127 protein-coding genes and 1 tRNA gene (2 of these 128 running past the window's edge) are annotated in these 109,416 nt (G+C 62.6%); 67 read left to right on the plus strand and 61 right to left on the minus strand.

The window, feature by feature from the left end:
- A protein-coding gene (locus tag FJ977_RS00295) for a hypothetical protein (RefSeq protein ID WP_140767733.1) crosses the window boundary here: on the minus strand, positions 1-443 show its 5' portion. The gene continues 253 nt to the left of window position 1, outside the view; the window shows 443 of its 696 coding nt (coding positions 1-443); its start codon is at positions 441-443; the stop codon falls past the left edge of the window.
- The gene (gene gatB, locus FJ977_RS00300; RefSeq protein ID WP_140767734.1) at positions 440-1,945 is read right to left on the minus strand and encodes an Asp-tRNA(Asn)/Glu-tRNA(Gln) amidotransferase subunit GatB; all 1,506 of its coding nucleotides are present in this window, start codon (positions 1,943-1,945) and stop codon (positions 440-442) included. The genes FJ977_RS00295 and gatB overlap by 4 nt, the downstream gene beginning before the upstream one ends.
- A gap of 282 nt (positions 1,946-2,227) precedes the next feature.
- Here gatB and FJ977_RS00305 point away from each other — a divergent pair, with 282 nt between their 5' ends.
- On the plus strand, positions 2,228-2,485 hold the full coding sequence (locus FJ977_RS00305; protein ID WP_013895772.1) for a YjhX family toxin: 258 nt from the start codon (positions 2,228-2,230) through the stop codon (positions 2,483-2,485).
- Between the two features lie 48 nt (positions 2,486-2,533).
- Here FJ977_RS00305 and FJ977_RS00310 read toward each other — a convergent pair whose 3' ends face one another.
- On the minus strand, positions 2,534-2,965 hold the full coding sequence (locus FJ977_RS00310) for a CBS domain-containing protein (RefSeq protein WP_027051720.1): 432 nt from the start codon (positions 2,963-2,965) through the stop codon (positions 2,534-2,536).
- Between the two features lie 88 nt (positions 2,966-3,053).
- Positions 3,054-3,812 carry a rhomboid family intramembrane serine protease gene (locus tag FJ977_RS00315; RefSeq protein WP_140767735.1) on the minus strand — a complete coding sequence of 253 codons (759 nt, stop codon included), beginning with the start codon at positions 3,810-3,812 and terminating at the stop codon, positions 3,054-3,056.
- 406 nt (positions 3,813-4,218) lie between these two features.
- Between FJ977_RS00315 and FJ977_RS00320 the strand changes: the two genes are divergently transcribed.
- The 4 genes from FJ977_RS00320 to FJ977_RS00335 all read left to right on the plus strand — a co-directional run bounded on the left by FJ977_RS00320 (position 4,219) and on the right by FJ977_RS00335 (position 7,502).
- Positions 4,219-4,851, plus strand: coding sequence for a PAS domain-containing protein (locus tag FJ977_RS00320; RefSeq protein WP_140767736.1), 633 nt, complete (start codon positions 4,219-4,221; stop codon positions 4,849-4,851).
- A 120-nt stretch (positions 4,852-4,971) separates the two neighbouring features.
- Positions 4,972-5,589 carry a PilZ domain-containing protein gene (locus tag FJ977_RS00325; protein WP_056566564.1) on the plus strand — a complete coding sequence of 206 codons (618 nt, stop codon included), beginning with the start codon at positions 4,972-4,974 and terminating at the stop codon, positions 5,587-5,589.
- A gap of 292 nt (positions 5,590-5,881) precedes the next feature.
- The gene (locus FJ977_RS00330; protein ID WP_140767737.1) at positions 5,882-6,490 is read left to right on the plus strand and encodes a transglutaminase-like cysteine peptidase; all 609 of its coding nucleotides are present in this window, start codon (positions 5,882-5,884) and stop codon (positions 6,488-6,490) included.
- Between the two features lie 259 nt (positions 6,491-6,749).
- Positions 6,750-7,502, plus strand: coding sequence for an NYN domain-containing protein (locus FJ977_RS00335; protein WP_140767738.1), 753 nt, complete (start codon positions 6,750-6,752; stop codon positions 7,500-7,502).
- Between the two features lie 46 nt (positions 7,503-7,548).
- Here the strand turns inward: FJ977_RS00335 and FJ977_RS00340 are convergent, their stop codons facing one another.
- Together FJ977_RS00340 and FJ977_RS00345 are read right to left on the minus strand one after the other, a co-directional pair.
- Positions 7,549-8,076, minus strand: a complete 528-nt coding sequence (locus FJ977_RS00340) for a gamma carbonic anhydrase family protein (RefSeq protein ID WP_140767739.1) — start codon at positions 8,074-8,076, stop codon at positions 7,549-7,551.
- A 19-nt stretch (positions 8,077-8,095) separates the two neighbouring features.
- A complete protein-coding gene (locus tag FJ977_RS00345; protein WP_140767740.1) occupies positions 8,096-8,431 on the minus strand; it encodes a hypothetical protein in 336 nt (111 codons plus the stop codon).
- Between the two features lie 125 nt (positions 8,432-8,556).
- Between FJ977_RS00345 and FJ977_RS00350 the strand changes: the two genes are divergently transcribed.
- Positions 8,557-9,288 carry a hypothetical protein gene (locus FJ977_RS00350; RefSeq protein WP_140767741.1) on the plus strand — a complete coding sequence of 244 codons (732 nt, stop codon included), beginning with the start codon at positions 8,557-8,559 and terminating at the stop codon, positions 9,286-9,288.
- Positions 9,289-9,337: 49 nt separating this feature from the next.
- On the opposite strand, the gene FJ977_RS00355 is transcribed toward FJ977_RS00350, so the two are convergent.
- The 3 genes from FJ977_RS00355 to FJ977_RS00365 form a co-directional block, all read right to left on the minus strand.
- The gene (locus tag FJ977_RS00355; protein ID WP_019857879.1) at positions 9,338-9,541 is read right to left on the minus strand and encodes a DUF3126 family protein; all 204 of its coding nucleotides are present in this window, start codon (positions 9,539-9,541) and stop codon (positions 9,338-9,340) included.
- Between the two features lie 151 nt (positions 9,542-9,692).
- On the minus strand, positions 9,693-10,541 hold the full coding sequence (cysE, locus tag FJ977_RS00360) for a serine O-acetyltransferase (RefSeq protein WP_056566866.1): 849 nt from the start codon (positions 10,539-10,541) through the stop codon (positions 9,693-9,695).
- A 267-nt stretch (positions 10,542-10,808) separates the two neighbouring features.
- Positions 10,809-11,453, minus strand: coding sequence for a VOC family protein (locus FJ977_RS00365; RefSeq protein ID WP_181179438.1), 645 nt, complete (start codon positions 11,451-11,453; stop codon positions 10,809-10,811).
- Between the two features lie 119 nt (positions 11,454-11,572).
- On the opposite strand from FJ977_RS00365, the gene FJ977_RS00370 reads away from it, so the two are divergent.
- Positions 11,573-12,178 (plus strand): hypothetical protein, encoded by a 606-nt coding sequence (locus FJ977_RS00370; RefSeq protein WP_140767742.1) that lies wholly within the window; start codon positions 11,573-11,575, stop codon positions 12,176-12,178.
- 100 nt (positions 12,179-12,278) lie between these two features.
- Entirely contained in the window at positions 12,279-13,244 is a 966-nt protein-coding gene (gene speB, locus FJ977_RS00375; RefSeq protein WP_140767743.1) for an agmatinase, read from the plus strand.
- 22 nt (positions 13,245-13,266) lie between these two features.
- On the opposite strand, the gene FJ977_RS00380 is transcribed toward speB, so the two are convergent.
- From FJ977_RS00380 to FJ977_RS00390, 3 genes are read right to left on the minus strand one after another with little or no spacing between them, the layout of a single operon-like run.
- Positions 13,267-14,034 carry an alpha/beta hydrolase gene (locus FJ977_RS00380; RefSeq protein ID WP_140767744.1) on the minus strand — a complete coding sequence of 256 codons (768 nt, stop codon included), beginning with the start codon at positions 14,032-14,034 and terminating at the stop codon, positions 13,267-13,269.
- Between the two features lie 20 nt (positions 14,035-14,054).
- Entirely contained in the window at positions 14,055-14,618 is a 564-nt protein-coding gene (locus tag FJ977_RS00385; RefSeq protein WP_140767745.1) for a DUF192 domain-containing protein, read from the minus strand.
- Between the two features lie 24 nt (positions 14,619-14,642).
- Positions 14,643-15,239 carry a cold-shock protein gene (locus FJ977_RS00390; RefSeq protein WP_140767746.1) on the minus strand — a complete coding sequence of 199 codons (597 nt, stop codon included), beginning with the start codon at positions 15,237-15,239 and terminating at the stop codon, positions 14,643-14,645.
- A 218-nt stretch (positions 15,240-15,457) separates the two neighbouring features.
- Between FJ977_RS00390 and gloA the strand changes: the two genes are divergently transcribed.
- Positions 15,458-15,898: a lactoylglutathione lyase gene (gene gloA / locus FJ977_RS00395; protein WP_140767747.1), complete on the plus strand. Its 441-nt coding sequence runs from the start codon at positions 15,458-15,460 to the stop codon at positions 15,896-15,898.
- A gap of 140 nt (positions 15,899-16,038) precedes the next feature.
- Complete coding sequence (locus tag FJ977_RS00400) at positions 16,039-16,326, plus strand: DUF2218 domain-containing protein (protein ID WP_140767748.1); 288 nt, start codon at positions 16,039-16,041, stop codon at positions 16,324-16,326.
- A gap of 1 nt (position 16,327) precedes the next feature.
- Here the strand turns inward: FJ977_RS00400 and FJ977_RS00405 are convergent, their stop codons facing one another.
- Positions 16,328-16,882, minus strand: a complete 555-nt coding sequence (locus FJ977_RS00405) for a DUF1697 domain-containing protein (protein WP_140767749.1) — start codon at positions 16,880-16,882, stop codon at positions 16,328-16,330.
- Complete coding sequence (gene ilvA, locus FJ977_RS00410; RefSeq protein ID WP_140767750.1) at positions 16,879-18,135, minus strand: threonine ammonia-lyase IlvA; 1,257 nt, start codon at positions 18,133-18,135, stop codon at positions 16,879-16,881. Before ilvA ends, FJ977_RS00405 begins: the two co-directional genes overlap by 4 nt.
- 200 nt (positions 18,136-18,335) lie before the next feature.
- Here ilvA and FJ977_RS00415 point away from each other — a divergent pair, with 200 nt between their 5' ends.
- The 3 genes from FJ977_RS00415 to FJ977_RS00425 all read left to right on the plus strand — a co-directional run bounded on the left by FJ977_RS00415 (position 18,336) and on the right by FJ977_RS00425 (position 22,219).
- Positions 18,336-19,739 carry an aminopeptidase P family N-terminal domain-containing protein gene (locus tag FJ977_RS00415; RefSeq protein ID WP_140767751.1) on the plus strand — a complete coding sequence of 468 codons (1,404 nt, stop codon included), beginning with the start codon at positions 18,336-18,338 and terminating at the stop codon, positions 19,737-19,739.
- Between the two features lie 99 nt (positions 19,740-19,838).
- On the plus strand, positions 19,839-20,912 hold the full coding sequence (locus tag FJ977_RS00420) for an alpha/beta hydrolase (protein ID WP_140767752.1): 1,074 nt from the start codon (positions 19,839-19,841) through the stop codon (positions 20,910-20,912).
- A 143-nt stretch (positions 20,913-21,055) separates the two neighbouring features.
- Positions 21,056-22,219 (plus strand): alpha/beta hydrolase, encoded by a 1,164-nt coding sequence (locus FJ977_RS00425; protein ID WP_140767753.1) that lies wholly within the window; start codon positions 21,056-21,058, stop codon positions 22,217-22,219.
- Positions 22,220-22,240: 21 nt separating this feature from the next.
- Here FJ977_RS00425 and ade read toward each other — a convergent pair whose 3' ends face one another.
- The gene (ade, locus tag FJ977_RS00430) at positions 22,241-24,058 is read right to left on the minus strand and encodes an adenine deaminase (protein WP_140767754.1); all 1,818 of its coding nucleotides are present in this window, start codon (positions 24,056-24,058) and stop codon (positions 22,241-22,243) included.
- 170 nt (positions 24,059-24,228) lie between these two features.
- Here ade and FJ977_RS00435 point away from each other — a divergent pair, with 170 nt between their 5' ends.
- Positions 24,229-24,894, plus strand: a complete 666-nt coding sequence (locus FJ977_RS00435) for an outer membrane protein (protein ID WP_140767755.1) — start codon at positions 24,229-24,231, stop codon at positions 24,892-24,894.
- Between the two features lie 281 nt (positions 24,895-25,175).
- A tRNA-Leu gene (locus tag FJ977_RS00440) sits at positions 25,176-25,261 on the plus strand.
- 45 nt (positions 25,262-25,306) lie between these two features.
- Here the strand turns inward: FJ977_RS00440 and FJ977_RS00445 are convergent.
- Entirely contained in the window at positions 25,307-25,618 is a 312-nt protein-coding gene (locus FJ977_RS00445) for a hypothetical protein (RefSeq protein ID WP_140767756.1), read from the minus strand.
- A gap of 163 nt (positions 25,619-25,781) precedes the next feature.
- Entirely contained in the window at positions 25,782-26,360 is a 579-nt protein-coding gene (locus tag FJ977_RS00450) for an NUDIX domain-containing protein (protein ID WP_140767757.1), read from the minus strand.
- Positions 26,361-26,513: 153 nt separating this feature from the next.
- On the opposite strand from FJ977_RS00450, the gene FJ977_RS00455 reads away from it, so the two are divergent.
- On the plus strand, positions 26,514-27,617 hold the full coding sequence (locus FJ977_RS00455; RefSeq protein ID WP_140767758.1) for an NADH:flavin oxidoreductase/NADH oxidase: 1,104 nt from the start codon (positions 26,514-26,516) through the stop codon (positions 27,615-27,617).
- A gap of 27 nt (positions 27,618-27,644) precedes the next feature.
- On the opposite strand, the gene FJ977_RS00460 is transcribed toward FJ977_RS00455, so the two are convergent.
- The 6 genes from FJ977_RS00460 to FJ977_RS00485 all read right to left on the minus strand — a co-directional run bounded on the left by FJ977_RS00460 (position 27,645) and on the right by FJ977_RS00485 (position 34,282).
- Positions 27,645-28,814, minus strand: a complete 1,170-nt coding sequence (locus FJ977_RS00460) for an iron-containing alcohol dehydrogenase (protein WP_140767759.1) — start codon at positions 28,812-28,814, stop codon at positions 27,645-27,647.
- A 40-nt stretch (positions 28,815-28,854) separates the two neighbouring features.
- Positions 28,855-29,685 (minus strand): ABC transporter permease, encoded by an 831-nt coding sequence (locus FJ977_RS00465; protein WP_140767760.1) that lies wholly within the window; start codon positions 29,683-29,685, stop codon positions 28,855-28,857.
- Complete coding sequence (locus tag FJ977_RS00470) at positions 29,682-30,560, minus strand: ABC transporter permease (protein WP_140767761.1); 879 nt, start codon at positions 30,558-30,560, stop codon at positions 29,682-29,684. The genes FJ977_RS00465 and FJ977_RS00470 overlap by 4 nt, the downstream gene beginning before the upstream one ends.
- Before the next feature lie 3 nt (positions 30,561-30,563).
- Entirely contained in the window at positions 30,564-31,673 is a 1,110-nt protein-coding gene (locus FJ977_RS00475) for an ABC transporter ATP-binding protein (protein WP_140767762.1), read from the minus strand.
- Between the two features lie 82 nt (positions 31,674-31,755).
- Complete coding sequence (locus FJ977_RS00480) at positions 31,756-32,895, minus strand: PotD/PotF family extracellular solute-binding protein (protein WP_140767763.1); 1,140 nt, start codon at positions 32,893-32,895, stop codon at positions 31,756-31,758.
- Between the two features lie 43 nt (positions 32,896-32,938).
- Positions 32,939-34,282 (minus strand): glutamine synthetase, encoded by a 1,344-nt coding sequence (locus FJ977_RS00485; protein WP_140767764.1) that lies wholly within the window; start codon positions 34,280-34,282, stop codon positions 32,939-32,941.
- Here FJ977_RS00485 and FJ977_RS00490 point away from each other — a divergent pair.
- The 4 genes from FJ977_RS00490 (at position 34,211) to FJ977_RS00505 (ending at position 36,452) form a co-directional block, all read left to right on the plus strand.
- Entirely contained in the window at positions 34,211-35,212 is a 1,002-nt protein-coding gene (locus FJ977_RS00490) for a helix-turn-helix transcriptional regulator (RefSeq protein ID WP_181179441.1), read from the plus strand. The genes FJ977_RS00485 and FJ977_RS00490 overlap by 72 nt on opposite strands.
- Before the next feature lie 218 nt (positions 35,213-35,430).
- Complete coding sequence (locus FJ977_RS00495; protein WP_140767766.1) at positions 35,431-35,748, plus strand: SH3 domain-containing protein; 318 nt, start codon at positions 35,431-35,433, stop codon at positions 35,746-35,748.
- Positions 35,749-35,901: 153 nt separating this feature from the next.
- A complete protein-coding gene (locus FJ977_RS00500) occupies positions 35,902-36,183 on the plus strand; it encodes a DUF982 domain-containing protein (RefSeq protein WP_140767767.1) in 282 nt (93 codons plus the stop codon).
- 29 nt (positions 36,184-36,212) lie between these two features.
- Positions 36,213-36,452 (plus strand): DUF2188 domain-containing protein, encoded by a 240-nt coding sequence (locus tag FJ977_RS00505; protein WP_019857848.1) that lies wholly within the window; start codon positions 36,213-36,215, stop codon positions 36,450-36,452.
- 100 nt (positions 36,453-36,552) lie between these two features.
- Here the strand turns inward: FJ977_RS00505 and FJ977_RS00510 are convergent, their stop codons facing one another.
- The gene (locus tag FJ977_RS00510) at positions 36,553-36,837 is read right to left on the minus strand and encodes a hypothetical protein (RefSeq protein WP_140767768.1); all 285 of its coding nucleotides are present in this window, start codon (positions 36,835-36,837) and stop codon (positions 36,553-36,555) included.
- Between the two features lie 54 nt (positions 36,838-36,891).
- Positions 36,892-37,896: an alpha/beta fold hydrolase gene (locus FJ977_RS00515; RefSeq protein WP_140767769.1), complete on the minus strand. Its 1,005-nt coding sequence runs from the start codon at positions 37,894-37,896 to the stop codon at positions 36,892-36,894.
- A 163-nt stretch (positions 37,897-38,059) separates the two neighbouring features.
- Here FJ977_RS00515 and FJ977_RS00520 point away from each other — a divergent pair, with 163 nt between their 5' ends.
- The 7 genes from FJ977_RS00520 to FJ977_RS00550 all read left to right on the plus strand — a co-directional run bounded on the left by FJ977_RS00520 (position 38,060) and on the right by FJ977_RS00550 (position 46,624).
- Positions 38,060-38,803: a competence/damage-inducible protein A gene (locus FJ977_RS00520; protein WP_140767770.1), complete on the plus strand. Its 744-nt coding sequence runs from the start codon at positions 38,060-38,062 to the stop codon at positions 38,801-38,803.
- A gap of 142 nt (positions 38,804-38,945) precedes the next feature.
- Positions 38,946-39,779, plus strand: a complete 834-nt coding sequence (locus FJ977_RS00525) for a universal stress protein (RefSeq protein ID WP_140767771.1) — start codon at positions 38,946-38,948, stop codon at positions 39,777-39,779.
- Positions 39,780-39,896: 117 nt separating this feature from the next.
- Positions 39,897-40,397: a xanthine phosphoribosyltransferase gene (gpt, locus tag FJ977_RS00530; RefSeq protein WP_056566656.1), complete on the plus strand. Its 501-nt coding sequence runs from the start codon at positions 39,897-39,899 to the stop codon at positions 40,395-40,397.
- A gap of 210 nt (positions 40,398-40,607) precedes the next feature.
- Positions 40,608-41,096 carry an NUDIX hydrolase gene (locus FJ977_RS00535; RefSeq protein ID WP_140767772.1) on the plus strand — a complete coding sequence of 163 codons (489 nt, stop codon included), beginning with the start codon at positions 40,608-40,610 and terminating at the stop codon, positions 41,094-41,096.
- Between the two features lie 116 nt (positions 41,097-41,212).
- Complete coding sequence (locus FJ977_RS00540; RefSeq protein WP_140767773.1) at positions 41,213-41,524, plus strand: PilZ domain-containing protein; 312 nt, start codon at positions 41,213-41,215, stop codon at positions 41,522-41,524.
- 657 nt (positions 41,525-42,181) lie between these two features.
- Positions 42,182-45,970, plus strand: coding sequence for a vitamin B12-dependent ribonucleotide reductase (locus FJ977_RS00545; RefSeq protein ID WP_140767774.1), 3,789 nt, complete (start codon positions 42,182-42,184; stop codon positions 45,968-45,970).
- 201 nt (positions 45,971-46,171) lie between these two features.
- A complete protein-coding gene (locus tag FJ977_RS00550; RefSeq protein ID WP_140767775.1) occupies positions 46,172-46,624 on the plus strand; it encodes a pyridoxamine 5'-phosphate oxidase family protein in 453 nt (150 codons plus the stop codon).
- Between the two features lie 72 nt (positions 46,625-46,696).
- On the opposite strand, the gene FJ977_RS00555 is transcribed toward FJ977_RS00550, so the two are convergent.
- Together FJ977_RS00555 and FJ977_RS00560 are read right to left on the minus strand one after the other, a co-directional pair.
- Complete coding sequence (locus FJ977_RS00555; RefSeq protein ID WP_140767776.1) at positions 46,697-47,323, minus strand: hypothetical protein; 627 nt, start codon at positions 47,321-47,323, stop codon at positions 46,697-46,699.
- Positions 47,316-47,837, minus strand: coding sequence for a hypothetical protein (locus tag FJ977_RS00560; protein ID WP_140767777.1), 522 nt, complete (start codon positions 47,835-47,837; stop codon positions 47,316-47,318). The genes FJ977_RS00555 and FJ977_RS00560 overlap by 8 nt, the downstream gene beginning before the upstream one ends.
- A gap of 182 nt (positions 47,838-48,019) precedes the next feature.
- On the opposite strand from FJ977_RS00560, the gene FJ977_RS00565 reads away from it, so the two are divergent.
- Positions 48,020-48,379 (plus strand): hypothetical protein, encoded by a 360-nt coding sequence (locus tag FJ977_RS00565; protein ID WP_140769637.1) that lies wholly within the window; start codon positions 48,020-48,022, stop codon positions 48,377-48,379.
- 12 nt (positions 48,380-48,391) lie between these two features.
- On the opposite strand, the gene FJ977_RS00570 is transcribed toward FJ977_RS00565, so the two are convergent.
- Positions 48,392-49,363, minus strand: coding sequence for a DUF3592 domain-containing protein (locus FJ977_RS00570; protein WP_181179444.1), 972 nt, complete (start codon positions 49,361-49,363; stop codon positions 48,392-48,394).
- 124 nt (positions 49,364-49,487) lie between these two features.
- Here FJ977_RS00570 and FJ977_RS00575 point away from each other — a divergent pair, with 124 nt between their 5' ends.
- On the plus strand, positions 49,488-49,859 hold the full coding sequence (locus tag FJ977_RS00575; protein ID WP_140767778.1) for a VOC family protein: 372 nt from the start codon (positions 49,488-49,490) through the stop codon (positions 49,857-49,859).
- 13 nt (positions 49,860-49,872) lie between these two features.
- On the opposite strand, the gene FJ977_RS00580 is transcribed toward FJ977_RS00575, so the two are convergent.
- Entirely contained in the window at positions 49,873-50,481 is a 609-nt protein-coding gene (locus tag FJ977_RS00580) for a class I SAM-dependent methyltransferase (protein WP_140767779.1), read from the minus strand.
- A gap of 297 nt (positions 50,482-50,778) precedes the next feature.
- Here FJ977_RS00580 and FJ977_RS00585 point away from each other — a divergent pair, with 297 nt between their 5' ends.
- Positions 50,779-50,967, plus strand: a complete 189-nt coding sequence (locus tag FJ977_RS00585) for a hypothetical protein (protein WP_140767780.1) — start codon at positions 50,779-50,781, stop codon at positions 50,965-50,967.
- Positions 50,968-50,999: 32 nt separating this feature from the next.
- Here the strand turns inward: FJ977_RS00585 and FJ977_RS00590 are convergent, their stop codons facing one another.
- The gene (locus FJ977_RS00590) at positions 51,000-52,073 is read right to left on the minus strand and encodes a GH25 family lysozyme (RefSeq protein WP_140767781.1); all 1,074 of its coding nucleotides are present in this window, start codon (positions 52,071-52,073) and stop codon (positions 51,000-51,002) included.
- Between the two features lie 236 nt (positions 52,074-52,309).
- On the opposite strand from FJ977_RS00590, the gene FJ977_RS00595 reads away from it, so the two are divergent.
- Together FJ977_RS00595 and FJ977_RS00600 are read left to right on the plus strand one after the other, a co-directional pair.
- Positions 52,310-53,293: a DUF1402 family protein gene (locus FJ977_RS00595; protein ID WP_140767782.1), complete on the plus strand. Its 984-nt coding sequence runs from the start codon at positions 52,310-52,312 to the stop codon at positions 53,291-53,293.
- Positions 53,294-53,318: 25 nt separating this feature from the next.
- Entirely contained in the window at positions 53,319-53,948 is a 630-nt protein-coding gene (locus FJ977_RS00600) for a DedA family protein (RefSeq protein ID WP_140767783.1), read from the plus strand.
- Here FJ977_RS00600 and FJ977_RS00605 read toward each other — a convergent pair.
- The 3 genes from FJ977_RS00605 to FJ977_RS00615 form a co-directional block, all read right to left on the minus strand.
- Positions 53,945-54,736, minus strand: coding sequence for a phosphodiester glycosidase family protein (locus FJ977_RS00605; protein WP_140767784.1), 792 nt, complete (start codon positions 54,734-54,736; stop codon positions 53,945-53,947). The genes FJ977_RS00600 and FJ977_RS00605 overlap by 4 nt on opposite strands.
- 121 nt (positions 54,737-54,857) lie before the next feature.
- Positions 54,858-55,484: a transglutaminase-like cysteine peptidase gene (locus FJ977_RS00610; protein WP_140767785.1), complete on the minus strand. Its 627-nt coding sequence runs from the start codon at positions 55,482-55,484 to the stop codon at positions 54,858-54,860.
- Between the two features lie 135 nt (positions 55,485-55,619).
- A complete protein-coding gene (locus FJ977_RS00615; RefSeq protein ID WP_140767786.1) occupies positions 55,620-56,492 on the minus strand; it encodes an undecaprenyl-diphosphate phosphatase in 873 nt (290 codons plus the stop codon).
- Between the two features lie 169 nt (positions 56,493-56,661).
- Between FJ977_RS00615 and FJ977_RS00620 the strand changes: the two genes are divergently transcribed.
- Entirely contained in the window at positions 56,662-57,567 is a 906-nt protein-coding gene (locus FJ977_RS00620; protein ID WP_140767787.1) for a hypothetical protein, read from the plus strand.
- A gap of 5 nt (positions 57,568-57,572) precedes the next feature.
- On the opposite strand, the gene FJ977_RS00625 is transcribed toward FJ977_RS00620, so the two are convergent.
- Positions 57,573-57,785 carry a hypothetical protein gene (locus FJ977_RS00625; RefSeq protein WP_140767788.1) on the minus strand — a complete coding sequence of 71 codons (213 nt, stop codon included), beginning with the start codon at positions 57,783-57,785 and terminating at the stop codon, positions 57,573-57,575.
- A 151-nt stretch (positions 57,786-57,936) separates the two neighbouring features.
- Entirely contained in the window at positions 57,937-58,332 is a 396-nt protein-coding gene (locus FJ977_RS00630) for a GFA family protein (RefSeq protein WP_140767789.1), read from the minus strand.
- A gap of 111 nt (positions 58,333-58,443) precedes the next feature.
- Between FJ977_RS00630 and FJ977_RS00635 the strand changes: the two genes are divergently transcribed.
- On the plus strand, positions 58,444-59,472 hold the full coding sequence (locus FJ977_RS00635) for a 2OG-Fe(II) oxygenase family protein (protein ID WP_140767790.1): 1,029 nt from the start codon (positions 58,444-58,446) through the stop codon (positions 59,470-59,472).
- Positions 59,473-59,505: 33 nt separating this feature from the next.
- Here the strand turns inward: FJ977_RS00635 and FJ977_RS00640 are convergent, their stop codons facing one another.
- Entirely contained in the window at positions 59,506-59,991 is a 486-nt protein-coding gene (locus FJ977_RS00640; RefSeq protein ID WP_140767791.1) for an SRPBCC family protein, read from the minus strand.
- Between the two features lie 123 nt (positions 59,992-60,114).
- Complete coding sequence (locus FJ977_RS00645) at positions 60,115-60,363, minus strand: ParB N-terminal domain-containing protein (protein WP_008875526.1); 249 nt, start codon at positions 60,361-60,363, stop codon at positions 60,115-60,117.
- Between the two features lie 199 nt (positions 60,364-60,562).
- Here FJ977_RS00645 and FJ977_RS00650 point away from each other — a divergent pair, with 199 nt between their 5' ends.
- Positions 60,563-61,003, plus strand: coding sequence for an acyl-CoA thioesterase (locus FJ977_RS00650; protein ID WP_140767792.1), 441 nt, complete (start codon positions 60,563-60,565; stop codon positions 61,001-61,003).
- Here FJ977_RS00650 and FJ977_RS00655 read toward each other — a convergent pair.
- Entirely contained in the window at positions 60,991-61,950 is a 960-nt protein-coding gene (locus FJ977_RS00655; RefSeq protein WP_140767793.1) for a LysR family transcriptional regulator, read from the minus strand. The two genes, FJ977_RS00650 and FJ977_RS00655, sit on opposite strands and share 13 nt — an antisense overlap.
- 136 nt (positions 61,951-62,086) lie before the next feature.
- Between FJ977_RS00655 and FJ977_RS00660 the strand changes: the two genes are divergently transcribed.
- From FJ977_RS00660 to FJ977_RS00700, 9 genes are all read left to right on the plus strand, one after another.
- Positions 62,087-62,869 carry an ABC transporter substrate-binding protein gene (locus tag FJ977_RS00660; RefSeq protein ID WP_140767794.1) on the plus strand — a complete coding sequence of 261 codons (783 nt, stop codon included), beginning with the start codon at positions 62,087-62,089 and terminating at the stop codon, positions 62,867-62,869.
- Between the two features lie 64 nt (positions 62,870-62,933).
- On the plus strand, positions 62,934-63,581 hold the full coding sequence (locus FJ977_RS00665; protein ID WP_140767795.1) for an amino acid ABC transporter permease: 648 nt from the start codon (positions 62,934-62,936) through the stop codon (positions 63,579-63,581).
- Positions 63,582-63,590: 9 nt separating this feature from the next.
- Complete coding sequence (locus FJ977_RS00670; protein WP_140767796.1) at positions 63,591-64,250, plus strand: amino acid ABC transporter permease; 660 nt, start codon at positions 63,591-63,593, stop codon at positions 64,248-64,250.
- A complete protein-coding gene (locus FJ977_RS00675) occupies positions 64,247-65,011 on the plus strand; it encodes an amino acid ABC transporter ATP-binding protein (protein ID WP_140767797.1) in 765 nt (254 codons plus the stop codon). Before FJ977_RS00670 ends, FJ977_RS00675 begins: the two co-directional genes overlap by 4 nt.
- A gap of 8 nt (positions 65,012-65,019) precedes the next feature.
- Positions 65,020-66,660: a N,N-dimethylformamidase beta subunit family domain-containing protein gene (locus tag FJ977_RS00680; RefSeq protein ID WP_140767798.1), complete on the plus strand. Its 1,641-nt coding sequence runs from the start codon at positions 65,020-65,022 to the stop codon at positions 66,658-66,660.
- 1 nt (position 66,661) lies between these two features.
- A complete protein-coding gene (locus FJ977_RS00685) occupies positions 66,662-68,047 on the plus strand; it encodes an aspartate aminotransferase family protein (protein WP_140767799.1) in 1,386 nt (461 codons plus the stop codon).
- 4 nt (positions 68,048-68,051) lie between these two features.
- On the plus strand, positions 68,052-68,981 hold the full coding sequence (locus FJ977_RS00690; RefSeq protein WP_140767800.1) for a 3-keto-5-aminohexanoate cleavage protein: 930 nt from the start codon (positions 68,052-68,054) through the stop codon (positions 68,979-68,981).
- Between the two features lie 9 nt (positions 68,982-68,990).
- The gene (locus tag FJ977_RS00695; RefSeq protein ID WP_181179446.1) at positions 68,991-69,509 is read left to right on the plus strand and encodes a GNAT family N-acetyltransferase; all 519 of its coding nucleotides are present in this window, start codon (positions 68,991-68,993) and stop codon (positions 69,507-69,509) included.
- Positions 69,506-70,534 (plus strand): histone deacetylase family protein, encoded by a 1,029-nt coding sequence (locus tag FJ977_RS00700; RefSeq protein WP_140767801.1) that lies wholly within the window; start codon positions 69,506-69,508, stop codon positions 70,532-70,534. Before FJ977_RS00695 ends, FJ977_RS00700 begins: the two co-directional genes overlap by 4 nt.
- Positions 70,535-70,549: 15 nt before the next feature.
- On the opposite strand, the gene FJ977_RS00705 is transcribed toward FJ977_RS00700, so the two are convergent.
- The 3 genes from FJ977_RS00705 to FJ977_RS00715 form a co-directional block, all read right to left on the minus strand.
- Complete coding sequence (locus FJ977_RS00705) at positions 70,550-71,818, minus strand: cysteine desulfurase-like protein (protein ID WP_181179460.1); 1,269 nt, start codon at positions 71,816-71,818, stop codon at positions 70,550-70,552.
- Between the two features lie 45 nt (positions 71,819-71,863).
- Positions 71,864-72,931, minus strand: coding sequence for an aldo/keto reductase (locus FJ977_RS00710; RefSeq protein ID WP_140767803.1), 1,068 nt, complete (start codon positions 72,929-72,931; stop codon positions 71,864-71,866).
- A gap of 111 nt (positions 72,932-73,042) precedes the next feature.
- On the minus strand, positions 73,043-73,504 hold the full coding sequence (locus FJ977_RS00715; protein ID WP_140767804.1) for a hypothetical protein: 462 nt from the start codon (positions 73,502-73,504) through the stop codon (positions 73,043-73,045).
- 387 nt (positions 73,505-73,891) lie between these two features.
- On the opposite strand from FJ977_RS00715, the gene FJ977_RS00720 reads away from it, so the two are divergent.
- Positions 73,892-74,056: a hypothetical protein gene (locus FJ977_RS00720; protein WP_081294723.1), complete on the plus strand. Its 165-nt coding sequence runs from the start codon at positions 73,892-73,894 to the stop codon at positions 74,054-74,056.
- 53 nt (positions 74,057-74,109) lie between these two features.
- Here the strand turns inward: FJ977_RS00720 and FJ977_RS00725 are convergent, their stop codons facing one another.
- Positions 74,110-74,616 (minus strand): DUF1993 family protein, encoded by a 507-nt coding sequence (locus FJ977_RS00725; protein ID WP_140767805.1) that lies wholly within the window; start codon positions 74,614-74,616, stop codon positions 74,110-74,112.
- A 140-nt stretch (positions 74,617-74,756) separates the two neighbouring features.
- On the opposite strand from FJ977_RS00725, the gene FJ977_RS00730 reads away from it, so the two are divergent.
- The gene (locus FJ977_RS00730; RefSeq protein WP_140767806.1) at positions 74,757-75,812 is read left to right on the plus strand and encodes a DUF1176 domain-containing protein; all 1,056 of its coding nucleotides are present in this window, start codon (positions 74,757-74,759) and stop codon (positions 75,810-75,812) included.
- A 30-nt stretch (positions 75,813-75,842) separates the two neighbouring features.
- Here FJ977_RS00730 and FJ977_RS00735 read toward each other — a convergent pair whose 3' ends face one another.
- The 7 genes from FJ977_RS00735 to FJ977_RS00765 form a co-directional block, all read right to left on the minus strand.
- A complete protein-coding gene (locus FJ977_RS00735) occupies positions 75,843-76,736 on the minus strand; it encodes an alpha/beta fold hydrolase (RefSeq protein WP_246682795.1) in 894 nt (297 codons plus the stop codon).
- A 32-nt stretch (positions 76,737-76,768) separates the two neighbouring features.
- Complete coding sequence (locus FJ977_RS00740) at positions 76,769-78,379, minus strand: molybdopterin-binding/glycosyltransferase family 2 protein (protein WP_140767807.1); 1,611 nt, start codon at positions 78,377-78,379, stop codon at positions 76,769-76,771.
- A gap of 66 nt (positions 78,380-78,445) precedes the next feature.
- The gene (locus tag FJ977_RS00745) at positions 78,446-79,183 is read right to left on the minus strand and encodes an XdhC family protein (RefSeq protein ID WP_140767808.1); all 738 of its coding nucleotides are present in this window, start codon (positions 79,181-79,183) and stop codon (positions 78,446-78,448) included.
- A 4-nt stretch (positions 79,184-79,187) separates the two neighbouring features.
- The gene (locus FJ977_RS00750) at positions 79,188-79,526 is read right to left on the minus strand and encodes an XdhC family protein (RefSeq protein ID WP_137930017.1); all 339 of its coding nucleotides are present in this window, start codon (positions 79,524-79,526) and stop codon (positions 79,188-79,190) included.
- A gap of 49 nt (positions 79,527-79,575) precedes the next feature.
- A complete protein-coding gene (locus FJ977_RS00755; RefSeq protein WP_140767809.1) occupies positions 79,576-80,841 on the minus strand; it encodes a VWA domain-containing protein in 1,266 nt (421 codons plus the stop codon).
- A 4-nt stretch (positions 80,842-80,845) separates the two neighbouring features.
- Complete coding sequence (locus tag FJ977_RS00760) at positions 80,846-81,775, minus strand: MoxR family ATPase (protein WP_140767810.1); 930 nt, start codon at positions 81,773-81,775, stop codon at positions 80,846-80,848.
- Positions 81,772-82,299 carry a flavin reductase gene (locus FJ977_RS00765; protein WP_140767811.1) on the minus strand — a complete coding sequence of 176 codons (528 nt, stop codon included), beginning with the start codon at positions 82,297-82,299 and terminating at the stop codon, positions 81,772-81,774. Before FJ977_RS00765 ends, FJ977_RS00760 begins: the two co-directional genes overlap by 4 nt.
- 182 nt (positions 82,300-82,481) lie before the next feature.
- Between FJ977_RS00765 and FJ977_RS00770 the strand changes: the two genes are divergently transcribed.
- Together FJ977_RS00770 and FJ977_RS00775 are read left to right on the plus strand one after the other, a co-directional pair.
- Positions 82,482-83,555, plus strand: coding sequence for an ABC transporter substrate-binding protein (locus tag FJ977_RS00770; RefSeq protein ID WP_140767812.1), 1,074 nt, complete (start codon positions 82,482-82,484; stop codon positions 83,553-83,555).
- On the plus strand, positions 83,555-84,577 hold the full coding sequence (locus FJ977_RS00775) for a P1 family peptidase (RefSeq protein WP_140767813.1): 1,023 nt from the start codon (positions 83,555-83,557) through the stop codon (positions 84,575-84,577). Before FJ977_RS00770 ends, FJ977_RS00775 begins: the two co-directional genes overlap by 1 nt.
- A 9-nt stretch (positions 84,578-84,586) precedes the next feature.
- On the opposite strand, the gene FJ977_RS00780 is transcribed toward FJ977_RS00775, so the two are convergent.
- On the minus strand, positions 84,587-84,841 hold the full coding sequence (locus FJ977_RS00780; RefSeq protein WP_027051645.1) for a DUF2171 domain-containing protein: 255 nt from the start codon (positions 84,839-84,841) through the stop codon (positions 84,587-84,589).
- Between the two features lie 130 nt (positions 84,842-84,971).
- On the opposite strand from FJ977_RS00780, the gene FJ977_RS00785 reads away from it, so the two are divergent.
- The 3 genes from FJ977_RS00785 to purB all read left to right on the plus strand — a co-directional run bounded on the left by FJ977_RS00785 (position 84,972) and on the right by purB (position 87,686).
- The gene (locus FJ977_RS00785) at positions 84,972-85,697 is read left to right on the plus strand and encodes a DUF2259 domain-containing protein (RefSeq protein ID WP_140767814.1); all 726 of its coding nucleotides are present in this window, start codon (positions 84,972-84,974) and stop codon (positions 85,695-85,697) included.
- Positions 85,698-85,804: 107 nt separating this feature from the next.
- Positions 85,805-86,221, plus strand: a complete 417-nt coding sequence (locus tag FJ977_RS00790; RefSeq protein ID WP_140769645.1) for a hypothetical protein — start codon at positions 85,805-85,807, stop codon at positions 86,219-86,221.
- A 157-nt stretch (positions 86,222-86,378) separates the two neighbouring features.
- On the plus strand, positions 86,379-87,686 hold the full coding sequence (gene purB, locus FJ977_RS00795; RefSeq protein WP_140767815.1) for an adenylosuccinate lyase: 1,308 nt from the start codon (positions 86,379-86,381) through the stop codon (positions 87,684-87,686).
- A 74-nt stretch (positions 87,687-87,760) separates the two neighbouring features.
- Here purB and FJ977_RS00800 read toward each other — a convergent pair whose 3' ends face one another.
- The gene (locus FJ977_RS00800) at positions 87,761-88,573 is read right to left on the minus strand and encodes a VOC family protein (RefSeq protein ID WP_140767816.1); all 813 of its coding nucleotides are present in this window, start codon (positions 88,571-88,573) and stop codon (positions 87,761-87,763) included.
- A gap of 246 nt (positions 88,574-88,819) precedes the next feature.
- On the opposite strand from FJ977_RS00800, the gene FJ977_RS00805 reads away from it, so the two are divergent.
- Positions 88,820-89,368, plus strand: a complete 549-nt coding sequence (locus FJ977_RS00805) for an alpha/beta hydrolase (protein WP_140767817.1) — start codon at positions 88,820-88,822, stop codon at positions 89,366-89,368.
- Positions 89,369-89,537: 169 nt separating this feature from the next.
- Positions 89,538-90,656, plus strand: a complete 1,119-nt coding sequence (locus FJ977_RS00810) for an acyltransferase (protein WP_140767818.1) — start codon at positions 89,538-89,540, stop codon at positions 90,654-90,656.
- Positions 90,657-90,694: 38 nt separating this feature from the next.
- On the opposite strand, the gene FJ977_RS00815 is transcribed toward FJ977_RS00810, so the two are convergent.
- Together FJ977_RS00815 and FJ977_RS00820 are read right to left on the minus strand one after the other, a co-directional pair.
- Entirely contained in the window at positions 90,695-91,468 is a 774-nt protein-coding gene (locus FJ977_RS00815; RefSeq protein WP_140767819.1) for an HpcH/HpaI aldolase/citrate lyase family protein, read from the minus strand.
- 269 nt (positions 91,469-91,737) lie between these two features.
- Entirely contained in the window at positions 91,738-92,058 is a 321-nt protein-coding gene (locus FJ977_RS00820; protein WP_064991667.1) for a DUF1476 domain-containing protein, read from the minus strand.
- A gap of 275 nt (positions 92,059-92,333) precedes the next feature.
- Between FJ977_RS00820 and purC the strand changes: the two genes are divergently transcribed.
- From purC to FJ977_RS00850, 6 genes are all read left to right on the plus strand, one after another.
- A complete protein-coding gene (purC, locus tag FJ977_RS00825; RefSeq protein WP_013532127.1) occupies positions 92,334-93,128 on the plus strand; it encodes a phosphoribosylaminoimidazolesuccinocarboxamide synthase in 795 nt (264 codons plus the stop codon).
- A 43-nt stretch (positions 93,129-93,171) separates the two neighbouring features.
- Positions 93,172-93,414 (plus strand): phosphoribosylformylglycinamidine synthase subunit PurS, encoded by a 243-nt coding sequence (gene purS / locus FJ977_RS00830; protein ID WP_027051636.1) that lies wholly within the window; start codon positions 93,172-93,174, stop codon positions 93,412-93,414.
- A gap of 1 nt (position 93,415) precedes the next feature.
- A complete protein-coding gene (gene purQ / locus FJ977_RS00835; RefSeq protein WP_140767820.1) occupies positions 93,416-94,084 on the plus strand; it encodes a phosphoribosylformylglycinamidine synthase subunit PurQ in 669 nt (222 codons plus the stop codon).
- A gap of 70 nt (positions 94,085-94,154) precedes the next feature.
- Positions 94,155-94,820 carry a glutathione S-transferase family protein gene (locus tag FJ977_RS00840; RefSeq protein ID WP_140767821.1) on the plus strand — a complete coding sequence of 222 codons (666 nt, stop codon included), beginning with the start codon at positions 94,155-94,157 and terminating at the stop codon, positions 94,818-94,820.
- Entirely contained in the window at positions 94,817-95,224 is a 408-nt protein-coding gene (locus FJ977_RS00845; protein ID WP_140767822.1) for a hypothetical protein, read from the plus strand. The genes FJ977_RS00840 and FJ977_RS00845 overlap by 4 nt, the downstream gene beginning before the upstream one ends.
- 2 nt (positions 95,225-95,226) lie before the next feature.
- Positions 95,227-95,868, plus strand: a complete 642-nt coding sequence (locus FJ977_RS00850; protein WP_140767823.1) for a Pr6Pr family membrane protein — start codon at positions 95,227-95,229, stop codon at positions 95,866-95,868.
- An 8-nt stretch (positions 95,869-95,876) separates the two neighbouring features.
- Here the strand turns inward: FJ977_RS00850 and FJ977_RS00855 are convergent, their stop codons facing one another.
- Positions 95,877-96,128 (minus strand): DUF1127 domain-containing protein, encoded by a 252-nt coding sequence (locus tag FJ977_RS00855; RefSeq protein WP_140767824.1) that lies wholly within the window; start codon positions 96,126-96,128, stop codon positions 95,877-95,879.
- 93 nt (positions 96,129-96,221) lie between these two features.
- Between FJ977_RS00855 and FJ977_RS00860 the strand changes: the two genes are divergently transcribed.
- Entirely contained in the window at positions 96,222-97,634 is a 1,413-nt protein-coding gene (locus FJ977_RS00860) for a PLP-dependent aminotransferase family protein (protein WP_140767825.1), read from the plus strand.
- A gap of 16 nt (positions 97,635-97,650) precedes the next feature.
- Here the strand turns inward: FJ977_RS00860 and FJ977_RS35645 are convergent, their stop codons facing one another.
- On the minus strand, positions 97,651-97,815 hold the full coding sequence (locus FJ977_RS35645) for a hypothetical protein (RefSeq protein WP_181179463.1): 165 nt from the start codon (positions 97,813-97,815) through the stop codon (positions 97,651-97,653).
- A gap of 236 nt (positions 97,816-98,051) precedes the next feature.
- Between FJ977_RS35645 and purL the strand changes: the two genes are divergently transcribed.
- The 5 genes from purL (at position 98,052) to FJ977_RS00885 (ending at position 103,218) form a co-directional block, all read left to right on the plus strand.
- On the plus strand, positions 98,052-100,283 hold the full coding sequence (gene purL / locus FJ977_RS00865; protein ID WP_140767826.1) for a phosphoribosylformylglycinamidine synthase subunit PurL: 2,232 nt from the start codon (positions 98,052-98,054) through the stop codon (positions 100,281-100,283).
- 47 nt (positions 100,284-100,330) lie between these two features.
- The gene (locus tag FJ977_RS00870) at positions 100,331-100,864 is read left to right on the plus strand and encodes a hypothetical protein (RefSeq protein WP_140767827.1); all 534 of its coding nucleotides are present in this window, start codon (positions 100,331-100,333) and stop codon (positions 100,862-100,864) included.
- 118 nt (positions 100,865-100,982) lie between these two features.
- Positions 100,983-101,216, plus strand: a complete 234-nt coding sequence (locus tag FJ977_RS00875; RefSeq protein ID WP_056562227.1) for a BolA family transcriptional regulator — start codon at positions 100,983-100,985, stop codon at positions 101,214-101,216.
- Between the two features lie 153 nt (positions 101,217-101,369).
- Positions 101,370-101,705, plus strand: a complete 336-nt coding sequence (gene grxD / locus FJ977_RS00880; protein WP_140767828.1) for a Grx4 family monothiol glutaredoxin — start codon at positions 101,370-101,372, stop codon at positions 101,703-101,705.
- A 244-nt stretch (positions 101,706-101,949) separates the two neighbouring features.
- Positions 101,950-103,218, plus strand: a complete 1,269-nt coding sequence (locus FJ977_RS00885) for a multidrug effflux MFS transporter (protein ID WP_140767829.1) — start codon at positions 101,950-101,952, stop codon at positions 103,216-103,218.
- A 27-nt stretch (positions 103,219-103,245) separates the two neighbouring features.
- Here the strand turns inward: FJ977_RS00885 and FJ977_RS00890 are convergent, their stop codons facing one another.
- The 3 genes from FJ977_RS00890 to rpsD form a co-directional block, all read right to left on the minus strand.
- The gene (locus tag FJ977_RS00890) at positions 103,246-104,073 is read right to left on the minus strand and encodes an inositol monophosphatase family protein (protein WP_140767830.1); all 828 of its coding nucleotides are present in this window, start codon (positions 104,071-104,073) and stop codon (positions 103,246-103,248) included.
- Positions 104,063-104,950 carry a tRNA 2-thiocytidine(32) synthetase TtcA gene (gene ttcA, locus FJ977_RS00895; RefSeq protein WP_140767831.1) on the minus strand — a complete coding sequence of 296 codons (888 nt, stop codon included), beginning with the start codon at positions 104,948-104,950 and terminating at the stop codon, positions 104,063-104,065. Before ttcA ends, FJ977_RS00890 begins: the two co-directional genes overlap by 11 nt.
- A 136-nt stretch (positions 104,951-105,086) precedes the next feature.
- Positions 105,087-105,704 (minus strand): 30S ribosomal protein S4, encoded by a 618-nt coding sequence (rpsD, locus tag FJ977_RS00900; protein ID WP_056562236.1) that lies wholly within the window; start codon positions 105,702-105,704, stop codon positions 105,087-105,089.
- A 376-nt stretch (positions 105,705-106,080) separates the two neighbouring features.
- On the opposite strand from rpsD, the gene FJ977_RS00905 reads away from it, so the two are divergent.
- Positions 106,081-106,278, plus strand: a complete 198-nt coding sequence (locus FJ977_RS00905; protein WP_140767832.1) for a hypothetical protein — start codon at positions 106,081-106,083, stop codon at positions 106,276-106,278.
- A gap of 102 nt (positions 106,279-106,380) precedes the next feature.
- Here the strand turns inward: FJ977_RS00905 and FJ977_RS00910 are convergent, their stop codons facing one another.
- On the minus strand, positions 106,381-106,569 hold the full coding sequence (locus FJ977_RS00910; protein ID WP_140767833.1) for a DUF3008 family protein: 189 nt from the start codon (positions 106,567-106,569) through the stop codon (positions 106,381-106,383).
- Positions 106,570-106,720: 151 nt separating this feature from the next.
- Here FJ977_RS00910 and FJ977_RS00915 point away from each other — a divergent pair, with 151 nt between their 5' ends.
- The gene (locus FJ977_RS00915) at positions 106,721-108,103 is read left to right on the plus strand and encodes an RNB domain-containing ribonuclease (RefSeq protein ID WP_140767834.1); all 1,383 of its coding nucleotides are present in this window, start codon (positions 106,721-106,723) and stop codon (positions 108,101-108,103) included.
- Here FJ977_RS00915 and murI read toward each other — a convergent pair.
- Both murI and FJ977_RS00925 read right to left on the minus strand, forming a co-directional pair.
- Entirely contained in the window at positions 108,100-108,900 is an 801-nt protein-coding gene (murI, locus tag FJ977_RS00920; RefSeq protein ID WP_140767835.1) for a glutamate racemase, read from the minus strand. The two genes, FJ977_RS00915 and murI, sit on opposite strands and share 4 nt — an antisense overlap.
- A protein-coding gene (locus tag FJ977_RS00925; RefSeq protein WP_140767836.1) for an RNA methyltransferase crosses the window boundary here: on the minus strand, positions 108,893-109,416 show its 3' portion. Its footprint extends 394 nt past the window's final position; 524 of the gene's 918 nt are visible here — the last part of the coding sequence; its start codon lies beyond the right edge, outside the window — the gene reads right to left on this strand; the stop codon is at positions 108,893-108,895. The genes murI and FJ977_RS00925 overlap by 8 nt, the downstream gene beginning before the upstream one ends.

Consider the following 109,416-nt stretch of genomic DNA (forward strand, 5'->3'; position numbering starts at 1 on the left):
ATCGCGGCAAAGCCGATTTCGACCTGGCGCACGGCGAAGGCGGCACTGAACAGCGACGGCTTTGTCGCCGCATCGGCAGCGGCCCAGGCGTTGACCACCGCCTTCAACGCAATGCCGTCGACGGCTTGCAAGGCAGCGACCGCCGCCAGCGACGCCGCGCCGAACACGATCGTCAGAAGGGTCCAGCCACGGCGCGGACCGTCGGACGGACGACCAAGGATCAGCAGCAGCCCGGCAACCATCGCGAAGACGCCGGCAAGCTGTGCCATGTGGCTGTAGAGCCAGATATGGTCGGCAGCATATTCACCGAAGGCGGCAAGCGCTTCATTCGGATCTTCATGCATCGGGTGCAGGGACGTGCCGACGAAAAGCAGCACGGCGCCAGCAATCAACAGTACCGACGAGACGCTTGCCGGGTTGCCCGGCTTTGCGTCTCCGCTCATTGATCCGGTATGCCGAGCTTGGCCTTGACGAGGTCGTTGACCGCCTGCGGGTTGGCCTTGCCGCCTGTCGCCTTCATCACCTGGCCGACGAACCAGCCGGCCATGGTCGGCTTGGCGCGCGCCTGTTCGACCTTGTCCGGATTAGCCGCGATCACCTCGTCGACAGCCTTCTCGATGGCGCCGGTATCGGTGACCTGCTTCAAGCCACGGCTTTCGACCAGTTGGCGTGGATCGCCACCTTCGTTCCAGACGATCTCGAACAGGTCCTTGGCGATCTTGCCGGAGATGGTGCCATCCTTGATCAGGTCGATGACGGCGCCAAGCTGGTCGGGCGAAACCGGCGCATTTTCAATGTCCTTGCCCGCCTTGTTCAATTGACCGAGCAGGTCGTTGATGACCCAGTTGGCGGCGAGCTTGCCGTCACGTCCGGCGGCCACCTTCTCGAAATAGTCGGCGATCGACTTTTCCGAGACCAGGATCGAAGCATCGTAGGTCGAGAGACCCAGCGAGGTGATCAGCCGCGCCTTCTTGTCGTCGGGCAGTTCCGGCAGTCCTTTGGCCAAAGCATCGACATAGGCCTGGTCGAATTCCAGCGGCAGAAGATCGGGATCGGGGAAGTAGCGGTAGTCGTGCGCTTCTTCCTTCGAGCGCATGGAGCGCGTCTCGCCCTTGACGGCATCGTACAGCCGCGTTTCCTGGTCGATCTTGCCGCCGTCCTCCAGGATGGCGATCTGGCGGCGCGCCTCATAGTCGATGGCCTGGCCGATGAAGCGGATCGAGTTCATGTTCTTGATCTCGCAGCGCGTGCCGAACTCGCCACCGGGCCGGCGTACCGAGACGTTGACGTCGGCGCGCAGCGAGCCTTCATCCATGTTGCCGTCGCAGGTACCGAGATAGCGCATGATGGTGCGCAGCTTGGTAACATAGGCCTTGGCCTCATCGCCGGAACGCAGGTCAGGCTTGGAGACGATCTCCATCAGCGCCACGCCGGAGCGGTTGAGATCGACATAGGACATGGTCGGATGCTGGTCGTGCATCGACTTGCCGGCATCCTGCTCCAGATGCAGCCGCTCGATGCCCACCTCGATGTCCTCGAACTCGCCCTGGCGGTCGGGGCCGACCGAGACGATCACCGTGCCCTCGCCGACGATCGGCTGCTTGAACTGCGAGATCTGGTAGCCCTGCGGCAGATCGGGATAGAAATAGTTCTTCCGGTCGAAAACGGACTTGTGGTTGATCTGCGCCTTCAGGCCGAGGCCAGTGCGGATCGCCTGCTTGACGCATTCCTCGTTGATGACCGGCAGCATGCCGGGCATTGCCGCATCGACCAGGCTGACATTGGCATTGGGGGCCGCACCGAAAGCGGTCGAGGCGCCGGAGAACAATTTTGCTTCCGAGATGACCTGCGCGTGCACTTCGAGACCGATGATGATTTCCCAGTCGCCGGTGGCGCCGGGGATCAGGCGTTTTGCGTCGGGCGTGCGGGTATCGATGAGGGTCATGGTGGCCTGCGCTTCTAGCTCGCGAAGATTGCGATTTTCGCAAATTTGAGTGTTGGCCTTCGCTAGTGCAAACCGCCAAAAGAGACAAGCGCAAAGCCGCAGGCTGGCCTTTTCAGCCGCCTTCGCCTATAGGACGCCCATCCCAATGGAGAGTGGATGTCCACTTACGCTCAGTCCCGGTAGGGCCCTGACCTCGTAGCGAGGCAGGGCAGAAAACCTGAAACCCCGTGCCGCGAAGCTTCGCGGCGGCGGCATTTTTTGTTTTCCCGGAAAACTCTCCACATGGATATTTCGCGCACTGAACAGCGCATCCTGCACCTGCTTGCGCAGGGCGGACGCATTGAAATTGAAAAGAACCAGAAGAAACGGATCGCCTCCGTCAAATGCCTGACCCGCGACGGCTGGCACTATCCGGGCGTTGATCTCGACCTGTTTCGAAAGCTGAAACGCAAGAAGGCGGTTTCGTCGTCTGGCGGCGGTCCCTACCGCATCACAAGGCGCGGGCTCGAGCTCGTGCGCTCCGAACTCGACAACAGATAGCATATGGTTCCGCCGGTCCGGTTTCCGGCCGGCGGCTCCGTTCACCGTTCAGGCGGTGGCGATATAGGCCCTGATCTCGTCGGCCTCGCGCTCGACATCCTCGATGCGGCGCTTGACCACGTCGCCGATGGAGACGATGCCATCGAGCAGGCCGTCCTTTTCCACCGGCAGATGGCGGAAGCGGCCCCTGGTCATGATCTCCATCACTTCGTTGACGGTGTGGTTCTCATTGCAGATCTTCACCTTCGGCGTCATCGCCGAGCGCACCGCAATATCGAGCGCCGCACCACCTTCCTTGGCGACAACCCGCACGATGTCGCGCTCGGACAAGATGCCGACGATCTTGCGATCGCCATTGGTGATGACCAGCGCGCCGATCTTGTGTTCGGCCAGGATGCGGATGGCTTCGCTGAGCTTTTCATTCGGCCCGAGCGTCAATACGTCATGGCCTTTTCTTTCCAGAATTGCCTTAACCGTCATGGCGTCCTCCTCTGCTTCGCCTGCCGGCCCCCTGCCCAGACCGGCTTTCACGTAAGAGTGAACATCGTGCGCCGTGATCGGCTGCATTTCAAGTGCCGCGGTCGGTGGCCTCCCATTCGGAGGGCTGCCATCGCCGGTCGAACCAGCGCAGGCCGAAGAAGCCGGCGACGAAGCCGCCAATATGGGCCTCCCAGGCGATCTGTCCGTCTACTCCAGGGGCAAAGCCGAGCAGGCCGGTGGCGAGATTGATGATCATCCACACGGCGAGAAAGATCACGACGCCGCGCAAGCGCAGGACAGTTGCGATCGGCAGCACGGGGCCAGCGAAGGCAGCCTTGCCGGCCGACCGGTCGGTGCGAAAACCAAAACGCGCCGCGGCCCCCATCATGCCTGATATGGCGCCGGATGCGCCGACCAGTGGTGCCTCGCCATAGGGGTGCATGGCCCAGAAAAGCGCCACGGAAGCCAGTCCGGTGGCCGCGAAGAACAGGGCGAACCAGAGCCCGCCGAGACGATTGGCCAATGGCGAGCCAAAGGCGGCGAGCCAGACCATATTGATGGCGATATGGGCAAAACCGCCATGCATGAAGGCATAGGTGAAAGGCCGCGTGAGCAGGAACCAGTCGAAGCCGTATTGGCCGGTGTAGAGAACCGGGATGAAGGCCCCGTCGTACAACAACGTCATCTGTTGCGCGTCGTTCAGCACATATTGCTGCAGCAGGAAAACGACCGCGCAAATGCCGATCACCGCCAGCACGACGGGCGGCAGATTGAACACCGGCTCGCGCCGGGGCTCCGGCATCGGTTCGGCGTGTTCGGCCTCGGAAGGATCTTGCGGTTCGCTCATCTGCAATCGCACTCTGCTGGGTTCGATCTGGGGGCTGGTTCGATCTGGCCAGCATCTAGATCATGGTCAATGGAACCGCAAACAGCGAATCGCCCTGGCGCGAATCAAAAAAGAAGCCGTCCAAGGTTTCCCTTGAACGGCCGGTCGAGCCCCCTGCTCCCCTAAAACTCTTGACTGAAGTGCTGCCGATCGTCGCGAAACGACCGCTTCTGGAGTGGTTTTGGTGTGCCACAGGGCCTGCCCGGGCGCAACGTAAACCAGTTGTTAACCTTAACGGTCCCGACCCGTGAACAAGTGTTAACGACGCTGGCACGCTTCCTGCTCCGCAACGCATGTAGGTCATCGGAGGGCGCCCTTCTGTTCACCGATGGGACATCAGACGACAGAATGCGCGGAGCAGCATAACATGAACCAAAACGGATCGATCACGCTGTTCCAATATTGGAACCGCCTGCGTGTCGGACGCCCTGCCCCGAAGCGATCGGAAGTCGAACCGGCCGATATCAAGTCGCTGCTGGCCGATACGTTCATCCTGGAAAGGGACACCCGCGGGCAACCCGTGTTCCGCCTGGCCGGCACCAGGCTCTGCGCCTGCTATGGCCGCGAACTGAAGGGTTTCTCCTTCCCGTCACTGTGGCGCGAGAAGGATCAGCGCCTGGTTTCAAGGCTGATTCATGGGGTTTTCGATCAGAAATCGGTCGTGTTGATCATATTCGAGGGCTTCAGCCGCAACGGTCGCTCGAACAAATTCGAACTGCTTGCCTTGCCGCTTGACGGTGGCATCGAAAACCAGCGCTGCCTTGGCGTGGTCAGCGCCGTGGAGAAACCATTCTGGCTGGGTGCCGACCCGATCACGGACGCACTGATCGATTCGATCCGTGTCATCGATCCGGAGAAAGAGCTGCTCAACAACCGTCCGGCGATCGACGTCCCCTCGCTTGTTCCGGCCGAACTCGATGCGCCCGAAACGATCTCGGCGCTTGGCCGGGCGCGCCGCATCCGCCATCTCGTCGTCTTCGACGGCGGGCGCGAGGAATAGTTGATCATCCCTCGGGTCCCGCAGGCTCGTTTTTCCCCTTTGTTAACCTGCTTTGTTGTAATTCTCCCATGAAGTCCTTCGCATCGACGCGCGGGAATGCCAAACGGGGTGTAGGCAGTCATGAGGTCAGCGGCGGTCGACTATGCGCCGTCCCAAGCTGAAAGGCGTAACTTTCAGCGCGTCCGGGTCAAGATATACGGACGATTCATGCTGGAAGACCGCACCGAGCATCCTTGCCAGGTCGTCGACATGTCGCCCGGCAACGTCGCGCTCCGCACCGATCGCATCGGCATGCCCGGCGAAAAAGTGATCGCCTATATCGACCATATCGGCCGCATCGAAGGCGTCGTCACACGCACTCTGCAGGACGGCTTCGCGATGACGGTCATTGCTTCCGACCGCAAGAAGGACAAGCTGGCGGCGCAGCTGACCTGGCTGGCCAACAAGCATGAACTCGACCTGCCGGAAGACCGCCGGCACGAGCGCGTCGCGCCGCGCAACCCGACCAGCGTGTTGCAACTCACCGACGGCCGTCAGTACCAGTGCAGGATCATCGATCTGTCGCTGTCGGGCGCGGCGATCGAGATCGACGTCAAGCCGGCGATCGGCGTCCAGGTCATGCTGGGCACCATGCGTGGGCAAGTCGTTCGTCATTTCGAGGATGGCGTCGCCATCGAATTCGCCGTCATCCAACGTCCCGAAACGCTCGATTCCGAATTCAACACGCCGCGCGCCTGACCGGCACGGACAGGCAATCAAACCGGCCCTTCGCGGCCGGTTTTTTGTTGCAGCAATCACCCAAGAAATTCCCGGAAGCGGCTGAACCGCGCGGCAGCCCAAAGGTGGCCATCCGCCCCATGGGCAGCGAAGCCCTCACGCCTTTGACAAGCCGATAATCCAAACAATTAAATACTAAAATGATTCAAATTTTATATTTATTCTACTGGCGTTTTACTTAAAGTCTGCTTCGCGCCTTTGCGTCAAATAAATCCACATGTGGCAATGTCTCCTTCGAACGGGGAGACTAGAAATGAAAGAAACGAGGGGCAAGCTGTTGCTGATGGCAATGGCGATGCAGCTTTCCGCCTGGGGATCAGCATATGCCGCGGGACCGGCCTATATGCACACCGGCGGCCGTACCACGCAGCCTGTTGGCCATTACGAATTCTGCCAGCGCATCCCTGGCGAATGCAACGAGAAGACGCCCAAGGGCGCGCCAGTCGACCTGAGCCGCAAACTCTGGGCGACGATCGTCAGCATCAACAATTCGGTCAATACCCGCATCAAGCCGCGCACCGACATGGAAAATTACGGTGTCGAGGAGTACTGGGCCTACCCCGACAACGGCTATGGCGATTGCGAGGACTACGCGCTGGAGAAGCGCCGCGAACTGATGGACGCAGGCGTGCCGGCGGGTGATCTGCTGATGACGGTTGCACGCCAGCCGAATGGCGACGGTCACGCCGTGCTGACCGTGCGCACCAGCCTCGGCGAGTTCATCCTCGACAATCTAGAAACCAAGGTGCTGTCCTGGACGGACACCGACTACACCTATCTCAAGCGTCAATCGACGGAAAATTCCGGCGTTTGGGTGACGATCAACGACGGCCGTTCCGACGCGGTCGCCAGCGTCCGCTAGAGCGCCAGTGCATGCCGCCCAAAGGGGCAGCGGTTTGCGGCATGCATGGAACAGAGGTTAAGCGCATCGCGACGCGCTTGAGGAGAAACCCGGTCGAGTCCCCACCCTCCCCGTCCCCAACGACCGGGTCAAAGGAGCCGGCCCCGTCCCCGGGCCGGCTCCGCCATTTCCGGGATAGCTGCTAAAATTGATCCCAATTTCCATGGCATGTGCATTCGCGCCGCCATATCTCCAGAGGATATCAGCAGCAGGAGGCCTTATGCCGACCGAAGCTCGATCACCGCGTCTTGCGGTTCTTATCGACGCGGACAACACCTCCGCCAAGATCGCCGACGGTTTGTTCGAGGAGATCGCGAAGATCGGCGAGGCCAGCGTACGCCGTATATATGGCGACTTCTCCAGCACACGGTCCAAGAGTTGGGCAGACATATTGGCGAAGCACGCGATCATTCCGCAGCAGCAGTTCGCTTATACCACTGGCAAGAATGCTTCCGATATTACACTGGTGATCGACGCGATGGACCTGCTCCATAGCGGCCGTTTCGACGGTTTCTGCCTGGTTTCTTCCGACAGCGATTTCACGCGGCTTGCTGCGCGCATACGCGAACAGGGTGTCGATGTCTTTGGGTTCGGAGAGCAGAAAACCCCGGAGAGCTTTCGGCAGGCTTGCCGCCGGTTCATCTACACCGAAAACCTTCTACGTGGCCCGGCGAACATCCCGGACGCCGCGCCCGCATCGAAGCCGCTTCAATCATCCAGTGCCGCGCTGCCGATACTCAAGAAAGTCATCGGCCAGATGGACAGCGAAGACGGCTGGGTGCTGCTCGGCACGTTCGGAAAGCAGCTTTCGAACCTCTTCTCCGACTTTGACCCTCGCACCTATGGTTTCGGCAAACTGAGTGACCTGGTGAGGAATACAGCCGAATTCGAGATCGAAGCGCCCAAAGGGGGAGCCATGCGCATTCGAATCAAGCCTGCGACCGCGAGGAAAGGAAAAAACAAATCCGCCTGATCGATGCGGGACAGCCGTCCTCGCAACTGCCGGCTGGATCGTGACCTCAGAGCTTCTTCAACCCCGCCTTGAAACGTTTGCCGTTGGCGACGTAGTGCGCGGCCGAGCCCCGAAGCCTGGCGACGGCCGCGTCATCCAGTACCCTGATCGCCTTGGCCGGCGAGCCGACGATCAGCGAATTGTCGGGAAATTCCTTGCCTTCGGTCACCAGCGCACCGGCGCCAACGAGCGAATTCCTGCCGATCCTGGCGCCGTTCAGCACAATGGCGCCCATGCCGATCAGACTGTTGTCGCCGATGGTGCAGCCATGCAGCATGGCCCGGTGGCCGATAGTGCAACCTTCGCCGATGGTCAGCGGAAAGCCGGGATCGGTGTGCATGACCGTGTGTTCCTGCACATTGGTGTCGGCGCCGATCACAACAGGTTCGTTGTCGCCGCGAATGACGACGCCAAACCAGAAGCCGGCATTGCGGCCGACGCGCACATTGCCGATCAGCGTCGCATCGGGCGCGATCCAGTTTGAATCCGCATCCTCGAAGTTGGGCTCTGCTCCGTCGATCGCATAAAGCGGCATTGTCGGTCTCCGAATCGTCTCAGATGCCGGACCCTAGGAGACTGATCGTCCATGAGGCAATGGCGAGCGTGACAATGCCCAGCGCCAGGGACCAGGCAATCGCCGTGCAACCGCATGACAAGAGCGCGACGGTCGAAATGCGACCCTCCCGCCGGGCATCGAGGGCATCGTTGACCAGCATGAACGGCCCGGCGCCAGCCGTGGCTGCCAGCGAGCGCAGCACATGCGAGGATGATACGTAGGGCTCGGTAAAGGCGACCTTGCGGCCTGACATCAGTTCCATCGTCGAGCCCGTCAGCCCGCAAACCGTCAGCCCGACGGCAAAAGCAAACAGGAAGAGTTCCATCTGGGCCATCTTAACCTTCCATTTACCATGAAATCGCACAGTCGTTTCAGGAAGGCTGCAAGAGCCGTGCCGTGCGATGTGTGCCGCCGAGGCACAGCTGGAATGGCGGACGGGCGGTTGCGATGAGGACCGAGATGAAGCAGGCAGCGATCGCCGACGGCCCGGAACTCACCGTGGTCGATTCCATGTTGATGAAACGGGTGTTCTACGCCTTCGCCGCACTTGCCTTGCTGTCCGTGGCGATCAGCCTTGGCGGCAAATGGTTCGGCCATTCGATCGCCATGGCCGGATACACGGATGATCCCACCATCCGCCAGGTCGTCATCGGCAACAATGTCATCGCGGTGCCGGCCAATTTCATCCGTTTCGCCCAGGCCCGGCGCGACGGCATCGCCTCGCGTCTCGACCTTTATCTGCGCTATCCCCAGATGGACGGCTACAGCGAGGCGGCTCGCGACGATTTCAACCACTCAGAAGCCAACAGGAACATCGTCTTCCTGTCCTTCGAACCACAGATGATGTCGCGCGACATGAGTGGCCGGTTCGCGCCGATCTACAGCGCGCTCATCGTCCAGCCCGGCATTCCGGGACCTGGCGGCACGATGGTCTACGGTTTCAACGAGAAATCAGGGTATCTGAACGAGGTGCTGGTGGTCGGCAAGCGCCCGGGCAAGGATCCCTTCGTCGCCCGCTGCCTGAGCGGGCCGAGTGCCGGTCAATCCCTGGCGCCTTGCGAGCGGGACGTCCATGTCGGCAACGATCTCAGCCTCACCTACCGTTTTCCCAAGGAATTCCTCGGTGACTGGCAGACGCTCGACGCGGCGATCACGGCCGAGACCGGGCGATTCCTGAAAACCGGACATTGACAGACAAAGACAGGCCACGCCCGGCGCGGCCTGTCTTTGGATTGCGGGCTCAGCCCAGATCGATGTCGAGGATCGCCATCGAGAAATTGTAGTCGCCGTCATCCTCGTCCTTGAAGACGATGCCGAGGAACTCGTCACCGACATAGACTTCGGCCGAATCTTCCTTGCGCGGCCGTGCCTTGACCTCAAGCTTGGGGTTCTGGAAGACGCGCTTGAAATAGGCGTCCAGCTTTCTGATTTCGTCCGGCTTCAACAGTCTTCTCCGATCATCGGGCTTGCTGGTTTGAAGGGCGCTTCTGGCACGTCGACAATGGCGATGTAAAGGCAAGCCGGCCGTATTGCACCGGAAGCGGCGGCTACCGGGCAAAATCGCAATCACGCCGGACAGCGCGCCGGCGCGGAAATCAGATGTCGAAACTGATCACCTGGTCCATCTTCTGCGACGGCAGGAGCTGGTCCATCTGGCGCGAAGGCTGGTCGCAGCCGGTCTCGCCAACCACGCGGGCCGGCACGCCGGCAACCGTCTTGTTGTGCGGCACGGGCGACAGCACCACCGATCCGGCGGCGACCTTGGAGCAATGGCCGATCTCGATGTTGCCGAGAATCTTGGCGCCTGCGCCAATCAGCACACCACGGCGGATCTTGGGGTGGCGGTCGCCACCGGCCTTGCCGGTGCCGCCCAGCGTCACGCCGTGCAGGATCGATACATCGTCCTCGATCACCGCGGTCTCGCCGACGACCAAGCCGGTGGCGTGATCGATGAAGATGCCCTTGCCGATGCGTGCGGCCGGATTGATGTCGGTCTGGAAGACCGAGGACGAACGGCTCTGCAGGTAGAGCGCGAAGTCCTTGCGGCCCTGGTTCCACAGCCAGTGCGCCAGCCGATGGGTCTGGATGGCGTGAAAACCCTTGAAATACAGCACCGGCATGATGAACCGGTCGCAAGCCGGGTCGCGGTCATAGTAGGCCTGGATGTCGACGCGCACGGTGGTCGGCCAGTCCTTGTCGTCGGTCAGCATGGTCTTGAAGGTCTGGCGGATGAGGTCGGAGCCGATATCCTGATGGGCAAGCCGTTCGGCGATCCGGTGAATGACGGCCTCTTCCAGGCTCTCCTGGTTGAGGATCGTCGAATAGAGGAAGGCGGCGAGCAACGGATCGCGGTTGACCGCGTCCATCGCCTCGTCGCGGATCGAACGCCAGATCGGATCGACCGGCTGCAACGCGCTGTGGCGGGAAATGCTGATGCTGTTCATCGACGTCTCGTCCTGCGTCCTGCTGGCTTGCCTGCTGTCTGGCCGCACATATAGGACAGATCATAGCACGATTGAACTCAATTTTCCTTAGTGCTTCGTCAAATGGATTTGGTTCGCAGGAATTCAAGCAGCCATGGAAAACGAACCCTTGATCGCCGAGCCCCCGGAAAGCGGCCGTCCGCGCCAGTTGCCGGCAAGGCGTAGGACGATCTGGTGGCGGGCACGGTCAGCGCGGCGCCGATGACGCCGCGCCGAGATCGACGCAGTTCAAGTCGGCAGCGACGTGCCGGCCTGTTCGGCCACCATGTATTCGGCATACCAGTCGGGCCAGTTCACATCATGCTGTCCGCCGGTCCGTTTCTCGTGTTCGCCGTGTGCTGCCGCCGCACGTCGCAGCGCCGCGGCGAGCTCGCCCGACGACGTGAACACCGTATCGCTGGGATCGACGCGTCCAGGCAATCGCTGGGTGATTTCCTGCAGGATGAAGCCGTTGCCGTCGGGATCACTGAACGTGACATAGGAGGAATAGCTGCGCCCTTCCGGATGCCGGCCACTGACCGGCGGCTGGCCAGGCCCCGTGCGGTGGAACACCTCGCTCGCCTCGACGCCGCGCGCCACGAGTTCGGCGTGCGCCGCCTCGATATCGGATACCACGAGATAAAGCCCCTTGGCCGAGCCTGGCGCGGCTGATGTCAGACCCTTGCCGAAATGGATCGAGCAGGGCGAACCCGGTGGCGTGAACTGCACAACTCGAAACGCATCGCCGACGACGAAGTCCGCGTCGAGCCGCCAACCCAGGCCACTGTAAAAACGCTTGGACCGATCCGCATCCGCAACGGCAATGATGACGGCCTCAAGCTTCATGTCGATGGTCCCCGGTCTGGGGTTCTCGCTGCCAGGCGTATTGGTCATGTCAGCCTCCTGGTTGGATATTCCTGGGATGGCAACATTCTCCAGAGCCCCGGCCCGTGCAAGGTTCGAAATGATTGGCTCGAAGAGGCTGAGATCGATTAACTGGACGGATGACGAAAATGAAAGACCAGTTCTTGATCGCCGAACCGCTGAAACAGGAACTCTCGGCGCTCTACCGAGCCGAGGATCGCCACTACCACAACCTCGCCCATATCGAGGCGATGCTGGCGTTGGCCGGCGACTATCGAGCGTCGCTGCATGACCCCGAAGCTGTTGAAGCGGCAATCTGGTTCCACGACGCGATCTATGACAGCAGGGCCAAGGACAATGAGGCCAGAAGTGCCGCTCTTGCCGAGAAAAAGCTCGCGGGCAGCACCGATGCCGGACGCCTGAACCGCATCAGCGCGATGATCCTCGCCACCGCCACGCACCAACTGCCTTTGTTCGACAACGCGGCGGCAACACGCGACGCCAGCCTCTTCCTCGACATGGACCTGTCGGTCCTGGGTAGCGCGCCTAATGCTTTCGACGCTTATGAACGCGCGGTCCGCCACGAATATGGCTGGGTGGAGGAGCCGATGTGGCGTGCCGGACGGGCAGCCGTGCTGAAGGATTTCCTTGCCCGCCCGCACATCTTCCACACGCCGGAATTTCGCCAGCGCTTCGAGCCTCAGGCCAGGCTGAACATGGCGCGCTCGCTGGAGACCCTGCAAAAGCCGTCGTGATTTTCGCTCTGGTTCTCCCGGCTTTCGCATCCGGCCAAAGAAGGCAGAACTGCGAGACGCCGAAATCGTCAAACGTGAATTCTTCTGAGGTGCCGACATTATGAGCAGCAATTTCTTCCAGCCGGTCGATGCCTCGGCCGTTCCCCGCTTTGCCGGGCTGTCGACCTTCATGCGGCTGCCGGCGGTGGCGAGCGCCGAAGGACTCGATATCGCTCTCGTCGGCATACCGTGGGATGGCGGCACGACCAACCGCGCCGGCGCCCGCCACGGCCCGCGAGAGATCCGCAACCAGTCGAGCCTCATGCGGCGCGTCCACCACGTTTCGGGGACCGAACCGTTCAGCATCGCCAATGTCGCCGATGTCGGCGACCTCTCGGTCAATCCGATCAATCTCCTAGACGGGTTGAAGCGCATCGAGGAAGGCATCGCTGCGATCGTGACGGCAGGCGCCATTCCGCTTGCCGCCGGCGGCGACCACCTGACGACGCTGCCGGTGCTGCGCGCCGTCGCCAGGGAGCGTGCGGTCGGCATGATCCATTTCGATGCGCATTCCGACACCAACGACCGCTATTTCGGCGACAACCCTTATACGCACGGCACGCCATTCCGCCGTGCCATCGAGGAAGGCCTGCTCGACCCGAAACGGGTCGTTCAGATCGGCATTCGCGGCTCGATCTACGAGCCCGGCGAGCACGACTGGGCGGTCGCCCAGGGCATTCGCATCATCTACATGGAGGAATTCGTCAGGCGGGGTGCCGCCAGCGTCATGGAGGAAGCGCGCGCCATCGCCGGAACCGGCCCGACCTATGTGACTTTCGACATCGACTGCATCGACCCGTCGATGGCGCCGGGAACAGGCACGCCCGAGCTCGGTGGCTTCACCACCCGCGAGGCGCAGGAAATGGTGCGCCTGCTCGACGGGCTGAACATTGTCGGCGCCGACGTCGTGGAAGTGGCGCCGCCATTCGATCTCGCCGGCATGACGGCGCTGGCGGGTGCCACGATGATGTTCGAATTGCTGTGCGTACTGGCGAAGTCTGTCCAGGCAGCAAGGGCACCGGACTAGGCGAAAGTACCAGTGCGGCGGCTCAAAGCGGATTTTCGGCGTAGAACTCCAGCACGCGTTGCTTGAAGGTCTTGTCCCCGACCGCCAGCATGTGGTCGCGGCCTTCGATGTGAAAAGCCCTGGCGTTCGGCATCAAGGCGGCAAGCTCGTCGGGCGAGCCGCCGATATCGTCTGTCGTGCCGACGGCAACCAGCGTCGGCTGGGCGATGCGGGCAATGTCCGCCTCATCAAGCAATTCCCGGGATTTGGCGATGCAGGCGGCAAGCGCCCGGCGGTCGCTGCGGGTCTGGTCGGCGAAGGCGCGAAAGGAGCGGCCGCGCGGATGGGTGGTCGCGGCTGGATCCTCGGCAAGCAGGGCCGCGGCAATCGGATCCCAGTCGCCGACGCCGTCGATCATGCCGATGCCAAGGCCGCCAAAAACCAGCGTCGCCACCTTGTCCGGATCGGAAAGGGCCAGGAACGCCGCGATGCGCGCGCCCATCGAATAGCCCATGACATGGGCCCGTTCGATGCCGAGATGGTCGAGCAAGGCGGCGGCATCGGACGCCATTTTCGCGGGTGTATAATCGGCCTCGTCATAGCTCTTGGATGACGAGCCGTGGCCGCGATTGTCGAAGGCGATGGCGCGATAGCCGGCGTCGTTGAGCGTCTTGAACCAGCCGGGCGACACCCAGTTGACATAATGGCTCGAAGCGAAGCCGTGGATCATGAGTACGGGATCGCCCTCGCCTGACGCCGGCTGGCGGTCTAGGAAGGCAAGATCGAACCCGTCATGGGAAAAAAACTGCATCGGAAGGCGATCCCCTGCTCTCAGTCGGAATCGACGTTCGGAGAATCGCCCTTGTCCGCCGGCGGCATGCCGGGACCCGGCGCGGTGCCGATCACGGGATGGCGCAACAGATCGCCGTCCACGATACCGTCCTTGGCGGCCGTGCCGGCCTTGAGCTCAAGTACGAAGCGGACCGGCTCACCGGGCGACACAATCGCCTCGGATTGCGGCTCCCCTTGCTTAATCGCGCGGATCCTGCCGTCCTGGCCGACAAAGATCAGGTCGAGCGGCATCGGCGTGTTCTTCATCCAGAAACTGACATCACGTGTCTCGTCGAAGACGAACAGCATGCCATGATTGGCAGCCATGTCCTCACGAAACATCAGGCCGGCCTCACGCTCGGCCTCGGTGTCGGCGACTTCGATCGAGAAGGAGCGTTCACCTTGTTTCGTCACCGCGACCAGCGGCGTCGGGTCGACAGGAAGGATCATCGCCCGGCCGTCGGCCGCGCTGGGGACCTGGAAATAGAAGAAGGCGCCTGCGGCGATGATGACGGCAGCAGCGGCGCACAACACGCCCGCCGTCAGCCAGTTCTTGTGAGCCATATGAAATCCTCGGCCGGGATCGCCCTAGTGCGAGACCGGCAAGGTGCCCATATCGGGGTGAATTTCGGCGGCCATAAGGCCTTTGTCACCACGACCGAAACGGACAAGCACAACCTGCCCCGGCCGAAGCTCGGTGATGCCGTAGCGGCGCAAGGTCTCCATATGGACAAAGATGTCCTCGGTGCCCTCGCCACGCGTCAGGAATCCGAAACCCTTGGTGCGGTTGAACCACTTGACCAAAGCGCGTTCGAGCCCGCTCTCCGGCGTCACCGCGACATGGGTGCGCTGTTCCTGCATTTCCGCGGGATGGACAGCGGTGGTGACATCCATAGACAGCACGCGGAAGGCCTGCAGACCGCGATCGCCCTGTTTGACCAGGCAGACGACGCGCGCCCCTTCCAAGGCTGTCTGAAAGCCGTCTTTTCGAAGGCATGTCACATGGAGGAGGATATCGCCCGAGACACCGTCATCGGGAAGGATGAACCCGTAGCCCTTGGCCACATCGAACCACTTGATGGCGCCGGCAATTTCGGTCAGGTCGGCGGCATCGCCGCCTTCATCGCGCTTCAAGGCGTCGCCAAGGGTTCCGGCCCGCCCCGTCAAAGAGGCCTTTTCCCCCATAAGAATGCCCCCTTTTTTGCAAGAACACCGCAACTGATTCTTGACACCAGATTAACACTGCGGCTTCCGGTGTGTGCAAGACCTGCCGTGCCTTTTTTCACGGTTCATTGCGCGAATACCGGATTTGTTCTTTGCCGGCATTGCCCGCGGCCGGCAGATTGCCCTTTGAGCGGGTCGACCCTATGTTGCGCCGCATCCCAACAGAACGAGGAAAACACATGCGCTATCTGCACACCATGGTCCGCGTCGCCGATGTCGATGCCTCGCTCGATTTCTACTGCAACAAGCTCGGGCTTAAGGAAGTCCGCCGCTATGAAAACGAACAGGGCCGCTTCACGCTGATCTTCCTTGCCGCCTCCGAAGACGAGCAGAGCGGCATCGACGAGAAGGCGCCGCTGATCGAACTCACCTACAACTGGGACCCCGAAGACTACAAGGGCGGGCGCAATTTCGGCCACCTCGCCTATGAGGTCGACGACATCTACGCCACCTGCCAGCACCTGATGGACAATGGCGTCATCATCAACCGGCCGCCGCGCGACGGCAACATGGCCTTCATCAGGTCGCCGGACGGCATCTCGATCGAGCTTTTGCAGAAAGGCCCGGCCAAGGCCAAGGCCGAACCCTGGGCTTCGATGGCGAACACCGGAAGCTGGTAGGCGTTGAGCCGGCACCGGGCGGACATCGCCCGGCAACCCTTTGGCGCTCGGCGAGACAATGCCTATCTGTGAGATGTCGTGCCGGCACCAGCGCCGGCCCATTGTCATGCGAACGGGCACCCGCCCGCGGAGAATTCCCCATGCCGTCCAGCCATGCCGACGTCGCCACCGAACATGCCAGCCGTTACCTGCAGCAATTGTGCAAGCATTGGGCACACAAATTCCCGGTCGAGTTCGATCCGCACCATGGCGCGATCGATCTCTCGCTCGGCCGCACCGTCATGGATGCCGATGCGGCCGTGCTGCACATCACGGTGTCGACCGATGAGGCAGGATCGCTCGAGCGCCTGGAAAGCGTGGTCGCCGATCACATCAAGCGCTTCGCCTTCCGCGAGGAACTGACCTTCGACTGGAAGCCGGCGGCGTGATCTAGTTCTTGCCGGCCTGACCGGCCATCTCCAGCAGCGCCAGCACCGAGCGCCAGTTGCGCGCGGTGCCCGGCACCTTCAGAACGCGCGGAATGAGGTTGGCAAACACGGATTTGCCGAGCCCATCGGGCGCGCTGAGGTAGAGCACGTCGCCCTTTACCTCGAAGCGTTCGGGACCGGTGCACTTTTCGGCCAGCCGCGCCACCTCGTAGACGGTCGGCTCACGCTCCAACGCATAGGCATGGAGCTTGGTGTGGTCGGCGGCCGCTTCCGGGTAGGGATTTTCACGCACCAGACGTTCGAACCATGGGAGATCGCGCACCATGATGCGCGAATGAAAACCCCATTTCTTCTCGAAGGCCGTTTCGATCTGCTTGGTCAGCGCTGCCGCGTCGCCCTTGCCGGCCCGGAACACGGCATTGCCGCTCTGCACATAGGTGGCGACATCGGAAAAGCCGAGGTCCTCGAAGAACGACCTGAGCTCCGCCATCTTGACGATGCGGTTGCCGCCGACATTGATGCCGGAAAACAGCGCGATGAAAACCTTACCGCTCATATGATGAATCCCGCCAATGTCTCGTTGTCGGTGATATCCTGATACTGGACGCCTTCGGCCTCGAAATTTGCCTTCAGCAGGTCGAAATTGCGGCGGTCCTTGGTTTCGATGCCGATCAGAACCGAGCCGAAATTCCGCGCCGACTTCTTCAGATATTCAAAGCGCGCGATGTCGTCGTCCGGACCCAGCATTTCGAGGAAGTCGCGCAGCGCGCCAGGGCGTTGCGGGAAGCGGATGATGAAGTACTTCTTCAGGCCCTCGAAGCGTAGCGCCCTTTCCTTGACGTCCGGCAGCCGCTCGAAATCGAAATTGCCGCCCGAGACCACGGCGACGATGGTCTTGCCGCGGATTTCCTTCCTGGAAAAATCCTTCAGCGCATCGATCGCCAGCGCACCGGCCGGCTCGAGCACGACGCCTTCGATATTGAGCATCTCGATCATGGTCGCGCAGAGCCGATTTTCCGGGATCAACCGCACCGTGTCAGCGGCGAATTCCTTGAGATGCCGCAAGGGTTCGCGACCGATTTCGGCCACCGCCGCGCCGTCGACGAAGTTGTCGACCTTGGCGAGCTTCAGCCGCTTTCCGGCCGCGAGGCTGTCGTGCAGGCTCGGCGCCCCGGCCGGCTCGCAGAAGACGAAACGCGCCTCCCTGCCCTGATCGGCGAAATAGTGGGTGACGCCGGCGGCAAGCCCGCCGCCACCGACCGGCAGCATGATGATGTCAGGCATGCGCGCACCGGCCATCTGGTCCGCGATCTCATAGGCCACCGTCGCCTGCCCCTCGATGATGTCCTTGTGGTCGAAGGGCGGCACCATGTGGGCACCGGAGCTTTCGGTGAATTCGAAGGCGGCGCGATAGCAGTCGTCGAAAAAGTCGCCGACCAGCCTGATCTCGACGAAATCGCCGCCGAACAGCCTGGTCTTGTCGATCTTCTGTTGCGGCGTCGTCACCGGCATGAACACCACGCCTTTTTTTCCGAAATGACGGCAGACGAACGCGAAACCCTGTGCATGGTTGCCGGCCGACGCGCAGACGAACAAGTCAGCCTGGTTGCCAGCGGCAAGCGCCTTGCGGAAGAAGTTGAAGGCGCCGCGGATCTTGTAGGAGCGCACCGGGCTCAAATCCTCGCGCTTCAGCAGCACCCGAGCGCCGGTCTTTTTCGACAGGTAGTCGTTTTCCTGTAGCGGCGTTTCAGGAAAGATCTGGCGGATCGCGGCGGCAGCAACGGCGACGCGGGAGGAAAAACTGCTCATCGAAAAGCCACCTTGTGCCGCATGTTTCGTACAGACCTGTTATCGATCTAGCCGCACAGCGCCTATCTGTTGCACGCTGATCTGGCGCAGCCGATCCTGCCTATTGCATATCCGGCTCCGCAACGCCATTGTCCGGCCCTTCATGCCCTTGCGCAAAGGGCATTCGCAGAATCCTTGCAAGCACTTGGGGGCGTTTGTTCATGCCTGTTGCATCGGTCGGTCTGAAATCCATGTCGCTGCCGGAATTCGGCGAACCGACGGTGATGCCGCTGGTTGCCCGAAATACCCATGAAGCGCGCATCGATGCGCTGATGGCGCGCGGGGCCAAGGCCGGTTTCGATGCATTCGCCGTCTATGGCGACCGCGAGCATGCCGCCAACGTCGCCTATCTCTCAGGCTACGATCCGCGCTTCGAGGAGACATTGCTGGTCATCGTTCCCGGCAAGCGACCACGACTTCTCGTCGGCAATGAAGGCTGGGGCTACGCCGAAATCTGCGATGGGCCCTACGAGCGCGTTCTCTACCAGACCTTCTCACTGCCGGCGCAACCACGCGACCGCTCGGATGCTCTACCTGACATCCTCGCCGGCTGCGGCCTGAAGCCCGGCCACAGGATCGGCGCCATCGGCTGGAAGCCTTTCGGCGCCGGCGATGCCGGGTTCGACGAGAAGACTCTCGACCTGCCCTCCTTCGTTGCCGACACGCTGCGCGCTTTCGTCGGCGACAAGGGCGCGGTTCTGAATGCCGCCAATCTGCTGATGAACCCCAGCGACGGGCTGCGCGCCATCAACGAAGCCGATCAGCTGGCCAGCTTCGAATTTGCCGCGACCTTCACCTCGCAGGGGTTGCGCAACGTCCTGCAAGGCATCGAACCCGGCATGACCGAACTGCAGGCGGCGCGGCTGATGGGCATGAACGGCCTGCCGCACGGCTGTCATCCCATGCTGTCGGCGGGAAAACGCGCCGCCTATGGCCTGCCAAGCCCTCGCCTCGACGTCATCCGGCGCGGTGACCCGATCACCATGGCCTATGGCATCCAGGGTGCGCTCAACGCCCGTGCCGGCTTTTTGGCCGAGGATGCCTCAGAGCTGCCTGCCGCTATCAGAGATTATGTCGAAAAGCTGGTCGCGCCCTATTTCGCGGCCGTCGTCGACTGGTACGAAGCGATCGGCATCGGCACGACGGGCGGCGCTCTGTGGAAGGCGGTGCATGATCGTATCGGCGACCCGTTCTTCGGCGTCTCCCTCAATCCCGGCCATCTGGTCCATATCGATGAGTGGATGCATTCGCCGGTTTTTTCCGGCTCCGACATCAAGCTGCGATCCAGCATGGCGCTACAGGTCGACATCATCCCGGCGACCGGCAGCGACTATTTCACCACCAACATCGAGGATGGCATCGCGCTCGCCGACGACGCGCTGCGCGAGGAGATCGCGGCGCGCTATCCCGAAGCCTGGAGCCGCATCGAAGCGCGGCGCGCCTTCATGTCGGATGTGCTCGGCATCCGCCTCAAGCCGGAGGTGCTGCCCTTCTCCAACATTCCGGCTTTCCTTCCGCCATTTTGGCTTTCGCGCAACAGTGCGATGGCCGTAGCCAGCCGCTGACCACATTTCGACTGGACACGACTTAGTTCTGCCGCACTCTCCCTGTCCGGGAGGTGTCGCGGGGGTAGATGGGCCTTTTGGCCGGAGTGGAATTCAGACGTGCCTTTGAAGAAGATACTTACCGTTGTTATCGCCTTGCTCGTCGCCGGCTGCGCCGGCCCGCAAACGCAGGAATTGCTTGGCAGCGCCATCGTCGCCGCGCCGGTGACAGAAATCGCCGGCAACCACTCCATCTTCATCGCCACGACACGCAAGAAATCCGATGATCCCAACAAGGTTTTCGACGGTGAGCGCTCGGCGACGCTGAACTATGCGCGCGTGAATGTCACCGTCCCAGGGCTCCACAAGACTGGCCAGATCGAACGGCGCTCACGCGGCAAGTCGGATGATCCGGCCAAATATTTCATGGCTTCCGAGGTCGTCGGCTACGACGCGCAGCCGAAATTCTCCAGCGCGCTCAACGCCGATATCGCGGCGCGCGGCGGCCGCGTCATGGTCTTCGTCCACGGCTACAACACCGGCTTCGACGACGCGGTCTATCGCTTGACCCAGATCGTCCACGATTCCGGCTATCCGGGCACGCCGGTACTGTTTTCCTGGGCCTCGGGCGCAAGGACCACCGACTATGTCTATGACAAGGAAAGTGCCAGCGCCGCACGCGACCAGCTCGAAGTGACATTGCGCATGCTGGAGCAATCCGGCGCGCGGCGCATCGACATTGTCGCGCATTCGATGGGAACCTGGGTGACCATGGAAACGCTGCGTCAGATGGCCATCAGCGGCGACCGTGATCTCGGCGGCAAGCTCGGCGACGTGGTGCTTGCCTCGCCCGACATCGATGTCGATGTGTTCAAGAGCCAGATGCGCCGCTATGGCAAGCCCGACAAGCCGTTCATCCTGCTGTTGTCCGACGACGACCGCGCGCTGAGACTCTCCGGCCTGATCGCCGGTTCGCGGCCGCGCGTCGGCGATTACAAGGATGCCGCCGATCTTGCCTCCTATGGCGTGACGGTCGTCGATCTCTCCAAGGTCAAGGGCAGCGACAGCTTCAACCACACGAAATTCGCCGACAATCCGGCCCTGGTGAAGATGATCGGCCAGCGGCTGCGCGAGGATGACGGCTTTGCCAGCGACCGGGACGTGACCGACCGTATCAGCCTGCTCGGGCAATAGATGCGGCACCACGGATTTCGCCGTGTCCGTTCACCCTCGCGGCAATATCAGGCCACTTTGAACTGGACCACGCCGGCCTCTGGCTATATCGGAATGGTGTGCGACGTCATGCGTTTGACGTCCCCCGTCGCGGGAGCCGGCGCTTGACCTTGCGCTTGAACAGTTTCGTCGTCGCCTTTGCGCTCGCCGTTGCCGGCTGTGCTGGCCAGAACACGCATGATCTGCTCAACAAGACGACGGTCGCGGTACCCGCCTCCGACATAGCGGCCACCCACGAGATCTTTGTCGCCACCACCCGCCAGCAGGCGACCAAGGATCCGCGGCAGGTATTCGACGGCGATCGCTCGTTGACCACAAGCTACGCCCGCGTCGATGTCACCGTGCCGAAGGTCCATCAGGTCGGAGCTATCGAGCGGGCCAAGGGCTCGGCCAATTCGAACCCGGCCAACCAATTCACCGCCACCAATGTCGTCCACTATGGCGATGCCCCACAATTCGCCAAGGCGGTCGGCGCCGACATCGCCATGCGCGGCGATCGCGCCCTGGTGTTCGTGCACGGCTTCAACAACGGCTTCGACGACGGCATCTATCGGCTGACGCAGATCGCCCACGATACGAAATATCCCGGCACGCCGGTTCTGTTCTCCTGGGCGTCGAGCGCCAAGACGACGGGCTATATCTACGACAAGGACAGCGCCAACGCCGCTCGCGACGATCTCGAGGCCACGCTGAGGATGCTCGCCAAGACGCGGGTCAAGAGCATCGACATCATCGCCCATTCAATGGGTACCTGGCTGACCATGGAGGCGCTGCGCCAGCTCGCCATCACCGGCGACCGCGATCTCAACGGCAAGCTCGGCTATGTCGTCCTGGCTTCGCCCGACATCGATGTCGACGTGTTCAAGAAGCAGATGATACGCTACGGCAAGCCGGACAAGCCGTTTGCCGTGCTGCTTTCGGGCGATGACCGGGCGCTCAAATTGTCTTCCCTTATCTCTGGCGACAAGCCGCGTGTCGGCGACTATGGCAATGCGGCCGATCTCGCCAGCTATGGCGTCTCCGTGGTCGACCTGACAAAGGCCAAGGGCGGCGACGGTGGCCTCAACCACGCAAAATTCGCCGACAATCCGATCCTGGTGCAGTTGCTTGGCGACCGGCTGCGCACCCCCGCCGGCCTGGCCTCCGACGAACCCGACCCGGCGCAGCTCAACAATCTCGGCCAAGGCCTCGGCAAGGCCGTCGGTTCGGTCGCCGAGGTCGTCATCACCACGCCGTTCAAGGTGCTGACCATCGTCACCGGCGGGTGAGCGAGGCGCAGGTGCCTGGTCTCAGACGAACAGGTCGACCTTCTGGAAGGTCGTCACATCGATCAGCCCGACATCGGAAATCCTGAGCTCCGGAATGACCACCAGCGCCAAAAGCGAATGCTGCATGTAGGCGTTGTTCAGGGAACAGCCCATCTTTCGCATCGCCTCGGTCAGTTTCTCCGCCTTGGCGGCGACGATCTCGGCGCGCTCGTCCGACATCAGCCCGGCGATCGGCATTTCGACCAGCGCCAGTTCCTTGCCCTTGGAAAACAGCACGACGCCGCCGCCGACTTCGCCCAACCGGTTGACCGCCAGCGCCATGTCCCGCTTGTTGGTGCCGACGCAGATGATGTGGTGGGCGTCATGCGCCACGCTCGAGGCCATGGCGCAATCGCTCATGTAGCCGAACCCGGAGACGAAGGCGTTGGTGACGCCGCCCGTTCCCCTGTGGCGCTCGACGAGCGCGATCTGGCAGACGTCGTTGCGGCGATCCATGGCGACCAGCCCGTCCTCGACCGGTAGATCCGCTTCCAGCGCCCGCGTCGGCGCCTGGTTCTCGATGACGCCGATGACCCGCACCCGCACCTCGTTGGCGCCCTTGGGGGCGGCGATATCGAAATCGCCGGCCTTCAGCTTCTTGCCCAACTTGACGGTGTTCTTCGCCGTCTTCGGGTAGTCGTAAGCGGGAATGTCGATGTCGAGCTTACCGCCCTTGGCCAGCCTGACGCCTCGCGCATAGACCTCGTCGATGGTCATTGCGGCGAGATCGGAGACAATCAGCAGGTCGCCCAACCGCCCCGGCGCGATCGAACCGATCTCGCGTTCCAGCCGGAAATGCTGGGCGGTGTTGATCGTGGCCATCTGGATCGCAGTCACCGGCTTCAGCCCTTGGCTGATGGCGTGGCGCACCACGCGATCCATGTGACCTTCGTGCACCAGAGTGCCTGAATGGCTGTCGTCGGTGCACAGGATGAAGTTACGCGGATCGATGCCGCTCTCCGTCACCGCCTTGATCTGGGAAGCGACGTCGTACCAGGCCGATCCAAGCCGCAGCATGGCCTTCATGCCCTGGCGCACGCGGGCGATGGCGTCCTCGGCGCGCGTGCCTTCGTGATCGTCCTCGGGGCCGCCGGCGACATAGCCGTGGAACGGCAGGCCGAGATCGCGCGAGGCGTAGTGGCCGCCGACCGTCTTGCCCGCATGGACCGTCGCCGCGATCTCGCCCGACATGACCGGATCGTTGGCGGCAACGCCCGGAAAATTCATCACTTCGCCGAGCCCGATGATGTTTTCCCAGGTCATCGCTTCGGCGACATCGGCAACCGTCAACTCGGCGCCGGCATGTTCCAGCCCAGGCGCCGAAGGCACGCAGGACGGCATCTGCACATGCACGTTGATGGGCATGGCCACCGCCTCGTCATGCATCAGCCGCACACCGGGCAAGCCAAGCACATTGGCGATCTCGTGCGGATCGATGAACATCGACGTCGTGCCGTGCGGGATAACGGCACGGCAGAATTCGGTGACCGTCACCATGCCGCTCTCGACATGCATGTGCGCGTCGCAGAGGCCGGGCACCAGATAGCGCCCGCCGGCATCGACCACCTTGGTGCCCTGGCCGATGGCGTGGCTGGCATTCGGCCCACAATAGGCGAAACGGCCGCCGGCAATGGCGATGTCGGTGCCGGCGATGACCTCGCCCGAGTGAACGTTCACCCAGCGGCCGTTGCGAATGACGAGGTCGGCGGGCTTGCGACCCATGGCGACGTCGACCAGATGCGTCGCCATCTCGGTCCAGGGCTTGGGTTTCGTCGCATGCGCCGCCGGCTTCTTTGCCATGAAGGGACTCCTGTTTGCACGACTGTGCCAAGCCTGCCTGGTTTTGACCAGCGCCAAACCGCGGGTCGGCGAGCGGCACAGGCTGCAACCAGAAATAGGATTCCGTTTTGTCGTAAATCGGTCTACCCTGCCTGCCAAGGATCTTTCTGGCTCTTCATCCGGGGAGTTCGATGTATCGCCTAGTGGTCGCAAGCGCCGGTCTTCTTGCCGCCCTGTCCATGCCGGCTTTCGCGGCCGACCCGACAGTCGACGTGCCGATGACGGCGCCAGGCTTCGACTGGACCGGATACTACGCCGGCGTGCAGGCAGGCTATGGCTGGGGCCAATCCGACATCTCAGGAACGGAGGGCGCCCCGTTTTCCGTCTCGCCTGACGCCGATGGCGGTTTCGTCGGCGGGCACGTCGCCGGGCTTTGGCAGTTCGACCAGGCGGTGATCGGCGCGGAAGCCGACCTCAACTATTCCGCTGTCGACGGCACGACCGAGGCGGAGCCGGGAAACAATTTCGGCACCGACATCAAATGGTTCGGGTCGGTCAACGCCAAGGCCGGCTACGCCATGGACAGGGTGCTGGTCTACGGTATCGGCGGCATCGCCTTTGCCGGCATCGAAACCTCGCAAGCCTCGGGCTCCGCCTTCTCCCAGACACGCACGAATGTCGGCTGGACCGTAGGTGCCGGCGTCGACTATGCGCTGACCGACAAGTTCATAGTCGGCGCGCAGTATCGGTATTATGATTTCGGCTCCGAGCACTATGATGGATCCGCCGATTTCGTCGGCCGCGACCAGGATACGAAGCTGAACACCGTCGGGATCAATCTCAGCTACAAGTTCTGATCCCTGCCGACATCGATCGGCGTGCTGCGCCTGTAACGCAGTCGGCAATTCGACGAGAGGGGCGGCCGGCGCCCCCAGTGGGCGGGGGAATGGGTTGGGCCTGGTAGACGCCGGCCTCGGCGGAGCAAGTCCACCGCCCAAACACCTTACTCATTGCGCGCGGCGCGGATAATTCCGCGATCACACCAGTATCGCCACGCCTCCTCCTCTGGGGTGCGCGTCCAGGCAGCTCAAGAACACGACTTGACGGCCTGTGTCTGACATCTGAAAAGGGCGGGCCTGCGGACGTGGCGGAATTGGTAGACGCAAGGGACTTAAAATCCCTCGATCTCTGATCGTACGGGTTCGATTCCCGTCGTCCGCACCACAATGAAAGCCATACGACCGTCACAGGTGACCTTCTTCCTGTTTGCTAGACGCGCGTGGTGCCACTCTCTTGGCCACCAGGACGTTGCACCGGCGACGGCTGATCGGCGCTTCGGCCATGGTCTGGTCCACAGCCCACCTCAATGATTCCGACCAGTGCGCGAACAAACTCAACCATGTCGTTTGCCGTAATGGCTGCCTGGTCAGGGCTCTGCCCAATGTGTTCGGCGGCCGCGCAACATGACAGGCGGATGAGATCGTAGTGCGGATCCCTTTCATCCTCCGGCAACACAGACAATTTCATGGCTCGGCGATAAATCAACCGCAGCAATTGTTCGAGAGCTGCTCCGACACTCATGCGCTTGCTCCGCATTGGTCAAGCGTCCCGGCCCTCCAGGGCGCTGGGAACGTCGATGAGGAGGTGTCCCATTCTGTGCCAAAGGCTGCATCACAGCCATTAATATATCGTTTATTGCTAATATACACCTCAATGAGGTCGCCTGTGAGTGCCAGACCACTGGTCAGGCAAGGATCGGGTTCAGCTTCAGATGCTGGATCAAAATAATCGTCTTGGCATCGACGATGCGGCCGTCGGCGATGCCGGCCAACGCCTCGTCGAGCGGCATTTCCAGAACCTCGATGTCCTCCCCCTCCTCCGGTGCGCCGCCGCCGGCCGAGATACGGTCGGCGGGCGAATAGCGCGCGACGAAGAACCAGAGCCGCTCGGTGACGCTGCCCGGGCTCATGTAAGGCGAGAACAGCCGTTCCACATGTTGCAGCCGGTAGCCGAGTTCTTCCTCGGCCTCCTTGCGGATGGCGGTCTCCGGATCGTTTTCGTCGAGCAGCCCGGCACAGGCCTCGATCAGCGGTTCGCGGTGACCGGTGACGTAGGCGGGATAGCGGAACTGGCGCACCAGCAGCACCGTCGAGCGCTGAGGGTCATATGGCAAGATCACCGCGCCATCGCCGCGATCATAGGTCTGTCGGACCTGTGTCTCCCACTGGCCGTCGCGCCGGCGGTAATCGAGGACGGTCTTCTTCAGGACAGCCCAGTCGTCGGAGAGGATTTCTTCCGAACGGATGCGGATGCGGTCTTCCATCATGGTCTCCATGCTATGGGCGGAGGCGTAGCCGCCAACCGGTATTTGCGCAATGCAGGCGAATGGTTCAAAAATACGTTTCACCGTCTCGTGTCTGGCGCGCCCTCGATCCATTGCCTAGACAGCTGCTTACCTCTCCCGGAGCCCCTTTTCATGACAACATCGCTTTTCCAGCCGATCACGCTCGACGGCCTCGCCTTCCCCAACCGTATCGCTGTCGCACCGATGTGCCAGTATTCCGCCGAGGACGGCTGCGCCAGCGACTGGCATCTTTACCACTGGATGAACCTGGCCATGTCGGGCGCCGGCATGGTCACGGTGGAGATGACCGATGTCGAGCGGCGCGGGCGCATTTCGCATGGCTGCCTGGGTCTCTATTCCGACGACAATGAAGCCGCCGCCCGTCGTGCCCTGGACGCCGCCAGGCGCGTGGCCGCCCCCGGCACGAAGTTCGGCACGCAGCTTGCCCATGCCGGCCGCAAGGCCTCGAACCGCAAGCCTTGGGAAGGTGGCGGGCCGCTGCAGCCAAACGAGGATCCGTGGCAGACCGTCTCGGCTTCGGCCATCGCCTACGACACCGGTTGGAATGTGCCGCGCGCGCTCGATGAGGAAGAGATCCTGCAGCTCATCGAACGGTTCGCTCAAGCCGCAAGGCGGGCCGAACGCGCCGGCTTCGACTTCATCGAACTGCATGCCGCGCATGGCTACCTGATCTTCCAGTTCCTCTCGCCATTGTCCAATCAACGCACCGACCGCTGGGGCGGCTCGCTGGAAAACCGGATGCGCCTTGTCGTCGAAATCGCCAAGGCAGTGAAGAAAGCGGTGCCGAAGCTGATGCTCGGCGCGCGGTTGTCGGTGAAAGACTGGGTCGATGGCGGCTTCGAAGTCGAGGATGCGATCGAGGTGGCGAAGGCACTGAAGGCCGAGGGCGTCGCCTATCTCTGCTGCTCCAGCGGCGGCAATTCGCCGCTGCAGAAATTGCCCACCGGCCCCGGCTATCAGGTGCACTTGGCGGAAGCGGTGCGCAAGGGTGCCGGCATCCCGACCCGCGCGGTCGGGCTCATCGACGATCCCAAGCAGGCCGAGGCAATTCTCGCCGAGGGCCGCGCCGACATGGTGGCGCTGGCGCGCGCCTTCCTTGCCGATCCGCGCTGGGGATGGCGTGCGGCCGCAACATTCAGCGAAACGATTCATCCGGCGCCGCAGCTCGCCCGCTCGGTGACGACCATGGAACACTGGATGAAGGCAGCCGGCTGACCGGCCTTTGCCCAGGGCCTTTGCGGGTCAGCCTGAGATGGCGGCCCGCAGGATGGCTCGCAGTTTGTCGCGATCGAGTTTGATCGGGTTGCCGCCGGCGCAAGGGTCGCTCTCGCCCATCGTGGCGACGCGCTCCTCGTCGATGTCGGTCAGCCCGATCCCCGGCAACGCGGCGGGGATGTTCAATCGGACCCGCAGTTCGATGATCCAGTCCACGACCGCTCGAGCATCGTGCGTCGGAAGGTCGAGGAAGCGCGCAAGCAGGCTGAGCTTCTCTTCCACCACCGGGGCGTTGAATTCGACGACATAGGGCATCAGCACGGCGTTGAGCAGGCCGTGGTGGGTGTCGTAGAGAGCTCCGAGCGGATGGGCGAGCGCATGTATCGCGCCGAGGCCCTTCTGCAGGGCCACGCAGCCCATGCCCGACGCGATCAGCATCTGCGCGCGGGCTTCGATGTTCTGCCCATCCTCCACGGCGACCGGCAGCCAGGTCTTGATCAGCCTCAAGGCATTGAGCGCGATGCCTTCGGCCATGGGGTGATAGCTCGGCGCGCAATAGGCTTCCAGCGCATGCGAGAGCGCGTCCATGCCGGTGGCCGCCGTGATATGGGCGGGCAGTCCGGTGGTCAGTTCGGGGTCCATGAGCACCACATCCGGCATCATGCGCGGATGGAAGACGATGACCTTGCGCTTCTCAGCCTCGTTGGTGATGACCGAGGCGCGGCCGAGCTCGGAGCCGGTGCCGGCGGTCGTCGGTATGGCGATGACAGGAACGAGGTGGGACGTGTCGGCACGCTTCCAGTTGTCGCCGATATCCTCCAGGTCCCACATCGGGATGGATTGCGTCGCCATCAGCGCGATTGCCTTGGCGGCATCGAGCGCGCTGCCGCCGCCGATGGCGACGACGAGGTCGTGCTGGCCCTGCTTCAGAACGGCCACGCCGTCGGCGACATTGCCGCCGGTCGGGTTCGGCTTGACGTTGTGGAAGAAGCCGGCATCCAGTCCGCTCGCCTTCAGCACTTCGAGCGTGCGCTGCACTGGAAAGAGCGTCTTCAGGCCATCATCGGTGACGACCAGCGGCCGCTTCGCGCCGAGTTCACGAACGATACCGGCCAGTTCGGCGATCCGGCCATTGCCGAAGCGCACAGAGGTCGGAAAGCTCCAGTTGCCGGAGACGGCCGGGGTGAAAGCGGTCATGGGATCATTACCTTGAATTGGCTTGGGAATTGGCTCGAGGTCAGGCTGTCGCCAGCTTCTGTCGTTTGAGCGCCCGGCGTCGCAGGAAATCGACCAGGAAAACCAGGATCAGGGCGGGGATGAAATTGAGCGTGGCGAGCGCCGGATAGATCGGCGAGGAGCCGACGGCGATGCCGCTGTAGACGAAGATCGGCAGCGTGCGCGCGGTGCCAGCCAGCGAATAGGAGACGTAGAAATTTCCCCAGGAAAGGAGAAAGGCGAAGGTCGCGGCGGAGAGGATGCCTGGCCACAGCAGCGGGAAAGTGATTTCGCGGAACACCTCCCAGCCGGTGGCGCCGGCATCGCGCGCGGCGTCCTCCAGCGTCTCGTCGAAGCCATAGACCTGCACGGCCACGATCACCAGCGCGAAGGGGGTGATGTAGACGATGTGGCCGATGATCACCGTCGCCAGCCCGGTCGAAAAACCCAGCCAGTTGCCGAGCACCGAGAACCACAGCAGCATCACCACGCCGAGCAGCAGTTGCGGGAACAGCAGCGGCAGGAAGCTGACGGTGCGGAAGATGTTCTGGAAGCGGAAGCGATAGCGGATCCACGCCACGGCTCCGGCCGAGCCGAGCACCGTGGCAAAGACCGTCGAGATCGCCGCGACGATCGCGGAATTCGCGACCGCCGGCAGGAAGTCGGGCTTGCGGAACAGTTCGCCATACCATTCGAGCGAGAAACCTTCGATCGGGAAGGTCAGCACGCGGCTGTCGGTGAAGGAAAACACCACCAGCGTGAGGATCGGCACGTAGAAGAACAGGATCAGCAGCGCCATGGTGCCGACGAGGAAAACGTCGACAACCCTGTTCTTCAGGCGTTCCGGGATCATCGGACAGACCTTTCGTGGTTGGCCGACCCGCGCATCAGGATAAAGGCAGCGAGCGACAGCGACAGAGCGCCGATGACGATCAGCACCAGTGTCAGCGCCGCACCGAGAGGCCAGTTGACCCGCGTCTCGAAGCTTTGGCGGATCAGCTCGGAAGCCAATGGCGCGGTGCCGCCGCCGAGCACCTTCGGTTCGAGGAAGGCGCCGAGGCTGAGCACGAAGACCAGCACGGCGCCGCAATAGAGCCCGGGACGGGCAAGCGGCAGCGTCACTTCGAAGAATGCGCGCAGCCGCGATGCGCCGGAATCATAGGCGGCCAGCACCAGGTCTCGGTCGATGCGTGCCAGCGATAAATAGATGGTGAACATCGGATAGACGACGAGGCCATAGACCATGCCGATCATCGTGCCGGTCGGCGTGAACAGGAGATTGAGCGCTTCCTGGCCGAGGCCGAGATGCGCCAGCAGCCAGTTGGCGACGCCGCTCTTGTCGAGCACCAGGATCCAGCCGAAGGTTTTCAGCACCGCGTCGGTCAGGAAGGCGAAGATGATCAGGATCTGGATCTGCGCATTATAGGCCCTGAGCCGCGTCGCCAGCGCGTAGGCGGCGGGAAAGGCGATGAGCACGCAGACGACCACGCACACCAAGGCCATGGCGACGGTTCGCGCCATGATGGTCCAGTAATGCGGCTTGGAGAACACTTCGGTCCAGACCTTGAGGTCCCAGGTCCAGGACAGGCGATAGAACTGCGTCGTCTGGAATGACAGCACCACCGTCATGAGCAACGGAATGATGAAGAACAGCAGCATCACGACCGCGAGCGGCGCCACCGCCGCCACGAGAACCGGATCACCCCAGCGCTTGCTATCGGTCCGCACGGCTCACTCCGAAAGCAGGAAGCTGCGGGTCGGTTGAAAGCCGATCCTGACGCTGTCGGAGACCTTGGCCGGCAGATCGAGCGAACCGGCGAGATCCATGACCACGGCCTTGTCCAGGCCGGGGACGCGCACGCGATACTGCGTCGACGAACCCTTAATGAAATACTCCTCGACGGTGCCGTTCAGCACCCATTCGCCGGGTTCAGCCGCGCCGGTGACGAAACGGATGGTCTCGGGACGAACCAGCAGGGCTGTCGCGCCGCTGCCCAGGAAGAGAGAAATCCGCTCCCCGGCGATCACGGCTGCGTTGTCGCCAACCAGCGGTGAAGTAACCTTTGCGTCGCCACCGTCGCGCGAGACGGACACCGGCAAGAAGTTGGTTTCGCCTATGAAGCCGGCGACGAACATGTTGGCCGGGCGGTAGTAGATATCCGACGGCGTGCCCAGTTGCACGACTTCGCCGGCACGCATGACGCAGATACGGTCGGCAAGCATCATGGCTTCTTCCAAATCGTGGGTAACGAGGACGAAGCTGGTGCCGAGTTCGCGATGCAGCTTCTTCAGCTCGGCCTGCAGCGATTTCTTCAGCTTGGCGTCGAGCGCGCTCATCGGCTCGTCGAGCAGAAGCACGCTCGGGCGCGAGATCAGCGCGCGCGCGAGCGCCACGCGCTGCTGTTCGCCGCCGGAAAGCTGGACGGGATAGCGTGTCAGGTACTCGCGCTTAAGATGCATTAGGTCGAGCATGGCTGATATGCGCTGGTCCATCTCGGCCTTCGCCACCTTCTGCAGCTTGAGCGGAAAGCCGATATTGTCCGACACGGTCTTGTGCGGAAACAGCGCCAGCTTCTGGAAGACCATTCGCGTCGGCCGCTTCGCGGCCGGCACGCCCTGCATGTTCTGGCCCTGGATTTCCAGCACGCCGGCGGTCGGGTCCTCGAAACCGGCAAGGATCTTCAGCAGCGTGGTCTTGCCGCAACCGGAAGGGCCGACAAGCGCCATGAACTCGCCCGCGCCGATGTCGAGGGACACGCCATGCAAGGCTCGCATGGAGCCATAGTCCTTGACTATGCCAGACGCATTGATGATCGGCGCGTTGATGATTGCGGTTGTCAAAACTCGCCCGCCCTGAATGTGGGTGAAAATATGATGGAGCCCGCGCGCCGGAACGCGCGGGCTTCAATTCAATAAATGACGTTCAACGCGCGGCCAGTTCTTCCTGCCAGATCGCCAGCATGTCGTCGATGTTCGGCGCGACCGTGTGGAAGTGGCTGTTGTCCCAGGCCGTCCACATGTAATCCATCTGCAGCGCCTTCTTCTCGGCGTCCGAGAACAGCGCTTCCGTCTTGGCGTTCGGAACGAGATTGCAGGTCGCCTCGGTGATCGACAGCTGCTTGGCCACCTCCGGCGAGACGATGTATTTCAGGAAGTCGGCGGCGACCTTGGAGTCGCGGTCGTTTGCGATAAGGCCCGTCGCCTCCATCCAGATGATGCCCTGCTTGAGGCCATTCTTCGGCTCGGGCACGATCGACTGGATATAGTCGTGGCCCTTCATGCGCAGCGACGAAGTGGCGTAGGTGCCGCCGCCGATCAGCGCCCGGAACGAGCCGTCGATCAGGCCTTTCTGGGCAATCGCCAGGTCGGCGACGATGGCACGGGTGTTCTTGAAGGCGGCGCGCAGCACCTTGCGCACTTCGTCGAGTGCTGCCTGGTCGAGTTCGACATAGGGATTGACGCCGGCGTAAAGGGCCAGCGGCATGATCGGCCAATCGCCCCAGTCCAGCAGGCAGATCTTGTCCTTGTAGGCGGCGTCGAAAACCGGCGCGTAGCTCGACCAGGTCTCGAGCTTGTCGAACTTGGTGTTGACCGTCGGTCCGACCCAGCCCCAGCGAGTCGGCAAGCCGGTTGCCTTGCCTTCGAATTGCAGCGGCGTGAAGGGCGCACGGAACTGCGGGTAGAATTCGGCGTATTGGTCGGCGAAATCCTTGTCGTCGATGTAGCGGCAGATGCCCGCCGGCCCCATGCGTGCGATCCAGGGGCTGTCTGATGAAACGAGGTCGAAATCCTTCGACGCACCGGCGGCGAGCTTGGCGAAGCCGCCCGCGGAGTCAGTGATCAGGTCGACGGAAATGGAGACGTCCTTCTGCTTCTGGAACGGGTCCAGGATGGACGGCGCGTTGTAGCCTTCCCAGCACATGTAGTTGAGGCTCTCGGCGGCGGATGCGCCCTTCGGCATGCCGAGTATGCCGGCGCCCGCGACCGCCAGCCCGAGGCCGCCCATGCCCTTCAGCACCGCGCGGCGATCGACGCCCTCGATGCCTGATGTTTCCTTCTTCATTTGCCTGTTCCCTTCCTTTGTTATCAGCCCAAAAAACTCCCGATCAGACGATGCCGAGGTACCGCCTGATCTCCCATTCGCTTACCTGTTTCTGGTACTCGCCATATTCAAAGCGTCGTCCGGTCACGAAGCTGTCGATGAAGTCCTCGCCGAAGATCTCGCGGGCGGTTGTGCTTGCGTTGAGCCGCTCCGCCGCCTGGCCGAGATCGGACGGGAAGACGGCCTCCGGTGAAGGCGTCGCGGCATAGAAATTCTCGCCGCTGCCGGCCGGCGGCTCGATCTCGTTGCGGATGCCATAAAGGCCGGCGCCGATGCAGAGCGCCAGCGCCAGATAGGGATTGGCGTCGGCCGAGGGCACGCGAAACTCGACGCGGGTGGATTCGGGCTCGTCATTGATGACGCGCACCGCCGCCGTGCGGTTCTGGACACCCCAATTGGCCGCGGTCGGCGCCCAGGCGCCAGGCACCAGCCGCTTGTAGGCGTTGACGGTATGGGCGCACATGGCCAGCAGTTCCGGCATAAGCCTGACCAGGCCGCCGATGAAATGACGCCCGAGTTTGCTGAGACCATCCTGCGCGCCGGCATCGGCGAACACCGGATTGCCCTGCCGGTCGCGCATGGAGACATGCAGGTGGCCGGACTGGCCAGGCAGCGCCGGCGAAAGCTTCGACATGAAGCCGGCGGTCAGGCCGTGGCGCGAGAAATAGGCCTTGGCGAAATTCTTGAACAGCGCCGCGTCATCGGGCGATTTCAAGCCTTTGGCGTAGGTGAGCGGCGCCTCGAAACAGCCCGGACCAAGCTCGGTGTGGATGGCGTCGAGGCCGATCCCCATCGTCGTCATCGTATCGTGCAGGCCCTGCAGGAGGTCGCCATGGATGGCCGATGTCTGCAGCGAATAGGTGCGGTTACCCTGCGCGAAATAGGTAAGGTCGCGATAATCCTTGGCGCGCAGGCTTTCGGGCGTCTCGTCGAACAGGAAGAACTCGTATTCGAAGGCCGAGAACACGTCGAAGCCAAGTTCAGCGGCCTCCCCCATCAGCCTTTGGCAAAGATTGCGCGGCGAGCGCTTGCCGAAATCGCCTGAGAAATCGGCGATGCAGAGCGCCGCATCCTCCGCGAACGGATATTTGCGCAGGCTCGCGGCATCGAGGAATGCCGGCCGGTCGATGAAAGCACCGTCGATGAAGGTTTTCTCGGCGATATCCCAGAAATAGAGAACCTCGCAGAACGGATAGCCCCTGGCGGCCAGCTTGACTGCCTTGTCGACAGAGACCAGCTTGTCGCGAAATTCGCCGGCCGGGTCCATCATGCCGATGTGCACGGCCCTGGCGCCAAGCTTTTCAACACCAGACGCGAAGGCCGCACCGGCTTCATTGACTGTCGACATATATGCCCGCCTCGATATTTTCGCCACGAGGCTAGGGTCGACCCGCACGCAACTGAATATCCCGATAGGGATAGACGAGACGAAAATTCGGGCAGCCTCGAACAGGCCCTAGAAACCCGGCCAGAGGACAAGAAGATCGTGGTGATTGCAGGCTTTGCGCCGTGGAACCGAAAGATCGCCGCGGCGATCCAGGAGGTCGGCACGCCGGACTTCCCGCAGCGTATCGAAGAGGCGCTGAAGGCGGTCATCGACCTCGATATCGTGATGATCTTCGCCTATTCCGGCACGGAAAAGCCGATCTGCCTCTACCACAATATCGATCCCGTACGCGCGGCGACCGTGATCACCGCCTATGCAAACGGACCCTATCTGCTCGATCCCTTCTATCGCGCGGCGACGGACCCCAAGGCCATCGGGGTCAGGCAACTGAGAAGGATGGCGCCGGACCAGTTCTACAGTTCGGAATATTTCCGCCAGCATTACGGCCTGACAAAAATCCGCGACGAGGTAGGCATCGTCTGCCGGCCGGCGGGGAGCGCGGCCATCGTCATCAGTTTCACCCGCCCGATGGAATCACCCGCGTTCGGACGGCGCGACCTAAAGGCTATCCACGATGCCGAACCGGTGATCCGCCTTTTGATCGAACGGAACTGGAGCAACGCTCGCCTCAGTTCGAGGGAAACCGATGGCGAACCGGTCGATCCGATAAACGCGACCCTGAACCGGATGACAGGCGGCGTGCTGACGCCGCGCGAGATCGAGATCACCTCGCTGATCCTGCGTGGACATTCGAGCGCGGCTATCGCCGATGCGCTGAACATCGCCGAGGGAACGGTTAAAATCCACCGCAAAAATATTCACCAGAAGCTTGATATCTCTAGCCAATCCGAACTGTTCTCGATGTTTATCTTTCATCTGTCGAAGCAGTAACGCCGCAACGGCGCGGAGCAGCGCCTCCGGCAAGCATTGAGACAGGCCGCCAAGCCACCGCGTGTCAAAGATGGGCAGCATGCGAACCGGCTGGCGTTGAAAAGGTTCGGGATTTGCCTGCTTTGCCGCAGAGGTGCCACAGCCCGGCTGCAATTTCGTTTGCAAACTGTTACGTTGGGTGAGGCTGCGGCGGGCGCGGCCGGGCTTGGGAGGAAATCATGTCGTTCAGGGCATTCTTGCCGGCTGCGATGCTTTTTGCAGTGGCCGGTTTCTGGCTCGGTGCATCGACGCCGAGCGTCGCGCAATATTGCGAGGGTACGGTGCATGGCTTGTCCGGGCGCTACAATCTGGCCACCGGCAGTGGCTTTCTCGCCGTGCGGGCGCGGCCGAACTCGTCGTCGCGGATGATCGGCCAGCTGTTCAACGGCGATCATACCGAAATCTTCGACCGGCGCGGCAACTGGTACCAGGTCGAAATCGGCGGCACGACCGGCTGGGCAAACGCACGCTGGCTGCGCAACGATTGTGGCTACTGAGACGCCCGTGCATGTCGCCCAAAAGTGGATGCGGTTTTGGGACAAAGACATGCATCGAACAAAGAGCTAAAGCGCGTCGCAGACGCGACGCGACTTTTGGGCGCAGGCTGAAAGCCACTTTTGCAACCAAATTGGCTGCTTTGCGTTGCGGCCATGATGGACAACAACAAACCCTTTGAAACGCCGGTCGTGGTCGAACTCGGCCATGTCGGCAAGTATCGCCATATCCGCAGCGCCCAGGAAGCGGCGGAGTGTCTGATGACGGTATGGCCGCTTAATCGCGGCCCGCGTCATCGTGATGCCCTCGACACTTGCCTCAAAGTGCTGGAAGGTTATCGTTCGACAGCGGATGCGCGACGGGCATTGATCGAGGCCGCCAGGGAGTCTGAAGTGCTGGTGCCCGAAGACAAGCTGTCCGACGACCGGCTGCATTGAGCAGGCGGACCTTTCAACCGGAGGTTTTGATGGCGAAGCTGACTTACAAGATCGTCGAGCATGACGGCGGCTGGGCCTACAAGGTCGGTTCGACCTTCTCGGAGACATTTCCCACCCATCAGGACGCACTGCGCGCCGCCGAGATCGCTTCGGCCGAGCAGCAGGTGGCAGGCGCGACGGACGGCATCCAGTATGAGGATGCCGACGGCAAATGGCACGAGGAATTGGCTGACGGCCGCGACCGGCCGCAGACCGAGGTGTCAGACTAAATTTCCGAAGAAGAGAGCTTGCCTGCCGGAAAAGGCAGGGCGCCGACCGCTGACGCCAGGAGAGACGGCGTCCTACGGTCGACGGCTGCCCAGCGGCCGACTATTTGCCGCAGTACTGGTCGTTCACGTTGCCCTGGGCATTCGCATCAGGCCCGGCCGTGTTGTAGGCACAGGGGCCGACCGCACCCGAACTGCCAAGGGTGTCCAGCCCGGAGCGGTCGCCATTGATGCTTCCGGTAGTGTTCTGGTCAACGCCTGACGACTCTTCGTTGCCGAACGGCCACCAGTTGTGATGATTGGAATATGCGCCTTCGGATGACTGGGCCATCGCCGATGTGGCGAGGCCGATCGTCAGAACCGATGCTGCGAGAAGTTTCGTGTACATTGAATTACTCCGTGTCTTGGTCGCCTTGGGTGCGACACGGGGTAAACCCGCCGGTCAGCCGGATGGTTCATTGAAATTGTCGTGAGGCAGAGGTGATGGAAACGCTCGGGCGCCGATCCGCTCTATGAAACCGGTCACCCGCTCGGGCTCGACAAACTGCGGCATATGGCCAACGCCGTCGACAGGTTCGAAATCGAGCCCTTCGATCCTGTCTCGCATAGGCTCGCCATGGATGCGGATATCGATGACGCGGTCGGCGGTTCCGAAGAGCATGCCTGCAGGCATGGCAATCTCGTCATAGCGTTGTTCGATGCGACCGAGATCCTGTTCGATGGCCACGACATCGGCTGATGTTGCCTGGAAATGGCCTGGCCGCAGCCCGAGCCACCCGCCGCCGGCGACCATGTAGTCCGCGGGAAAAGCCTGCGGCCCGAAGATGAACTCCATTGTCGGCCGGGCATAGCGCAGGCTCAGAGGTATCGCCACGGTATAGGCCATGATCCGGCGCAACAGGCGTGAGGGAATGTAGAGCAGGTCAAATCGCTGGCGTGCCCGGGTTTCCAGATGCGTCAGCGGCGCCAGCAAGGCGATGCCCGAAATCGCCGAGGGATATTCCACGGCCAAGGTCAGCGCGATGGCGCCACCCAGCGAGTGGCCCACCACCAGCGGCCTTTCCAGCCCCAGTCTTTCGATGAAGCGCCGCACCAAGGCCGCCTGTTCGGGCAACCGGCCCGTGGCGCCATTGGCGCGAACCGAATAGCCCGATCCCGGACGATCGAGCGCGATCAGCCGGTAGCCCGGGCCAAAATGTGCGAACAGCGTGTGCCGGAAATGATGGAGTTGAGCGCCAAGCCCATGCAGGAAAACGATCGGCCGTCCCTCGCCCACATCGATATAGTGGATGCGGTTGCTATCGATCTCGACGAATTTTCCGATGGGCGGCACCAGTCTCCGCGCCTTCGCCGCGATCCACAGCGTCGCCAGCACCAGACAAGCAATCCCCAGAACCGCCAGCAGGAACAGCAGGGCCAGCAGCCACGACAGGATCGATATCAGCATTGTTCACCCGGACCAGAACCAGCCTGAGCTTAGCCGCATCCGGTCACGCCGCAACCTCGCGTCGAAGCGGGCGCGTCCAAGTGTGGATCGTTCCCGCCCAGTTGGCATTGCCGACAGCCACGCGCCGCGCTATCTCAGGCGACCCGTCCTGCCGGAGCCCTCCATGACCGAAATCGTTACCGCCGCCATGCTCGTCATCGGCGATGAAATCCTGTCCGGCCGCACCAAGGACAAGAATATCGGCCACCTCGCCGATATCATGACAGCGATCGGCATCGACCTGAAGGAGGTGCGCATCGTGCCCGACGAGGAAGACGAGATCGTGGCTGCGGTGAATGCCGTGCGCGCACGCTACACCTATGTGTTCACCACCGGCGGCATCGGCCCGACCCATGACGACATCACAGCCGATTCGATCGCCAAAGCGTTCGGTGTTCCCTGTGAATACGACGCCAGGGCCTATGCGATGCTGGAGGCGAGCTATGCCGCGCGCGGCCTCGAATATACCGAGGCGCGCAAGCGCATGGCGCGAATGCCGCGCGGCGCCGACCATATCGACAACCCGGTGTCCGTGGCGCCCGGCTTTCGCATCGGCAATGTCCATGTCATGGCGGGCGTGCCCTCGATCTTCCAAGCCATGCTCGACAATGTCGTGCCGACGCTGAAGACCGGCACGAAGATGCTGTCGGCGGCGGTGCACTGTCCGTTCGGCGAGGGCCTCGTCGGTGGCCCCTTGGGCGAGATCCAAAAAGCGCATCCGGACACGATCATCGGCTCCTATCCAAAGTATGGCGACGGCAAATTCTGGACCGAACTGGTGGTTCGCGCCCGCAGCCAGGAGGCACTCGATGCCGCGCGCGCCGATGTCGAGGCGATGGTGGCGGGTTTCGCCGCCAAGGCGAGCTGATCGGCCCCTGAAGCAGTTGACGCAATTCCTGTGGGAGAACCGCCTCACACTTTTCCTGGAATTGCTCTAGCCGGAACCAAGCGCGGCGCCGCTGCGTTTCCCTGCACGCGTGCTCCAAGGCTCGCCAGATTGAGGGATCACCATGCGCTTCAAGACCATCGTTGCCATTCTGCAGAACGAGCAGGACGCAGAACGCGTGCTCGACTGCGCCATTCCGCTTGCCAGCCGCTTCCAGAGCCACCTGATCGGCATCCATGCCGAGGCGCTTCCGGTGCCCTACACCTCGGCAACCGGTTTTCCCGACACGGAGTTCCTGCAGGTATCGGCCGACATGAGCCGCGAACGCGCCGAAAAGCTTCAGGCTTTTTTTCTCAGGCAAATCGAGGATTCAGGGCTGTCCTTCGAATGGCGCAGCCTGGAGAGCTTCTCCGGCGACAGCGCCCTGACCGGTATTTCGAGCGTGCGCGCCGCCGACCTGATCATCGCGGCGCAGAGCGAAACCGGCAGCGACCCGAGCGCGGATGTGGGCACGCTGGTCTACGATGCCGGCCGACCGGTATTGGTGGTGCCGCCCCAGGGGCCATTGCTCACCACTTTCAAGCACGTGCTGCTCATCTGGAACGGCAGCAAGGAGGCGGCGCGCGCCGCCTTTGACGCATTGCCCTTCATCATCGAGGCCGAGAAGACGGAGATATTGATCATCGACCCGCCCGATACGCTCGATGACAGCCCGGAGGCCGCCGGAACCGAAATCGCTTCGTCCCTTTCACGTCATGGCGCCAATGTCGGCGTCAGCGTACAAAAATCGGGAGGCATCCCGGTCGAGGACATGATCCAGACAAGGATCGTCGAGACCGGCGCCGATCTGCTCGTTCTTGGTGCCTACAGCCATTCGTGGCTGCGTCGGCTCCTGTTCGGCGGAGTTACACGCTCGGTGTTGCGCACCGCGCCGGTGGCGGCCTTCCTGTCACGGTAAGTCCACAGCGATCGTTTCCGGTCGCCCTTGCCAAGGCCAAGGGTTTCCAGTTAATTCCGCGCGCATTCCCTTGGTTTTCTTGCACGCGGCCTTCGCGTGCTGCGGAGTGCGCGAGACATGTCCCTTCCCGAAAAAGCCTTCCCGGTCTCCTGGGACCAGTTCCACCGTGACGCCCGCGCGCTCGCCTGGCGGCTTGCCGGCGCCAACAAGGGTCAATGGAAAGCGATCGTGTGCATCACGCGCGGCGGGCTGGTTCCGGCCGCCATCATCTCGCGCGAACTCGGCATCCGCATCATCGAGACGGTCTGCGTCGCCTCCTATCACGACTATTCCAGCCAGGGACAGTTGCAGGTGCTGAAGGAAGTCACCCCCGCATTGCTTGCCGAGGACGGCGCGGGCGTGCTGATCATCGATGACCTGACCGACACCGGCAAGACCGCGGGCATCGTGCGGGCGATGATGCCCAAGGCCCACTTCGCCACCGTCTACGCCAAGCCCAAGGGCCGGCCGCTGGTCGATACTTTCGTCACCGAAGTCAGCCAGGACACCTGGATCTATTTTCCCTGGGACATGGGCTTCACCTACCAGAAGCCGATCGCCGACGATCACGTCGGCTGATTCGCGACAAACCGCTTTTTCCAGTTAAGCCGTCACCGATGACAATATTTGCTTCCGCGAAAGGCTCCGCGGGGCAGGATATCCTGTGAAATCGACGCTTATTGACGGGAATCGGCCAGCCTGACCAAAGTTTTTACTTTTATTGGTGACAATTAGCCGTAAGATTCGTGAGGCGGCAAACGATTCTGGAGGCTGGGGCTAGCTTCTCCGATGTTGACGAGGCCAACGACGCACAACCATCTGGCTGAAAGGGTCCGGCGACTCTTCGGCACCGCGCCGTGCCGCCTGCAGGTTGCCGCCCTGCCCTGGCGCGATACCGGGAACGGCGTCGAGATCATGCTCATCACCAGCCGTGATACCGGCCGCTGGGTATTGCCGAAGGGCTGGCCGGAGGCCAAGGAGCCGCTTTGCGAAGCGGCGGCCCGCGAGGCTGGCGAGGAAGCCGGATTGCGCGGAAGCGTTTCCCATCTCGAAGCCGGCCGTTACTTCTATGCCAAGGTGCTGGCTTCGGGTGAAGAGGTGCCTTGCGAGGTGCTGGTGTTCCCGCTGCACGTCGACAAGATCGCCGATCGTTGGAAAGAAAAGCACTCCCGCACCCGCAAATGGGTCAATTCCGGCGAAGCGGTGCGCATGGTCAATGAACCCGACCTTTGCCAGATCATTGCCTATTTCTGCGCCGACCCGCACAGATTCTCCTAGAGCCGACCGCCGACCTCTTCCGCGTGCACCATGGCAGGCTCACAACCCTGTGATGTGCCGCATGAATGGTTTGCTAATTTTTCTTCGCTAGAAAATGGCTAACCTGGCGTTGATCGATGGCGAATCCCGTAAACCCACCTCAGCAAGAATCCGGCGAGCCGCAACGCGAGCACCGTCCCCGCGTGCTCAAGGGCGGTTCCGTCATCACCGGGATTCAAAACTCGGAAGTCGCCGTAATGCTGCGCAACCAGCATGCGAGCGGCGCCGAATTGAAAATACCGGTCGAGGCGCGGATTCCCGATCGTTTCCTTCTCTATGTGCCGCTCGACGGCGTGGCCTACCGCTGCGAGGTCCGCTGGCGCCGAAATGATCGGATCGGCGTGCAGTTCACCGGCACCGAGCCGAAGCCGAAACTGCATTACGGCTGAACCGGGGCTGCCAGCCCGAGAGGCCTTGCAGCCGGGGCACATCCCCCGACGAGGCCTCGTGCCTGTCGGCGGCGCGTAAATCGCCGCCGGAAATGGTAATCGCGGCGACGCGTTTCTATCCCCGTTATCCACATGTGTGACACACAAGATGTTGGGGTCACAAAAGCTACGCAAACGAATCCTTGACGGCGCAAAACGAGTCGCCTTTTATAGGCCATGTGCTCCTGTTGAGAGTGCGACCGGAAAGTTCTGAGCCCGGTCTTTTTCCCGGATTATGTGTGTTTTTGCCCGCATTTCCGCCTGTTTACGAGGCCGGCGGAAGCGTTGGGATTGTGGGTGGTGGGGCGACGAAAGGGACAATTGTCGGACTGGAATAAATTGTCTGTATTTAGTGTTTGCAGATAGGTTCGACGCTAGATAGTGTGAATTTCCCTCTACGTAGGGAATCGCAAAAGTTTCAGTTGAGGACCCGCGGGGTCGGTTTGCAGCTTGGGTAGGCGCCTGGGAAGGTGCTCGGTTGCCTGTTGCTGCGGGCGCTTGCGACGAGGAGATGCCGGCATTGTTCGCGATGCCGGCAAACGGCGGACTGCGCTTTTCGCCCCGGGGGGCAGAAATCCCCTGACGAAAGCGCTATATATAGACAAGAGGACCGGACCAATGCGCATCGAGCGTCGTTTCACCAAGCCAGGCCAATCAGCTTATGCGGAGATCGAATTCCGCAAGGCTCTTTCCGAGATCAAGAATCCGGATGGCTCGGTGGTGTTCCGCTTGGACAATATCGATGTGCCGGCGCAGTTCTCGCAGGTTGCCGCCGACATCCTGGCGCAGAAGTATTTCCGCAAGGCCGGCGTGCCCGCGCGCCTGAAGAAGGTCGAGGAGAACGATGTCCCCTCCTTCCTGTGGCGCTCCGTGGCCGACGAGGCCGAACTTGCCAAGCTGCCGGAAGCCGAGCGCTATGGTTCCGAGATCGACGCCCGCCAGGTCTTCGACCGGCTGGCGGGCACCTGGACCTACTGGGGCTGGAAGGGCGGCTACTTCAAGTCGGAGGAAGACGCGCGCGCTTTCCGCGACGAGCTCGCCTATATGCTGGCCACCCAGCGCGTCGCGCCGAATTCGCCGCAATGGTTCAACACTGGGTTGCACTGGGCCTACGGCATTGACGGTCCGAGCCAGGGCCACTTCTATGTCGACCCCTTCACCGGCAAGCTGACCAAGTCGAAATCCTCCTACGAGCATCCGCAGCCGCATGCCTGCTTCATCCAGGGCGTGCAGGACGACCTCGTCAACGAGGGCGGCATCATGGATTTGTGGGTGCGTGAGGCGCGCCTGTTCAAATATGGCTCGGGCACCGGTTCGAACTTCTCGCTGTTGCGCGGCGAAGGCGAAAAGCTGTCCGGCGGCGGCCGCTCGTCCGGCCTGATGAGCTTCCTCAAGATCGGCGACCGCGCCGCTGGCGCCATCAAGTCGGGTGGCACGACGCGCCGTGCGGCGAAAATGGTCATCGTCGACGCCGATCACCCCGATATCGAGGAATTCATCGACTGGAAGGTCAATGAAGAGCAGAAGGTCGCCTCGCTGGTGACCGGCTCCAAGATCGTCAAGAAGCACCTCGAAGCGATCATGAAGGCCTGCGTCAATTGCGAAGGCCATGACGACGACTGCTTCGATCCGGCCATCAACACGGCGCTGAAGCGCGAGATCAAGGCGGCCAAGAAGTCGGCCGTGCCGGAGAACTACATCTACCGCGTGATCCAGTTCGCCAAGCAGGGCTACAAGTCGATGTCGTTCAAGACCTACGACACCGACTGGGATTCGGATGCCTATCTGACGGTTTCAGGCCAGAACTCCAACAATTCGGTGTCGCTGAAGGACAATTTCCTGCGCGCCGTCGAGGACGATGCCGACTGGCACCTGACCGCCCGCAAGGACGGCAAGGTGCTGAAGACGCTGAAGGCCAGGGATCTCTGGGAAAAGATCGGCTACGCCGCCTGGGCGTCGGCCGATCCGGGCCTGCATTTCAACACGACGATGAACGACTGGCACACCTGCGCTTCGGCCGGTGCGATCCGGGCGTCCAACCCGTGCTCGGAATACATGTTCCTCGACGACACGGCCTGCAACCTCGCCTCGATCAATCTGCTGCCCTACCGCAACGCCGACGGCACGATCGATATCGCCGCCTACGAGCACACGGTGCGGCTGTGGACCATCGTGCTCGAAGTCTCGGTGATGATGGCGCAATTCCCGTCGAAGGAGATCGCCAAGCTCTCCTACGACTACCGCACGCTCGGCCTCGGCTACGCCAACATTGGCGGCCTCTTGATGACCTCGGGCATCCCCTACGATTCCGACGAGGGCCGCGCCATCTGCGCCGCGCTCACCGCCATCATGACCGGCGTCGCCTACGCCACCTCGGCGGAAATGGCCTCCGAGCTCGGCGCGTTCCCCGACTATGACCGCAACGCCCAGAACATGCTGCGCGTCATGCGCAACCATCGCCGCGCCGCCTATGGCGACAAGGACGGCTATGAGAAGCTCGCCGTCAACCCGGTGCCGCTGGTCGCTTCCGACCTCAAGCAGCAGGCGCTTGCCGAGCATGCCAAGGCCGCCTGGGACCGCGCCATCGAGCTTGGCGAGGAGCACGGCTACCGCAATGCGCAGGCAACCGTGATCGCGCCGACCGGTACGATCGGCCTGGTCATGGATTGCGACACCACCGGCATCGAACCCGACTTCGCGCTGGTGAAGTTCAAGAAGCTCGCCGGTGGCGGCTACTTCAAGATCATCAACCGCGCCGTGCCGGAAGCGTTGCGCACGCTGGGCTATTCCGAGAGCCAGATCGGCGAGATCGAGGCCTACGCGGTCGGCCACGGCAACCTCAACCAGGCGCCGGCCATCAACCCCGGCTCGCTCAAGGCCAAGGGCTTCACCGACGACAAGATCACGGCGCTCAACGCGGCGCTGAAGTCGGCCTTCGACATCAAGTTCGTCTTCAACCAGTGGACGCTCGGCGCCGACTGGGTGAAGGAGACTTTTGGGTTCACCGACGAGCAGCTCAACGACTTCTCGTTCGAGATGCTGCCGGCGATGGGCTTCTCCAGGAAGGACATCGAGGCCGCCAACATCCATGTCTGCGGCGCCATGACGCTGGAAGGCGCGCCCTTCCTCAAGGCCGAGCACCTCGCCGTGTTCGACTGCGCCAGCCCCTGCGGCAAGATCGGCAAGCGCTCGCTTTCGATCAACAGCCACATCCAGATGATGGCGGCGGCACAGCCCTTCATTTCGGGCGCCATCTCCAAGACCATCAACATGCCCAACGACGCGACGGTGGAGGACGCCAAGGGCGCCTACATGCTGTCGTGGAAGCTGGCGCTGAAGGCCAACGCGCTCTACCGCGACGGCTCCAAGCTGTCGCAGCCGCTCAATGCCTCGCTGCTCGCCGATGGCGAGGAGGACGAGGACGATGCGGTCGAGCAGTTGATCCAGGCTCCGGCCGCGGCGCGCGCGGCGCAGATCACCGAGCGGATCGTCGAGCGCATCATCGAGCGCGTCTCGCGCGAGCAGGAAAAGCTGCCCGGCCGCCGCAAGGGCTATACGCAGAAGGCCAAGATCGGCGGCAACACCATCTTCCTGCGCACCGGCGAATATGATGATGGCCGCCTCGGCGAGATCTTCATCGACATGAACAAGGAAGGCGCCACGCTGCGTGGCCTTCTCAACAACTTCGCCATCGCGATCTCGCTCGGCCTGCAGTACGGCGTGCCGCTCGATGAATATGTGCACGCCTTCACCTTCACCAAGTTCGAGCCGGCCGGCATGGTCATCGGCAACGATGCCATCAAGAGCGCGACGTCGATCCTCGACTACGTGTTCCGCGAATTGGCCATCTCCTATCTCGGCCGCAACGACCTCGCCCATGTCGACCAGTCGGACTTCTCCAACACCGCGCTTGGCCGGGGCATCAGCGAAGGCAAGACCGACGCCGTCTCCAAGGGCCTGACCCGCGGTTCGCCGGTAAAGCTGGTTTCCAGGGCAATCGGCAGCGAGCCGAAGGGCTTTTCCAGCGGCTCGACCGGAACCCCTGCCCGCTCGGCGCCGACCGCCTTCTCCGGCTCCAACGTGCTGGCCTTGAAGCCGGCCAGCGACGAGGCGATCGCCTACAAGCGCGACTATGAGGAGCGGGCCAAGGAACTGGCCGAGGATATCGCCTTCGAGGAAGCGGCGGGCGCTGCTTCCGAGACTTCGGATGCCACGGCGGCGCTGTTTACCGACGTCGCGGCGAATGAAGCGGCCGAAGCGAAGAAACTCGCCGCCGACCGCCGAGCCAAGTCACTGCTGCAAGGCTACACCGGCAATTCCTGCTCCGAGTGCCAGAATTTTACGATGGTGCGGAACGGGACCTGCGAGAAGTGCGACACGTGTGGCGCCACGAGCGGGTGCAGCTGAGGAAATCTGAAGCGCTAAAACGCGACATAATCGGCCCGATTGAAAGATCGGGCCGATTTGTTTTTGGGGTCAGTTGGCGCTAGCCGAGGCTCAGTCCGCCGGTCAGAGCGGCGTCTTTCCTCCATACGTTTGATGTGCGTCAAGGCCAGGCGATCCACGCCTCACTATCTTCACCGCCAGGAATGACGTTGGAGACGAGCGATGGACGCAGAGATCAGAGACAAGATTCAGACGCTTCTTGATCAGCACCGCATCATGACGGTTGCAACACTGAGGGCGGACGGCTGGCCCCAGGCGACGACCGTGGGCTACGTCAATGACGGCCTTTCCCTCTATTTTCTTTGCGGGCTCGACAGCCAGAAGGCGGCGAATCTGGCGCGGGACGATCGCCTGTCGCTGACCATCGATCACGACGCGCCTCAGGTGATGGAGATCACTGGCCTTTCCATGGCGGCACGGGCACAGCCGGTCACGGACAGGGCCGAGGCCGAGAAGGTCCTGGGGATGATGCCGATGAAATATCCGCCACAAGCCTCGATGCCGTTCGCGATGCCGACGCCGGAGCAGGTGCGCATCTTCCGTGTGGTGCCTTCCGTCATCTCCGTGCTCGACTACTCGAAGGGTTTCGGCCACACGGATCTCGTGACCTTTTGAGCGCCTGCTCTCGATCAAGATCGGTTATGATGACGGCGTTTTCGCAACCTCCCCTTTGGCTGGAAAGGCCATTCAATTCGGCGGCAACACCCGCAGCGTCTGCTCGTCAAACAACGGCTCGTCCTGCCCCACCCGGACAAACAGCACCTTCCGCCCCTCGCCCGCCGGCACCTCGAAATACTGAATGCCGTCCGGCATTTCGCCCCAGTCGCCGCAGGGCGGCTCTGGAACCTCGTCGGGGTTGGCAAGCGCTTTCAGTTCCTTCGCATAGGCGGCGTCGGGGCTGAACGTGTAGCGCTTGACGCCGGCAGGCATTGTGCCTTCCGTGTAAGCCGCCAACACGCAGCGCGAACTGACAGCCTTGTCGGTCTTTTCCAGGAACAGGCGCAGCAGCGCAGCCTCGGCGGTTTCGCCTGATTTGATGTCGAACACCTCGACCAGAGGATCGGCCGCGCCGCCATCGCTGTATTTGATGGCGAGCGCGTTGCCGGCGAATTCGAAATGGATCTGGCGGAAGCCGAAATCGCAGCGCTGCGCCCAGGCGGCAAGGCCGATCGTCTTGTAGGCCAGCTTTTCCCAGACGCATTTGTCGATCGGCGGGCGCGATGGCGCGGGCTCGTCCGCGCGTGCCGCGGCGGATATCGTCACGGATGCAAGCAAGGCGCAGGCCCAAAGGATCGAACTCATGGCGCTAGTCATCGCTGCATCCTGTCAGGGTAAAGGCATCCCAGGCCGAGCCGTTCGGATTGGCGTCGGCGAAATCGGCCCATTCGGTGAAAGCCACGCCGAAATCGGGCAGCAACAGCCCTTTCGGCGCCGGTGTCGCTTCGCGCGAATTCAGCTGCTCGGCGCCGCCGCCGGTCAAGGCGTAGACCTGGCCATCCCATATCCTGCACAGCCCGCTGCCATCCTGCAGGCCCGCTTCGCGGTCGTCGTCGGTGCAGGTGTGGCGGATGGTGCCGAGCGGAAACGAATTCCTGCCATTGGTCCAGGTGATGTCGGCCGGCAGGCTTTTGTCGGTGTTGGGCACGCTCAGCGAAAACACCTGCGCCGTCAGTGCCGCCGGCTCATTGTCCAGCGGCCGGAATTGCAGAACGGCGCCCGAGCGCTGCTCGCGGTAGGTGGCGTGGCTCAGCAGGCATTCCCCGGCGCTCGCCATCTGCAAGGAGCCGAGCAAACCCAGGACAACAAAGGCCAGTCTGTAAATGATCATCGACATCTCGGGAAAAGCGTTGTGAAGCAAGGCTGCCGGGCTGCACAGTCGCATCATCCGTGCAAAACCATAAGCGAAATCCGGAACGAGCGCCCTCGACCGCTCCCGAACGAAAACTTATCCGGGTACCGATCCCGACAGTCTGTATGGTCGCGAGAAATGGCGAAGGAGAAAGCCCGGTGATGCAGCGGTTTGTGGTGACGATGGCGATATCCGCGTCTGCGGCGATCCCATCGCTGGCGGCGACGCCCTATGTCGGGACGTGGTCGACGGACAGGTTGAACTGCCATGCTGCCGCGGATGCCCAACGCAAGACGGTCTACACCGTGGATCAGTCGGCCCTGTCGTTTCCCGACCTCGGCTGCGAGCACGCGACCTTCCGCAAAACCGCCACCGGCTGGGTGGTCCGCGCCAGCCAGTGCTATGGCGCGGATCCGTCGCTCGACGAGCCATTTTCCCGCATCATCCATATCAAGAAACATGGCGCGACGGTGCGGTTCACCTGGCGGGGATTCGACAGCGGCCCTCTGGTCCGCTGCTGAAAGCGCCGACACTCAGGCCAACCCGACGAGCAGGGCCGCGCCACCAAGGAAGCCTGCCGAACAGACCCATAACAGCCAGAGCCCGCGCACCCGGCATTCGAGCACGGCCGAGGCGGGGTTGGCGGGGTCGTAGCGCACGTCGACCTTGCTGCCCTCGGCATAGCTCCGGGCCTGGCCGCTGACGAGGCCGGGCAGCGAAGCCGTCACGGTGGCGCCGAACGTCACGCGGTCGGCGCTGTAGCGCTGGCCGGCGACGCCATAGCTGTAGACGATGCGGGATTTGAAGACGGTGCGCCAACGTCGATAGCCGCTATAGTTTCGCAGCGCCTGCAGACCTGAGGACTCAATGCGGCCGGCGGCGACCGGCCATTTTGCCGCCTGTTCGGCCAACGACTTCTGGGCGAAACCCATGCGCAGGGCGAACAGCCCCATGAACAGCAGCAGTGCCGCGGCGCCGAGGTTCTGCGGCTTGGGCAGATGCGGCCGGATCGCCTCCAGCACGCCGCCGACGGAAAACACCAGCACCGCCGTGCCGATCACCAACCCGGCCGAGAGCTGAACCATGAACTTGAAGGCGCCATCCGGCATGGTGCGCTCGATCACGGCTTTGCCGGGATCGGCCGGATTGTAGAAGACCGTCACCTCCGCCCCGCGAGGAAACTGCGCAAGGGTCTCGGCGACTTCGAAATTCCCCAGATTTTCCTTCACGCTGTAGCGCGAGCTTTGAAATTTCCTGCCGCCCACCTTGTATTCGAAGGTGATCGCCGGAAAATTGCGCATCTCGGTGGTGTCGCTGCTGTCCGAGCCGACGCCCAAGCTTCTGACCTCACGCGCCTCGACACGCGACGAGATGATCTTTCCTGGCGTCGGCAGCCAGCGGCTGAGGGCTTGCACCTCTCGCCATTTCACGAAGGTGATGAGCGACAGACTGCCCGCGACCACGCAGGCAAATCCGATCAGCAGAAATTTGAGTTCCAGCTCCACCCTGATCCCCCCGGATTGCAGGAACCGGCACTAGACAGCACGGCGGCGGCAATGTCTTGCTTATTCGTAGGGGCGCCGAGGTGACCGGCCCAGCAAATGTTCAACATCCCAGGCGAAACACAACATGATCGATCACATCACCATCGAAGTGGGCGACCTGGAGAAGAGCAAGCTTTTCTATGAACGCGGTTTCGCGGCGTTGGGGTATCGCCTGTCCTTCGGCAAGGAGGGCGTGTTCTGGGCCTTCGATGTCGGCAATGGCTGCCTGTTCGAAATCCAGCGCACGGGCGAGAAGACGCCGCTCACCCATCTGCATGTCGCTTTCCGGGTCAAGAGCAAGGCGGAGGTCGATGCATTCCATCGCGCGGCGCTTGAAGCGGGTGCCGAGGACAATGGCGCGCCCGGCCCGCGTCCGGACTATGCGAAGAATTATTACGCCTGCTTCGTGCTTGATCCCGATGGCTACAACATCGAGGCGATGATCAACGAGGCGTGACGCGCCCTTCCCTTCACGACGGCCGCACCGTCAGGAACGTATTCCATTCCTCGTCGTTGCGGCCCAGGTTGAAGTCGTCCCTGAGAAGGACCAGCCCGGCGGCTTCGAGACGGGCCGCGAAGTCGTCCCTGCGCCAGTAGACCGTATGATATTCGCCTGATGTCTCGCCATCGCCATTGCGCATCGATACCAGGAAGGCGCCGCCCGGCCGCAGCGACCCGGCTATCTTGACAAGCACCTGGTCAATCTGGTCGCGCGGTACATGGATCAGGACGGCAAGCGCCAGGACAGCGTCATGGGGCCCGCCGAGATCATCGGTGAGGAGATCGAGAAGCTCGCCATGCTTGCCGCGCGCGGCCTGCAGTTCGAGAAACCGTTTTGTCGCGTCGGTGCGGCGAACCGTGACGCCCAGGCCCTCCAGAAAGTCCGCGTCATAGCCGGCTCCCGACCCGACTTCCAGAATCCGGCCGGCCGTGCCGGCAATCGCCACAAGGCGCTTCAGCGATGCCTGCTCTCTCTCATTGGGAACATGCCGCACGATGGCATCGTAGCGTTCCGCATAGTCCTCATAGGCGCTGATCGTTTGACGGCTCTTCGCCAGAGCCTCGGATGGCACACTCATCCTTCCCTCCCTCGCATCCATATCGGTCAGAGAGCTTCCTCGGCGAATGGTGCCGGAACGCACATGTCAGTCGAGCACACCGATATCGCACAGGAAATGATCCGACAGCGAACGTTGGTCAAGCAGGTCGCGCCGGCGGGGTCTGGACGGCACGGTGAAGAGGTCCAGCATCGGACGACGAAGCGCAAAGCGGCAGCGTTGCATATACCCGTCGACACGATGACGTGATGGAAGGGTAATTTGACGACCGACGCGATCCGATGGAGAAATCACAATAAGGACAGCCGGAAGATGGCCATGAGCGACGAAACCGACGAGGACACCGACATCGTCAATCAGCTCGCCTATGTCAGAGCCGATCCAAGCCAGCACGACACATTGACACTTCTCACCATGATCGATGCCGCGATTGCCGAGATCATGGCATTGAGGAGAAAGCTGCGGCTGAGCGAGGACAAGAATACCGGGAGCAGCCAGCTCCAATAGGCGGCAGGACCAGAGCGAAGGACGACGCGAACCTAGTCCGCGTCGGCCATCATCTGACGGCCGCCGCCGCCGGCCCAGGCGCGCCATTGCCGTTCGTCGCCATGGAAGACGTTGAGGTCGATGCGGCCGGTCACGCCATGCGACAGGCCGGAGCCGGAATATTGCCAGAACAGCCATTTGCGGCCCGGGTAGACTTTCGAGGGATGCTGCGCCACGGCGCGCAGCCAGAAGGGGTAGTCCGGGAAAGCACCCTGGAGGTTGTCGCGATAGAAATCCGGCGCGGTATAGATGATCGGACGCTGGCCGTAGTGACGTTCCAGCTTGTCCATGAACACCTGCATCTTCTCCAGCACCTTTTCGCGCGACGGACGCCGCTTGCAGGAGGAATCGCCATTCCACTCGACGTCGATGACCGGCGGCAAGGCACCGTCGACCTTCGGCACGTTGCGGATGAACCAATCGGCCTGCTCGCTGGCAACGCGGCACCAGTAGAAGAAATGATAGGCGCCGCGCTTCAGCCCGGCGGCGTCGGCATTGCGCCAGTTCTTCATGAACATCGGATCGAGATGGTCGCCACCATCGGTCGCCTTGATGTAGGCGAAGTTGGCGCCCTGGGCGCGCAGCTTTTCCCAGTTCACGTCGCCCTGCCAGCGCGAGACGTCGACCCCGTGCACGGCAAGGTGGCGAGGCGAGGAGCGGCCGAAATTGATCGGCTTGGCATCGCGAAAACCGTAGCGCGTGACCGGCCCTGCCAGCATCGGCGGTGCTGCCCGCGACAAAAGCCTTGGCGGCGAGACCAGAGCCGCAGGCTCAATGGGCGGATCGACATTGTCCGGCAATTCGGGCGCCGGAAACGCCACCGTCTCTTCTTCCGCCAGGCCGAAGGGCCGATCAATGTCTTGCGCCGGCGCCGCCTCGGCCAGCTTGCGCGCTTTACCGGCCTTGGTTGCGGGAACGGATGCGATCGGTGCGCTTGGCCGCACCACCGAACTGGTGGTTTCATTCGACGGCTTCTGCATGTCGAGCGCGTCCATGCCCGATGTCGACGAACAGCCGGCAAGGCACAGGGATGCGATCACGAAACTGATGACGCCTGGTAACCGCATCTGGACCTGTACTCAAAACACAACAGACCGAAGGCAACGGCCCACGGACAACCAGCGCTAGTTATGAACGAGAAATTACCAATAAAGTTTGAATCAGATTTTTACCATGAGTGTGACCCATTTCAGACATTCGCGAGCGAAGGCCGGCCAAGCCTTGACAGCGCCATGATGTGGCTGTTGAGACGGGAGGCGGCGTCTCGCGCCGGCATTACCCGCGATTTTGAAAAAGGCGCCTGATGATTGCGTTGCAGCGGCTTCTCCCGATCCTCCTGCTCGCGGCCCTTTCCTGCGGCGGCGTGCCCTTAGCCGGGACAGCGCATGCCAGCGGGCTGGTCGTCGTTCCCGCCGGCAATCGCTCCGAGACGCAACCGCCGATCCCGGATGCATCAGCGACGCGAACCCGCGCCTTCAAGACCACCTACGCGGAAAAATACGAGAAGATCGTCGCGCTCCTGAAGCGCGAGAAGAAACTGGTGGCGCATATCAAGCAGGCGGCCGCGGCTTACGATATCGACCCCATCCATATCGTCGGCGCGCTGGTCGGCGAACACACCTACAATGTGACCGCCGTCGGCTCGGTCCAGACCTACTATGTGAAAGCGCTGTCCTATTCCGGTCTCGATTTCTCCTTCCGCTACAAGGGCGTGCCGGTGCAGAGCTTTGTCCAGCGGCCGGAGTTCGCGGCCTGCGCCGAGGCCCGGGACAGTGCCGCCCTGTGGAGCTGCCGCGACAGGGTCTGGGTCGACCATTTCCGCGGCAAGACGGTCGACGGCGTCACCTATGACGCGATGACCTTCCAGCAGGCGTTCTTCCAGCCCTTCTTCGCCGGCCAGACATTCGGCCTCGGCCAGATCAGCCCGCTGACCGCACTCGAGGTCACCGACTTGGTCAACAAGGTCAGTGGCTACGACAAGCTCACACCGGATCATCCGCAGGCCATCTATCGCGATGTAATGGATCCCGACCGCAGCATCGTCTACATCGCCGCGATCGTGCGCGACGCCATTGACGCCTACAAGGAACAGGGCTTCGACATATCAGGCAATCCAGGCATCACGGCCACGCTCTATAATGTCGGCCAGCCCCGGCAGCGGGCGGCGGATCTGCGCGCGGCGCTCACCAGCGGCAAGGGCCGCAAGCTGCCGGTCGAGAATTATTACGGCTGGCTCGTCAACGACAAGCTCGACGAACTAAGGAGCCTGCTCGGCAGCGGCAGCTGACAAACAATTTTAAACAGGAGCTTGCGTGCAGTCGTTCATCGACCAGAGCGTTTGTTTCATCGAGAACCATCAGGCGTGGGCCGGTCTCGTGGTCGGGCTGCTGGCTTTTGGCGAGTCGCTGGTCCTGGTCGGCATCCTGTTGCCCGGCACCACGGTGCTCATCATCGTCGGCGGCCTGGTCGGGGCCGGTATCGTCCAGCCTTTGCCCGTCCTCCTGGCGGCGATGATCGGGGCGGCGCTCGGCGATACCATCTCCTATTTCCTCGGCAGATGGCTGGGGCGCGGCGTCGTCCATAAATGGCCCCTCAACCGCTATCGCCGCGAGGTCGCCAGGGCGCGGCTGTTCTTCCATCGTTATGGTTTTGCGGCGGTTTTCATCGGCCGCTTCTTCGGCCCGGTCCGCGCCACAGTGCCGCTGGTCGCGGGCATGATGGGCATGCACCGGCGCCGCTTCCAGATCGCCAACATCCTGTCGGCGATCATCTGGGCTCCGGTCGTGCTGTCGCCGGGATGGCTGGTGGCCAAGGGCGCCGGCAACATCCCCGAGCTCGATGCGACCAGCCTTTTCGGGTTGGCGGCGATCGGCGTGGTTGTCTTGATCATCATGGCCGTGATTGCCCTCAAGCTCCGAAGCAGGCGATCCGCCCGAGCCTAGCCACGCTTCCTGAACACGCCGATCATCGGCCCCAGATTCCAGTAGTCGTCGTTGCGTCCGATGGCAGGCGCGAACAGGCTCGAAATCGTGCCGTCGAGAAACAGCGCATTGTCGCAGCCGAGCGCATCGCGAAACAGGCGGGCGAATGCATGGAAATTCACCGTGCCGTTCGAAATGGCAAAGACCGCGACACCATCCTTGCGCACCCCGACGCCATCGCGGGTCTTGCGCGAGGTGCCGTCGGACTGGAACTTCGGATGCAACTGGCCGTCGATCACCAGCATCGGTCCCGATTGCGTCGCATAGTCGGTGGACGGCCGCTTGCTGACGAAATCCCACGTCGCCCGGACCGCGGCCTTGCCGCCGCTGATGTAGAAGATGCCATTCGGCTGCAGCGAGAAATTGCCGCTTCCCGATCCTGTCTTCACACCAGCCATTTCCTGGCCACGCTCGACATAGAGGCCCACCGGCCTGAGGTCTGGGTGGTACATGCCGGCGTTGATGGCAAACAGCATGGTGCGGCCGGCCGCGCGCTGGGCGTTGTCGAGATTGTGCAGCGATTGGAAAGGCTTGCCAGCCGGATCCTTCCAGAACAGTTCGATCGAATACAGCTTCGGATCGACCTCGCAAATGAGGTAGCTGGTCGCCTCGAAGGTAAGGTCGCGGCACGGTGGCAGCGACACGAACCATTGGCTGAATGTCATCGTCGTGGCGACTGCCTGCGGCAGCGCCGCCTTGACCAGCCCCAGAAGTAGGGGCGCCGAATTGAGAAGTGTCAGAAAGTCCATGCGCCTGCGGATGCCAGCTTCAATCAGCTTTCGTGGTTATCACCACTTGCTGGCACCATGGAAGACCGGCACGAAAGGATCGGGCCGAGGTTCATGCCCGGGCGCGGCGGAGCCGACCAGACTATTTGACGGCGCTGACCAGCTCTTCGTCGCCGCCAAGAATGGAGACCCAGTGCCCTGTGTTGTCGCTCGCCTGCCGCTTCAGGTAGCGATAGCTCGTCTGGTTCCAGAGGCGGACCTTGTCGGTCAGATTGTCGAGGATGAAGTCGCCCTTGTCGGTGCGCACCGTCAGCACGGCGTGGCCTTCGCCATCCGGCTTGCGAACCACCGTCATCAAAAGATTGGCTATGGCAATGCCCATGCCGTTGAGCTCGCGCCGCTTTTCCAGCGCGTAGTCCTCGCAGTCGCCGAAGCCGTTGTCCGGATAGGCCCACCACTCGTCCTTGCCGTAATTGTCCATGTCGCTCATCGGTTTGACGCGCGTGTTGACAGAGAAATTGACGGCCGAGATATCGTGCAGCAGCTTGCTGGTCATATGTTCCGGCACGCTGTTAGGCGAGCGGATCGAGCATTCGTCGAGATGGATCTTGCAAAAATCATAGTGGCCAATCGGCTGCGAAGTCGATCCGCCGACAACCATGGAAGCAGGCGCGGCATAGGCCGAACCCGTCGCCGCACAGAAAACGGTCAGGGCAAACGCCAGCCCCAGCCCCTTCGCCTTGCGGCGCCAACCCATCGAGGATGCCATGCTGCCCCACCCATCTGTTTTGTTAACAGAACGTTAAGGGCTGTTATATTCCGAAGTCAATGAACCTGGCCGATCACATCTTTGCGGATCGATGCATGCATCCAGGTGGTTGCCCGCGCGCAACACCGTGCCTGGCTAAGCCAGCCATCCCATCGCCACGCTCAGCAGCAGGACGACGCCGAGCAGGCCGCGATAGATGACGAAGGGCCAGGCGGAGAAGCGCTCCAGCACGCGCATCAGACCCCATATGGCGAAGAAGGCGGAAATCGAGGCGACGACCAGTCCGGTCGCAAGAACCGACCAGCCATGGGCGTCGAGGTGAACCTTGTGCAGTTCCCACAACTCCTTGAGGCCGGCAAGCGCGATCGCCGGCAGGCCGAGCAGGAACGAAAAACGCGCCGCCTCGGCCCGCTTGAAACCGAGCCCGAGCGCCGCGGTCAAGGTCGAGCCCGAGCGCGAGACGCCGGGGATCAGTGCGCCGACCTGGGCGACGCCGACAAGCAGCGCATCGGTGAGCGACGCTTCGCCGATGGTGCGCTTGTGGCGGGCGAAAATCTCGGCAAGCGCCAAAAGGATCGCCATGGCGATGCAGGACCAGCCGATCACGCTCAGGCTGCGCAGCGGAGAATTGCAGGCGTTGAGAATGCCCGACAGCGCGACGCCCGCGATGATGATCGGGATCGTCGCCAGCACGATCCAGGAAGCCAGCCTGAAATTCCGGTCGGCGAAATCGCGCCGCGTGAGCGCGTCGAGCGAGCCGAACAGAAGGTCCCTGACATCGCCCCAGAAATAGCTGATCACGGCGGCAAGAGCGGCAAGCTGCATGGCGGCGGAGAAGGCGGAACCCGGATCCTGCCAGCCGAGCACCGCCGGCACGATGCGCATATGGGCGGTCGACGAAATCGGCAGCAATTCGGTGATGCCCTGCACCAGGCCGAGGAAGGCGACCTTGGCAAATCCCAGGCCGACGAAGCCGGTGTCAACGCCCTGGGTGCAGATGTCAGCCATGTCGAGCCTTTCCGTTGGATAATCGTAAGGGCAATCCCCGCCTCGCAATAGACTCGCGACGCCCGAAAGCCAATTTACCGATTTGTAAGGCGTCTTTCCGGTTGACAAGCCGCGCCTGAATATTATTATTCACTAATCTTACACTGTAAGTCTGGCGATGGAGGAGAGCATGCAGACCGCCCTGTCAGAATTGCAACTCCCACCCGAACCCCATCCGCCGGTCATCGCGATCGAGGATGTCTCGCGCGACCTCAGCCGTATTCTCGAGCGTGCCGAAGTGCAGGCCTGGCTCGACCTCTACGCCGCCGCGCCGGCCGATTTCGCCGCGCGGCAAGAACTTTCGCTAGCGAGACAGGGCGACCTTGCCTGGACCACCTGCACGACGATCCCGTTTATCCATTTCAACTGCGTGAAGAATTTTGGCGTTGACAGCGCGGCCACCGAAAGCCAGCTCGACGCGCTGCTGGCGCACTACCGCGCCGCCGGCATTTCGCGGCCCTGGTTCCATGTCAATCCGCACAGTGAACCATCACGCCTCAGATGCTGGCTCGAGGCGCGCGGCCTGCAGCGCCAGGGCGGCTGGGAGCGGATTTATCGCGGGGCGGAACCCCTGCCATCCGAGCCGCTCTTCTCGGCTGACGGCGTTTCGATCGAACGCGTAACGACGGCAACGGCAAGCGACTGGGCCGCTTTCATCGACAGAAGCTATCGGCTGCCCACCTCGCCCTGGCTGCTGGCTCTGGTCGGCCGGCCGGGCTGGCATCACTACATGGCGAAGCGAGATGGCGCGGTGGCGGCGGTGCGTTCGCTGTTCATCGGCGCCGACGGTGCTGCCTGGAGCGGCATCGACGCGCCGGTGCCCGGTATAATGACGCCGAGCTTCGACCTGGACGCCGTGCTTGGAGAAGCGCTGGTGCGCGACGGCATTGCGGCTGGCGCGAAATTGTTTGTCGCCGACATCGAGGCGCCGCACGAGGAGCGCGACGGACCGGCCTATCGCAACTATGCCCGCGTCGGCTTCAGGATCGCCTATTTCCGCAGCCATTACAGCTATTTGCCAGCTAGCTCGAACTGACCGCGCTAATTGCGCAGCCATTGCTGGAAACAGCTCTTGACCACCATATGCGCCGGTGGAACGACCGGCTGGTCCGCGGGTGCGTCATCAACCGCCCGGCTGCGGGCCCGTTCGAGCAGCATGCGTACCTGTTCGGGGCGGACACGGTCGCGCTCCATCACAAGCAGGACCATCGGATCGCTCAAAAGCTCGTCCAGGGTGCTGATGCTGTCGTTCATCCGTCGTCTCCTCGAATGCCGGCCCGCGCAGCATAGATAGGACGACAAAGATGGCTCGCCAATGACGCTTTGCCGGCTATCGCGTGTCGATTTGGATTAATTTTTTGTCATGGTCGGGCCTGCTTCCGCTCTTGAAGGCGGAACGAAAGAGCTAGGCCGGCGGAGCGCCCTCATGTTGCGGCAGGTCGTCGTCGAGCAGTACCCAAGGCTGCTTCGAGGCGGTGAAAATATGCATCTGCGGCCGGAACAGCGAAGGGTCGTCGAGCGAGCCCGTGGTGACGCCGATGATGCCGGCCGAGTCGCGCCGCGAAAACATCGTCGTGCCGCAGCCCGGGCAAAAACCGCGCTTGAGATCTGGCGAGGTGTTGACTGTTGCCAGTGGTCCCTCGATCGTCACATCATCGATGCGAAACAGTACGCGCGCGTTGAAGGCGGCGCCAATCGCCTTCTGGCAAAGCCGGCAATGGCAGATGCGCTCGTTGATGGGAGCCGCCTCGGTGCTGTAACGCACCGCTCCGCACAGGCACCCGCCTTCATACCTTGTCATGGCCTTGATCCAAAATGGAGAGAATAGGCGTCAAGGTTAGTCGTCCGGCCGATAGGGTCAATTGAAATGCTTTGATACGATGCCATCGATAACCGTGATGCGAGGCTCATCATGACCCAAGATATCGACACCATCGGCATTGCGGATCTGTTCGGGCCACCCTCGCCCGCCCGTGACCGCGCCGACGGCCACATCATGGCCGCGGCCTCTGGAATAGGCTTCATGGCGGTCCGGGATTTTCCCGGCGACGCTTGGCTGACACCGGACAGAAGAGCGCAATTGCTGCGCATCTTCGCCCTTCCCGACAGCGAGAAGCAGAAATTGCTGCGCTGGAATTTCGACAGCACCAGGAAGAACTTTTATCGCGGCTGGTTCCCACTCCAGCCTGCAGCCGTATCCTACAAGGAAGGCATCGACATGGGACCGGATATTGCCGATCCGGCGCGCGTCTCGGCTGCCGACGATCCGCTGTGCGAGCCGACACCCTTGCCGGCCGAGGGCACCGTGCCCGGCTGGCGCGCGGCCGCTGCGGATTATTATCGCGCGATGGAGACGGTCGGCAACGCGCTGATGCGGTCGATAGCGCGCGGGCTTGGTCTGCCGGAAACGATCTTCGATCCGTATTTCGAGCACGGCATCTCGACGTTGCGCCTGATCCGCTATCCCTTGCGCGACGCCACTGCCGGCATCGACACCAGCGGCCCGGAGTTCTCGGTGGTCCACAAGGGGGAGTTACGCACCATCATCGGCCGCGAACATGCCGATTCCGGTTTCGTCACCTTGCTGGCCCAGGATGGCGTCGAAGGCTTGCAGGCAAAGAACCGCACCGGCGAATGGATCGACGTGCCGCCGGCCAATGGCACGCTGGCGGTCAATTTCGGCCAGTTGCTGGAACGCTGGACCGGCGGTCGCGTGCGGGCGACGCGGCATCGGGTGATCGCGCCGAAGACAACTCGGTTTTCGATCCCGTTTTTCTATGAACCGGGTGTCAACGCCGAGATCGCCCCCTTGCCACTAAGCGGCGCCGAGCCCTTCGAGCCATTTCTTTATGGCGACTATCTCTGGGAGTCGGCGACGAATTTCGTCGAGATGAGCGGCATCAAGAATCTCAGACAGCCGCGCCGCGCCAAGGCTTCCTGAGCCGGGCGCGGCAGTCGTCAAGGCGGTCCGATTTCAAAGCGTCTTGGCAATATCTTCGAGCTGGTCGGTGCACTGGCCCCAGCCTGCGTGAAAACCCATCTGCTCGTGCTGTTCGCGGTCTGCGACACTCCAGTGCTGGACGCGCGCTATGTAGCGGGTCCGGCCCTCGCCTTCGTCCTCGAAGGTCAGCACGCCGGTCATGAACGGCTTTTCGGATGGCTGCCAAGCCTTTGTATAGGCATCGGTAAAGACGATCTTCTTGCCCGGGATGACTTCCAGGAAGACCCCGGGGTTCGGGAATTCATTGCCGTCCGGACCGGCCATGACGACAAGGCTCGATCCGCCAGTGCGGACATCCATCTCGGCGCGCGGCGTCGTCCAAGGTTTCGGGGCGAACCACTGCGTCACCAGTTTCGGGTCGGTCCAGCAACGATAGACGTTCTCGCGCGGCGCATCGATGATGCGGGCGACAACCAGTTCGCGGTCGTTGGCGGGGGCGATGTCGAGCTTGGTGGTCACGGTGGTCTCCTCGGGTTTGATCTGACTTCCGCCCCAAGGACGAGCCGACAGACCGCAACCCGACATGGCCGGCGAAAAAAGATCGGAGATTGCGTGCCGGGAGAACGGCGAACCAGGCGCGCATCAGTGGCGCTTGGCTTGCACCAGATAGGCGTCGATCTCGGTCTCGCCGAGCCACTTGGCCGCTTCCAGCCGGTGCAGGCCTTCAACAAGGATATGGCGCTTGCCGTCGTGGCGGACCTGGATCGGCGTCTTCATGCCGTTCTCCAATATGTCCTCGGCGAGATGGCGGACGGTCTCGGGGTGTAATGTCTTCTTGCGCGCGGTCGGCACGTAGATGTCGTCGACCTTGACCTTTTGCACTCTGAGCATGCCTGTCCCCGTGGCGGAAACGCCGCCGTCCCCTGAGATAGTCGGTTTGGTTCGGAGGGCCAAGGGCACGGCTAACGAATGTCGGTCCCAAGGCCACTCCCGGTCCGAAGGCCATCGACAAGGTCCGCCGGTTTGCCTGTCGCCGCACGTTTCGATATGGCGTCTCGCGATCCTCAACGATGGCCACGGAGCAATCCCCATGAGCAAGTCCCTTGTCACCTTTGTCGGTGTTGCTCATCCCTGGATGTGCGACGTGATGGGACACGTGAATGTGCGGCACTACGCGGCGATGTTCGATGATGCCAGCTTCCAGCTTCTTGGCCACATCGCAGGACAGGACAGCAGCCAGGCCTCGGCAACGGGATGGGCCGATGTGCGCACTGAAATCGACTACCGGCATGAGACAAAAGCCGGCTCACTTCTCACCATCCGCTCGCATGTGGTGAAGATCGGCCGCACCTCCGTCACCTTCGAACAGGTCATGTCGGGATCGCTCGACGGCGTCGTCCATGCATCGAGCCGGACCACCAGCGTACACTTCGACCTTGCCGCGCGTGCCTCGGTGGCGCTGGACGAAGCGATGCGCGGCCGCGCGGCGGCCTTCCTCGTCGAACAGGCCTGCGTCGATCAGCCGTTGTAGATGCGCTCGTCCAGCGGCGTCTCGGTGATCAAAGCCTGCAGCCCCGACAGCAGCGCCTTCTCGGCACGATTCATCGCCTTGTCGGGATTGGTGAGCAGGAAGATGTCGATGGCCGGCGGCGCGTCGTAGGGCGGCAGCCGCCACAGCGTGCCATCGGCCACGTCGCGTCGCGCCACGTGCAGCGGCAGCGGACCGATGCCGAGCCCGGCGACGATCATGCGCCTTACTTCCTCCAGGCTCGAGGAGACACCGACGACATCGGCGTTCAGCCGGGCTTCGCTGCGCAACAAGGCGACCGGCCGCAACGCGTCCGAGATATGGTCGGTCTGGAAGGATACAGAGGGCTCGCCGCGCAGATCGGCAAGCTTCAGCCCGGCCTTTCCGTAAAGCCTGTGCTGCGGGCCGCAGAAGAAGCCGAAGAACTCGCGATAGACCATCGCGTAGTCCAACGCCGGATCGCGCTGGCTGACAAGGCAGATGCCGAAGGAGGCGCGCCGTTCCCGCACCTGCTTGGCCACTTCCGTGCTTGCCGCGACCGAGATGGTGATGCTGGCACGCGGATAGTTGCGGTGAAATTCCGCCAGCGCCCGGTCGAACAGCGGCGAGACGACATGGCTGGCCGTGGCGATCATGACATGGCCGGTGACATCGTCGCTGATGCCCCGCATCAAGAGCGGCAGCTGCGATATCGAGCCGAATACCTCGACGCTCTGCTCATAGATCAGCCGCCCGACCTCCGTGAGTTCGAAGCGCGTCGCGTCGCGGTCGACCAGCCGCCGGCCAACCCGATCCTCCAGCCGCCGCAAGGCGTTGCTGACGCTGGGTTGCTTGAGGTTGAGGCGCTCGGCGGCGCGGGTGATGCTCTTGACTTCCGCGATGACGACGAACGTACGCAGAAGGTTCCAGTCGAGATCCCAGACCAGACGTTCGGGGCGAGGCAAGGCCATTCCTGATATCTATGCTCCCTATTCCCATTATCTATTTGCGCAATGCTGATGCAAAGGCAATCATTGACATCAGGAGAGCGCCCCAACGCCTCCCAAGAACAAGCCTTCGCGCTCCATCCAGAGGACAGGAATTCAGATGAACAGGGTATTTTCCGGCATTGCGGTTGCCGCGCTGCTGCTTGCATCGGCCTTCACCACCGTTTCGGCAAGGGCCGACGACCTCGAGAAGATCAAGGCGGCGGGCGAATTGAAGATTTCCATGAGCGGGCAGTATCCGCCGTTCAACTTCGTCAATGACCAGAACGAGGTCGTCGGCTTCGACGCCGATATCGGCAAGGCCATCGCTGAGCGCATCGGCGTCAAGGGCACCATCATCACCACGGCCTGGGACGGTATCATCGCCGGCCTGCTCGCCAACAAATACGACACTGTCGTCGGCTCGATGACGATCACGCCCGAGCGAGAGAAAGTGGTCGATTTCGTCGGCCCCTACTACCATGCCGGCCGCGCGGTTTTCGTGAGCCAGGATTCCAAGGTGCAGAGCCTCGATGACCTCAAGGGCAAGACCCTTGGCGTGACGCTCGGCGAAACGCATGAGAAATGGGCGCGCGAACAGGGCGGCTGGGATATCCGCACCTACAAGGGCCTGCCGGAACTGCTGCTCGAACTGAAGGCCGGCCGCGTCGACGCCATCGTCGTCGACAACATTCCGGTCATGGTGGCCGTCAAGGAAACCGGCGAAAAGGTCCGCAAGCTCGACACGCCCAACATCGAGGGCGGCAGCGTCGCCATCGGCATCGCCATCCGCAAGGACAATCCCGAACTCAAGGCCGCCATGCAGAAGGCGCTGGACGGGATGCTGGCCGACGGCACTTACGAGAAGATCTCCAAGCAGTGGGTCGGCAGCGACATCCGCTAATCCTTGCCGGCTCCAGGCGGTGAAAACCACCTGGGGCCGATCACCACTCCAGCCGAGTCATTCCATGGATTTCGCCTTGATGAGCCGTGTCTTCCCGTTCTTCGTGGAAGCCGCGCTGGTGACACTGGAACTGACAGCGCTGGCCCTGGTTCTGGGGCTGGCAGCGGCGGCGTTGGCCGCGGCCGCCAGAATGTCGAGGTCGGCTATCCTGCGCGCCATCGGTACCGCCTATGTCAGCCTGTTTCGCGGCACGCCCTGCCTGATACAGCTCTTCGTGCTCTATTTCGGCGGTCCGCAGATCGGCATCAATCTGGATCCGTTCACGGCCGGGGTCGTCGGGCTTGGCCTCAACATCGGCGCCTATATGGCGGAATCGATCCGTGGCGCGTTAACAGCGGTCGACCGCGGTCAGACGGAAGCTGCCCGCACGATCGGCTTCAGCCGCTTCCAGACCTTGCGCAAGGTCGTGCTGCCGCAGGCCGCCCGGCTGATGATCCGCCCGCTCGGCGTCAACACGGTCGCGCTGTTGAAGGGTTCGGCACTGGTCTCCACCATCTCGGTCGTGGAACTGACCTATACCGCCCAGCGCTTCATCGGCTCGACCTACAAGCCGTTCGAGATCTTCGGCGTCGCCGCCCTGCTCTACATGGTCATGGTCTACGCCGTCGCCCGCATCGTCGACTTGCTCGACAAGCGCTTCGCCATCGTCTGAGGGAGTGCGATGCAAGGTTTGGATTTCACCGTCGTCGCTCCCTACTGGGACCTCTTGCTGACGGGCGCCTGGTGGACCGCGCTGCTTACGGTCTCGGCCGGAGCGCTCAGCTTCATCTTCGGCATCCTGTTCGCGGTCATCGTGCTCTATGCGCCAGCGATCCTCGCCTACCCCGTTCGCGCCTTCATGTGGCTGTTCATGGGCACGCCACTGCTGCTGCAGCTTTTCCTGATCTATTTCGGCCTTGTGCAGATCGGCATCGACATCCCCGCGCTGGCCGCCGGCATAATCGGGCTTGGCCTGCATTTCGCCGTCTACAATGCCGATGTCATCCGTGCCGGCATCGTGGCGGTCGATCCCGGCCAGACGGAAGGCGCGCGCAGCATCGGCTTCGGCAAGTGGCAGGCGCTGCGCTACGTCGTGATACCGCAAGCCATCCGCAACACGGCACCGCCGATCGGAAGCAATTTGATCGCACTGTTGAAAGAGTCCTCCATCGTCTCGGTCATCGGCATCGCCGAGCTTGTCCATTCAGCACAACTGGCGATCAGCGAAACCTTCCGCCCGTTCGAGTTCTACATCACGGCCGCCGCGCTCTATTACATCTTGAACCTAGTGCTCGAGGCGGCCTTGCATCGGTTTGAAAGACATGTGGAGGTTTCCCGATGAGCACGCGGCGACCAATGGTCGAGGTCCGCGGCGCGCGCAAATCGTTCGGCGCGGTCGAGGTCCTCAAAGGCATCGACCTGTCAGTGGATCGGGGGCAGATCGTCGCGATTATCGGACCGAGCGGTTCCGGCAAGAGCACGCTGCTGCGCTCCATCAACCATCTTGAGACCCTGGACGGCGGCGAGGTGTGGCTGGACGGCGTGCAGGTCAACCAGAGACTGCACGGCCAGGCCTTCGAGCGGCACATCAACAAGGTGCGCCAGCACATGGGCATGGTGTTCCAGCACTTCAACCTGTTCCCGCACCTGACCGTGATCGAGAACATCACCATGGGACCGGTGATCCTGAAGGGCATGGCAAAAGACGAGGCCCGGGCCTTGGCGCATGGCCTCCTGTCCAAGGTCGGGCTGGCCGACAAGATCGACGCCTATCCGTCGCGGCTTTCGGGCGGCCAGAAGCAGCGCGTGGCGATTGCGCGTGCGCTGGCCATGCAGCCCAAGGTGATGCTGTTCGACGAGGCGACCTCGGCCCTCGACCCGGAATTGGTCGACGAGGTCAACGCGGTGATGAAACAGCTTGCCGCCGAACACATGACCATGCTCATCGTAACGCACGAGATGCGCTTTGCCGGCGAGGTGGCCGACAGGGTGCTGTTCATGGACGGCGGCGTGGTGGTCGAGGAAGGCCCGCCGGGCGAGATTTTCCGCGCGCCTCAGAAGGAGCGCACCCGCACCTTCCTCAAGAAATATCTTTCCGCCTGAGTATCACGATGACCAGATTGCCCACGGAATTTCCCGATTTTGGACTGACGCCGGAGCAGCGCCGCCACGCGGTGCGCGGCCATTACTACGAGTGGCCCGGCATGGATGGCGAGCGTGGCGAAATCTGGTGTTACAGCGACCGCTTCTCCTATCGTGCCGGCGAAACGGCAACGCTGCATGTCAGTTCCACGGCTCCCTCCTTCGGCATTACGATCGTCCGCGACGGCGGCAGCGAGACAAAGGTGTTCGACAAGTCGGGAATCGCGGCGCGCTGGCAGGACAGTCCGGACCAGTGCTCGGCAGAAGGCTGTGGCTGGGAAGCATCCTTCGAATTTCGTGTCGACGGCAACTGGCCGTCCGGCGCCTATCGGATAACGTTGAGTGCCGAGGGCCGAGACGGCAAGCCGATCCGCAGCCACCATCTCTTCATTGTCTCTCCCCAGGCCGGCAAGAAGCCCGGCCGTGTGCTGCAAGTGGCGGCGACGGGCACCTGGCTCGCCTACAACACCTGGGGCGGCTCCAACCACTATCAGGGCATCACCGGGCCGGATCGCGACCAGTATTCTCCCATCGTGTCGACGCAGAGGCCCTGGTGCCGTGGCTTCGTCGTGCTGCCGAGGGATGCGCCGCGCGTGCCGCTGGAGGTTGCCGTGCCGCCAAAGACGGTGCCGCGTTACCCCCATATGGAATGGGCGCTTGCCACTGGCCATTCGAAGAAATACGCCTCGTCGGGCTGGGCAAGCTACGACAGCCACTTCTTCCGCTTCGCCGAACGGGCCGGCTATGAGGTCGACCTCGCCAGCCAGCACGATCTGCATTTCTCGCCCGATATTCTCGACGGCTATGACTGCGCCGTCTTCGTTGGCCATGACGAGTACTGGACCTGGGAAATGCGCGATGCGGTCGACAGCTACGTCGAACGCGGCGGCCATGCGGCGCGCTTTGCCGGTAATTTCATGTGGCAGACGCGGCTGGAGGACGAAGGCCGTCGGCAGGTCTGCTACAAATACCGCGCCCGCGCCGAAGACCCTGCCTATCGCGGCGGCGACGTCACCCGCGCCACCAATTCCTGGGAAGCGCCGGAAATCGGCCGGCCGGGTTCGGCAACCTTCGGGCTCGACGCGACACGCGGCCTCTACGCCGGCTGGGGTGGCTGCGCGCCGCGCGGCGTGCGCGGCTTTCCGGTTTACCGGCCCGAACACTGGGCGTTTGCCGGCACCGGCATCTATTATGGCGACCTGCTCGGCGCCGACAGCCATGTCTATGGCTACGAGGTCGACGGGCTCGATTTCGAGATCCGCGGCGGCCTGCCCTACCCTACCGCGACCAGCGGCGCGCCTGATGGATTACAGGTTCTCGCCGTGGGCATGGCGTCCCAGGTCGAGGAGAGCGCCGATATCCCGATCGAGGACCAGTTCCTCACCGACGAGGATGGCCGTTTCAGCGCCGAGACGCTGTTTGGCGACAGGAGCGACGCCAATCTCGAAAAAGTCAAACGTGGCAACGGCATGATCGTCAACTTCCCGCGTGGCAAGGGCGAGGTCTTTCATGCCGGAAGCTGCGAATGGGTCGCCGGCCTGCTAAGACAAGACCCGATGGTCGAACGCGTCACCCAGAATGTCCTTGATCGCTACCTTGGAAAGTCCTGACATGTCGAACACCCAGACCGCCGCCCAAGCAACCGAGGCGCGCCGAGAATCGCATCTGTTCTACCTCTCCAGCCTGCGCCGGCCGCTCATCGACCGCGCCGAGGGCATCTACATGTGGACGCAGGACGGCCGCCGTTTCATCGACGGATCGAGCGGGCCGATGGTCGCCAATATCGGCCATTCCAACCGCAACGTTCTGGACGCCATGAAGCGGCAGATGGACCGTGCCACCTTCGCCTATCGCCTGCACTTCGAAAACGAGCCGGCGGAGGAACTGGCGCGCGAGCTCGCGGGCAAACTGCCGGAAGGCATGGACCGCATCTTTTTCGTCTCGGGCGGCTCGGAAGCGACGGAATCCTGCATCAAGCTGGCGAGGCAATGGGCGGTCGCCACCGGCCAGGCCAGCCGCTGGAAGGTGATCACGCGTTTTCCCTCCTATCATGGCGGCACGCTGGGTTCGCTCTCGATCACCGGCGACGATGCGCTGGCCGAGACCTTCGAGCCGATGATGCGGGTGATGCCGACCGTGCCCGCGCCAACCGCCTGGCGCGATCGCGACAATCTCTCGATGGAGCAGCGCGGCGTCCGCTATGCCGACATGCTGGAGGAAAAAATCCTCGCCGAAGGCCCGGAGAGTGTCGTCGCCTTCATCATGGAGCCGATTGGCGGCGCCGCCACTGCCGCTCTTGTGGCGCCCGACAGCTATTACGCACGCATCCGCGAGATCTGCGACCGCTACGGCATCCTGCTGATCCATGACGAAGTGATGAGCGGCGCCGGCCGCACCGGCAAATTCCTTGGCGGCGACCATTGGAACTGTAGACCCGACATCGTCGCGCTGTCGAAGGGGCTGGGCTCCGGCTATGCGCCGCTCGGCGCGCTGGCGGCCCCGATGCGGCTGGTGCAGCCGCTGCTTGCCTCCGGCGGCTTCCAGCATGGCCACACCTATGCCGGCAATCCGTTGGCCTGCGCCGCCGGTCTCGCCGTGCTCGGCGAAATGGACCGCCTCGACTTGATCGCCAATGCCGCTGCCATGGGCGACGTGCTGATGGGCGGGCTGAAGGGGCTGGCGACGCGCTTTCCGTTCATTGCCGACGTGCGCGGCAAGGGCCTGCTGACCGGAGCCGAGATGGTTGCCGATCCGGAGACATTGCGGCCGATCGACCAAGGCAAGAAGGCCACGCAGCGCCTGCTCGACCTCGCCTACGAGCGCGGCCTGATCATCTATGGCCGCAAGGTCAAGGGTGGCGTCGACGGCGACAATTTCATGGTCGCGCCGCCGATGATCGTCACCAGCGAACAGGTCGGCGAGATCGTCTCCATCATCGGCGACTCGCTGGAGGTTCTGGCTTCCGAGCTCGACCTGCCGGTCGAAGGCCGGGGGTAAGGAAATGGCGCCGCGAAAAGTCATCATCACCTGCGCCGTCACCGGCTCGGTGCACACGCCGTCAATGTCGCCCTATCTGCCGGTGACGCCGGACCAGATCGCGGCCGACGCGATCGCGGCAGCGGAAGCCGGCGCCTCGATCCTGCATCTGCATGCCCGCGACCCCAAGGACGGACGGCCGACGGCCGATCCGGGCGTGTTCATGCAGTTCCTGCCGCGCATCAAGCAGGCAACCGACGCGGTGATCAATATCACCACCGGCGGCTCCTCGTTGATGACACTCGACCAGCGGCTGGAGGCCCCGCTCAGAGCCGAGCCCGAAATGTGCTCGCTCAACATGGGCTCGATGAATTTCGCGCTGTTCCCGATGCTCGACAAGCCACGGGAGTGGCAGCATGAGTGGGAGCCAAAGCTGCTCGAAGCCACCCGCGACACCATCTTCAAGAACACCTTCGCCGACATGGAGGGCGTGCTTGAGAGGCTGGGCAAGGGCTGCGGCACGCGCTTCGAATTCGAGTGTTACGATGTCGGCCATCTCTATTCGCTGGCGCATTTCCGTGATCGGGGCTTGGTGTCGGGGCCGCTGTTCATCCAGTTCGTGCTGGGTATCTTGGGCGGCATCGGTGCCGACCCGGACAATCTCATCCATATGAAGCGGATCGCCGACAAACTGTTCGGCGACAGCTACCAGTTCTCCGTGCTGGCCGCAGGCCGCAACCAGATGCCGCTGATCTCGATCGCCGCGGCAATGGGGGGCAATGTCCGTGTCGGGCTGGAAGACAGTCTCTATGATGGCCGCCAATTGGCGAAATCCAATGCCGACCAGGTGCGCCGTATCCGTGGCATTCTCGACGGGCTGTCGCTGGAGGTTGCCACGCCAGCCGAGGCGCGCGACATGCTGGCGCTCAAAGGCGGTGACCGGGTGGCGTTTTGAGGCAAGACCGTGACCAATCCAACCCTCGGTGACGTCCTGATCCGCCCCGGACGGATCGAAGACGCCGAAACGATCCACGCCGCGCTTCTCAAACTCGGCACCCATATCGGCGCGCATCAGGATATCACGTCCACATCAGATGATCTCCGCCGCTACGGCTTTGGAGAAAGGCCCGCCTTCTCGACCCTGATTGCCGAGATTGGCGGCGAATTTGCCGGCCTCTGCCTGCATTTCCCGATCTTCTCGACCTGGATGGGGCGGCCCGGCGTTTATGTGCAGGACCTCTATGTCGAGGACCGCTTTCGCGGCCGCAAGATCGGCGAACGGCTGCTGCGGCGCGTCGCCGCGGAATGCCGGAAAGAAGGCGGCGTCTATCTCAGGCTGTCGGTCGACACCGATAATGAAGGTGCCAAGGCCTTCTACGAGAAGCTTGGCATCGCCTGGTCGAGTTACGAACAAACGCAGAAGATCGTCGGCGAAGCCTTCTTTGCCTTCGCCGACGCGTTGGAAAATGGGGAGCAGGAATGAAGGCTTTTTATGCCGAGGAGCAGAAGCGGCACGACCCCAAGGCCTTTCTTTCCAGCGGCGCGCCGCAGCCAAACCCGGAAAAACCCGAGCGCGTCGAAAGATTGTTAGCCGGCGCAAAATCCGCCGGCTGCACGATCGAGCGACCGCGCAATCACGGGCTCGGTCCGGTTGCCGCCGTGCATACACCCGAATATCTCGACTTCCTCGAACATATATTCGAGCGCTGGCAACGCATCGACGGCGCGTCCGCCGAAGTGATCCCCAACATCCACCCGATCGCACGTAACGGCTCCTATCCGGCCTCGGCGGTTGGCCAGGCCGGCTACCATATGGCCGACACAGCCTGCCCGATCTCGCGCGAGACCTGGCAAAGCGCATTGTGGAGCGCCTGGAGCGCGGTCGAAGCCGCTGAAACGGTAATTGCTGGCGCGCCGGCGGCCTATGCGCTGTGCCGCCCGCCCGGCCACCACGCCTTTGCCGATGTCGCCGGGGGCTTCTGCTTCATCAACAATTCGGCGGTCGCGGCGCAGGTGCTGCGCAAGCAGGCAGCACGCGTGGCGATCCTCGATGTCGACCTGCACCACGGCAACGGCACGCAAGGCATCTTCTATGCGCGGCCCGACGTGCTCACAGTCTCGCTGCACGCCGATCCGGTGCGCTTCTATCCGTTCTTCTGGGGACACGCCGACGAGCGCGGCGAAGGCGCGGGCCTCGGCTACAATTTCAACCTGCCGCTGCCGCGCAAATCCACCGACGCGGCGTTTCTGGAAGCGCTGGCGGTGGCCTTCCAGCGTATCCGCGCCTTTTCACCGGATGCGCTGGTGGTGGCGCTTGGTCTCGACGCCTTCGAGGGCGACCCGTTCGGCGGGCTTTCGGTGACGACGCCCGGCTTCTCACGCATTGGCGAAGCGATCGCAAAGCTTGGCCTGCCGACGGTCATCGTCCAGGAAGGCGGCTATCTCTGCGACGCGCTTGGCGACAATCTCACCGCCTTCCTCGCCGGCTTCGGCGGCAAGGCGCGGTGACGGTTCAAGCTTGCGTCAGGAACGCTGCTGCCTGAGCATGGCGATGACCCGATGCACGCTCTCCAGCGTCTCGTCGATCTCAGCCGCCGTGTTGTAGTGGGCGATACCGATGCGCACGACGCCCTGTTCGGCTGGAATGCCGAGTTGGTGGACGATCTCCCAGGCGTAGTTGTGGCCTGACCACAGGAAGATGTTCTCGGCATTCATCTGCCGCACGATCGTCTCCGGTACGATGCCGTCGACGGTGAACGAGACCGTCGGCACGCGATCGCCGAGCCGCTTCGGATCGGTGATGCCATGGATTGTCAGGCCTGGAATGTCGGACAGGCCATCGATCAGTCTTTGCGCCAGCGGGTTTTCATAGGCGATGGACACTTCGAACGCCCTGGCGATCTTTTGCCTGCGCGAGCCAGTCTCGCCCGCCGCCTCGCCCAGCCCTGCAAAATGATCGACCGCCGCCGTGAGGCCGGCCATCAGCTCGATCTGCGGCGTGCCAAGCTCGAATCGCTCCGGCAGGCCATTGGACGAACAGCGGCATTTATAGGGTTTCAGGCCTTCGATGACGTCACGCCGGCCCCACAATATGCCCATATGCGGGCCGAAGAATTTGTAGGCCGAGCAGATCAAGAAATCGCAGCCGAGGTCCTGCACGTCGATCAAGCCGTGCGGCGCGAACTGCACGGCGTCGACATAGACCAGCGCGCCGGCCTGTTTTGCGACGGCAGTCAACGACCTGACCCGGTTGATCGAGCCGGTCAGGTTGCTGGCGTAGTTCAATGCGACCAGCCGTGTCTTGTCGGAGAGCAGACCAGCCAGGGTCGCCTCTTCGACCTGCCAGCTCTGTTCATCGAATGGCAGCCAGCGCACGACGAGGCCAAGGTCCTCGGCCAGTTGCAGCCAGGGCGAGACATTGCCCTCGTGATCCATGCGGGTGAGGATGATCTCGTCGCCTGGCTTCAGCGAGCGGCCGAGCGTGCGCGACATATGATAGGTCAGCGTCGTCATGTTGGCGCCGATAATGATTTCCTCGGGGCTCGCGGCACCAAGAAAATCAGCCATCGCCTGATGCGCCTCGTCGACCACGGCCTGGGCGGCGACCGTCGTTTCGAAATAGCCGCCGAGATTGGCGTTGGTCGTGAGCAGGCAGCGCGATACCGCATCGGCGACGGCCTGGGGTACCTGCGTGCCGGCAGGGTTGTCGAGATAGATCCGGCGGCGTCCCTTGTCGCTCAGGGAAAGAGCAGGGAATTTTCCACGCACGGCCTCTATCGGAAAGTCCACCATCGTCTCCACCCCCTTTGTTATTCCTCGATAATCCTATCCCTCCGATCAGGGACAGGGATTGCCGGCCCGCTGATGAACCGCATCCACCGCCTTCTGCATCTCTTCGGTCCAGACAACATCCACCGAAGACAATGCCATTTCGAGTTGCGAAATGGTTGTCGCGCCAATGATATTCGACGTGACGAAGGGTCGGCTCGAGACATAGGCGTTGGCGAACAGGGCCGGCTCCAGGCCAAAGGAGCGCGCCAGTTCATTGTATTCGAGCAGCACCGTGGCGGCATTCGGCGTCTCGTAGCGCTGGCCGCGATTGAACAGCTGCGAGCGTGAGCCCTGCGGTCGAGCGCCATGGTCGTATTTACCGGTCAGATAGCCTTGCGCCAGCGGCGAATAGGCAAGCAATGAGACGTCCTCACGCTCGCAGACCTCGGCGAGGTTCACCTCGAAGGTGCGGTTGACGAGATTGTAGGCGTTCTGGATCGAGTCCACGCGCGGGCCGATCCCCTTGTCGGCCTCTGAGAGGTAACGCATGACGCCCCAGGAACTTTCGTTCGACAGGCCGAAATGGCGGATCTTTCCTGCCTTCACCAATTCATCGAAGACGCCAAGCGTCTCGGCGATCGGCGTTTCGTTGGCTGGTGCGCCGTCAGCATCGGCGCGCCGCGCCACCGCCCCGACACGCGTCGGGTTGGCGCCCCAGGGGATGTCCCGCTCCGGCCAGTGGATCTGGTAGAGGTCGAGATAGTCCGTGCCGAGCTTGGCCAGCGACTTGTCGATGGCGTCAAGAATATCGGCGCGCACCAGTTGCGACGGCCTGTCGCCGCGAAACCAGTTATTGGCCGTGCGACCAACGACCTTGGAGGCCAGGATCACCTTGTCGCGGTTGCCCCTGGCCTTCATCCAGCTGCCGATGATCTTTTCCGTCCGCCCTTGCGTCTCCGCCTTGGGCGGGATCGGATAGAGCTCGGCGGTGTCGATGAAATTGACGCCGCGCGAAAAAGCCAAATCCATCTGGGCGTGGCCCTCGGCTTCGGTGTTCTGCTGGCCCCAGGTCATCGAACCAAGGCAGATCTGGGTAACAAGAAGATCGGTCCGACCGAGACGGCGTTTGTGCATGAAATTCTGCTCCGGAGGGAAAGCGTGCGCGGGAGGCTGCATCTATAGGGAAAGCCAAGGCGCTCTCCAAGCCTCGCCAGGCCGACTTTTGCGTGAACCAGCGCTGGTTGACTAGCGGCGAGCGCCGGCCACTGCGCGGCGCTTGGCCTCGTCGATCAGCATGTTGGCCACCTGCATGCGGATCATGGCGCGTTGGCGCAGATGCGGGGCGACGCGATCGGGGTGGTTGCTAAAAGCAAAGCTGCGGCGCATGCGGCCGAAATCGGCAACGCCCTTGGGCTTGTCCAGCCCCAGTTCGGCCGCGATCGATTCAGGATCGATCGGCGGCAGTTTTTCCTCAGGCTTAGGTTCCTCGCCGGCCAGGGCCAGCTTGGCGTGGTCCAGCAAGGCAGCGAATTCGCTCGCCAGATCAGCGCCGGCCTCACGATATTCGGCGGCGGATACTTTTATGCGGCCGGAGTGGAGTTCATCGGCAACCGAGAGATAGTCGAATGGAATGGAAGGACGCGCACCGGCCTCGTCGCCCTCGATGCCGTCGCCCTTGTCGGAGACAACGAAGAGGTCGTCGAGCAGCGAAGCAAAATCGCGCTTGGCGCTGGTAGCGATGTCAGCCTCCCCCTTGCCCGACTGTCAGGTCTCCAGGAACATAGAACCGGCTCGTTAAAAATACATACCACCGATCTTAATGAATTTAGCCATTCGAAGGATCGCACCAGGCCCTCAAACAAAAAGCCGGACTGCACTTTCATGCAGTCCGGAAATTCGCCAGGAGTGGCGAGGAAAAACTGGCCATGAGCCAGCGTCGAAGCCTACGGTTCGTGCGGCCCGGAAGTTTCACTGGGCCGCAAAAAAGTTTGATGAAAATCATCCGGACATAGCAGGCATGCAAATGCTGCACTGCACAATTGTCACGATTCACCTATATTGGCAGCCGTGGAGGACCAATCGGGAGCCTGAATCATGGGTTTCTTCACGGAAATGTTCGCCCGGCCGCGTCCACAGGAACATCTGAGATACCGCGCGGCGCTCGCGCTGCTTCACTCGATGAGCAATGCCGACCGCGCCGATATCGGCATAAAACCCGCCGATTTTCCGCGCATCGCCCGCGAAATGTCCATTCGCTAAGCAGCCTGCGAGATGTCCCGGATCGACCCGGGACATCTCGAAACTTCAGCCGCTCAACGCGATCCCAGGAATGTCGCCTTGCCCAGCGGCACGCCATTGTGGCGAAGGATGTCGTAAGCGGTGGTGAGGTGGAAGTAGAAGTTGGGCATGGCCACGTGCAGCAGATACTGCATGCCGCCCAACGTCGTTTCGCGTCCGCCAAGCTTCAACTCGATCACCTTGTCGTCGGAACCGTCGATATCGGCGGCCGAGAACGTTGCCAGAAGCGCGAGCGTCTTGGCTATCCGCGCCTCGAGATCGGCAAAGCTTGCCTCATTGTCCTCGTATTTCGGCACCTCGCGGCCGGCCAGGCGCGACGGCGCCCCCTTGGCATGGTCGGTGGCAATCTGCACCTGCCGGGTCAACGCGAACATGTCCGGCGCAAGCCGCGCCGTCAAAAACACCTGCGGGTCGATCTTGCGGTCAAGCGCGTTTTGTTCGGCAGCCGCCAGCACACTGGAAAGTGCTTTCAGCCTGGCTGAAAACACGGGCACGGATGCCTCATACATCGATATCGTCACGTCAAATCTCCTGTCCGGTCCGAGTGCCGGCGAAGGGACGTAGCGCCTGTGCGAACGATTCTTCAAGCGCCGCGGGCTCCGCGTCACCACGCCGCCGCAATCGCGGTGGTAGAATTTCCGTTATCGAGCGGAGATTCCCGATGAGACGCGTCCTTCTCGCAGCGACTTCCCTTCTCTCCCTTGCCATGTCTGGCCACGCGGCGCTGGCCGCCGATGACACCGCGCCCGAAGCGCCCTATGTCGACGACCGCTCGAGCGCCGAGGCGGTGATCCGCTCCCTCTACAGCGCCATCAACCGGCATGAATTCGCCCGCGCTTGGGGTTACTATGGCGATACGAAGCCGGCTAAGGATTTCGACAGCTTCGTCAAAGGCTATGACGGCACTAACAAGGTGGAAGTCGCGACCGGTGCCATTTCGGACGAAGGTGCCGCAGGCAGCATCTTCTATAACGTCCCAGTCGCCATTCGGGCCACGGACAAGAGCGGCGGCGAGAAGGTCTTTGCCGGCTGCTACACGCTGCGCCAGGTGAATGCCCAGATCCAGGCGGCGCCGCCCTTTGATCCGATCCACATCGAAAAAGGCGCGTTGAAACCTTCGACCGCCGATTTCGAGGAAGCTGTGCCGCCAAGCTGCGGCGACGGCCCACCGCCACCCAAGAAGGACACCGCGCTGGAGCAGGCCAAGAAGGCTTTCCTGGCGACCTATGGCGACCAGTGCGACAAGGAGCTTCTGGCCAATGAGCCGGAGACTTTTTCGATCAAATACAAGGACAAGGATGCACAGCCCGCCGATCCCGACAAGGAAACACGCCTCTTCCATTTCTCCTGCTCGGCCGCAGCCTACAATGAAAACTCCGTCTACTACATGAGCGACGATGTGTCAGGGGTGCGGCAGTTGCAGTTCACCGAGCCCGAGATGGACATTCGCTACGTGAACAATGACAGCGAAGGCAAGGTCGAATCCATGCACATTGTCGGCTTCCGGACGACAGGCTGGGCGACCAATTCCAACTATGACAAGGATGCCCACACGATCACGACGTTCGACAAATGGCGCGGCGTCGGAGATGCCTCTTCATCGGGCACCTATCTGTTCCGCAATGGCGATTTCTCGCTGGTCCAGTATGATGTCGACGCGTCCTATGACGGCGAGGAAAACCCGCAGACGGTTGTCGACTACAACACCGCGCCTTGAGCACCGAACGGCTTCAGGCCAGCCAGTCGATCAAGGCGCCTTCGACAGCATCCAATTGAGCGTTCCGCGCCAGTCGGCCATGCGGATTGGCGTGCCGTGGGTGCCCGTCTCGAAACGGACGAAGCGGGTCGGGTAGGTCTTCGATTTGGCCAGGATGGAGCGGAAGAACGCTTCCTGGTTCGCCACGGGGAAGACCACGTCATGGCTGCCTTGACCGAAGAAGACAGGCACGCGGCGTTTGAAGGCGGGGCTGGCAAAAAAGCTCTCGTCCCACAGCGATCCGAGCAGCAGCAAGCCATTTATGCGGCCGCCCGTATCCTTGCGCCCGGCAAGCTTCCAGCACAGCGCACCACCCATTGAGCCGCAGGCGACGAAGATCTTCGCGCCAGGCGACTGCTCTGCATAGTGATCGATCAGAGCCGCGACTTGTGCGGCACCCTTGTCGCCGAAATCCGGAAAATCCGGCGAGAGATAAAGACCGCCATTGCCGGCCATCAGGTTCTTGATGCGGTTGAAATTGCCGCCGAAGGTGAAGTCGTCGACCCCCTGTTTGCGGCTGCCACCCTGCCCGTGCAGGTAGAGCACGATGATCGCGGCGCCTTGCGTCTTGCCGACGGCGACATGCCTGACATCGCCGGCGTCGGTCTTCAACATCAGATCCTGCTGCACCTTGCGTACGCTGGCGTCGGTGTATTGCGGGTGGACGCGCTTTTCCGGCACCTCGTCACGCTGGTTGATGTCGCGCATCTCGCGATAGTCGATGACCGTATAGGCGCCGCCGTCGCCGGTGGATAATGTCGCCGGATAGGCGAAAAGATCATCCTTGAAGGGTTTCAGTTCGAGAGCATGGGCGTAACCAACAGGGCAAAGAACAAACGCTGCGACCAGAAGGCCGTGGAATGGGGAGTGGATACGAGAAGCCATACCGCAGGCATGCGTAATGAAACTCGGGTTTGTCAATCCTGCAGCACGCCGCCGGCGCCTTCGAGCGCTTCGCGAGTGTCGACGTCGACAGACGCGCCCTCGCCGATCTCGACATCGATGACATCGAGCCCTTCGGCCTCGACCAGATGGCGAGCGCCGGTGTCGCCTTCGAGGTGGGCGATGGCCGGGAACAGCGAGCGCGGCAAAAGCACCGGATTGCCGCGCTTGCCCGCATGCGAGGCGCGAACCACCGAATTGCCTCCGGCTCTACGGAAGGCATCGATCAACCGGTCGAGATCGTCCGACTCAACGCCAGGCATGTCACCCAGAACGATCATCGCAGCGGCGATGTCTTCGGGCAGATAGGCAATGCCGGCTTTCAGCGAGGTGGACAGGCCATCGGCGAAATCGGGATTGTCGGCGAAGGTGACGTCGAGCCCCTGCAATGCCGCGCGCACCCGTTCGCGCTGATGGCCGGTAACGACGATCGTGCCCGATACCTTCGAGCCAAGCGCGCGCTCGGCGGTGCGGCGCACCAGCGGCTTGCCATCGAACAGCGCCATGAGCTTGTTCGGTCCACCCATGCGGCTCGACCGGCCGGCGGCCAGAAGCACGGCGGCGACCTTGAGATGGGTCTTGGCCGGCAGGGGTTCGCGCGGCTGCGGCCGCGTCGGGATTTCCATCAACAGCCCGCCGACTCCCATGCCGGCGATGTCCTTTGCGGTGACGTCGAGGCCGGCAACCAGACGGTCAAGCACCCAGTCGAAGCCGTTTTCCTTGGGGCTGCGGGCGCAGCCGGGCGCGCCGATGACGCGCTTGCCGGCAAGCGTTCCCAGCACCAGAAGATTGCCGGGATCGACAGGCATGCCGGCGCGGATGACAGTCCCGCCCGCCATCTCGATCGCCGCCGGAACGACATCGGCGAAATCGCTCATCGCCGAGGCGCCGAAGATCACCACCATGTCGTTCTCGCGCACCAGCGAGCTCGCAGCCTGCGCCACCGGCGCGATCTCATGCGGCGTGCGGCGCTCCGCCGTCAGCCTGCCGCCCGAACGCGCCAACCGTGCCTCGGTGACGCGTAGCGTCTTGTCGAGTACGCTGGGCTTGATGCCCGGCAGGACCGTCTGGATGACCCCGACACGCACCGGCCGATAGGCATTGACGGCAAAGATCTCGCCGCCGGCGCAGATTTTCGCGACCGCATCGACCAGCGCGGAGCTGACCGCGAATGGGATGATCTTCACCGTTGCGACCATCTGCCCTTTTTCGACCGGCGCATGCTGCGCCAGCGTGGCAAGGGTGATGGCGGGATCAACGGCGTTGATGGCGTCGATCATCGCGGCATCGACCGTGAAGATGCCCGATGCCCTGGCGTGGAGATTGACCCGGCCGGTGGCGGCCGGCCTGACATCGATGCCGCTGAAGCTCATGCTCTCGGCAATTTTTTGCGCCGCGGCGTCCTCGCCGAGATCTTCGGAGGAAAGCACGGCAGCGACGACCTGCGAGATACCTGCCCGCTTGAGCAGGGAGATGTCTTCGGCGCTCAACCTGTGCGCCTTGCGAAACCGCTTTTCGCCGGCGGTGGTGGCGTGCGCCAGCACCGCGCCTTCGGCCTCTTCAATGGCAACCGGACCGAATTTCACGCGACAGCGCCCGCAGAGCGCCGCGCGTCCACTTGGACGCGCAAAGAACGCTCTGCTGCTTTGAATCTACGCATCGTGCTTCTCCAAAATCGATTCCGATCCTTGGGCCGATGCGGAGGCATCAAGGCCGCGCGAGCGGAAGGCGTAGATGGTCTGCGCCAGCACCGCGACGGCGATCTCGGCGGGGCTGGCGGCACCGATGTCGAGTCCGATCGGCGCATGGATGCCGGCTATCTGGTCGGCAGTCGCGCCCAGCGCCAGCAGGCGTTCGACGCGCTTTGCATGGGTCTTGCGGCTGCCAAGCGCGCCAACATAGAAGCAGTTGGCGTCGAGCGCCGCCTTCAACGCGAAGTCGTCGATCTTCGGGTCATGAGTGACGGCGGCAAGCGCCGTGTAACTGTCGAGTGGCTGGCGCTTCAGCACATCCTCCGGCCACTCGGCATGCAGGGCGATGTCGGGAAAGCGGTCCGATGTGGCGAAGGCCGTGCGCGGATCGATGATCTCCAGGGGATAGCCAGCGATCCTGGCCATCGGCGCCAGCGCCTGGCTGATATGGACGGCACCGATCACCACGAGGCGCGGCTGCGGCAGATGCGCATTGAGAAAGAAGGTCCGTCCTTCCGCCTCGACGGAACCGGAATTGCCCGATCGAAATGCCCTGGCGATCGCGGCTCCAAGATCGCCCGCGACCTGGTCGCCCTCACGCACGATGCGGTCGCGGCCATCGCCGAGATCGGTGACGAGTATCGCCGCGCGGCGGGCGCGGCGCTCCTCGTTGAGCGTTTTCAGCGAATACGGATCCATTGGATCAGCCAAGCCTTTCCACATAAACCTTGATACGGCCACCGCAGGACAGGCCGACCTGCCAGGCGGTCTCGTCGGCAACGCCGAACTCCAGCATCCTGGCCTTGCCGGAGCCGATGACGTCGATCGCTTCGGTCACCACGGCGCCCTCGACGCAGCCGCCAGAGACAGAACCGTGGAAATTGCCGTCAGCATCGATGACAAGGTGGCTGCCGACCGGGCGTGGCGCCGAACCCCAGGTCTCGACCACGGTCGCGATAGCGACATCCTTGCCGTCCTTCATCCAACCCTCCGCGATGATCAGCGGATCGCGGGCTTCATCGAGATAAAGACTGTCACTCATCGTTGCTTCTCTCAGGGTCTGTTTTTCCAAGGGCCGAGAAAACATATGGCTATGCGGCGTGTCTCTCGCCAGCGTCAATCCATCGGCGCGGGTCGACCGATTGTGCCGACTTCTTGTCGAGTGACGCGCAGAGGTCGGCGAGCGCATCGAGATTGTGCACCGAGCGGAATTCGTCGACATGCGGCAGCATCGCCTTGACGCCGCGGGCGCGCGCCTGAAAACCATCAAAGCGCAGCAACGGGTTCAGCCAGATCAGCCGCCGGCAGGATTTGTGCAGCCGCTCCATCTCCTCCGAGAGGCCGGCGACATCGTCACGCTCCAGCCCGTCGGTTATCAGAAGCACCACCGCACCCTGCCCCAGCACGCGCCGCGACCATATCAGGTTGAACTCGGCCAGCGTGTCACCGATTCGTGTGCCGCCGGACCAGTCCTTGACCGCCATCGAACAGTCGGCGAGGGCGGCATCGGGATCGCGATGGCGCATCTGCCGGGTCAGGTTTGTCAGCCGCGTGCCGAAGACGAAAGTGTGCACGCGCCGGCGCTTTTCCGTCAGGGCGTGCAGGAAATGCAGGAAGATGCGCGTGTACTGGCTCATCGAGCCGGAAATGTCGGCCAGCACCACCAGCGGCGGATGAACTTCACGTGCTGAACGGAATTTCGGCAGGATCAATTCGCCGCCGGTGCGCGCGGCTGAGCGCATCATGGCGCGCGGATCGATGCGGCGGCCATGCGCGTCGGCCTTGAAGCGCCTTGTCCGCACCATGTCGACGGGCAGCCGCAGCTCGGCGATCGCCTTCCTGGCATCGGCCATCTCGGCTGCGTTCATCTGGGCGAAATCCTTGCCCCGCAGCACCTCGCTGCCGGAAAAGGTGAAGCGGGCATCGACCTCGATCTCAGGGACTTCCTGCGGCGGCTGGTTCTTCTGGTGGCCTTCGAACATCGCCTGGCTGACACGGTTTTCGGCCGCTCGCGGCTTCTGCTTCTCCCTGACGTCAGGCGCCACAGGGGAAAACATCGCCAGCAATTTCTCGATCAGTTCGCGCGATTTCCAGAACAGCCGGAAGGCCTCGTCGAAGGTCGGGTGATCCTCATGCCTGGACACCAGCACGGCATGCAGGGTCCAATAGAAATCGTCGCGCGAGCCGATGCCGGCGGCCAGCACCGCCTCGATGGCATCCTTGACGGAAGCCGGCCCGACCCGCATGCCGGCCTTGCGCAAGGTGCGGGCGAAATAGACGATGTTGTCGGCGATGCGCCCATCCGCCGTCGCCTCCGTGGGGTCGGCCTCTTTGGGGTAAGCACCCGGCGCCCTCATCGCGCTACTCCGCCGCCGCGAGCTCGGCCTTGACCTCGTCGAGGATGCGCCGGCCTTCACCCGAACCGATGCGGGCAATGTCGTCCTGGTATTTCAACAGCACGCCGATCGTGTCGGATACGGTCTCCGGATCGAGCGCCACCTTGTCGAGTTCCGTCAGCGCGCCGGCCCAGTCTATGGTTTCCGCGACGCCCGGCACCTTGAACAGCTCGATCTGGCGCAGCTTCTGGATGAAGGAGACCACCTCCGCCGAAAGCCGCTGGTTGGCCCGCGGCACCTTGCGGCGCACGATCTCCAGTTCGCGCTCGGCATTGGGATAGGCGACCCAGTGATAGAGGCAGCGCCGCTTCAAGGCGTCGTGGATCTCGCGGGTGCGGTTGGTGGTGATGATGACGATCGGCGGCTCTTCCGCCTTGATGGTGCCGAGTTCGGGCACTGTCACCTGATAGTCGGAGAGGATTTCGAGCAGGAAGGCCTCGAAGGCTTCGTCGGTGCGGTCGAGCTCATCGATGAGGAAGACAGGCGCGGCACCTGCCTTGCCGGTCAGCGCATCGAGCACCGGGCGGCGGATCAGGTATTTTTCGGAGAATACGTTGCGCTCCATGGCGGAGCGGTCGACCTTGCCGGCCGCCTCCTCCATGCGGATCTCGATCATCTGCGCGGCGTAGTTCCACTCGTAGACGGCGGAGGAGACATCGAGCCCTTCATAGCACTGCAGCCGGATCAGCCGGCGGCCAAGCGCCTGCGCCAACACCTTGGCGATTTCGGTCTTGCCGACGCCGGCCTCGCCCTCGAGGAACAAGGGCCGGTTCATGCGCAACGACAGGAACAGCACGGTCGCCAGCGACCGGTCCGCCACATAGTCCGCGCCGGTCAGGAGATCGAGCGTCTCGTCGATCGTCCGCGGCACGGGGCGCGGTTTCAGTTCGGTCATTCTTTCTCCGTGAACGCCGCCGCTCCGCTGTCCAGGACGTGATAGCCGCGGGCGTGGTAGATCAGCGGCCGCAAATTATCGCCCATGCGCAGGCCTGTCACCTTGCCAAAAAGCACACGATGGGTGGCCAGGTCCTTGGTGTCGATCAATTCGCAGTCGAAGACCGCGAGCGCGCCCTTGAGCGTCGGCGCGCCGGTGGAAATCACATCCCATTCGCCGAGCGCAAAACGCTCCTCGACCGGCAGACCGGTAATGCCGGAAAAGCCGATCGACAGCGGCTCCTGGTGCGAAGCCAGCGTGTTCAAGGCAAACTTGCCGTTTTTCACGAACAGCTCATTCTTGGCATTTTCACGGTTGAGGCAGACCAGAATGGTCGGAGGGGTGTCCGACACGGAACAGGCGGCGATCACCGTGGTGCCGCGCTTGCCGGCAGGGCCGTCTGTCGTGACCACATGGACGTGACCGGCAAAATGGCTCATCGCGTCGCGATAGGCCTGCGGTCCAATGTCATTCTTCTTCAGCACAAGAACTTTTCCACAGCCAGAACCCCTACCGCTATATATGGCCAGACATGACATGCCACAAGCGAAGTGCTTGGCCCATATCCCTGAATTCGCGTGTTGCACCAAGGCCGGGCAGCCTTTAGGTCTTGGCGGTAATTGGCGCCCGCGCTGTCATCGCGGGTCTGGAGGAACTCTTCGGCAGGATGCGACCCGGGGCAACGATATCGGCCGCACTGGCCTGGCTGTTCCTGGCCGGCACCGCCGGCGCACAGACGCTGACGATCGGCGTCGCCACCCCCTTGTCAGGTCCATCGGCCATCCTCGGCAAACAGATCCAGGCCGGCGCCGAGCTGGCGGCGCAGGCAAACGGCATCGAACTCAAGACCGAGGACGATGCCTGCACCGCCGATGGCGGTGCCGCCGCGGCCAGGGTTTTTGCCGCGGCCAAGGTCAGTGTCGTGGTCGGCTTCCTTTGTACCGAATCCATCGAGGCGGCGATGCCGATCCTCAAGGAAGCCAACATACCGGTCATCACCGTCGGCGTGCGAACCGAGAGCCTGACCGACCGCCGCGCCAAGACCGGCTGGCCGGTCTATCGCCTCGGACCGCGCGGCGACGACGAGCGCAACGCCGTCGCCTCCACCCTCACCCGCCTGTGGCAGAACGAGCTGTTCGCCATCATCGACGACGGCACCATCTACGGGCGCGAGATGGCGGAAACATTTCGCGCGGCCGCCGAGCAAGCGGCGCTGAAACCGGTGTTCGTCGATACGTTCCGGCCGCAGCTCGACAACCAGATAGGGATGATCGGGCGGCTGAAGAAGGCCGGCGCCACGCATGTCTTTGCCGGCGGCGACGGCGACGACATCGCCATCATGGGCCGCGACGCGGCGCAGCTCCAGGCCGGCATTGTCTTTGCCGGCGGCGAAAATCTGCGCACGCCACCCGCGGACGTGCCCTATGCGACGGGCACGCTGATGATCGCACCGCCGGAATGGGCCGATGTCGCCGACGCAAAGGTGCTGGAAAACTTCTCCGCGCAGAAAATCGTGCCGGACGGCTACACGCTGCCGGCCTATGCAGCGATAGAGATCGCCAAGGCCGCAGCGGCCTCGTCCGGTAGCTCGGGCGGGATCCTCGCCGACGCACTGACCGGCCATGATTTCACCACGGCGATCGGGCCAGTCCGCTTCGACGCCAAGGGCGACCTCAGCCAGAGCCTCTACCGCGTCTTCCGCTTCGACGGCACGCGTTTCGTGCCCTTGGAAGGCAATTGATGTTCCGCACCGGCCCGCGCAATCTTATCACCGATGTTGCCGGCCTGCGCGTCGGCAACGCTTCCGACGCCATGCTGAAGTCTGGCGTGACGACGGTGCTTTGCGACGAACCGGCGGTGGCCGGTGTCCAGATCCTGGGCGGCGCGCCGGGCACGCGCGAGACGGACCTGCTCGAACCGCACAATTCGGTCGAGGCGGTCCATGCCGTGGTGCTGTCGGGAGGTTCGGCTTTCGGCCTTGATGCGGCGTCCGGCGTGCAGGCCGCGCTGCGCGAGCGCGGCATCGGCTTCGAGGTCGGCGGCTTTCGCGTGCCGATCGTGCCGGCAGCGATCCTGTTCGACCTGCGCAATGGCGGCGACAAGGACTGGGGCCGCTACCCCCCTTACCGCGACCTTGGCTATGAAGCAGCTCAATCCGCCGCCACCGATTTCCAGCTCGGCACGGCCGGCGCCGGCACCGGTGCGCTGACCGCGGGGCTGAAGGGCGGCCTGGGCTCGGCCTCGACGCTGCTCGATAGCGGCGTCACCATCGGGGCGCTGGCCGCCGTCAATCCGACCGGATCGGTGACCGTCGGCCGCACCCGCCATTTCTGGGCAGCACCCTTCGAAATCGGCGGCGAATTCGGCGGGCTTGGCTATCCCTCGCCGATGCCGGACGATGCGACGCGGATATCGCTGAAATACCGCGACAAGCAGGCAGGCAAGCAGATGGAAACCGGCGGCAACACCACCATTGCCGTCATCGCCACGGACGCGGTTCTCACCAAGGCCGCGGCGAAGCGCCTGGCCATGTCGGCGCATGACGGCTTCGTGCGCGCCATCTGGCCGACACATACGCCTGCCGATGGCGATCTCGTGTTTGCACTGGCGACGGGAACGAGCGGCATCCGGCTCGAAGCCGATGCGGCAATCGACCTCTACGCCGCAGCCGGCGCCACCATGGCACGCGCCATCAGCCGCGGCGTGTTTGCCGCGACGCCAGCCGAGAACGATCTGTTCCCGGTCTGGTCGCGCCGGAGCTGAAGACGTCGATCAGGTCGGATCGGACTTTTCTTCCTCGAACGTCACCGCGACATCGGAATTCGCCGACAGCCAGACTTTCTTGCCGTCGACCTCGGCAACCAGGGCCAGGGGAATGTAGTGATGATGGCCCTTGTGAGCACCCTCGCCGCTGTCGGCCTTGGTCAGTTTGATACGCTGGCCGTCAACCTTGTCGACGGTGCCGACATGCACGCCATCGGCGCCGACGACTTCCATATGCTCACGAATCTTGCTGGTGTCGGTCATGGTGGTTCTCCATTGGGACTGCCGACAATAACAAATGACAAGCCGTTTGGATGCATCGGCTTTCGACCCGCACGACGTTTTGATTCGGTCGTGCTAGGGATTGAACGATCGCGGCTGTCGGAGTGAAACAATGCGACTGCTTTTCCTGTTTGCCGTTTCCCTGGCGGTGCAGTTTGCGGCATCGATCGTCGCCCAGGCCGGCGATGTCGCCGAGCTTGAAATCCTTGGCTTCACCAAGGACGGCGGCGTGTTCGCCTTCGAGGAATATGGTGTCCAGGACGGGTCGGGCTTTCCCTATGCCAACCGCTATTACATCGACACGAGCAATGACAGCTTTCTCAAGGGCACCCCAATCAGGGTCCGGCTTGACGACGAGAATGCCACGCTCGACAGCGCTCGCCTGCAGGTCCGGCAAAAGGGCGAGGCCATTGTCAGCCAGACCGAGCTGAGCGCCAATCGCGGCATCACCGCCGGCTTCAACCCGGTGACCGAGCTTTCGGCCGATCCGCACCGCATGGTGGTCAATCCGCGACCGATCTTCTCTCCGGTCGACCAGCCGCTCGAGTTCCGGCTGGACGAGATCGGCATGAACAATACCGAAGGCTGCCAGAGCCAGGGCGAGATCAATGGCTTCAAACTGCTGCGTATCGAAGCGCAGGACGGCGGTACCACCAAATTGCTGCATGAAGACAAATCGATCCCCAAGAGTCGGGGGTGTCCGAACGGCTACCGCATCGGCGCGGTGCAGACATTCTCGATGGACAGCCTCAGCGCCTATGCGGTGCTGATCGCTGTGCGCCAATATGGCTTCGAGGGGCCGGACTATCGCTGGATCGCGGTGACCGGTCGCCTGTGACACCGCTTGCTCAACTCGCCACGTCCAATCGTGCCCTCGCCCGCTTTCGCCACGCGACACCAACGCCGCGCACGGCCCTTCTCGGTGCCCTCCTGTGGGCTGCCACGATGGGCGCCAGCGCGCTCGTCAACCTGTCGTTGCTGGATAGTTGGGTGACGCCGGATAAAATCCGCACAGTGTCGCTGCTGTTCGCGGGCGGCGGCGCCCTGGCATTTCCGGTTGGCTTGTTCGCGGCACGGCTGGTCTCGCTCGGAAGGGGCTGGGAGGTCGCCTTCGCGGCAGCAATGGTGTGCCTTGCCGCCGTGACGATCGGGCTGACCGCCGGACTCTATGCCTTGCAGTACCGGTCCTACTATGCCGAATGGCATGCGCCCGTCTTCACTCTCACCTGGGGGTTTCAGTTCGCCTTCACAATGGCGGTGGCGCTCTACCAGTTCGTTGTGCTGGGCATCCGGCTCTATTTTCCGCTTGGGTTCATCGCCTTGTTTGCCGCCAGCCTCTGGTTTGCACGGCAGCGGCGTTGAGCATTTCGTCCGCCTCTGTTAGGACGCGGGCTAACCCGGAGCGGTTCAGCGTTTGGTAGAACCGCCGACCCGCTCTAACTCCTTCTTTTTCGCAATTCCCGTGGGAAAACCGCTGCGCACTTTTCCTGGATTGCTCTAGATACATCAGGACTGACCGATGATCCCTCGCTATTCCCGGCCGGAAATGGTCGCCATCTGGTCGCCCGAAACCCGGTTTCGCATCTGGTTCGAAATCGAGGCCCATGCCTGCGATGCGCTGGCCGAACTCGGCGTGATCCCGAAGGAAGCGGCAAGAACGATCTGGGAAAAGGGCAATGCCGCGAAATTCGACGTCGAGAAGATCGACGAGATCGAGCGCGTCACCAAGCATGATGTCATCGCCTTCCTGACCCATCTTGCCGAATTCGTCGGACCGGACGCGCGTTTCATCCACCAGGGCATGACGTCTTCGGATGTCCTGGACACCTGCTTTGCGGTCCAGCTTACCCGCGCCAGCGACATCCTGCTCGCCGATATTGACGGCCTGCTTGCCGCCCTCAAACGCCGCGCCTTCGAGCACAAGGACACCGTCACCATCGGCCGCAGCCACGGAATCCATGCCGAGCCGACAACCTTCGGCATCAAGCTGGCGCAGGCCTATGCCGAATTCTCGCGCTGCCGCGAGCGGCTGGTGCATGCGCGGGAAGACATCGCCACCTGCGCCATTTCCGGGGCGGTCGGCACCTTCGCCAACATCGAACCCTATGTCGAGGAGCATGTCGCGGCGAAGCTCGGGCTAAAGCCGGAACCGGTGTCGACGCAAGTGATCCCGCGCGACCGCCACGCCATGTTCTTTGCCACGCTCGGTGTCATCGCCTCGTCGATGGAGCGGCTGGCGACCGAGATCAGGCATCTGCAGCGCACCGAGGTGCTGGAAGCGGAAGAGTATTTTTCGCCGGGCCAGAAAGGCTCGTCGGCAATGCCGCACAAGCGCAATCCGGTGCTGACGGAAAACCTCACCGGCCTTGCCCGCATGGTGCGCTCCATGGCGCTGCCTGCGATGGAGGATGTGGCGCTCTGGCATGAGCGCGATATCTCGCATTCCTCTGTCGAGCGCATGATCGGACCGGACGCCACGGTGACGCTGGATTTCGCCCTGTCACGCCTGACCGGCGTCGTCGAAAAGCTGGTCGTCTATCCCGAGAACATGCTGAAGAACATGAACAAGTTCCGCGGCCTGGTGCATTCGCAGCGCGTGATGCTGGCGCTGACGCAGGCCGGCCTGTCGCGCGAGGATTCCTATCGGCTGGTGCAGCGCAACGCCATGAAGGTCTGGGAACAAGGCGCTGATTTTCTTGAAGAACTTTTGGCCGACAAGGAAGTGACCGCCGCGCTTCCCGAGACGGAAATCCGTGAGAAATTCGACCTTGGCTACCACACCAAGCATGTCGACACGATCTTCAGGCGGGTGTTTGGGGAAGCTTGAGAGCCCAGTCCTCAGGGAAAAGGCCCGCCTTGCCGGCGGGCCTTTCGTATTCGCACTTGTGATGGAAAAGCCGATCAGGCCTTTCCAGGCACAGTCCTGATCACGGTGCCCCAGGGGTCCTCGCGGGTCGTTTCGCCGGTAACATTGTCCGAACGCATCTCGACCCAGGCAAGGCCCGAGCGGGCCGGGTCGCGGCGGCCGGCGCCGGCGCTTTGCCAGGCATTGGCGCCGATGTGGTGGTGGTAATGGCCTGACGACAGGAACACCGCCTGGCCGCCATACTTGGCCACCGTGTCGAAGCCGAACTCCTGGTTCCACCAGGCCTCCGCCTCTTCCGGCCTGCCGACGCGCAGGTGGACATGGCCGATAATGCTGTTTTCCGGCGCACCTTGCCAGCCCGCATCGCCCGCCGGCACTTCGCCAACGACCGCAGGGACGTTCAACCGCTCCGTCGCCATGGCGACCTTGTCACCATTCCATTTCCAGTCCTGTGGACGGCGGTCGGCATAGATTTCGATGCCGTTGCCTTCGGGATCGGTCAGGTATAGCGCCTCGCTGACCAAATGGTCCGAGGCGCCCTCAATGGCGATCTTGTCTGATATGGCGTGGTTGATCCAGCGGCCGAGATCGGCACGGCTGGGCAGCAGGAAGGCCGTGTGGAACAGGCCGGCGCTGCGCGGATCGTCCGGCTTGGCCGAAGCATCCGGCTCGAGCACCAGCAACGGTCGGTTGGTGGCGCCGAGCGTGATCGCGCCATCGGCACGGCTCAATTCCTGCAGGCCGACGACCCGGCGGTAATAGGCAGCGAGGCTTTCGGCATCGCGCGCCTTCAGCCCGACGCGGGCAACGCTCACCGGCGTGGTGGCGGCAAATGGCAATTCACTCATCATTGTCTCCGTTGCGGCAACGCTTGATGAAGCTCCCAAAGCCAGAAGCCCGGCGCCGCCGATCATTGTACGTCGTGTCAGTGCCAAAATCCCGGTCCTCCACGGCTGTTTTTCTCCTCACCACAAATCGTCGATCGCCATCGTTCACACAAGACGGCGAAAAGCGAACATGGTGTTCACCATTTCAGCTCAAGAGCTTGCCTGTCGACGGTTGCATGAGACAATCGCGCTCGCTATCTCAGCGCCATGAAAGTCAAAGACGCAGATATCCTGATCGTTCCGGGCTACACCAATTCCGGACCCGAGCATTGGCAGACCCGCTGGCAGTCGAAGCTGTCAACGGCGCGCCGCGTCGAGCAGGCGGAGTGGTCGAAGCCGGTGCGCGACGACTGGACCGCAAGTGTGGCCAAGGCGGTAAACGAGGCCGAGAGGCCTGTCGTCATCGTCGCGCATTCGCTGGGTGTGGCTGCGGCCGTGCAGGCCATACCGCAATTCGTCAAGCCGGTTGCCGGCGCCTTCTTCGTGGCGCCGCCCGATGTCGCCAACCCCATGATCAAGCCGAAGCACCTGATGACCTTCGGCCCCTATCCGCGCGAGCCGCTGCCTTTTCCTTCGATCCTGATTGCCAGCCGCAACGATCCGTTCTGCGCCTTCGATGTCGCAGAGGACATTGCCGGCGCCTGGGGTTCGCTGTTTATCGATGCCGGCGAGACCGGCCATCTCAACCAGGATTCAGGCTTCGGCCCCTGGCCCGAAGGCTCGATGACCTTTGCCAAGTTCCTGACGGATCTGTGATTCAGGCCCAAAGCCGGCGCAGAAAATACCCGAAGAAACCGTCGAGTCCCAATAAACAATAATTTAAGGCGGCTCGCGATACTTCTTGCGCGGGGCGAACTCTGTTCGTCACGTGCAAATATGCAAGATTGCTAAATAAAACTCTTCACGCTCAAACGAAGGTAAGCGCTTGCGCAAGGACGCTTCACTCGAATTCTTGAGGGGTGCCGCAGCGCTTGTCGTCGTGAATGGGCATACTTTGCGCGCTTTTGCGCCGGTAGCGGAGGGCGAAGACAACGCCGCGCAATCCCTCAAGACAGGTCTGGCTTTCATCGCCTTCAATGGCGGCTCTGCCGTCTACTTGTTTTTCGTCCTCTCTTCCTATGTGCTTGTCAGGCGTTATTTCCAGTCCCGAAAGGCGCAAGATCTGTTGCTGGGTGCGATAAAGCGTTTGCCTCGTCTGGCCGGACCAGTGCTTGTTGCGGTTCTGTTATCCTGTGCCATCTTCAAGCTCGATCTGTATTTCTTCCAGGATGCGGCTGCGGTCACCCAATCCGAGTGGCTGGGCAGATTCGGCAATGCCTCGAAGGTGCTGTCGCCGGAGACAGCGAGCTTTTCGGACGCCTTCCTGCAGGGGGCCTGGCGGACATTTATCTACGGCGACAAATATTATGACACCAGCCTGTGGACCATGATGGTCGAGTTCTGGGGGAGCATGCTCACCTTCGCCCTCGCACCGATCGTCTTTTTCCTCCAAGGCCGCTGGACGCTGCTCTCCTTGTTCTGCATAGCGACAGGCGTCTTCCTGGCGCTGCAAGTCAGCTTCTTCTTCTGTGCCTTTCCGGCCAGCTTCATGCTCTATCCGCTTCTCGCCATGGGTTTGCGTCCGAATCGCTGGGTAACAGGCGCCATGGTGATCGTTTCCCTTGCGCTGCTTGAGACCGCAGTTTCTGATGATGTCGGCCTACGGCAAGCCTGCGTGGCCATCCCGGCAAGCATCATGTTGGTCTACGCCGTGCTGAGTGTGGATGAGCCTCCATCATGGCTCTCGGGCAAGGGGGCACGTTTCCTGGGCGACCTGTCTTTCCCGCTCTACCTCGTGCATGTACCCGTTATCTGCTCGCTGGGTTCATGGGCCCTGCTGGTCAGCGGCTCCACCGCACTCGGTGCCGCCGCCGCCATACTGGGTTCCATCCTCGTGGCGTTGCCGCTGATGACCTTCAACAACTGGTGGGTCCAGGTGCTCGGCGCCCTGTTCAGGTTCAGGCGCGGCAGCCCTATCGCCGCCCCTGCTGCGGCGAGCGCCTGACCGCCCGACGCCGTGAGGGCAGTTGGTCCGGCTTGGATTCAGGATCCGATCGAGTCCTGTATGCTCTTCAGCAGGGTCTTTGCCCCCAGCGAAATCAACGCATGCTCGGATCCCGTGGCGAGCAGACGATAGCCCATCGAGACGACACGGCCGGCAATTGCCGGTTCGACGACATAGATGGCGGCATGTTTTCCGGCCTTGCGGGTGCGCTCGGCAACCGACGCCACCGTCTCCATCATGCTCTCCAGCGTGGAATTGACCGTGGCGCCGTTGGTCCAGGCGATCGAGAAATCCGATGGTCCGAGGAAAATGCCGTCGATGCCCGGCGTGTCGAGAATGCCGTCGAGCGCGTCGAGCGCGGCGCGCGTCTCGACCATCGCAAACGCCATCGTGCGCTGGTTGGTATCGCGCAGCCATTCGGCATAGTCGCCCTTGCCGTGGCGTGGAAAGGCATAGGTCGGACCCCATGAGCGCTCGCCGAGCGGCGGATACTTCATCGCCGCGGCGAACAGCCTTGCGTCGCCCACCGAATTCACCATCGGAGCGATGACCGCCTCGGCGCCGAAATCGAGCGCCCTGCTGGCCATGTCGAAACGGCCGACGGGAATACGCACCAGCCCGGGCTTGCCGGTGGCGAGCACCGGCGCCAGACCGCGCAGCACGCTGTCTTCATGATGGCCGCCATGCTGCATGTCGAGCGTGACGGCGTCGAAGCCCTGTTTGGCGAGGATCTCGACGGTCAGGGCATCCGGCACACCCGACCAGGCGGTGATCAGCGTTTCATCGGCGGCAAGGCGGGACTTCAGGGACATCTAATCTCTTTCCTCGTTAACGTCGCATCGGCCCGAAAATCGGTTCGATTTCGGAAACACGATGCGACAACGCTATCAGCGTCAGAGCGGACCTTGTGCGTCCAACAGGACGCACGTCGCTCAAATGCAGTTTCAGCCGGAAACTTCGGCAAAGGCAAAGAAAAACCGCCCGGTTTGGCCGGGCGGTCGATTGGTCCAGTCATTCTTGTTTTGTCGCAGGTTCGGTCGCAAAACCGTGGGACACTTTTGCGGAACCTGCTCAGCCCGGATCAGGTGTTTTTGATCTGCTCGATTGCCTGCGCCATCAGTTCGTCCATGGTGCGGCGGATCTGATGGTCCGACTGATCGATGCCGGCGGCATCGAAATCCTTGCGGATCTTGCGGAACACGTCGTGGTCGCCGGCTTCCTCGATATCGGAAACAACCACTTCCTTGGCGTAGGCGTCGGCGTCGGCACCCGACTTTCCGAGCTTTTCGGCGGCCCACAGGCCGAGCGCCTTGTTGCGGCGCGCCGAGGCCTTGAATCGAAGCTCCTCGTCGAATGCAAACTTGCGTTCGAAGCCCTCTTCGCGGTCTTTCATGCTGCTCATGGCGTCCCTCCGGGTTAAATCCGATTCGTTGGCAGGTGATATGTGTGTTGCCAAAGCACAAACCAAAAGGTCGCGAGCCGGTCAATACGCTTCGTCATATGCTGCGCTGCGGCATTTCAGTCCCGAAAGCGGTTGATTGGAAGGATTTGCCGATTGAGCAAACGATGTGATTGGGATAGACCCGGCATTGAACCCAACCGTCGCCGCACTAATTTAGGCAGACGGACAGGAACTGGTCGCTTGCCGCCTGCCCGCAAATCCAGAGAAAAATTCAGATGAAAAATCGCCGCCGCATTTATGAAGGCAAGGCCAAGATCCTCTATGAGGGACCCGAACCGGGCACGCTCATCCAGTTCTTCAAGGACGATGCAACCGCGTTCAACAAGAAGAAACACGAGGTCATCGACGGCAAGGGCGTGCTCAACAACCGCATTTCCGAGTATATCTTCAACCACTTGAACCGCATGGGCATTCCGACCCACTTCATCCGCCGGCTCAACATGCGCGAGCAGCTGATCAAGGAAGTCGAGATCATTCCGCTCGAAGTGGTGGTGCGCAACGTCGCCGCCGGCTCGCTGTCGAAGCGCCTCGGCATCGAGGAAGGCACCGTCCTGCCGCGCTCGATCATCGAATTCTACTACAAGGCCGACGCGCTCGATGATCCGATGGTGTCGGAAGAGCATATTACCGCCTTCGGCTGGGCCAGCCCGCAGGAGATCGACGACGTCATGGCGCTCGCCATCCGCGTCAATGACTTCCTCTCTGGTCTGTTCATGGGTGTAGGGATCCAGCTCGTCGACTTCAAGATCGAGTGCGGCCGCCTGTTCGAAGGCGACATGATGCGCATTGTCGTCGCCGACGAGATTTCGCCGGATTCGTGCCGCCTGTGGGACGTGGCGACGCAGGACAAGCTCGACAAGGATCGTTTCCGCCGCGACATGGGCGGCCTTGTCGAGGCCTATCAGGAAGTCGCCCGCCGCCTCGGCATCATGAACGAGAACGAGCCACCCCGCCCCACCGGTCCGGTGCTTGTCGCCTCGACCGACGGCCTCAAGGGCAAGCCGCACTAAGAGCGGCTTGCGACCCAATACTCAGAACAGGAGCATGTCCAGCGTGATCAAGGCCCGCATTACCGTCACTCTCAAGAACGGCGTTCTCGACCCGCAAGGCAAGGCGATCGAACACGCGCTGTCGGGGCTTGGCTTTGATGGCGTCGGCGCGGTGCGGCAGGGCAAGGTGTTCGACGTCGAACTGGCGGAAAGCGACAAGGCCAAGGCCGAGGCCGATCTCAAGGCCATGTGCGACAAGCTGCTGGCGAACACGGTGATCGAGAATTACGCAGTGGAGATCGCCTAACGTGAAATCTGCCGTTGTCCTCCTGCCTGGCCTCAATCGCGACCGCGACATGATCGCGGCGCTGACCAAGATTTCCGGCAAGGCGCCAGCCACCGTCTGGCAGACCGACACCGAGATCCCCGATGTCGACCTGATCGCCATTCCCGGCGGCTTTTCCTTCGGCGACTACCTGCGCTGTGGCGCCATTGCCGCACGCATGCCGGTCATGCGGGCTGTCGCTGAGAAGGCGGCCAAGGGCGTGATGGTCATCGGCGTCTGCAACGGTTTTCAGATCCTGGTCGAGGCCGGCCTGCTGCCGGGCGCCTTGATGCGCAACAGTTCGCTGAAATTCGTTTGCCGGCAGGTAAAACTGCAGATCACCAACGCCAACACCATGTTCACCCGCCGCTATCAGCCGGGCCAGATCATCCGCTCGCCGGTGGCGCACCATGACGGCAACTATTTTGCCGACACCGAGACGCTCGCCCGCGTCGAAGGCGAAGGCCAGGTAGTGTTCCGCTATGCGGAAGGCACCAATCCCAACGGTTCGATCAACGACATTGCCGGCATCATCAACGAGCAAGGCAATGTGCTCGGCCTGATGCCTCATCCCGAAAACCTGATCGAAGCCGCCCATGGCGGCAGCGACGGCCGTGCACTCTTCGAAGGTGCGCTCGGTATCGCCGCTTGACGCGTTCAGCCGCGAATGCGGTAAGAATTACAAGGACATCAAGTCCATTGCTCTGGGGAGAGAGACGGTCATGAAACTCTATTCGCGGCCGTTGTCGCCCTACTCATCTATCGTGCGCGCGCTGGCCTATATCAAGGACGTACCGCTCAAGATCATCGCGCCGCCGCCGGGTTTTCCGATCCCCGAAGAGTTTCGCGCCATCTCGCCGATGAACCGGATTCCGGTGCTGATCACCGGCTCGGGCGAAACCATCGTCGAATCGGTGGTCATCGCCGAATACCTGGAGGAACGGTTTCCGGAACCGGCGCTGCTGCCGCCCGATTCCAAGGACCGCGCGCTGGTGCGCATGTTCGCCCGCATCACCGATCTAGACGTGCTGACGCCGACAATGAAGCTTTTCGAGCTGCATTCCGTGCCGAAGCGCAACAATGCCGAGATCGACGCCCAATTCGCACGCCTGCACCACGGGTTGGCGGCGATCGAGGCACGCATGGCGCAAGGCCCCTTCGCCCTCGGCAACGACATCAGCTTCGCCGATGCCTGGCTGACGCCGACCCGATTCATCTTCAACAATTTCCGCGCCATGACGGGCCGCCACGACCTGCTCGACGCCTATCCCAAATTCGATGCCTATGAGCAGATCGCCTCGCAGCATCCGGCCTTGTCGCGCGTATGGGGCGAGATGACCGACGGCCTGAAAATTTTTCTGTCCGAACTCGAGATGGGTGCCGCTTGATCAAGAGCAAGACGATCGTCCTCGTCGCTGCCGCAGGCCTTGCCCTGGCATCGTGCCAATCGACCCCGAAAAGCACGCCTGTGCCCTCGGGCAAGAGTGCGTCGCTGTTGGCCATGGAACAGGTCGCAATCGCCGCCCACAAATGCTGGATCGCCAGCAAGGACCCGGCCTTCAAGCAATATCAGATGGCCAATGAGTTGAATTCCTTCAGCGGCACGCCGCGTTTCCTTTTGGTGCCGGCCAAGCACTATGGCGGAAAGCCATTGCTGGTCGTGCAGGCGCAAGGCAATTCGAGCCGCGTCGACGTGTTCGGACCGTTGATGAACGACCCGCTCGGCGCGCGCATCGGTTCGGATATAGCGCGCTGGCAAGCCGGTAATCCGGCCTGCGCCGCGACCGCCTGACGATGGGCCGCTTCCTGCAGGTAGCGGGTCTGGCCATCGGTCTGGCCGGCCTTGTCCTGCAATTCTGCATCACCATTCCGGCGTCGATGGAAGCCGGCCGCAGCCTGCTCGGCTCGATCGTGTTCTATTTCAGTTTCTTCACCATCCTGACCAATATCGGCGCCGTGCTGATCTACACCTCGCTGCTGTCATCCAGCGGCTACGCGTGGCTGCCCGCTTTCGCCGGGCCCCGGATGCGCGCGGGAGTCGCCGTGTCGATCGCCCTGGTCTTCATCGTCTATGCCACCGTTCTGGCGCGTCTGTGGCAGCCGCAGGGCCTGTTCCTGCTCTGCGATGTGCTGCTGCACTACGTGACGCCGGTTGTGTTCGTGCTGTGGTGGCTGATATCAGGCGCCGACGGCAGAACGAGATGGAGCGACATTTCCTGGTGGGTGCTCTATCCCATCGCCTACCTGGCCTATGCGCTGGCGAGGGCGCCGTTCGCCGGCGAGGTGCCCTACCCCTTCCTCGATGTCGCCAAGAACGGCGCAACCAGTGTCGCCATTGCGGCACTGGCCATCACCGCGCTGTTTCTGGTGATATGCTTCGTTGCCGTTCTGGCCGATCACGGCGTCGCGCGTCTCAGGACCAACAGCGTCCGGTAGGACCGGAGCTATTCCCAGAAACGCCTGATACCTTCACGGTGGGCGTCGCAGCGCGAGATGCCGATATCCTTGAGCTGATCATCGGTCATTTCCAGCAATGCCAGCCGGGTGCGCCGGCGTTCCAGCAAATGGTCTATCCATGTCGCCAGCGAGCCGACCACCCGCACCAGGCGGTTGACAAAGCCGCGACGACCCGACGGGCGGAGCGCCTGGCCTGGAAATACGGCTCTTGAAGGACGGATTGTCGCGATTGTATCCATTTTCTTTCTGCCAAAATTATCAATTGCACCCTTTTTGGTGCGAGATTGATATGTATTGACTCACATTTCGGTGCAATATAGAAAATTGTCACCATGACAAATTGGCTTCCAGATCTCACCGCCAGCACCGGGCCGCTCTATCAACGCCTTGCGGACTCCATCGAAGCGGGCATCGACCAGGGCGTGATCGGCGCCGGAACAAAACTGCCGCCACAGCGCGACCTCGCCTACGACATCGGCGCCACCGTCGGCACGATCGGCCGGGCCTACCAATTGCTGCGCGAGCGCGGGCTGGTGAGCGGCGAAGTGGGCCGTGGCACCTATGTGCTTGGCCAGCACGCCGACGGCGTGAAGCCGGATGCGCCCGACGTCAGCGTGGAAGGCACCCGCTACGTCGATGCGCCACAGGACAAGCTGCGTTTCGACAGCACGGCGGCACCCGATGTCGGCCAGGGCACCATCGTTGCCGATGTGCTGTCGCGCACCGCGCAAGATCATCCTCACGAGGTTTCAAGCTATACGCGCGATTTTCCAACCCGCTGGCACGAAGCCGGCGCCCGCTGGCTGTCGCGCAACTCCTTGCGCCCAGCCGTCGACAGCATCGTTCCGACGCTCGGCACCCACGCCGCGGTGATGGCGGCGATCGCCGCACTCACCACGCCCGGCGACTACGTCGCCTTCGAACACCTCACCTATTCGCAGATTTCCCGCAGTGCCGGGTTGATAGGCCGGCGCACCGCGCTGGTAGCGTCGGACGACGAAGGTCTCGATCCCGAGGATTTCGAGCGCGTCTGCGCGCAAAAACATCCAAGGATGACCTTCCTGATGCCGACTGCCAAGAATCCGACGCTGGTGACGCTGTCGGCGGCGCGCCGCAAGGCAATTGCGGGGATAGCGCGCGAATACAATGTCGTCCTGGTCGAGGACGACCTCTACGGCAACCTCACCGACGACACGACACCGCTGCTTGCCGAATTCGCGCCCGAACGCACCATCGTCGCCAGCGGCCTGTCGAAATCGGTGGCGGCCGGCGTGCGCGGCGGCTGGCTCTCCTGCCCCCCCGCCTATCGCCACCGTATCCGTGTCGCCCACAAGATGATGACCGGCGGCATGCCCTTCCTGCTGGCGGAGGTGAATGCCCGTCTGGTGCTCTCAGGTCAGGCCAGCGAAATCCGCAAGCGCAGCATCGCCGAAATCGGCGCCCGCATCGCGATCGTGCGCGAGACGCTGGCCGGCTTCGCGTTCAAGTCACACGACAAGGTGCCCTTTGTCTGGCTGACTTTGCCCGATCCGTGGCTTTCCGGCACCTTCAAGAATGCCTGCCTCGAACATGGCGTGCTTATTGACGACGAGGACGAGTTCAAGGCAGGCCGCTCCGAACAGGTCTTTCACGGCGTCCGCTTCGGCGTTTCGCAGCCGAGACAGCGCGGTGATGTCGCCAACGGCGTTGCGGTCCTCCGTCGGCTTCTCGATGAGGGTCGTGCCGGCTACGACAGCTTCTCCTGAGAGCGCTGGGCCCGGATCAGCCTTCGGCCTTGAAGTTGCTGGCTTCCTTCCTGGCCTTGTCCTTGCCGTGCTTTTCGGCCAGTTCCTTGGCCTGCCCGGGCGAAACGTCAGTGGTCTCCGCGATATGCATTGCCTCCTTGTCCGAGAGGCGGTTGTCTTTCTTGCCTTGCTTGGTAGCCATGGTCCGATCTCCTGAATGGTTGGAGACGTAACGGCCGGGACATCATAGCGTTCCGCATTCGGCGGTCTCGCCACGACCGATGGTCCGAGGCGCCCGGAAAGACCTTGGGCGGTCCTGCCCTGGTCCTCACCTTGTTGCTTTCTGTCTTTTTCCTCGATCGACGGGTGTATCGGCCGCAAAGCTTGCGATAAGAGGAGACTCAAAATCCCCGCTTCCATGGACATTAATCGCCGCCCATGACCATTTCCAATTCCGTGCCGATCACCCCCGAGCTCATCGCCGCCCACGGGCTGAAGCCCGACGAGTTTCAACGCATCCTCGATCTCGTCGGACGCGAACCCAGCTTCACCGAACTCGGCATCTTCTCGGCGATGTGGAATGAGCACTGCTCCTACAAATCCTCGAAGAAGTGGCTGCGCACGCTGCCGACCACCGGCCCGCAGGTCATCCAAGGGCCGGGCGAGAATGCCGGCGTCGTCGATATCGGCGATGGCGACTGCGTCGTCTTCAAGATGGAGAGCCACAACCACCCTTCCTTCATCGAACCCTACCAGGGCGCGGCGACCGGCGTCGGCGGCATTTTGCGCGACGTCTTCACCATGGGTGCGCGGCCGATCGCGGCGATGAACGCGCTGCGCTTTGGCTCCCCCGACCACCCCAAGACCAGGCATCTTGTCGCCGGCGTGGTGTCGGGCGTCGGCGGCTACGGCAATTCCTTCGGCGTGCCGACGGTCGGCGGCGAGGTCAATTTCGATGCCCGCTACAATGGCAACATCCTGGTCAACGCCTTTGCCGCCGGTCTCGCCAAGACCAACGCCATCTTCCTTTCGGAAGCCAAGGGCGTCGGCCTGCCGGTCGTCTATCTCGGCGCCAAGACCGGCCGCGACGGCGTCGGCGGCGCCACCATGGCGTCGGCCGAATTCGACGACAAGATCGACGAGAAGCGCCCGACCGTGCAGGTCGGCGATCCCTTCACCGAAAAATGCCTGCTGGAGGCCTGCCTCGAACTGATGGCCTCGGGTGCCGTCATCGCCATCCAGGACATGGGCGCTGCCGGCCTCACCTGCTCGGCGGTCGAGATGGGCGCCAAGGGCGACCTCGGCATCGAGCTCGACCTCGACAAGGTGCCGGTGCGCGAAGAACGCATGAGCGCCTATGAGATGATGCTGTCGGAAAGCCAGGAGCGCATGCTGATGGTGCTGCGCCCAGAGAAGGAAAAGGAAGCCGAGGCGATCTTCCACAAATGGGGCCTCGACTTCGCTATCGTCGGCAAGACCACCGACGACCTGCGCTTCCGCGTTCTGCATCAAGGCGACCAGGTCGCCGACCTGCCGATCAAGGATCTCGGCGACAAGGCGCCGGAATATGACCGTCCATGGATAGAGCCGAAGAAGCCGGCGCCGCTTGCAGCCAATGATGTTCCCCAGGCCGATGTCGCGGACGCGCTGCTGAAGCTGCTCGGCGGGCCGGACCTGTCCTCGCGCCGCTGGGTGTGGGAGCAGTACGACACGCTGATCCAGGGCAATTCGCTGCAGCTTCCGGGCGGCGATGCCGGCGTGGTGCGGGTGGAAGGCCATGCAACCAAGGCGCTTGCCTTCTCGTCCGACGTGACGCCGCGCTATTGCGAAGCCGATCCCTATGAGGGCGGCAAGCAGGCGGTGGCCGAATGCTGGCGAAACCTGACCTCCACCGGCGCGCTGCCGCTGGCGGCCACCGACAACCTCAATTTCGGCAACCCGGAGCGACCCGAGATCATGGGCCAGCTGGTCGGCGCGGTAAAGGGCATCGGCGATGCCTGCCGCGCGCTCGGCTTTCCGATCGTGTCCGGCAATGTCTCGCTCTACAACGAGACCAACGGCCAAGGCATCCTGCCGACACCGACCATTGGCGGCGTCGGGCTGATATCAGACTGGTCGAAGATGGTGCGGATCGGCTTTGCCGCGCAAGGCCAGATGATCCTGCTGGTCGGCGCCCCCGCCGCCTGGGGAACGCATCTTGGCCAGTCGGCCTATCTCAGGGACATCCATGGCCGCACGGACGGTCCGCCGCCGCCGGTCGACCTCGCTCATGAGAAGCGTGTCGGCGATCATGTGCGTTCGTTGATCGCGTCCGGCATCGTCACGGCGGCGCATGACGTTTCCGATGGCGGCATCGCCGTGGCGCTAGCCGAAATGGCGATGGCGTCTGGCATCGGCGCGACCGTTCCCGGCCTTGTCGGAACGGATCCGATCCCGGTCTGGTTCGGCGAGGATCAGGGCCGCTATCTCCTGACACTGTCGATCGACCCGCATGGCGAGGAATGGGACGCCATCCGCAAGCAGCAGGGCGAACTCGGCATCTTCGCGCCGTGGATCGGCTCGACCGGCGGCGATGCGCTGAAGCTTGGCGATGCCAGGGCAATCCCTGTCAGCGACCTGACCGCCGCCCACGAAGGCTGGTTCCCGCGCTTCATGGACCAGGCCAGTTGAGCAGAGCATGATCCCGAAAAGTGGAACCCGGTTTTCGGACAAAGATCATGCTCAATCAGAGGAAACTGGCTGGCCGGGCGCTGCTCGCAGTCGTCTTCTGGCCGTCGCTGTTCTTCTTCTGGTTTCTCGGGCCGTTCGTCTTCTTCCTGCTGTCGACGACTTCGAGCGAAGTTTGCCCCAGGCTGGAAACGCGCGCCGAGTTCCTTGGCGCGGCCAATGGCACGCTTCCGATGCTGGCACTGCAGACCCTCATCTATGCGGTTCCGATCGCCTGCCTGGTGCTCTGGAGCCGGCTTTTGCCGGACCCAGCCCGGACGAGGCACCTCGTCACCTGCATCAAGCTTTTCGCCGTCGCGGCCGTCCTGGGAGCCCTGTGGGAGTATGGCTCTTCGCTGATCTGCGATGGTTACGGCCAACCGTTCTTCTCGCCCGCCTGGCAAATGGCCAGCTATCTGCCGATCGCCAATCTGGCGGTCAACCTCCCCCTCTACGTGCTGGTCTTCAGCCTCGGCCGCGCCTTCTCGATGCGCGAAGACGACCCTGAGGCCGATGCGAACCGTCCGGATGGGACTGCGACCTAGGCGACAATCGCGCCAGTGCCGGATGGAACGGCTTCAATCCCGGCCGGAAAGGCTTTAGGTTTACCCCGACTCTCATCGCACGGGCGCGTTGCCGCCCGCCCGAAACAGGAATTCTGCAATGGCAATGGACGCCCGCGACATCGAAAAACTGATCAAGGACGGCATACCGGATGCCCGCGTGACGATCCGCGACCTCGCCGGCGATGGCGACCACTACGCGGCCGAAGTCGTGGCCGAGAGCTTTCGCGGAAAAAGCCGCGTCCAGCAGCACCAGATGGTCTATGACGCGCTGAAGGGCAATATGGGCGGCGTGCTGCACGCGCTTGCCCTGCAGACCAGCGTCCCCGACTGAGGCAGTTCCAGCCCGTACCCGCTTGGCCCAATACGGCCCATCCTTTGCGCCATTTCGGCCATGGCACGGCTAATGTCTTGTTTCGGGCAACCTATGGGTTTATTTGAAAGGCATGCTTCGAGCCTGACTCCCACAGGCGTGAAAGGATGTTCCATGAGCGGTATCAACGACTACATCGACAATGAAGTGAAGGGCAACGTCGTCGTCCTTTTCATGAAGGGCACGCCCGGTTTTCCGCAATGCGGTTTCTCCGGCCAGGTTGTCCAGATCCTCGACTATATCGGCGCCGACTACAAAGGCGTGAATGTCCTGGACTCGGCTGAACTGCGCCAGGGCATCAAGGACTACTCCAACTGGCCGACGATCCCGCAGCTCTACGTCAAGGGCGAATTCGTCGGCGGCTGCGACATTATCCGCGAGATGTTCCAGGCCGGCGAGTTGCAGACCTTCCTGGTCGAAAAGGGCGTGAGCGTCAAAGGCGCCGCCTGATTTCGGTTTCAGGCCGGTCATAGCGACCGCGCTGAGTACCGGGGCAGCCCCACCTCGGCAATTTTATGTCCCGATATCGGGACCAAGACGAGCCAATGCGCCGGCCCGCCGGCGCATTTTTGCTTTGGAGCGTTTCACCGTTTCATGGAAACGGCGAACCGCTCCAACTCTCTGTTTTGACGCAATTCCGGACGGAAGACCGCCCATACTTTTCCTGGAATTGCTCTAGAAGATCGGACTTGCCGTGGATCAGCAATCATCAGCGCCGCAATCGGCAAGCAAACTGCCTATTCCGCGCTGGGAGTTCATTGCGCTGTGCGCAGCGCTGATGGCGCTGAATTCCCTGGCCATCGACATCATGCTGCCGGCGCTGCAGCAGATCGGCGCCTCGCTCGGCGTCGAGAATGAAAACCACCGGCAATATGTGGTCACCGCCTACATTCTGGGTTTTGGTGGCGGCCAGCTGTTCTTCGGACCGATATCGGATCGTTTCGGCCGCCGCTCACCGCTTGTCGCGGGCCTGATCATCTATGTGGCGGCGGCTGCGGCGGCAGCCATCGCGCCGAGCTTCGAAACCTTGCTGATATGTCGCGCCGTGCAAGGCATTGGCGCGGCCGCAACGCGCGTCATCGCGGTCTCGATCGTGCGCGATACATTCGACGGCCGGCGCATGGCTGAAGTCATGTCGCTGATCTTCATGGTGTTCATGGCGATACCGGTCATTGCGCCCGGCATCGGCCAGTTCATCATGCTGTTCGCGACCTGGCACTACATCTTCGTCACCATGGCCGTCGGCGCGCTGATCGTGTCGGCGTGGTCGCTGCTGCGCCTGCCGGAAACGCTGCACCCCGAATATCGCCGGTCCCTGACGGTCTCCTCCGTCGTCGGAGGATTCCGCATCGTGCTCACCAATCGCATCGCGCTCTGCTACGCCTTTGCCAGCACCTTCGTCTTCGCCGCCATGTTCGGCTTCATCGCCTCGGCGCAGCAGATCTATGTCGACATCTTCCATGTCGGCGAGATGTTCCCGGTCATCTTCGCCGGGGTCGCGGGCGTGCTCGCCTTCTCCAATTTTCTGAACTCACGCCTTGTCGGCCGTATCGGCATGCGCCGGCTGTCGCAGAGCGCTCTGCTTTTGTTTCTGGTCATCAGCCTGGCCTGGCTGGTCGTTTCGCTGGAAATCAAGATGCCGCTCTGGCTGTTCGTCACCTTCTTTGCCAGCGCAATGCTTCCCTTCGGCGCGCTTGGCGCCAATTTCAACGCATTGGCCATGGAGCCGCTCGGCCAACTGGCCGGCACGGCGTCGTCCATCCTCGGCTTCATGCAAACGTTTCTCGGCGGCATTCTCGGCACGCTGATCGGCCAGGCGTTCAACGGCACGGTGACGCCGCTTGCCGCCGGCTTCTGCAGCGTCTCGGTCGCGGCGCTGCTCATGATCCTCATCGCCGAGCGCGGCAAGATGTTCCAGCCGCACAACCCACCCGTTTCAGGGCATATCACCGACCTGCACTAGATCTTGCCTCTGCCGCAGGAATTAATCCTACTCAGCCCACAGCTCGCGGCGCAGCTCCAGCCAGCTCTCCTTGTCGGGAGCGACCAGCAGGCCGCCGCCGACATGCGACGGCAGGTAAGGGCTGCCGTCGAAGCGCGCGGCATGGCCGCCGGCTTCGGCATGGATCAGCGCACCGGCGAGATGATCCCAGGGCATCAGCTTGTTGTAGACGACGAAATGGCCGTGGCCGCTGGCCAGCAAGCGGTATTCGTGGGCGGCGCAGCGGTAGTTGAACTGTGACAGCGTCTTGGTCTGGTTGCAGGCCAGCCGCGTGCGGTCCGGCTCGGCCATGTATTGCCACGAGACCGCGCCGGTCATCTCAGAGATCGGCACACTTGCGGCAACCCGCACCTGCTCCAGCGTGCCATGGGCATGGCGGATATGGCTGCCTGCTCCCTTGGCGCCGATCAGCCAATCCTTGCCGACCGGATCGTGGATGATGCCGGCGACCGTTTCACCCTTGACCACGACGGCAAGCATGACGCCAAACAGCGGAACACCGGAGGCGAAATTGAAGGTGCCGTCGACCGGGTCGATGACGAAGGCCAGATCGGCGTCACCCAAACCGTCGAGCAGTGCCGGGTCGTCGGAACAGGCTTCCTCGCCGACAACCATGGCCGAGGGATAGCGCTGGCGCAGCTTGGCGGTGATCAGCCGCTCGGCGTTGACGTCGGCTTCCGTCACCAGATCGGCGGCGGAGGTCTTCTGTCTGATGTCGCCATCGCCCAGCCGGCGAAAGCGGGGCATGATTTCGGTGTCGGCCGCCTCGGCCAACAGGCTGGCCAACCAGTCGATCGCGTTGTCGTCAAATGTCATCGGAAGCGTCTTGTCCTGTGATGAGGGTCTGGTTCAGGGCGGCGAAATCGAACAGTTTCCTGTCGAGCAGATGTGACGGCCTGGTGTTGGACAGCGCACGGATCATCGTGTCCTTGCGGCCGGGCATGCGCTTTTCGATGTCTTCCAGCATCGCCTTCATGGCATTGCGCTGGAGGCCTTCCTGGCTGCCGCACAGGTCGCAAGGGATGATCGGGAAGCGCATCGCCGCGGCGAATTTTTCGAGATCGATCTCGGCGTTGTAGCTCAGCGGCCGCAGCACCATGACGTCGCCTTCGTCGTTGAGCAGTTTTGGCGGCATGGCGGCGAGACGGCCGCCATGGAACAGGTTCATGAAGAAGGTCTCGAGAATGTCCTCGCGATGATGGCCGAGAACCAGCGCCGAACAGCCCTCCTCCCGCGCGATGCGGTAGAGATGACCACGCCGCAGCCGCGAGCAGAGCGAGCAATAGGTACTGCCCTGCGGCAGCTTGTCGGTGACGACCGAATAGGTGTCCTGGTACTCGATGCGGTGCGCAATGCCATTGGCGTTGAGGTAGTCCGGCAGGATGTGCTTGGGAAAATTCGGCTGGCCCTGGTCGAGATTGCAGGCCAGCAACTCGACCGGCAGCAGCCCGCGCCATTTGAGATCGAGCAAGATGGCGAGCAGGCCGTAGGAATCCTTGCCGCCCGACAGCGCGACCAGCCAGCGCTGGCCCCGCTCCACCATCGAGAAATCCTCGATCGCCTGGCGGGTCAGACGCAGCAGCCGCTTGCGCAGTTTGTTGAACTCGACCGAGGACGGCACATCGGCGAACAGCGGATGGGAGCCGCCTTCGGCGACCGGTTCAAGCGTCTCGATGTCTGGCAGCATATTCATGGCGCGGCGGCCCCGGAGATGTGACGTCCGCCCGGATTAGCGCATCGGTCGGAAAATCGAAACGGCAAAGCGGGATGCCAGAAACAAAAAGGCCGCCTCGAAGGCGGCCTTTCCGATATCGCAGAAAAGCGTTCGCTTAGCGCGAATAGAATTCGACGACCAGGTTCGGCTCCATCTGGACGGCGAACGGAACGTCCGCCAGGCCGGGAATGCGCGAGAAGGTCGCGACCATCTTGTTGTGATCGGCTTCGATGTAGTCCGGAACGTCGCGCTCGGCGAGGCCGACCGACTCCAGGACGATGACCAGCTGCTTCGACTTCTCGCGCACTTCGACGACGTCGCCCGGCTTGCAGCGGTACGAACCGATGTTGACGCGCTTGCCGTTGACGTTGATGTGGCCGTGGTTGACGAACTGACGGGCAGCAAAAATGGTCGGCACGAACTTGGCACGGTAAACGACCGCGTCGAGACGCGATTCGAGCAGGCCGATCAGGTTCTCCGAGGTGTCGCCCTTGCGGCGGTCGGCCTCTTCATAGACCTTGCGGAACTGCTTTTCCGAAACGTCACCATAGTGACCCTTCAGCTTCTGCTTGGCGCGCAGCTGCAGGCCGAAGTCGGAAAGCTTGCCCTTGCGGCGCTGGCCATGCTGGCCGGGGCCGTATTCACGCTTGTTGACCGGGGACTTCGGGCGGCCCCAGATGTTTTCGCCAAGACGGCGGTCGATCTTGTATTTCGCGGATTCGCGCTTGCTCATCGCATTCCCTTTTCAAAACAACACACCCGGCACCTCATGGTCCGGGTGAAGGAAACGCGCCCTCCTCTGGCCTCCGTTTTCGAGACCTGACAGGGTTTTCCCACGCAACGCGACGGAAAACCCACGGGACACGTCAGTTCAAACAAAACCAGAAACAACCAAGGCAACCGGTCTTGCGCATATAAAACAAACACCGGACATCGCTGCCCGGCGTTGGCGGGTGGTTAAACCGAGATTTAACCGGTGTCAAGCTTCCGCGTAGCTTGTCGTTGGCGCAACCATACAACGTTGACGACGTTGAGCAATGCCGGATGTGGCGGGAGGTTTTACGCCAACGGCACCAGGAAGGGACTGGACCTAGAGGAGTTCAATTAGCATGAAGAAGTTCTTCCTTACTCTGGCCGGTGCCGCGGTACTGGCCGGATCAATGGCGGTTGCGCCGGAGCCGGCGATGGCCCGTCATTGGCACGGCCACAAACAGGTCTGCCGCGTCATCGTCAAGAAGAGGGTGGTGTGGCGGCACGGCCATCGCAAGGTAATCGTGCAGAAGGTGCGGCGTTGCCACCGCTGGTAAGGCGAACAAAGCAGCAATCCGCGAGGGCCAGCGAACTGTCGCTGGCCCTTTTTATTCAATGATTGCCGGAGCTTGGCTTCAAGCCCTCAATCCTTGGATTTTTCAATCCTTGGATTTTTTCTCCGGCAGCCCTTTGCGCTTCGTCTCGGCGAATTCCTCGAGCTGTTGTTCGCTCATCGATTCGTACATTTCGCGAGAGGCGCCTTTGAGTTCGCTCTTCCTGGTCTCGCCGCGCTTGGCGGAGAGCGCGGCGCCGGCGGCTTTCTGCTGGGCTTTCGAGGTGGCAGGCATGACGGTTTCTCCTTTTCTGTCAGGACAAACGCCGTGCTTCGGCGGCAGTTCCAGCGCCGATGGCCCAGCTCCTCGTCCGGATCAGGCGACCGGCTTTGGCGATTTCGTTCGCAGTCTTCCCGTGTCCGGAACTCCAGTGTAGGACGGCTGAATGAAGTCTCTGACGGACCCCTCACAAGCTCTCTCCTCCGGCCTGACGAAAATCCGCACCGAATTCCACGTGCCGGCTGGATTTCCAGCTGACGTAATGGCCGCGGCGGACGCAGCGGCCAGAAATGTGCCGAACCAGCATGCCGATCGAACTGACATGCCCTTCGTCACGCTCGATCCAGCAGCCTCCACCGATCTTGACCAGGCGTTCTCGATCGAGGCGAGCGGCAGCGATCTTCTGCTGCATTATGCGATTGCCGACGTGGCCTGGTTCGTCGAGGACGGTGACGCGATCGATCTCGAAGCCTGGACGCGGGGCGAGACGTTTTACTTGCCGGACGGCAAGGCCGGGCTCTACCCGCCGGCCCTTGCCGAGGGTGCGGCGAGCCTGTTGCCGGATGGACCGCGTCCCGCTGTTATCTTCACCGTCCGGGTCGCTGAAGACGGCGCGACGAAATTGGACGGCGCGGAGCGGGCAATCATTCGAAGCCGCGCGAAGCTAGCCTATGACAGCGTGAAGGCTTCCGACGTTCCGGCTGGCTTCGCTGAAATGGCGCGGCGCATGGCGATGAACGAAAAACGTCGTGGCGCGTCACGCGTCGACCCACCCGAGCAGGAGGTTGAAAGGCTCGCCGATGGCACATTCCGGCTGTCGTTCAGACCGCTCCTGCAATCCGAACAGGACAATGCCGCGCTTTCGCTGGCCGCCAACATAGCGATCGCCGACGCCATGCTTGCGCACAAGACCGGGCTGTTCCGCGTGATGTCTGGGCCGGACGCCTCCAAGGTGCAGAGACTTCGCAACGCGGCACAGGCGCTCGGCTTGTCCTGGCCGGCCTCAACCAGCCTGCGCGACTACCAGCGCACGCTCGATCCAGCTGACCCGAAACAGGCGGCGTTGATGCTGGAAATCCGCCGCGCAGGCAACGGCGCCTCCTACCAGCCCTACCAGGAAGGTGTCGTTCCCTGGCACGAGGCGATGGCCGCGACCTATGCCCACGCCACCGCGCCGCTCAGGCGGCTGGCCGACCGCTATGTCGTGCGCTGCGCGCTGGCAATCGCCAACGGCCAGCCCGTGCCGCAACCTGTCACCGATGCGTTCGCCAAATTGCCGAAGGTAATGGGACGTGCGGATAGCCGTGCTTCCCAGATCAACCATGCGGCCATCGACCTTGCAGAGGCGGTCATGCTCGGGGGACGCGAGGGGGAAACGTTCAAAGCCGCAGTCACCGACTTCGTCGACCATGGCGTACGCGTTCAGCTTGCCGACATGCCAGTCGTTGCCACGGTGAAGGCCACCGGGTTCAGGCAGGGTGACAGTCTGACGCTAAGGCTGGCCTCGGCCGATCCGGATCAACGCAGCATCGTCTTCGAACCTGTTTAAGCGGCGGACGTTTCCACCACCAACCCAAAGCCCTGCATCAGCCGGCTGACGGCGAAATCCGCCTTGCCTGAGGTGAAGACTGCGATATCGGGTTCGCCTTGCGGCAGCGCCCCATCGACGAGCGGCAGCAGTGAAAGCGCTCGCCTGGCGATCGCTTCGGCCGGATCGATCCAGTCGACGGGCCAGGGCGCGGTCTTGCGCATGCGGTTGACCAGGAACGGATAATGCGTGCAGGCGAGCACGACGATGTCGGTCCGCATGCCGTCACGCTCGATGAAGCAAGGCGCGATCTCGGCTCGCACGGCCTCCTCGTCGACAAAGCCCTCGCGCATATAGACCTCGGCAAGACCCGCCAGCCTGTCGCTGCCAACCAGGCGGACATGGCATTTCTGCGCCCACTTGCTGATCAGGTCGCGTGTGTATTGCCGTTTCACCGTGCCCGGCGTCGCCAGCACCGAGACCAGGCCCGAGCGGGTGCGCTCCGCCGCCGGCTTGACGGCCGGCACGGTGCCGACAAAGGGATGGCCGGGAAAGGCATCGCGCAAGGCGTCGATCACCAGCGTCGAGGCGGTGTTGCAGGCGATGACGGAAATCGCCGGCGTGAACCTGTCGAGCAGTTTGGCGAAGAGATCGAGTATGTGGGTGCGCAACGCCGGTTCTTCCCAGGCGCCGAAGGGAAAGGCGGCGTCGTCGGCGACATAGATGAAGCGCCGGTCCGGCATCAGCACGCGCGCCTCGCGCAGCACGGTCAGCCCGCCGACGCCGGAATCGAACATCAGGATCGGCAGATCAGTCATTGTCGGTTCCCTTGCCGCCCAGCGGCGGTGCGTCCTCATCGTCACCGGCAGGCCGGTGCGCCGGGCGATCGGCTTCCGCCTTGCCGGCGCGCGCGGCGGCCGGAAGCCGCCTGGGATCATCGCCCGGCGAACCATCGCCGCGCGGCATCGCCGGCGAGAACCTGTCGAGGGACGAGATGATGCCGCGCAGCACCTTGAGCTCCGGCTCGGCAAAGCCGGCACGCGTCAGCACGGCACGCAGATTGTCGACCATTTTCGGCTTCTTCGGCGCTGGCCGGAAATAGCCGCGCGCCTCGAGCGCGCCTTCCAGATAGGCGAACAGGCCGTGCAATTCTTCCTTGCTGGCCGGCTTCATCTCCGGACCGGAAAAATTGGTCCTGGTCTCGTCCTCCAGGCCCGACTTCATCCACTCATAGGACATCAGCAAGGCCGCCTGGGCTATGTTGAGCGAGGAGAAATCGGGATCGACGGGAAAGGTGACGATCTCGTCGGCAAGCCCGACTTCGTCATTGTAGA

Source organism: Mesorhizobium sp. B2-1-3A, assembly GCF_006442655.1.
GTDB lineage: Bacteria > Pseudomonadota > Alphaproteobacteria > Rhizobiales > Rhizobiaceae > Mesorhizobium.

Coding starts and splice junctions, on each gene's coding strand:
- FJ977_RS00510 (WP_140767768.1), bottom strand. CDS start 36,837: ATGTACACGAAACTTCTCGCAGCATCGGTTCTGACGATCGGCCTCGCC.
- FJ977_RS00615 (WP_140767786.1), bottom strand. CDS start 56,492: ATGGCTGACATCTGCACCCAGGGCGTTGACACCGGCTTCGTCGGCCTG.
- FJ977_RS00545 (WP_140767774.1), top strand. CDS start 42,182: ATGCGCATCGAGCGTCGTTTCACCAAGCCAGGCCAATCAGCTTATGCG.
- FJ977_RS00855 (WP_140767824.1), bottom strand. CDS start 96,128: ATGGATACAATCGCGACAATCCGTCCTTCAAGAGCCGTATTTCCAGGC.
- FJ977_RS00660 (WP_140767794.1), top strand. CDS start 62,087: ATGAACAGGGTATTTTCCGGCATTGCGGTTGCCGCGCTGCTGCTTGCA.
- FJ977_RS00915 (WP_140767834.1), top strand. CDS start 106,721: ATGAAGTCTCTGACGGACCCCTCACAAGCTCTCTCCTCCGGCCTGACG.
- FJ977_RS00705 (WP_181179460.1), bottom strand. CDS start 71,818: ATGGTGGACTTTCCGATAGAGGCCGTGCGTGGAAAATTCCCTGCTCTT.
- FJ977_RS00415 (WP_140767751.1), top strand. CDS start 18,336: ATGCCTGTTGCATCGGTCGGTCTGAAATCCATGTCGCTGCCGGAATTC.
- FJ977_RS00670 (WP_140767796.1), top strand. CDS start 63,591: ATGCAAGGTTTGGATTTCACCGTCGTCGCTCCCTACTGGGACCTCTTG.
- FJ977_RS00840 (WP_140767821.1), top strand. CDS start 94,155: ATGAAACTCTATTCGCGGCCGTTGTCGCCCTACTCATCTATCGTGCGC.
- FJ977_RS00685 (WP_140767799.1), top strand. CDS start 66,662: ATGTCGAACACCCAGACCGCCGCCCAAGCAACCGAGGCGCGCCGAGAA.
- FJ977_RS00805 (WP_140767817.1), top strand. CDS start 88,820: ATGAAAGTCAAAGACGCAGATATCCTGATCGTTCCGGGCTACACCAAT.
- FJ977_RS00750 (WP_137930017.1), bottom strand. CDS start 79,526: ATGAGTGACAGTCTTTATCTCGATGAAGCCCGCGATCCGCTGATCATC.
- FJ977_RS00480 (WP_140767763.1), bottom strand. CDS start 32,895: ATGAAGAAGGAAACATCAGGCATCGAGGGCGTCGATCGCCGCGCGGTG.
- cysE (WP_056566866.1), bottom strand. CDS start 10,541: ATGAACAGCATCAGCATTTCCCGCCACAGCGCGTTGCAGCCGGTCGAT.
- ilvA (WP_140767750.1), bottom strand. CDS start 18,135: ATGAGCAGTTTTTCCTCCCGCGTCGCCGTTGCTGCCGCCGCGATCCGC.
- FJ977_RS00675 (WP_140767797.1), top strand. CDS start 64,247: ATGAGCACGCGGCGACCAATGGTCGAGGTCCGCGGCGCGCGCAAATCG.
- FJ977_RS00625 (WP_140767788.1), bottom strand. CDS start 57,785: ATGAACGACAGCATCAGCACCCTGGACGAGCTTTTGAGCGATCCGATG.
- FJ977_RS00505 (WP_019857848.1), top strand. CDS start 36,213: ATGGCGAAGCTGACTTACAAGATCGTCGAGCATGACGGCGGCTGGGCC.
- FJ977_RS00730 (WP_140767806.1), top strand. CDS start 74,757: ATGAGACGCGTCCTTCTCGCAGCGACTTCCCTTCTCTCCCTTGCCATG.
- FJ977_RS00350 (WP_140767741.1), top strand. CDS start 8,557: ATGAAGCAGGCAGCGATCGCCGACGGCCCGGAACTCACCGTGGTCGAT.
- FJ977_RS00495 (WP_140767766.1), top strand. CDS start 35,431: ATGTCGTTCAGGGCATTCTTGCCGGCTGCGATGCTTTTTGCAGTGGCC.
- FJ977_RS00875 (WP_056562227.1), top strand. CDS start 100,983: ATGGCAATGGACGCCCGCGACATCGAAAAACTGATCAAGGACGGCATA.
- FJ977_RS00345 (WP_140767740.1), bottom strand. CDS start 8,431: ATGGCCCAGATGGAACTCTTCCTGTTTGCTTTTGCCGTCGGGCTGACG.
- FJ977_RS00390 (WP_140767746.1), bottom strand. CDS start 15,239: ATGGGGGAAAAGGCCTCTTTGACGGGGCGGGCCGGAACCCTTGGCGAC.
- purB (WP_140767815.1), top strand. CDS start 86,379: ATGATCCCTCGCTATTCCCGGCCGGAAATGGTCGCCATCTGGTCGCCC.
- FJ977_RS00330 (WP_140767737.1), top strand. CDS start 5,882: ATGAAAGAAACGAGGGGCAAGCTGTTGCTGATGGCAATGGCGATGCAG.
- FJ977_RS00700 (WP_140767801.1), top strand. CDS start 69,506: ATGAAGGCTTTTTATGCCGAGGAGCAGAAGCGGCACGACCCCAAGGCC.
- FJ977_RS00635 (WP_140767790.1), top strand. CDS start 58,444: ATGACCCAAGATATCGACACCATCGGCATTGCGGATCTGTTCGGGCCA.
- FJ977_RS00745 (WP_140767808.1), bottom strand. CDS start 79,183: ATGGATCCGTATTCGCTGAAAACGCTCAACGAGGAGCGCCGCGCCCGC.
- FJ977_RS00775 (WP_140767813.1), top strand. CDS start 83,555: ATGTTCCGCACCGGCCCGCGCAATCTTATCACCGATGTTGCCGGCCTG.
- FJ977_RS00550 (WP_140767775.1), top strand. CDS start 46,172: ATGGACGCAGAGATCAGAGACAAGATTCAGACGCTTCTTGATCAGCAC.
- FJ977_RS00910 (WP_140767833.1), bottom strand. CDS start 106,569: ATGCCTGCCACCTCGAAAGCCCAGCAGAAAGCCGCCGGCGCCGCGCTC.
- FJ977_RS00645 (WP_008875526.1), bottom strand. CDS start 60,363: ATGCTCAGAGTGCAAAAGGTCAAGGTCGACGACATCTACGTGCCGACC.
- FJ977_RS00305 (WP_013895772.1), top strand. CDS start 2,228: ATGGATATTTCGCGCACTGAACAGCGCATCCTGCACCTGCTTGCGCAG.
- FJ977_RS00735 (WP_246682795.1), bottom strand. CDS start 76,736: ATGGCTTCTCGTATCCACTCCCCATTCCACGGCCTTCTGGTCGCAGCG.
- FJ977_RS00820 (WP_064991667.1), bottom strand. CDS start 92,058: ATGAGCAGCATGAAAGACCGCGAAGAGGGCTTCGAACGCAAGTTTGCA.
- FJ977_RS00335 (WP_140767738.1), top strand. CDS start 6,750: ATGCCGACCGAAGCTCGATCACCGCGTCTTGCGGTTCTTATCGACGCG.
- ade (WP_140767754.1), bottom strand. CDS start 24,058: ATGGCAAAGAAGCCGGCGGCGCATGCGACGAAACCCAAGCCCTGGACC.
- FJ977_RS00815 (WP_140767819.1), bottom strand. CDS start 91,468: ATGTCCCTGAAGTCCCGCCTTGCCGCCGATGAAACGCTGATCACCGCC.
- FJ977_RS00890 (WP_140767830.1), bottom strand. CDS start 104,073: ATGACATTTGACGACAACGCGATCGACTGGTTGGCCAGCCTGTTGGCC.
- FJ977_RS00405 (WP_140767749.1), bottom strand. CDS start 16,882: ATGAGCGGTAAGGTTTTCATCGCGCTGTTTTCCGGCATCAATGTCGGC.
- FJ977_RS00525 (WP_140767771.1), top strand. CDS start 38,946: ATGCGCTTCAAGACCATCGTTGCCATTCTGCAGAACGAGCAGGACGCA.
- FJ977_RS00565 (WP_140769637.1), top strand. CDS start 48,020: ATGCAGCGGTTTGTGGTGACGATGGCGATATCCGCGTCTGCGGCGATC.
- FJ977_RS00520 (WP_140767770.1), top strand. CDS start 38,060: ATGACCGAAATCGTTACCGCCGCCATGCTCGTCATCGGCGATGAAATC.
- FJ977_RS00325 (WP_056566564.1), top strand. CDS start 4,972: ATGAGGTCAGCGGCGGTCGACTATGCGCCGTCCCAAGCTGAAAGGCGT.
- FJ977_RS00655 (WP_140767793.1), bottom strand. CDS start 61,950: ATGGCCTTGCCTCGCCCCGAACGTCTGGTCTGGGATCTCGACTGGAAC.
- FJ977_RS00380 (WP_140767744.1), bottom strand. CDS start 14,034: ATGCAGTTTTTTTCCCATGACGGGTTCGATCTTGCCTTCCTAGACCGC.
- FJ977_RS00720 (WP_081294723.1), top strand. CDS start 73,892: ATGGGTTTCTTCACGGAAATGTTCGCCCGGCCGCGTCCACAGGAACAT.
- purL (WP_140767826.1), top strand. CDS start 98,052: ATGACCATTTCCAATTCCGTGCCGATCACCCCCGAGCTCATCGCCGCC.
- FJ977_RS00785 (WP_140767814.1), top strand. CDS start 84,972: ATGCGACTGCTTTTCCTGTTTGCCGTTTCCCTGGCGGTGCAGTTTGCG.
- FJ977_RS35645 (WP_181179463.1), bottom strand. CDS start 97,815: ATGGCTACCAAGCAAGGCAAGAAAGACAACCGCCTCTCGGACAAGGAG.
- FJ977_RS00800 (WP_140767816.1), bottom strand. CDS start 88,573: ATGAGTGAATTGCCATTTGCCGCCACCACGCCGGTGAGCGTTGCCCGC.
- FJ977_RS00610 (WP_140767785.1), bottom strand. CDS start 55,484: ATGGCATCCTCGATGGGTTGGCGCCGCAAGGCGAAGGGGCTGGGGCTG.
- rpsD (WP_056562236.1), bottom strand. CDS start 105,704: ATGAGCAAGCGCGAATCCGCGAAATACAAGATCGACCGCCGTCTTGGC.
- speB (WP_140767743.1), top strand. CDS start 12,279: ATGAGCAGCAATTTCTTCCAGCCGGTCGATGCCTCGGCCGTTCCCCGC.
- FJ977_RS00665 (WP_140767795.1), top strand. CDS start 62,934: ATGGATTTCGCCTTGATGAGCCGTGTCTTCCCGTTCTTCGTGGAAGCC.
- FJ977_RS00515 (WP_140767769.1), bottom strand. CDS start 37,896: ATGCTGATATCGATCCTGTCGTGGCTGCTGGCCCTGCTGTTCCTGCTG.
- FJ977_RS00680 (WP_140767798.1), top strand. CDS start 65,020: ATGACCAGATTGCCCACGGAATTTCCCGATTTTGGACTGACGCCGGAG.
- FJ977_RS00620 (WP_140767787.1), top strand. CDS start 56,662: ATGCAGACCGCCCTGTCAGAATTGCAACTCCCACCCGAACCCCATCCG.
- FJ977_RS00500 (WP_140767767.1), top strand. CDS start 35,902: ATGATGGACAACAACAAACCCTTTGAAACGCCGGTCGTGGTCGAACTC.
- FJ977_RS00560 (WP_140767777.1), bottom strand. CDS start 47,837: ATGATCATTTACAGACTGGCCTTTGTTGTCCTGGGTTTGCTCGGCTCC.
- grxD (WP_140767828.1), top strand. CDS start 101,370: ATGAGCGGTATCAACGACTACATCGACAATGAAGTGAAGGGCAACGTC.
- FJ977_RS00860 (WP_140767825.1), top strand. CDS start 96,222: ATGACAAATTGGCTTCCAGATCTCACCGCCAGCACCGGGCCGCTCTAT.
- FJ977_RS00605 (WP_140767784.1), bottom strand. CDS start 54,736: ATGGACTTTCTGACACTTCTCAATTCGGCGCCCCTACTTCTGGGGCTG.
- FJ977_RS00575 (WP_140767778.1), top strand. CDS start 49,488: ATGATCGATCACATCACCATCGAAGTGGGCGACCTGGAGAAGAGCAAG.
- FJ977_RS00755 (WP_140767809.1), bottom strand. CDS start 80,841: ATGAGGGCGCCGGGTGCTTACCCCAAAGAGGCCGACCCCACGGAGGCG.
- FJ977_RS00450 (WP_140767757.1), bottom strand. CDS start 26,360: ATGGAAGACCGCATCCGCATCCGTTCGGAAGAAATCCTCTCCGACGAC.
- gatB (WP_140767734.1), bottom strand. CDS start 1,945: ATGACCCTCATCGATACCCGCACGCCCGACGCAAAACGCCTGATCCCC.
- FJ977_RS00850 (WP_140767823.1), top strand. CDS start 95,227: ATGGGCCGCTTCCTGCAGGTAGCGGGTCTGGCCATCGGTCTGGCCGGC.
- FJ977_RS00595 (WP_140767782.1), top strand. CDS start 52,310: ATGATTGCGTTGCAGCGGCTTCTCCCGATCCTCCTGCTCGCGGCCCTT.
- purC (WP_013532127.1), top strand. CDS start 92,334: ATGAAAAATCGCCGCCGCATTTATGAAGGCAAGGCCAAGATCCTCTAT.
- FJ977_RS00905 (WP_140767832.1), top strand. CDS start 106,081: ATGAAGAAGTTCTTCCTTACTCTGGCCGGTGCCGCGGTACTGGCCGGA.
- murI (WP_140767835.1), bottom strand. CDS start 108,900: ATGACTGATCTGCCGATCCTGATGTTCGATTCCGGCGTCGGCGGGCTG.
- FJ977_RS00460 (WP_140767759.1), bottom strand. CDS start 28,814: ATGACCGCTTTCACCCCGGCCGTCTCCGGCAACTGGAGCTTTCCGACC.
- FJ977_RS00320 (WP_140767736.1), top strand. CDS start 4,219: ATGAACCAAAACGGATCGATCACGCTGTTCCAATATTGGAACCGCCTG.
- FJ977_RS00710 (WP_140767803.1), bottom strand. CDS start 72,931: ATGCACAAACGCCGTCTCGGTCGGACCGATCTTCTTGTTACCCAGATC.
- FJ977_RS00630 (WP_140767789.1), bottom strand. CDS start 58,332: ATGACAAGGTATGAAGGCGGGTGCCTGTGCGGAGCGGTGCGTTACAGC.
- FJ977_RS00455 (WP_140767758.1), top strand. CDS start 26,514: ATGACAACATCGCTTTTCCAGCCGATCACGCTCGACGGCCTCGCCTTC.
- FJ977_RS00555 (WP_140767776.1), bottom strand. CDS start 47,323: ATGACTAGCGCCATGAGTTCGATCCTTTGGGCCTGCGCCTTGCTTGCA.
- FJ977_RS00445 (WP_140767756.1), bottom strand. CDS start 25,618: ATGAGTGTCGGAGCAGCTCTCGAACAATTGCTGCGGTTGATTTATCGC.
- FJ977_RS00590 (WP_140767781.1), bottom strand. CDS start 52,073: ATGCGGTTACCAGGCGTCATCAGTTTCGTGATCGCATCCCTGTGCCTT.
- ttcA (WP_140767831.1), bottom strand. CDS start 104,950: ATGAATATGCTGCCAGACATCGAGACGCTTGAACCGGTCGCCGAAGGC.
- FJ977_RS00315 (WP_140767735.1), bottom strand. CDS start 3,812: ATGAGCGAACCGCAAGATCCTTCCGAGGCCGAACACGCCGAACCGATG.
- FJ977_RS00435 (WP_140767755.1), top strand. CDS start 24,229: ATGTATCGCCTAGTGGTCGCAAGCGCCGGTCTTCTTGCCGCCCTGTCC.
- FJ977_RS00485 (WP_140767764.1), bottom strand. CDS start 34,282: ATGTCGACAGTCAATGAAGCCGGTGCGGCCTTCGCGTCTGGTGTTGAA.
- FJ977_RS00370 (WP_140767742.1), top strand. CDS start 11,573: ATGAAAGACCAGTTCTTGATCGCCGAACCGCTGAAACAGGAACTCTCG.
- FJ977_RS00585 (WP_140767780.1), top strand. CDS start 50,779: ATGAGCGACGAAACCGACGAGGACACCGACATCGTCAATCAGCTCGCC.
- FJ977_RS00790 (WP_140769645.1), top strand. CDS start 85,805: ATGGGCGCCAGCGCGCTCGTCAACCTGTCGTTGCTGGATAGTTGGGTG.
- FJ977_RS00365 (WP_181179438.1), bottom strand. CDS start 11,453: ATGACCAATACGCCTGGCAGCGAGAACCCCAGACCGGGGACCATCGAC.
- FJ977_RS00310 (WP_027051720.1), bottom strand. CDS start 2,965: ATGACGGTTAAGGCAATTCTGGAAAGAAAAGGCCATGACGTATTGACG.
- FJ977_RS00385 (WP_140767745.1), bottom strand. CDS start 14,618: ATGGCTCACAAGAACTGGCTGACGGCGGGCGTGTTGTGCGCCGCTGCT.
- FJ977_RS00760 (WP_140767810.1), bottom strand. CDS start 81,775: ATGACCGAACTGAAACCGCGCCCCGTGCCGCGGACGATCGACGAGACG.
- gpt (WP_056566656.1), top strand. CDS start 39,897: ATGTCCCTTCCCGAAAAAGCCTTCCCGGTCTCCTGGGACCAGTTCCAC.
- FJ977_RS00540 (WP_140767773.1), top strand. CDS start 41,213: ATGGCGAATCCCGTAAACCCACCTCAGCAAGAATCCGGCGAGCCGCAA.
- FJ977_RS00580 (WP_140767779.1), bottom strand. CDS start 50,481: ATGAGTGTGCCATCCGAGGCTCTGGCGAAGAGCCGTCAAACGATCAGC.
- FJ977_RS00870 (WP_140767827.1), top strand. CDS start 100,331: ATGCTCAATCAGAGGAAACTGGCTGGCCGGGCGCTGCTCGCAGTCGTC.
- FJ977_RS00650 (WP_140767792.1), top strand. CDS start 60,563: ATGAGCAAGTCCCTTGTCACCTTTGTCGGTGTTGCTCATCCCTGGATG.
- FJ977_RS00780 (WP_027051645.1), bottom strand. CDS start 84,841: ATGACCGACACCAGCAAGATTCGTGAGCATATGGAAGTCGTCGGCGCC.
- FJ977_RS00340 (WP_140767739.1), bottom strand. CDS start 8,076: ATGCCGCTTTATGCGATCGACGGAGCAGAGCCCAACTTCGAGGATGCG.
- FJ977_RS00770 (WP_140767812.1), top strand. CDS start 82,482: ATGCGACCCGGGGCAACGATATCGGCCGCACTGGCCTGGCTGTTCCTG.
- FJ977_RS00400 (WP_140767748.1), top strand. CDS start 16,039: ATGCCGTCCAGCCATGCCGACGTCGCCACCGAACATGCCAGCCGTTAC.
- FJ977_RS00465 (WP_140767760.1), bottom strand. CDS start 29,685: ATGATCCCGGAACGCCTGAAGAACAGGGTTGTCGACGTTTTCCTCGTC.
- gloA (WP_140767747.1), top strand. CDS start 15,458: ATGCGCTATCTGCACACCATGGTCCGCGTCGCCGATGTCGATGCCTCG.
- FJ977_RS00690 (WP_140767800.1), top strand. CDS start 68,052: ATGGCGCCGCGAAAAGTCATCATCACCTGCGCCGTCACCGGCTCGGTG.
- FJ977_RS00535 (WP_140767772.1), top strand. CDS start 40,608: ATGTTGACGAGGCCAACGACGCACAACCATCTGGCTGAAAGGGTCCGG.